Source organism: Sphingobium chungbukense (genome assembly GCF_001005725.1).
GTDB lineage: Bacteria > Pseudomonadota > Alphaproteobacteria > Sphingomonadales > Sphingomonadaceae > Sphingobium > Sphingobium chungbukense.
The window spans coordinates 170,491-285,833 of sequence record NZ_LBIC01000009.1 but is presented as its reverse complement, the minus strand read 5'-3'; the positions used below and the strand labels follow the sequence as shown (position 1 = coordinate 285,833).

General features: G+C 64.0%; 103 protein-coding genes, 2 pseudogenes and 1 other annotated feature (1 of these 106 running past the window's edge). Of the genes and pseudogenes, 65 read left to right on the top strand and 40 right to left on the bottom strand.

From position 1 onward, the window contains the following. The 3 genes in view from YP76_RS19245 to YP76_RS19235 are tightly spaced (each overlapping or abutting the next) and all read left to right on the top strand, a layout consistent with a single transcriptional unit that may run on beyond the window. Nucleotides 1-238 carry the 3' end of a class I SAM-dependent methyltransferase gene (locus YP76_RS19245; protein ID WP_046765194.1) on the top strand. It extends 962 nt beyond the left edge of the window, so only the last 238 of its 1,200 coding nucleotides appear in the window; the start codon falls outside the window, past its left edge; the stop codon is at nt 236-238. Further along, nucleotides 235-600 carry a hypothetical protein gene (locus tag YP76_RS19240; protein ID WP_046765193.1) on the top strand — a complete coding sequence of 122 codons (366 nt, stop codon included), beginning with the start codon at nt 235-237 and terminating at the stop codon, nt 598-600. Before YP76_RS19245 ends, YP76_RS19240 begins: the two co-directional genes overlap by 4 nt. Next, nucleotides 600-1,331 (top strand): DUF3108 domain-containing protein, encoded by a 732-nt coding sequence (locus YP76_RS19235; RefSeq protein ID WP_046765192.1) that lies wholly within the window; start codon nt 600-602, stop codon nt 1,329-1,331. The genes YP76_RS19240 and YP76_RS19235 overlap by 1 nt, the downstream gene beginning before the upstream one ends. 43 nt (nt 1,332-1,374) lie before the next feature. On the opposite strand, the gene YP76_RS19230 is transcribed toward YP76_RS19235, so the two are convergent. The 4 genes from YP76_RS19230 to YP76_RS19215 are packed head-to-tail and all read right to left on the bottom strand — an operon-like array spanning nt 1,375 to nt 5,294. After that, nucleotides 1,375-2,808, bottom strand: coding sequence for an aldehyde dehydrogenase family protein (locus YP76_RS19230; RefSeq protein ID WP_046765191.1), 1,434 nt, complete (start codon nt 2,806-2,808; stop codon nt 1,375-1,377). Then, nucleotides 2,805-3,719 (bottom strand): polysaccharide deacetylase family protein, encoded by a 915-nt coding sequence (locus tag YP76_RS19225; RefSeq protein WP_046765190.1) that lies wholly within the window; start codon nt 3,717-3,719, stop codon nt 2,805-2,807. Before YP76_RS19225 ends, YP76_RS19230 begins: the two co-directional genes overlap by 4 nt. Then, nucleotides 3,709-4,614 carry a polysaccharide deacetylase family protein gene (locus tag YP76_RS19220; RefSeq protein WP_046765189.1) on the bottom strand — a complete coding sequence of 302 codons (906 nt, stop codon included), beginning with the start codon at nt 4,612-4,614 and terminating at the stop codon, nt 3,709-3,711. The genes YP76_RS19225 and YP76_RS19220 overlap by 11 nt, the downstream gene beginning before the upstream one ends. Beyond that, nucleotides 4,614-5,294, bottom strand: coding sequence for an isochorismatase family protein (locus tag YP76_RS19215; protein WP_157035836.1), 681 nt, complete (start codon nt 5,292-5,294; stop codon nt 4,614-4,616). Before YP76_RS19215 ends, YP76_RS19220 begins: the two co-directional genes overlap by 1 nt. An 85-nt stretch (nt 5,295-5,379) precedes the next feature. Between YP76_RS19215 and YP76_RS19210 the strand changes: the two genes are divergently transcribed. From YP76_RS19210 to YP76_RS19185, 6 genes are read left to right on the top strand one after another with little or no spacing between them, the layout of a single operon-like run. Then, nucleotides 5,380-6,933, top strand: coding sequence for an alpha/beta hydrolase (locus YP76_RS19210; RefSeq protein ID WP_046765188.1), 1,554 nt, complete (start codon nt 5,380-5,382; stop codon nt 6,931-6,933). Nucleotides 6,934-6,964: 31 nt separating this feature from the next. Then, nucleotides 6,965-7,447: a DUF3598 domain-containing protein gene (locus YP76_RS19205; RefSeq protein ID WP_232307639.1), complete on the top strand. Its 483-nt coding sequence runs from the start codon at nt 6,965-6,967 to the stop codon at nt 7,445-7,447. Further along, nucleotides 7,440-8,822 carry a 3-isopropylmalate dehydratase large subunit gene (locus tag YP76_RS19200; protein WP_046765186.1) on the top strand — a complete coding sequence of 461 codons (1,383 nt, stop codon included), beginning with the start codon at nt 7,440-7,442 and terminating at the stop codon, nt 8,820-8,822. The genes YP76_RS19205 and YP76_RS19200 overlap by 8 nt, the downstream gene beginning before the upstream one ends. Then, nucleotides 8,819-9,436, top strand: coding sequence for a 3-isopropylmalate dehydratase small subunit (gene leuD, locus YP76_RS19195; RefSeq protein WP_046765185.1), 618 nt, complete (start codon nt 8,819-8,821; stop codon nt 9,434-9,436). The genes YP76_RS19200 and leuD overlap by 4 nt, the downstream gene beginning before the upstream one ends. Beyond that, nucleotides 9,433-10,362: a hydroxymethylglutaryl-CoA lyase gene (locus YP76_RS19190; RefSeq protein WP_046765184.1), complete on the top strand. Its 930-nt coding sequence runs from the start codon at nt 9,433-9,435 to the stop codon at nt 10,360-10,362. The genes leuD and YP76_RS19190 overlap by 4 nt, the downstream gene beginning before the upstream one ends. Then, entirely contained in the window at nt 10,359-11,471 is a 1,113-nt protein-coding gene (locus YP76_RS19185; RefSeq protein WP_046765183.1) for a CaiB/BaiF CoA transferase family protein, read from the top strand. Before YP76_RS19190 ends, YP76_RS19185 begins: the two co-directional genes overlap by 4 nt. A gap of 51 nt (nt 11,472-11,522) precedes the next feature. Here the strand turns inward: YP76_RS19185 and YP76_RS19180 are convergent, their stop codons facing one another. Genes YP76_RS19180 through YP76_RS19165 form a run of 4 tightly spaced genes read right to left on the bottom strand, consistent with a single transcriptional unit; the run spans nt 11,523 to nt 16,580 of the window. Further along, nucleotides 11,523-11,975, bottom strand: a complete 453-nt coding sequence (locus YP76_RS19180) for a MaoC family dehydratase (protein ID WP_046765182.1) — start codon at nt 11,973-11,975, stop codon at nt 11,523-11,525. Further along, complete coding sequence (locus tag YP76_RS19175; RefSeq protein WP_046765326.1) at nt 11,975-13,828, bottom strand: acetyl/propionyl/methylcrotonyl-CoA carboxylase subunit alpha; 1,854 nt, start codon at nt 13,826-13,828, stop codon at nt 11,975-11,977. Before YP76_RS19175 ends, YP76_RS19180 begins: the two co-directional genes overlap by 1 nt. Nucleotides 13,829-13,833: 5 nt before the next feature. Beyond that, complete coding sequence (locus YP76_RS19170) at nt 13,834-15,435, bottom strand: carboxyl transferase domain-containing protein (protein WP_046765181.1); 1,602 nt, start codon at nt 15,433-15,435, stop codon at nt 13,834-13,836. Further along, nucleotides 15,432-16,580, bottom strand: coding sequence for an isovaleryl-CoA dehydrogenase (locus YP76_RS19165; protein WP_046765180.1), 1,149 nt, complete (start codon nt 16,578-16,580; stop codon nt 15,432-15,434). Before YP76_RS19165 ends, YP76_RS19170 begins: the two co-directional genes overlap by 4 nt. 141 nt (nt 16,581-16,721) lie before the next feature. Here YP76_RS19165 and YP76_RS19160 point away from each other — a divergent pair, with 141 nt between their 5' ends. Next, a complete protein-coding gene (locus YP76_RS19160; protein WP_046765179.1) occupies nt 16,722-17,594 on the top strand; it encodes a LysR family transcriptional regulator in 873 nt (290 codons plus the stop codon). 102 nt (nt 17,595-17,696) lie between these two features. Here the strand turns inward: YP76_RS19160 and YP76_RS19155 are convergent, their stop codons facing one another. Together YP76_RS19155 and YP76_RS26750 are read right to left on the bottom strand one after the other, a co-directional pair. After that, nucleotides 17,697-18,209: a hemerythrin domain-containing protein gene (locus tag YP76_RS19155; protein WP_046765178.1), complete on the bottom strand. Its 513-nt coding sequence runs from the start codon at nt 18,207-18,209 to the stop codon at nt 17,697-17,699. Nucleotides 18,210-18,373: 164 nt separating this feature from the next. After that, nucleotides 18,374-19,156, bottom strand: coding sequence for a hypothetical protein (locus YP76_RS26750; protein ID WP_157035835.1), 783 nt, complete (start codon nt 19,154-19,156; stop codon nt 18,374-18,376). A 173-nt stretch (nt 19,157-19,329) separates the two neighbouring features. On the opposite strand from YP76_RS26750, the gene YP76_RS19145 reads away from it, so the two are divergent. Continuing rightward, nucleotides 19,330-20,325, top strand: a complete 996-nt coding sequence (locus YP76_RS19145; protein ID WP_046765176.1) for a lysylphosphatidylglycerol synthase transmembrane domain-containing protein — start codon at nt 19,330-19,332, stop codon at nt 20,323-20,325. Here YP76_RS19145 and YP76_RS19140 read toward each other — a convergent pair. From YP76_RS19140 to YP76_RS19100, 9 genes are all read right to left on the bottom strand, one after another. Further along, nucleotides 20,278-21,297, bottom strand: coding sequence for an NAD-dependent epimerase/dehydratase family protein (locus YP76_RS19140; protein ID WP_046765175.1), 1,020 nt, complete (start codon nt 21,295-21,297; stop codon nt 20,278-20,280). The two genes, YP76_RS19145 and YP76_RS19140, sit on opposite strands and share 48 nt — an antisense overlap. Continuing rightward, nucleotides 21,294-22,718, bottom strand: coding sequence for a GMC family oxidoreductase (locus YP76_RS19135; protein WP_046765174.1), 1,425 nt, complete (start codon nt 22,716-22,718; stop codon nt 21,294-21,296). Before YP76_RS19135 ends, YP76_RS19140 begins: the two co-directional genes overlap by 4 nt. Next, nucleotides 22,711-23,031 (bottom strand): hypothetical protein, encoded by a 321-nt coding sequence (locus YP76_RS26745; protein ID WP_052757496.1) that lies wholly within the window; start codon nt 23,029-23,031, stop codon nt 22,711-22,713. The genes YP76_RS19135 and YP76_RS26745 overlap by 8 nt, the downstream gene beginning before the upstream one ends. Further along, nucleotides 23,021-23,653, bottom strand: a complete 633-nt coding sequence (locus YP76_RS19125) for an HAD family hydrolase (protein WP_046765173.1) — start codon at nt 23,651-23,653, stop codon at nt 23,021-23,023. Before YP76_RS19125 ends, YP76_RS26745 begins: the two co-directional genes overlap by 11 nt. Then, nucleotides 23,650-24,663, bottom strand: a complete 1,014-nt coding sequence (locus YP76_RS19120; RefSeq protein WP_052757495.1) for a UbiA family prenyltransferase — start codon at nt 24,661-24,663, stop codon at nt 23,650-23,652. The genes YP76_RS19125 and YP76_RS19120 overlap by 4 nt, the downstream gene beginning before the upstream one ends. After that, on the bottom strand, nt 24,660-26,201 hold the full coding sequence (locus YP76_RS19115) for a glycosyltransferase family 39 protein (RefSeq protein ID WP_046765172.1): 1,542 nt from the start codon (nt 26,199-26,201) through the stop codon (nt 24,660-24,662). Before YP76_RS19115 ends, YP76_RS19120 begins: the two co-directional genes overlap by 4 nt. Next, entirely contained in the window at nt 26,202-27,698 is a 1,497-nt protein-coding gene (locus YP76_RS19110) for an aspartate aminotransferase family protein (RefSeq protein WP_046765171.1), read from the bottom strand. 129 nt (nt 27,699-27,827) lie between these two features. Further along, nucleotides 27,828-28,478: a response regulator gene (locus YP76_RS19105; protein WP_046765170.1), complete on the bottom strand. Its 651-nt coding sequence runs from the start codon at nt 28,476-28,478 to the stop codon at nt 27,828-27,830. Continuing rightward, nucleotides 28,475-30,100, bottom strand: coding sequence for a sensor histidine kinase (locus YP76_RS19100; RefSeq protein WP_052757494.1), 1,626 nt, complete (start codon nt 30,098-30,100; stop codon nt 28,475-28,477). Before YP76_RS19100 ends, YP76_RS19105 begins: the two co-directional genes overlap by 4 nt. Before the next feature lie 225 nt (nt 30,101-30,325). Here YP76_RS19100 and YP76_RS19095 point away from each other — a divergent pair, with 225 nt between their 5' ends. Beyond that, a complete protein-coding gene (locus tag YP76_RS19095; RefSeq protein WP_046765169.1) occupies nt 30,326-31,789 on the top strand; it encodes a GH1 family beta-glucosidase in 1,464 nt (487 codons plus the stop codon). Between the two features lie 53 nt (nt 31,790-31,842). Here YP76_RS19095 and YP76_RS19090 read toward each other — a convergent pair whose 3' ends face one another. Then, entirely contained in the window at nt 31,843-32,337 is a 495-nt protein-coding gene (locus tag YP76_RS19090; RefSeq protein WP_046765168.1) for a GNAT family N-acetyltransferase, read from the bottom strand. Nucleotides 32,338-32,348: 11 nt separating this feature from the next. Then, nucleotides 32,349-32,711, bottom strand: a complete 363-nt coding sequence (locus tag YP76_RS19085) for a hypothetical protein (RefSeq protein ID WP_046765322.1) — start codon at nt 32,709-32,711, stop codon at nt 32,349-32,351. A 119-nt stretch (nt 32,712-32,830) separates the two neighbouring features. On the opposite strand from YP76_RS19085, the gene YP76_RS19080 reads away from it, so the two are divergent. Genes YP76_RS19080 through fixJ form a run of 3 tightly spaced genes read left to right on the top strand, consistent with a single transcriptional unit; the run spans nt 32,831 to nt 35,489 of the window. Next, on the top strand, nt 32,831-33,646 hold the full coding sequence (locus tag YP76_RS19080; RefSeq protein ID WP_046765167.1) for a universal stress protein: 816 nt from the start codon (nt 32,831-32,833) through the stop codon (nt 33,644-33,646). 20 nt (nt 33,647-33,666) lie between these two features. Then, the gene (locus tag YP76_RS19075) at nt 33,667-34,824 is read left to right on the top strand and encodes a sensor histidine kinase (RefSeq protein ID WP_046765166.1); all 1,158 of its coding nucleotides are present in this window, start codon (nt 33,667-33,669) and stop codon (nt 34,822-34,824) included. Nucleotides 34,825-34,874: 50 nt separating this feature from the next. Further along, on the top strand, nt 34,875-35,489 hold the full coding sequence (gene fixJ / locus YP76_RS19070) for a response regulator FixJ (RefSeq protein ID WP_046765165.1): 615 nt from the start codon (nt 34,875-34,877) through the stop codon (nt 35,487-35,489). Between the two features lie 9 nt (nt 35,490-35,498). Here fixJ and YP76_RS19065 read toward each other — a convergent pair whose 3' ends face one another. Further along, nucleotides 35,499-38,147, bottom strand: coding sequence for a GAF domain-containing hybrid sensor histidine kinase/response regulator (locus tag YP76_RS19065; RefSeq protein ID WP_198147547.1), 2,649 nt, complete (start codon nt 38,145-38,147; stop codon nt 35,499-35,501). Nucleotides 38,148-38,447: 300 nt separating this feature from the next. Here YP76_RS19065 and YP76_RS19060 point away from each other — a divergent pair, with 300 nt between their 5' ends. The 3 genes from YP76_RS19060 (at nt 38,448) to YP76_RS19050 (ending at nt 42,290) form a co-directional block, all read left to right on the top strand. After that, entirely contained in the window at nt 38,448-39,641 is a 1,194-nt protein-coding gene (locus YP76_RS19060) for an AAA family ATPase (RefSeq protein WP_046765164.1), read from the top strand. A 77-nt stretch (nt 39,642-39,718) separates the two neighbouring features. After that, nucleotides 39,719-40,807, top strand: coding sequence for a ParB/RepB/Spo0J family partition protein (locus YP76_RS19055; protein ID WP_046765163.1), 1,089 nt, complete (start codon nt 39,719-39,721; stop codon nt 40,805-40,807). Nucleotides 40,808-41,078: 271 nt separating this feature from the next. Continuing rightward, entirely contained in the window at nt 41,079-42,290 is a 1,212-nt protein-coding gene (locus YP76_RS19050) for a replication initiator protein A (protein WP_046765162.1), read from the top strand. A 671-nt stretch (nt 42,291-42,961) separates the two neighbouring features. Here the strand turns inward: YP76_RS19050 and YP76_RS19045 are convergent. Beyond that, nucleotides 42,962-43,912 carry a hypothetical protein gene (locus YP76_RS19045; RefSeq protein ID WP_046765161.1) on the bottom strand — a complete coding sequence of 317 codons (951 nt, stop codon included), beginning with the start codon at nt 43,910-43,912 and terminating at the stop codon, nt 42,962-42,964. 758 nt (nt 43,913-44,670) lie between these two features. On the opposite strand from YP76_RS19045, the gene YP76_RS19040 reads away from it, so the two are divergent. The 3 genes from YP76_RS19040 to YP76_RS19030 are packed head-to-tail and all read left to right on the top strand — an operon-like array spanning nt 44,671 to nt 48,214. After that, nucleotides 44,671-46,074, top strand: a complete 1,404-nt coding sequence (locus YP76_RS19040; protein ID WP_232307638.1) for a Mu transposase C-terminal domain-containing protein — start codon at nt 44,671-44,673, stop codon at nt 46,072-46,074. Next, nucleotides 46,071-46,913, top strand: a complete 843-nt coding sequence (locus YP76_RS19035; protein ID WP_046765159.1) for a TniB family NTP-binding protein — start codon at nt 46,071-46,073, stop codon at nt 46,911-46,913. The genes YP76_RS19040 and YP76_RS19035 overlap by 4 nt, the downstream gene beginning before the upstream one ends. Continuing rightward, nucleotides 46,910-48,214: a TniQ family protein gene (locus YP76_RS19030; protein ID WP_046765158.1), complete on the top strand. Its 1,305-nt coding sequence runs from the start codon at nt 46,910-46,912 to the stop codon at nt 48,212-48,214. The genes YP76_RS19035 and YP76_RS19030 overlap by 4 nt, the downstream gene beginning before the upstream one ends. Before the next feature lie 291 nt (nt 48,215-48,505). Here YP76_RS19030 and YP76_RS19025 read toward each other — a convergent pair whose 3' ends face one another. Beyond that, on the bottom strand, nt 48,506-49,636 hold the full coding sequence (locus tag YP76_RS19025) for a hypothetical protein (RefSeq protein WP_157035834.1): 1,131 nt from the start codon (nt 49,634-49,636) through the stop codon (nt 48,506-48,508). Nucleotides 49,637-49,964: 328 nt separating this feature from the next. Between YP76_RS19025 and YP76_RS19020 the strand changes: the two genes are divergently transcribed. The 7 genes from YP76_RS19020 to YP76_RS18990 all read left to right on the top strand — a co-directional run bounded on the left by YP76_RS19020 (nt 49,965) and on the right by YP76_RS18990 (nt 60,035). Then, nucleotides 49,965-51,257: a site-specific integrase gene (locus YP76_RS19020; RefSeq protein ID WP_232307637.1), complete on the top strand. Its 1,293-nt coding sequence runs from the start codon at nt 49,965-49,967 to the stop codon at nt 51,255-51,257. Nucleotides 51,258-51,514: 257 nt separating this feature from the next. Continuing rightward, nucleotides 51,515-51,820 carry a hypothetical protein gene (locus tag YP76_RS28785; protein ID WP_232307636.1) on the top strand — a complete coding sequence of 102 codons (306 nt, stop codon included), beginning with the start codon at nt 51,515-51,517 and terminating at the stop codon, nt 51,818-51,820. 480 nt (nt 51,821-52,300) lie between these two features. Then, nucleotides 52,301-52,356 (top strand) — a sequence feature (sul1 is cis-regulatory element that is thought to sense ions involved in sulfur or methionine metabolism; They are found in Alphaproteobacteria). Between the two features lie 65 nt (nt 52,357-52,421). Then, the gene (locus tag YP76_RS19010; RefSeq protein ID WP_046765155.1) at nt 52,422-53,918 is read left to right on the top strand and encodes a SulP family inorganic anion transporter; all 1,497 of its coding nucleotides are present in this window, start codon (nt 52,422-52,424) and stop codon (nt 53,916-53,918) included. 209 nt (nt 53,919-54,127) lie between these two features. Continuing rightward, nucleotides 54,128-55,687 (top strand): DUF389 domain-containing protein, encoded by a 1,560-nt coding sequence (locus YP76_RS19005; RefSeq protein WP_046765154.1) that lies wholly within the window; start codon nt 54,128-54,130, stop codon nt 55,685-55,687. A 198-nt stretch (nt 55,688-55,885) separates the two neighbouring features. Beyond that, nucleotides 55,886-57,097 (top strand): hypothetical protein, encoded by a 1,212-nt coding sequence (locus tag YP76_RS19000; protein WP_052757492.1) that lies wholly within the window; start codon nt 55,886-55,888, stop codon nt 57,095-57,097. Nucleotides 57,098-57,282: 185 nt separating this feature from the next. After that, complete coding sequence (locus tag YP76_RS18995; protein ID WP_046765153.1) at nt 57,283-58,173, top strand: hypothetical protein; 891 nt, start codon at nt 57,283-57,285, stop codon at nt 58,171-58,173. Between the two features lie 107 nt (nt 58,174-58,280). Further along, nucleotides 58,281-60,035: a chloride channel protein gene (locus YP76_RS18990; RefSeq protein ID WP_046765152.1), complete on the top strand. Its 1,755-nt coding sequence runs from the start codon at nt 58,281-58,283 to the stop codon at nt 60,033-60,035. Between the two features lie 14 nt (nt 60,036-60,049). Here YP76_RS18990 and YP76_RS18985 read toward each other — a convergent pair whose 3' ends face one another. Then, nucleotides 60,050-62,692: a PAS domain-containing protein gene (locus tag YP76_RS18985; protein ID WP_232307635.1), complete on the bottom strand. Its 2,643-nt coding sequence runs from the start codon at nt 62,690-62,692 to the stop codon at nt 60,050-60,052. 399 nt (nt 62,693-63,091) lie between these two features. On the opposite strand from YP76_RS18985, the gene YP76_RS18980 reads away from it, so the two are divergent. Continuing rightward, nucleotides 63,092-63,889 (top strand): universal stress protein, encoded by a 798-nt coding sequence (locus tag YP76_RS18980; RefSeq protein ID WP_046765317.1) that lies wholly within the window; start codon nt 63,092-63,094, stop codon nt 63,887-63,889. 450 nt (nt 63,890-64,339) lie between these two features. Here YP76_RS18980 and YP76_RS28360 read toward each other — a convergent pair whose 3' ends face one another. After that, complete coding sequence (locus YP76_RS28360) at nt 64,340-64,477, bottom strand: hypothetical protein (RefSeq protein ID WP_198147546.1); 138 nt, start codon at nt 64,475-64,477, stop codon at nt 64,340-64,342. Nucleotides 64,478-64,852: 375 nt separating this feature from the next. Next, nucleotides 64,853-66,076, bottom strand: coding sequence for a cation:proton antiporter (locus YP76_RS18975; protein ID WP_046765151.1), 1,224 nt, complete (start codon nt 66,074-66,076; stop codon nt 64,853-64,855). A gap of 137 nt (nt 66,077-66,213) precedes the next feature. On the opposite strand from YP76_RS18975, the gene YP76_RS18970 reads away from it, so the two are divergent. Beyond that, nucleotides 66,214-68,208 carry a BCCT family transporter gene (locus tag YP76_RS18970; RefSeq protein ID WP_046765150.1) on the top strand — a complete coding sequence of 665 codons (1,995 nt, stop codon included), beginning with the start codon at nt 66,214-66,216 and terminating at the stop codon, nt 68,206-68,208. A gap of 15 nt (nt 68,209-68,223) precedes the next feature. On the opposite strand, the gene YP76_RS18965 is transcribed toward YP76_RS18970, so the two are convergent. After that, entirely contained in the window at nt 68,224-68,838 is a 615-nt protein-coding gene (locus YP76_RS18965) for a retropepsin-like aspartic protease family protein (RefSeq protein WP_052757491.1), read from the bottom strand. A gap of 245 nt (nt 68,839-69,083) precedes the next feature. Here YP76_RS18965 and YP76_RS18960 point away from each other — a divergent pair, with 245 nt between their 5' ends. The 14 genes from YP76_RS18960 to YP76_RS18900 all read left to right on the top strand — a co-directional run bounded on the left by YP76_RS18960 (nt 69,084) and on the right by YP76_RS18900 (nt 82,910). Then, a complete protein-coding gene (locus tag YP76_RS18960) occupies nt 69,084-69,677 on the top strand; it encodes a cytochrome c3 family protein (RefSeq protein WP_232307634.1) in 594 nt (197 codons plus the stop codon). Next, complete coding sequence (locus YP76_RS18955; protein ID WP_046765149.1) at nt 69,674-72,496, top strand: TAT-variant-translocated molybdopterin oxidoreductase; 2,823 nt, start codon at nt 69,674-69,676, stop codon at nt 72,494-72,496. The genes YP76_RS18960 and YP76_RS18955 overlap by 4 nt, the downstream gene beginning before the upstream one ends. Continuing rightward, nucleotides 72,493-73,794, top strand: a complete 1,302-nt coding sequence (gene nrfD, locus YP76_RS18950) for an NrfD/PsrC family molybdoenzyme membrane anchor subunit (protein ID WP_046765148.1) — start codon at nt 72,493-72,495, stop codon at nt 73,792-73,794. Before YP76_RS18955 ends, nrfD begins: the two co-directional genes overlap by 4 nt. Next, a complete protein-coding gene (locus YP76_RS18945; protein WP_046765147.1) occupies nt 73,787-74,332 on the top strand; it encodes a DUF3341 domain-containing protein in 546 nt (181 codons plus the stop codon). The genes nrfD and YP76_RS18945 overlap by 8 nt, the downstream gene beginning before the upstream one ends. Beyond that, entirely contained in the window at nt 74,332-74,832 is a 501-nt protein-coding gene (locus YP76_RS18940; RefSeq protein WP_232307633.1) for a c-type cytochrome, read from the top strand. Before YP76_RS18945 ends, YP76_RS18940 begins: the two co-directional genes overlap by 1 nt. Next, complete coding sequence (locus YP76_RS27915) at nt 74,822-74,989, top strand: hypothetical protein (protein ID WP_157035830.1); 168 nt, start codon at nt 74,822-74,824, stop codon at nt 74,987-74,989. The genes YP76_RS18940 and YP76_RS27915 overlap by 11 nt, the downstream gene beginning before the upstream one ends. Further along, nucleotides 74,947-75,867, top strand: a complete 921-nt coding sequence (locus YP76_RS18935; protein ID WP_198147545.1) for a hypothetical protein — start codon at nt 74,947-74,949, stop codon at nt 75,865-75,867. Before YP76_RS27915 ends, YP76_RS18935 begins: the two co-directional genes overlap by 43 nt. After that, the gene (locus YP76_RS18930; RefSeq protein WP_046765144.1) at nt 75,864-76,289 is read left to right on the top strand and encodes a hypothetical protein; all 426 of its coding nucleotides are present in this window, start codon (nt 75,864-75,866) and stop codon (nt 76,287-76,289) included. The genes YP76_RS18935 and YP76_RS18930 overlap by 4 nt, the downstream gene beginning before the upstream one ends. Next, nucleotides 76,286-77,044, top strand: coding sequence for an SCO family protein (locus YP76_RS18925; protein ID WP_046765143.1), 759 nt, complete (start codon nt 76,286-76,288; stop codon nt 77,042-77,044). The genes YP76_RS18930 and YP76_RS18925 overlap by 4 nt, the downstream gene beginning before the upstream one ends. Then, entirely contained in the window at nt 77,041-78,015 is a 975-nt protein-coding gene (gene coxB, locus YP76_RS18920) for a cytochrome c oxidase subunit II (RefSeq protein WP_046765142.1), read from the top strand. Before YP76_RS18925 ends, coxB (YP76_RS18920) begins: the two co-directional genes overlap by 4 nt. Next, entirely contained in the window at nt 78,008-79,657 is a 1,650-nt protein-coding gene (gene ctaD / locus YP76_RS18915) for a cytochrome c oxidase subunit I (protein ID WP_046765141.1), read from the top strand. Before coxB (YP76_RS18920) ends, ctaD begins: the two co-directional genes overlap by 8 nt. Further along, a complete protein-coding gene (locus YP76_RS18910) occupies nt 79,650-80,279 on the top strand; it encodes a cytochrome c oxidase subunit 3 (RefSeq protein WP_046765140.1) in 630 nt (209 codons plus the stop codon). The genes ctaD and YP76_RS18910 overlap by 8 nt, the downstream gene beginning before the upstream one ends. Continuing rightward, nucleotides 80,276-80,545: a cytochrome C oxidase subunit IV family protein gene (locus YP76_RS18905; protein ID WP_052757490.1), complete on the top strand. Its 270-nt coding sequence runs from the start codon at nt 80,276-80,278 to the stop codon at nt 80,543-80,545. The genes YP76_RS18910 and YP76_RS18905 overlap by 4 nt, the downstream gene beginning before the upstream one ends. A 67-nt stretch (nt 80,546-80,612) precedes the next feature. Next, nucleotides 80,613-82,910 (top strand): FdhF/YdeP family oxidoreductase, encoded by a 2,298-nt coding sequence (locus tag YP76_RS18900; protein ID WP_046765139.1) that lies wholly within the window; start codon nt 80,613-80,615, stop codon nt 82,908-82,910. A gap of 208 nt (nt 82,911-83,118) precedes the next feature. On the opposite strand, the gene YP76_RS18895 is transcribed toward YP76_RS18900, so the two are convergent. The 5 genes from YP76_RS18895 to YP76_RS28355 all read right to left on the bottom strand — a co-directional run bounded on the left by YP76_RS18895 (nt 83,119) and on the right by YP76_RS28355 (nt 88,869). Further along, nucleotides 83,119-85,518 carry a membrane-bound PQQ-dependent dehydrogenase, glucose/quinate/shikimate family gene (locus tag YP76_RS18895; protein WP_046765138.1) on the bottom strand — a complete coding sequence of 800 codons (2,400 nt, stop codon included), beginning with the start codon at nt 85,516-85,518 and terminating at the stop codon, nt 83,119-83,121. Nucleotides 85,519-85,644: 126 nt separating this feature from the next. After that, nucleotides 85,645-86,658, bottom strand: coding sequence for an AI-2E family transporter (locus YP76_RS18890; protein WP_046765137.1), 1,014 nt, complete (start codon nt 86,656-86,658; stop codon nt 85,645-85,647). After that, a complete protein-coding gene (locus YP76_RS18885) occupies nt 86,655-88,064 on the bottom strand; it encodes a DUF2254 domain-containing protein (RefSeq protein WP_046765313.1) in 1,410 nt (469 codons plus the stop codon). Before YP76_RS18885 ends, YP76_RS18890 begins: the two co-directional genes overlap by 4 nt. After that, nucleotides 88,061-88,570, bottom strand: coding sequence for a DUF421 domain-containing protein (locus YP76_RS18880; RefSeq protein WP_046765136.1), 510 nt, complete (start codon nt 88,568-88,570; stop codon nt 88,061-88,063). Before YP76_RS18880 ends, YP76_RS18885 begins: the two co-directional genes overlap by 4 nt. Nucleotides 88,571-88,662: 92 nt before the next feature. Next, nucleotides 88,663-88,869, bottom strand: a complete 207-nt coding sequence (locus YP76_RS28355; RefSeq protein WP_198147555.1) for a hypothetical protein — start codon at nt 88,867-88,869, stop codon at nt 88,663-88,665. 1 nt (nt 88,870) lies between these two features. On the opposite strand from YP76_RS28355, the gene YP76_RS18875 reads away from it, so the two are divergent. From YP76_RS18875 to YP76_RS18850, 7 genes are all read left to right on the top strand, one after another. Then, nucleotides 88,871-90,316 carry a L,D-transpeptidase family protein gene (locus YP76_RS18875; protein ID WP_232307632.1) on the top strand — a complete coding sequence of 482 codons (1,446 nt, stop codon included), beginning with the start codon at nt 88,871-88,873 and terminating at the stop codon, nt 90,314-90,316. A 306-nt stretch (nt 90,317-90,622) separates the two neighbouring features. Next, nucleotides 90,623-92,416 carry a thiamine pyrophosphate-requiring protein gene (locus YP76_RS18870; RefSeq protein ID WP_046765135.1) on the top strand — a complete coding sequence of 598 codons (1,794 nt, stop codon included), beginning with the start codon at nt 90,623-90,625 and terminating at the stop codon, nt 92,414-92,416. Between the two features lie 133 nt (nt 92,417-92,549). Beyond that, the gene (locus YP76_RS27225) at nt 92,550-92,675 is read left to right on the top strand and encodes a GMC oxidoreductase (RefSeq protein WP_198147544.1); all 126 of its coding nucleotides are present in this window, start codon (nt 92,550-92,552) and stop codon (nt 92,673-92,675) included. Next, nucleotides 92,675-93,691 carry an SDR family oxidoreductase gene (locus YP76_RS18865; RefSeq protein WP_157035828.1) on the top strand — a complete coding sequence of 339 codons (1,017 nt, stop codon included), beginning with the start codon at nt 92,675-92,677 and terminating at the stop codon, nt 93,689-93,691. The genes YP76_RS27225 and YP76_RS18865 overlap by 1 nt, the downstream gene beginning before the upstream one ends. Next, nucleotides 93,688-95,493 (top strand): glycoside hydrolase family 15 protein, encoded by a 1,806-nt coding sequence (locus tag YP76_RS18860; protein ID WP_046765133.1) that lies wholly within the window; start codon nt 93,688-93,690, stop codon nt 95,491-95,493. Before YP76_RS18865 ends, YP76_RS18860 begins: the two co-directional genes overlap by 4 nt. Nucleotides 95,494-95,563: 70 nt before the next feature. Further along, entirely contained in the window at nt 95,564-96,283 is a 720-nt protein-coding gene (locus tag YP76_RS18855) for a cytochrome c oxidase assembly protein (protein ID WP_046765132.1), read from the top strand. Beyond that, nucleotides 96,280-96,939 (top strand): cytochrome b, encoded by a 660-nt coding sequence (locus YP76_RS18850; protein WP_046765131.1) that lies wholly within the window; start codon nt 96,280-96,282, stop codon nt 96,937-96,939. The genes YP76_RS18855 and YP76_RS18850 overlap by 4 nt, the downstream gene beginning before the upstream one ends. Nucleotides 96,940-96,958: 19 nt before the next feature. Here YP76_RS18850 and YP76_RS29290 read toward each other — a convergent pair. Then, nucleotides 96,959-97,342 (bottom strand): annotated as a pseudogene (locus tag YP76_RS29290) (c-type cytochrome); the annotation flags it as partial. A gap of 24 nt (nt 97,343-97,366) precedes the next feature. Between YP76_RS29290 and YP76_RS28780 the strand changes: the two are divergent. The 4 genes from YP76_RS28780 to YP76_RS18830 are packed head-to-tail and all read left to right on the top strand — an operon-like array spanning nt 97,367 to nt 101,724. Continuing rightward, nucleotides 97,367-97,966, top strand: coding sequence for a c-type cytochrome (locus YP76_RS28780; protein WP_232307631.1), 600 nt, complete (start codon nt 97,367-97,369; stop codon nt 97,964-97,966). Beyond that, nucleotides 97,932-98,909 (top strand): cytochrome c oxidase subunit II, encoded by a 978-nt coding sequence (gene coxB, locus YP76_RS18840; RefSeq protein ID WP_232307630.1) that lies wholly within the window; start codon nt 97,932-97,934, stop codon nt 98,907-98,909. The genes YP76_RS28780 and coxB (YP76_RS18840) overlap by 35 nt, the downstream gene beginning before the upstream one ends. Next, nucleotides 98,906-101,446, top strand: a complete 2,541-nt coding sequence (locus tag YP76_RS18835) for a cbb3-type cytochrome c oxidase subunit I (RefSeq protein WP_046765130.1) — start codon at nt 98,906-98,908, stop codon at nt 101,444-101,446. The genes coxB (YP76_RS18840) and YP76_RS18835 overlap by 4 nt, the downstream gene beginning before the upstream one ends. After that, a complete protein-coding gene (locus tag YP76_RS18830; RefSeq protein ID WP_046765129.1) occupies nt 101,446-101,724 on the top strand; it encodes a hypothetical protein in 279 nt (92 codons plus the stop codon). The genes YP76_RS18835 and YP76_RS18830 overlap by 1 nt, the downstream gene beginning before the upstream one ends. A gap of 64 nt (nt 101,725-101,788) precedes the next feature. Here YP76_RS18830 and YP76_RS18825 read toward each other — a convergent pair whose 3' ends face one another. Further along, nucleotides 101,789-102,382: a DUF305 domain-containing protein gene (locus tag YP76_RS18825; RefSeq protein ID WP_198147543.1), complete on the bottom strand. Its 594-nt coding sequence runs from the start codon at nt 102,380-102,382 to the stop codon at nt 101,789-101,791. Between the two features lie 149 nt (nt 102,383-102,531). Here YP76_RS18825 and YP76_RS18820 point away from each other — a divergent pair, with 149 nt between their 5' ends. Beyond that, nucleotides 102,532-103,518, top strand: a complete 987-nt coding sequence (locus YP76_RS18820) for a YihY/virulence factor BrkB family protein (RefSeq protein ID WP_046765128.1) — start codon at nt 102,532-102,534, stop codon at nt 103,516-103,518. A 233-nt stretch (nt 103,519-103,751) separates the two neighbouring features. Here YP76_RS18820 and YP76_RS18815 read toward each other — a convergent pair whose 3' ends face one another. From YP76_RS18815 to YP76_RS18810, 3 genes and pseudogenes are all read right to left on the bottom strand, one after another. After that, nucleotides 103,752-104,231: an MgtC/SapB family protein gene (locus YP76_RS18815; protein WP_046765127.1), complete on the bottom strand. Its 480-nt coding sequence runs from the start codon at nt 104,229-104,231 to the stop codon at nt 103,752-103,754. A gap of 213 nt (nt 104,232-104,444) precedes the next feature. After that, nucleotides 104,445-104,573, bottom strand: a pseudogene (locus YP76_RS28775) (MBL fold metallo-hydrolase); the annotation flags it as partial. 70 nt (nt 104,574-104,643) lie between these two features. Then, nucleotides 104,644-105,099, bottom strand: coding sequence for an Rrf2 family transcriptional regulator (locus YP76_RS18810; RefSeq protein WP_046765126.1), 456 nt, complete (start codon nt 105,097-105,099; stop codon nt 104,644-104,646). 106 nt (nt 105,100-105,205) lie between these two features. Between YP76_RS18810 and YP76_RS18805 the strand changes: the two genes are divergently transcribed. The 4 genes from YP76_RS18805 to YP76_RS18790 all read left to right on the top strand — a co-directional run bounded on the left by YP76_RS18805 (nt 105,206) and on the right by YP76_RS18790 (nt 107,816). Beyond that, complete coding sequence (locus YP76_RS18805) at nt 105,206-105,652, top strand: group III truncated hemoglobin (protein WP_046765125.1); 447 nt, start codon at nt 105,206-105,208, stop codon at nt 105,650-105,652. Next, nucleotides 105,649-105,924 carry a DUF1971 domain-containing protein gene (locus YP76_RS18800; RefSeq protein ID WP_046765124.1) on the top strand — a complete coding sequence of 92 codons (276 nt, stop codon included), beginning with the start codon at nt 105,649-105,651 and terminating at the stop codon, nt 105,922-105,924. Before YP76_RS18805 ends, YP76_RS18800 begins: the two co-directional genes overlap by 4 nt. A gap of 43 nt (nt 105,925-105,967) precedes the next feature. Beyond that, the gene (gene hmpA / locus YP76_RS18795; protein WP_046765123.1) at nt 105,968-107,179 is read left to right on the top strand and encodes an NO-inducible flavohemoprotein; all 1,212 of its coding nucleotides are present in this window, start codon (nt 105,968-105,970) and stop codon (nt 107,177-107,179) included. A gap of 274 nt (nt 107,180-107,453) precedes the next feature. Then, complete coding sequence (locus YP76_RS18790; RefSeq protein ID WP_046765122.1) at nt 107,454-107,816, top strand: response regulator; 363 nt, start codon at nt 107,454-107,456, stop codon at nt 107,814-107,816. 197 nt (nt 107,817-108,013) lie between these two features. Here the strand turns inward: YP76_RS18790 and YP76_RS18785 are convergent, their stop codons facing one another. Beyond that, on the bottom strand, nt 108,014-108,475 hold the full coding sequence (locus YP76_RS18785) for a hypothetical protein (RefSeq protein ID WP_046765121.1): 462 nt from the start codon (nt 108,473-108,475) through the stop codon (nt 108,014-108,016). A gap of 409 nt (nt 108,476-108,884) precedes the next feature. Here YP76_RS18785 and YP76_RS18780 point away from each other — a divergent pair, with 409 nt between their 5' ends. From YP76_RS18780 to YP76_RS18760, 5 genes are all read left to right on the top strand, one after another. Beyond that, nucleotides 108,885-109,358, top strand: a complete 474-nt coding sequence (locus YP76_RS18780; RefSeq protein ID WP_046765120.1) for a Csu type fimbrial protein — start codon at nt 108,885-108,887, stop codon at nt 109,356-109,358. Between the two features lie 19 nt (nt 109,359-109,377). Further along, nucleotides 109,378-110,091, top strand: coding sequence for a fimbrial biogenesis chaperone (locus tag YP76_RS18775; protein ID WP_198147542.1), 714 nt, complete (start codon nt 109,378-109,380; stop codon nt 110,089-110,091). A 124-nt stretch (nt 110,092-110,215) separates the two neighbouring features. After that, nucleotides 110,216-112,444 carry a fimbria/pilus outer membrane usher protein gene (locus tag YP76_RS18770; RefSeq protein WP_046765118.1) on the top strand — a complete coding sequence of 743 codons (2,229 nt, stop codon included), beginning with the start codon at nt 110,216-110,218 and terminating at the stop codon, nt 112,442-112,444. 8 nt (nt 112,445-112,452) lie between these two features. Further along, nucleotides 112,453-112,908 (top strand): Csu type fimbrial protein, encoded by a 456-nt coding sequence (locus YP76_RS18765; protein WP_198147541.1) that lies wholly within the window; start codon nt 112,453-112,455, stop codon nt 112,906-112,908. A gap of 153 nt (nt 112,909-113,061) precedes the next feature. Beyond that, nucleotides 113,062-113,619, top strand: coding sequence for a thermonuclease family protein (locus YP76_RS18760; RefSeq protein ID WP_052757488.1), 558 nt, complete (start codon nt 113,062-113,064; stop codon nt 113,617-113,619). Between the two features lie 528 nt (nt 113,620-114,147). Here the strand turns inward: YP76_RS18760 and YP76_RS18755 are convergent. Next, nucleotides 114,148-114,756: a MucR family transcriptional regulator gene (locus YP76_RS18755; RefSeq protein ID WP_269748654.1), complete on the bottom strand. Its 609-nt coding sequence runs from the start codon at nt 114,754-114,756 to the stop codon at nt 114,148-114,150. Between the last annotated feature and the right edge of the window lie 587 nt (nt 114,757-115,343).

Sequence of the window (115,343 nt, the reverse complement as noted above, 5' to 3'; positions counted from 1 at the left end):
GTTCATCCGCGACTGGGACGCCTTCAACAACAACGAACCCTATTGGTCGGCGATGCATGCGCTGGACCTGAAACAGGTGATGGAGGACGCCGGCCTGCCGCGCGACTGCCAGTTCACCGCCCGCGTGCTGGCCGTGGTCGACCGCACCATCTTCCCCGCCGCTGCCGAGGGCGCGGAGGAAGATCATGGCCGTGCCGCCGCCTGGAATGCCTATGGAGCGTGGAAACCCGAAGCATGAGTGACAATGACGTGGATTATATCGCCCGCGCAGGAAGGCGCGCCAAGGGCAAACGCCCAGACACGCTGCACGATTTCAACGCCGAACGCACGCTGTCCATCCTGATGGCGGTCGCGGGCGAAGTGGCGGTGCTCAAGGAACGGCTCGACACGGTCGAACGCCTTCTGGACGACAAGGGCACGATCAGCCGCGCCGATATCGAAGCCTATCAGGCGACGGGTGACGCCGCCTATGAGCGCGCCGTCGCCACCAAGGAATATGTCGCCCGCATCATGCGCGGCATGCAGCAGGAGATGGAAGCGATGCAGGCAGCGCCCGAACGGCCCACGGCCGAAATCAGCATCGAACTGAAGAACAGCTGATGCAGCACAGGACCATCAGCGGTCGCATCCGCTACACATCGAAAAAGCCCGAAATGCTGGATCGGGAGCGGGGCCGCGAATGGTTCAGCTTCACCCATCATGGCGACGGCAGCACCATCTTCCGCGCGCGCTGCGAGATAGAGGAGCCCGCCCCCACGGTGATGCGCGACATCGTCTATGTGCTGGACGGCCAGGGACAACCGCAGGATCTGCACGTCCACCTGACGGTGGGTGACGAGTATATGGGATCAGGCTGGCTCCACCACACGCCGGGCGAGAATGGCGGGCTGATCGAATGCGAAAGCTACGGTCCCTCCATCGGCCGCATTTCGCAGAAAATGCCCTATGCCGGACGGATCGACGGCTTTGGCACGCATCCGATTGCCGGCGATGGCTATACGACCCGCTGCATGGATGTGTCGAAGGGTCCGCATCGCCGCAAGATCCGCGTCTTCCTGCCTTCTCCCGACCATCGCGGCGCCACCCCACCTCTCATCGCCGAGGTGCAGATCGGCCTGGAATATGTCGGCGACGAAACCGTCACGGTCGCAGCCGGAACCTTCGACTGCCGCCATTTCCGCTTCATCGACGACGAAGGCCCCGGCATGGGCGGCACTCCCCACCCCCATTATGACATGTGGGTCACGGCCGACAGCGACGCCGTCTTCGTGCGGGGCGGCGTCGGCGGCTATATGCAGACCTGGTACGAACTGGTGGAACTGGAACGCTGAACCGCCTTCCTGGCCGGGGGCGTTGTATCACCCCCGGCTTCGATCAACCGCCCAGCGCTTCTTCCGAATAGGCGGCCAGCGGCAGCGCTTCGCCGGATTGACGGATCAGCGCCTGCCTGCGGAAAAAGCGCAACAGGCCGCTTTCCCCCATGCGCGACGGGCCAAGGCCGCTTTTGCCGAAGCTCGACTTCTCGGCTTCCCAGACCAGCCCCGTCAGCGATCCGTCATTGATGGATACCCCGCCCGCATTCAGCCGCACCGCAACCGCTTCGGCCTCCTGCGTGCTTCCGGCGATCACGGCGGCAGACAGACCGAATATGCCGCTGTTCGCATGCGCTACGGCCTCATCCTCGGTATCGAAGATCGTCACCGGAATGACGGGCCCGAACGTCTCCTCCTCCATGATCGCCATGTCCGGCGTCACGTCGACCAGAACCGTCGGGCGCAGATATTGGCCACCGCCCAGCGTTTCGACCTGACCGCCCGCCAATAGGCGCGCGCCCTTTGCCACGGCATCGTCGATCTGCGCCTGGACGATGCCCGCCTGCCTGCCGAAGATGAAGGGGCCGATGTCCCCCGCATGCACATCGGGATAGTTGAGCCGCGTGGCCCGCGCCTTGCGCACCAGCGCCGCCAGAAACGGCTCGGCGATGGCGCGGGCGACATAGACCCGCTCGATCGACTGGCAGGCCTGCCCGGTGTTCAGGACCGACGCGCGCAGGGCAATGTCCGCCGCCTTTTCCGGATCGGCGCTGGCCAGGATCAGCATCGGGTCCTTGCCGCCCAGTTCCAGGCTGGCGGGAATGAAGGCGCGCGCGGCGGCCTCCCCCACCTTGCGCCCTGTGGCGACCGATCCGGTGAAGGCGATGAAATCGACCTGATCGACCAGCGCCGCACCTGTCGCGCCATCCCCTTCGATCAGGGTCAGCACACCCGCAATCTCCGGCACTTCCGCAATGGCCGCCATCAGCGGACGGATGAAGCGCGGCGTCACTTCGGATGGCTTGATGATCACCGCCGATCCCGCCGCCAGTGCCGGAATCGCATCGATCAGCGCCAGCGTCAGCGGGAAATTCCATGGGCTGATGACCCCCAGCAGCGCATAGGGCACCAGCCGGGTCGTGGTCGTGATAGTGGGAATGCCGGTCGGTCGATCCTGTACCTGCGCCGCCTTGATGATCGCGGGCGCGCTGTCGGCCCATCGGATCAGCGTCCGGGTCATGGCATCGACCTCGATCGCGGAGATCGCCGCCCGCCCGGTATCCGCGGTCAGCGCCTCGATCAACGGGCCGCGATGACGGCCCATCGCTTCGGCCAAGGCACGCAGCACGACGCCCCGCTGTTCCGGCGACTGCGCCGCCCAGCCGGCCTGCGCCTGCCGCAACCCCGTGGCGATCGCGGCGATATTCTGCCCGTCGAGCGGGGTGATGCTGTAATCCACCTGCCCCGTGCGTGGATTGACGACCGCCAGGCTCATTGCTGTCCTTCCCAACTGGTCACAATCTCCTCGCCGGTCGCGAACCATGCCTCGGGACGCGCGGCAAGGGTCTGGAGCAATGCCTCGAACGCGGCGATGCGATAGGGAAGCGCCATGATATAGGGCGTGATGTGCAGCGGCAGGACGCGTCCGCCATGATCGGCCGCCTCTTTCACCAGCCAGTCGAAGGCATCGACCATCTGCTGCGCATAGCTGTCCGCCGACTGCTGCTGCACGGTGATGATCTGCCGGTCCGACAATTCATGGTTGAGCGGCAGGTTGACCAGCCCGTTGGCGAAACGCCAGGGCAATTCGTCATTCACCCAGTCGCAAGTGTAGCGCAATCCCGCCTCCTTCAGCAGCCGGGGCGTGTTCCAGCTTTCCGAACGGGCGATGGACAGCCATCCGGCCGGCCGCTTGCCCGCCGCCGCCTCGATGGAGGCGAGCGACTGTGCGATCAACGCGCGCTCATCGGCTTCGGGCAAAGTGCTGGCGATCGTGCCGTTCATGTCGGTCGAATGGGCGATGATTTCATGCCCGTCCGCCATGATGTCCGCGATGATCTGCGGATAGCGCTCGGCAATCGCGCCGTTGGTCGCGATGGAGGCCTTCACCCCCGCCTTCCGAAACGCATCGAGCAGGCGGTAGAAACCGACCCGCGTGCCATATTCCCGCGCCGTATAATGACGATAGTCGGGATAGCTCGTCTGCATGTGGCCGGGCGCCCGGAACGGGGTGTCCGACGGCGTCATCGGAAACCATTCGAGGCTGACGCACAGCCAGACCGCGACCGGCTTGCCGTCCGGCCAGGCCACGGGCTTCCGATCGAAGATCGACGACCAGGGATAAAGATCATGGTCATAGCCTTCACGGCGCTTGGGATATTCGAGATAGGCGGGATCAAGCGCCATGAGCGGCCTCCGCATAATGATGGTCGTAATAATGGTCGGCAATCTCGCCCGCCCGCGCGATCCAGGCGCGTCCGTCCTCCGCGATATGGCGCAGCACCTCGGCAAAGGGGCCGATGCGGTGCGGCTGGCCGATCAGATAGGCGTGCAGGGGAATGCACATGACCGTGCCGGACGTCTCCCCCTCTTCCGCAAGGCGTTCATATTGGCGGATCAGCGTGTCGGCATATTCGCGCGGCGACATATTGTAGACGAAGAAGCCATAATGGTCGTTGACCTCCAGACTATAGGGGATGGAGATCAACTTGCCCGATTGCACCTTCACCGGTTGCGGCTGGTCGTCATGATAAAGGTCGCAAGTATAGTCGAGGCCATATTCCGCGATCAGGTCCAGCGTGCGCGGCGTATGCGTCAGCGCGGGCGCCAGCCAGCCCCGGATCGTCTGCCCGGTCGCATCGCGCACGGTGCGGATCGAATCCTCTATGATCGCGCGTTCCTGCGCCTCATCCATGCCGTAGGTGTAACGGGTGTTGTAGATGCCGTGGCTGAAAAATTCCCAGCCGCGTTCATTGGCATCCTTCACCACTTCCGGATGGTGCTGGCACAGCGCGACCGACAGCGAAACCGAGCCGGGAAAGCCATATTTGGACATGGCGTCCGCCATGCGCCAGTGCGACACGCGGTTGCTATGATCGCGATGCGCATAGCCCACGACATCGGGATGCGGTTTCGTCCAGCTTTTCCGATGCGGATTGGCCGGCGGGTCGATTTCATAATATTCCAGATTGGGCGCGACCCAGATCGCCACCTTCTTGCCGCCCGGCCAGACGATCTTGCTGCGGTTGCGATAGGGGACGAAGTCGTAAAGCCCCGGATCGGCCTTCTGCGCCTCGCTCATCAGCGCGCCTCCAGCCAGTCGATCACCGCCTGCACCGGCTCCACATCCGCATATTTGAGCTGAAGATCGGTGAGGTTGGCGAAATGATAGCTTTCATGCTTGTCCGCGCAGGTCTCGATCGGAACGATCGTGCGGAACCCATAGGACAGCGCGTCGACCGCCGTGGCGCGCACGCAGCCCGACGTGCTGCCGCCGGTGACGACCACCGTGTCGACCTTGTGCCAGCGCAGATAGCTGCTGAGCGGCGTTTCGAAGAAGGCCGACGGCATGCGCTTGGTATATTGCAGGTCGTCGGCATCGATCTCGCAACGCGGGTCGAAGGCATGGCGTTCGCTGCCATATTTGATGTTCTGGAGCGAATCCGGCGTGTCGGTGCGCGTGCCCCAGACACCCGCATCGCCGGCGTCGTCCTTGTAGCCCACGCGGCTCCAGATCACCGGCATGCCCCTTTCGCGGGCAAGGCGGGATATGGTGTTGGCATATTCGATCTGGCGCGGGTCCGTTTCATAGGCCGTCTTGAACATGTCGGTGCGGGTATAGGCCTGCTGGAAATCGACGTTCACAATGGCCAGCTTTTCCCCGAATCCGAATTTGTTGCGCGCCGGATTCGCCATCACTTCCTCGAAAATCTGTCGCGCGGTCCGCCCGTCACAGACCATGTTCGTACCCAGCAGCACCATGTGAAACTCCTGCAAAATCGTGATTCGTACAGTAGTTTGCAAAAAAGACTTGTCGAGTGGAATTTGTCCGGACAAATTAGGCGGCATGACGATCACCCGCCACTTCATCCGCGTCGGCAACCGCCGCGTCCACTATCGCAAGGCAGGCTCGGGACCGACCCTGCTGATGGTCCACCAGAGCCCGCGCAGCTCGGCCGAATATGAGCCGCTGATGCGCAAATGGGCGCAGCATTTCACCTGCATCGCGCCCGACACGCCGGGCTTCGGCCAGTCGGACGCCCTGCCCGGCAATCCCGACATCGAGGCCTTTTCGGCAGCGCTGGTCGGACTGCTGGACGCGCTGGGTATCCAGAAAACGGCGGCCTATGGCTTCCATTCGGGCGGCATCATCCTGGTCGGCGCGGTCAAGCGCCATCCGGAACGCTTCACCGCGCTGGCGACCGGCGGCTACGCCGTCTGGACGCCGGAGGAAATGGCGATCTTCGACAAGGATTATCTGCCCCCCTTCCAGCCCAGCGGCTATGGCGAACATCTGACCTGGCTGTGGAACCGCATCATCGAACAGACCTGGTTCTTCCCCTGGTTCGACGTGCGCGACGGGGCGCGGATCAGCGTCGCCCATGACGATCCGGTCAAGACCGACGCGGTGATCCGCGACATGCTCGACAGCGGCGACGCCTACCGCGCGGGCTATGGCGCGGTGCTTCGCGCCCCGCGCGACATCCCCGCGACCGATGCGGAAACCATTCCCGTGCTGATCGCCGCCTATAATGGCGACCCCCTGCAAGCCCATATCGCCCGCCTCGGCGCCATGCCGCCGAGCTGGCGGGCCGAAGCGGTGGCGACCCCCGCCGATCTGGAAGATGCCTGCCTGGCGCATCTGCGCGCCGCCGACGCCCTCCCCTGTCCCGCCATCGCGGAAAGCCAGGACGGCGGCTTTGTCCATGTGGACAGCGCCGGTTTCAGCGGGCTGATCCACTGGCAGGGCAATCCGGAAGCCGAAACGGTGCTGATCCACGCCCCAGGCCGCGCCGCCGAGCTGCTCGACAGCGGTGATGCGTTGGCGATCGATCTGCCGGGCCATGGCCTGTCGGACGACTGGCAGCCAAGCTTCGCGCCCGACATGGAAAGCTGGACGGCGATTGCAGCGGCCATCATCAGCGGGATCAGCAAGGCAAAAGCGCCAACGATCATCGGCGAAGGCTTTTCCGCACTGCTCGCCGCGAAGGTCGCAACGCAGGTCGGTGCCCGTGGCTGGGGCGCGGTCGACGCGCATCTCCCGCTGCCGGAAAATGCATCGCTCTGGGCGGAAAAGGCCATTCCGGACCAGACGCCCGACCGTCATGGCGCCTATCTCAACGCCGCATGGAACGCCGTGCGCGCGGGCCATTTCTTCTGGCCCTGGTTCGAAGCGAAGGCCGCCCATGCCGTTCCCTTCACCGCGACGGACATTGCGCCGGAAGCGCTTGCCATCGAACATCGCAGCCTGATCCGCGCCCGCGCGGGCCGCGCGCTGCTGACCGTGCTGGCATCGGCGGATCGCGACGCGCTGATCGCCGCCGCGCCCGCCCCGCTTAAATGGGAACGCGCCGACTGGGCGCAGGCCCGTGCCGACATCTGGTCACCACAAGGTTTCTGAAAGGGAGCATCAAATGGGAATTCGCGAAGACATGCCACTGCTCGCGCGCCATGAGGGCGTGTGGGACGGGGTCTACACCTATTATAATGCGGCCGGCGAGAAGATCGACGAGCACAAGTCGCGCCTGTTCTGCCGCTTCCCCGAAGGCGGCGAATTCCCCTATCACCAGACCAACCATTATCTGTGGGACGATGGGCGCACCGAGGTCCGCGATTTCCCCGCCGCCTATCGCGACAAGCGCGTATGGTGGGACAATGAACTGATCAAGGGCTGGGCCGCCGAAGTCGGGCTTGACGAATATAACCGCACCGTCATGCTCTACTGGCAGCGTCAGGGCGATCCCAGCCTCTATCTCTACGAGATGATCCAGCTTGCGGATGACGGCCTGACCCGCTGCCGCACCTGGCACTGGATCCGCAACGGCCTGCTGGAAACGCGCACCGCGATCCAGGAAAAGCTGGTCAGCCGCGACTGGGCGGCGGTGGAAAAGGAAATGGAGGCTCAGACTGTCTGATCCCCAGACCCTGTTCGGAAAAATCTGGGACCGGCACGTCGTTGCCGGTCTCGCCGGCGGCGCGGAGCTGCTGGCGATCGACCGGATCTTCCTGCACGAGCGGACCGGCGCTGCTGCCCTCAACAGCCTGAAGGCAGCGGGCCGCCCGGTCGCCGATCCGTCGCGCGTCTTTTGCGTGATGGACCATATCGTCGATACCCGGCCGGGCCGGGGCGACCAGACCTTGATGCCCGGCGGACAGGCCTTCATCACCGAAACGCGGGCCGCCGCCAGGGAAGCGGGCATCACCCTGTTCGACGTGACCGATCCGGACCAGGGCATCGTCCACGTCGTCTCGCCTGAAATGGGTATCGTCCTGCCCGGCTGCACGCTGATCGCGCCCGACAGCCACACCTGCACGCAGGGCGCGTTCGGCGCGCTGGCATGGGGCATCGGCTCGTCGGAAGCCGAACATTCCATGGCGACCGGCACGCTGCGCCTGACCCGCCCGAAGACCATGCGCGTCACCTTCACCGGCACGCTGGCACCCGGCGTCACGCCCAAGGACATGATCCTGACGCTGATCGCGCGCCACGGCGCGGGCGGCGGCAAGGGCTATGCCGTCGAATTCGCCGGGGAAGCGGTCCGCGCGCTGGACATGGAGGGGCGCATGACCCTCTGCAACATGGCGACCGAATTTTCCGCCATGACCGGCATGATCGCCCCCGACGCGAAGACCTATGACTGGCTTCGCGGTCGCCGCTATGCCCCCCGCGATGCGATGTTCGACCGGGCGGTCGCTGACTGGCAGACGCTCCCCTCCGATGAAGGCGCGCGGTTCGACATAGAGATCGACATCGACGCGTCAGCGATCGAACCGATGATCAGTTGGGGCACCTCGCCCGAGCACAGCAGCGGCATTTCCGGCAGCGTGCCCGCCGATGCGCCCGAACGGCCGGTCGCCTATATGGGCGTCGAACCCGGCCAGAAACTGATCGGCCTGCCGATCGACGCCGCCTTCATCGGCAGTTGCACCAACGGCCGCCTGTCCGACCTGCGCCGCGCCGCCGCGCTGCTGAAGGGGCGCCATGTCGCGTCGGGCATCAAGGCGCTGGTCGTGCCCGGTTCCATGGCGGTGCGCCGCGCCGCAGAGGCCGAAGGGTTGGACCGCATCTTCACTGCGGCCGGTTTCGAATGGCGCATGAGCGGCTGTTCCATGTGCTTCTATGCCGGGGGCGAGAGCTTCCCCGCAGGATCGCGGGTCATTTCCTCCACCAACCGCAATTTCGAAGGGCGCCAGGGACCGAATATCCGCACCCATATCGCCAGCCCGGAAACCGTCGCCGCCAGCGCCATCGTCGGTTGCATCGCCGACCCGCGGGAGATTGCGGCATGAAGCCCTTCACCACGCTCACCGCCGTCGCGGCGCCGCTGATCCGCGACAATATCGATACCGACGCGATCATCCCCTCGCGCGAGATGAAAAGCACGGGCAAGACGGGACTGGCCGAGGGACTTTTCGCGCCATGGCGCTATCTGTCGCCGGGCGGTCGCGATCCCGATCCGCAGTTCGTACTCAACCAGCCTGCCTATGCGCAGGCGGAAATCCTGCTGGGCGGCCGCAATTTCGGTTGCGGGTCGAGCCGCGAACATGCGGTCTGGGCGCTGGCCGAATATGGCATCCGCGCCGTGATCGCGCCGAGTTTCGCGCCGATCTTCGCGGGGAACTGCACGCGCAACGGCATCGTTCCGGTCGTGCTCGACGACGACGCCATTGCCGCGATCGGCGAGGACGGTGGCCTTGTGACGATCGATCTGGCCGCGCAGACCGTGGCCCTTCAGGACGGCCCGCACTGGTCGTTCGAGATCGGGGCGGAAGCCAAGGCGATGCTGTTCGAAGGCCTCGACCCGATCGACCTCACCCTTAAAAGCCGGGCGGACATCGCCGCCTTCCAGACCGCCGACAAGGTCGCGCGCCCCTGGATCTACCTTGGAGACTTGATGCCATGACGCGCATCCACATTAGCGAAGTCGGGCCCCGCGACGGGCTGCAAAGCATCAGCCGGGTCATGCCGCTCGAAGCGAAGAAGGCATGGATCGCCGCCGAAGCCGCCGCCGGCGTGCCGGAGATCGAAGTGGGCAGCTTCGTCCCACCCTCGCTCCTGCCCCAGATGGCCGACACCGCCGAACTGGTCGCCTTCGCGAAAGGGATAGAGGGCCTCGCGGTCGCCGTGCTCGTCCCCAATTTCAAGGGCGCCGAGCGGGCCGTGGCGGCGGGCAGCCAGAAAATGTCGCTGCCCTTTTCCATGTCCGAAACGCACAGCCTGAAAAATGTCCGCAAGGACCATGTCGCCGTCCTTGGCGAAATCCGCGCCATCGCCGAACTGGTCGCCGCGCAGCCGCCATCGACGCGCCCCCATTTCGAGGTCGGCCTTGCCACCGCCTTCGGCTGCACCATCGAGGGGCCGGTGGACGAGGATAATGTCGTCCGCCTCGCCGCCGCCGCCATCGAAGCGGGCGCCGCCGAAGTCGGCCTGTCCGATACCACCGGCTATGCCAATCCCGCCCAGGTCAAGCGCCTCGTCCGGCGCGTCAAGGCGGAGGTCGGCGCCGACCGGCTCAACACGCTGCACCTCCACAACACGCGTGGCCTTGGCCTCGCCAATGCCCTCGCCGGGCTGGAGGAAGGCATCACCACGCTCGACGCTTCGCTGGGCGGGCTGGGCGGCTGTCCTTTCGCGCCGGGCGCATCGGGCAATATCGTTACGGAGGATCTGATATTCATGCTGGAAGCCATGGGGTGCCAAACGGGGGTCGACCTCGAAAAGCTGCTGAAGGTGCGCGGCATCATTACCGACGCGCTGCCCGGCGAACCCCTTTACGGCTTCACCCCGGACGCGGGCCTGCCGCTCGGCTTCGCGCAGGTGACGGCATGACCGCGCCTGCACCTCTCGCCGGCCTGAAGGTCGTCGAATTCACTCATATGGTGATGGGCCCGGCCGCTGGCTCGATCTTCGCCGCGCTGGGGGCGGAGGTCGTTCGGGTCGAACCGCTCGAAGGGGACAAGACGCGGACGCTGCTGGGCTCGGGCGCGGGCTATTTCCCCATGTATAACCGCCACAAGCAGAGCGTTTCCCTCGACCTCAAATCGCCCGAGGGCATCGCCGAAGCGAAGGCGCTGGCGGCCGGTGCTGACATATTGATCGAGAATTTCCGTCCTGGCGCGCTCGACAAGCTTGGCCTGGGCTATGACGCGCTCGCTGAACTCAACCCGCGCCTCATCTATTGTTCCGCCAAGGGTTTCCTTCCCGGCCCCTATGAAAAGCGCACCGCGCTCGATGAAGTGGCGCAGATGATGGGCGGCCTTGCCTATATGACCGGCCCGCCGGGACGCCCGCTGCGCGCCGGGTCCAGCGTGATCGACGTCACCGGGGGCATGTTCGGCGTGATCGGCGTGCTCGCCGCGCTCGAAGAGCGGCACCGCACCGGCAAAGGCCGACTCGTCCAGGCATCGCTGTTCGAAACGACGGTCTATCTTGTCGGACAGCATATGGCGCAGCTCGCCGTCACGGGTAAGGCAGCCAGCCCCATGCCCGCGCGCATTTCCGCCTGGGCGATCTACGACGTGTTCGAAACCAGGGACGATCCCGTCTTCATCGGCGTCGTCACCGATGCACTATGGGAAAAATTCTGCCAGCTCTTCAGTCTCGACGATCTCTGGGCCGACGAAAGCCTGCGCCGGAACAATGAACGCGTGCTCCAGCGCGATCATATCCTGCCGCAGATCCGCGCCCTGATCGGCAATTTCACCCGCGCCGAGGTGATCGAGCGGCTGGAAGGCACCGGCATCCCCTTCGCGCCGATCGGCAAGCCCGAGGATATGTTCGACGATCCGCATTTGCTGGCCACCGGCCTGCTGGAGCCGGTGACACTGCCCGACGGGCGGGAAACCCAATTGCCGACCTTGCCGATCGCCTTCGACGGAGCGCTGGTATCGCGGCCCGCCACGCTCACCCCTGCCGGGGCTGCCGCGCGATCGAAATAAGCAACCGGCGGAGGAGCCCATCCGGACGACCGGGCTCCTCCGCCAGCCATTTCACCCCTCGCTTCCCTTGATCAATGCCATGCGCAGGCACTGGCAAACCACCTCGTCCCGCTGATTGACCAGGCGGTGGGTGAAGGTGACGATCCCCGCGCCAGGTCGGGACTTGCTGGGTTTGAGGTCCGTCACCTCCGTCTCGGCGCGCAGCGTGTCACCGATGAAGACAGGCTTGGGCATCACCAGCTTGTCATAGCCAAGATTGGCGACCAGCGTGCCCAGCGTCGTGTCGCCGACCGACAGGCCGACCATCAATGAGAAGGTGAAGGTGCCGTTGACCAGAATCTGACCGAATTCGCTCGCCTTCGCCGCTTCCAGATCGATGTGCAGCGGCTGCGGATTATGCGTCATCGTCGAGAAGAGGAGATTGTCCGTCTCCGTCACCGTACGGCGGATTTCATGGCGCAGCGTTTCACCGATCGTCCACTGATCAAAATACTTGCCAGCCATCAGGCGGTTTCCTCCCTCTCGATCTTCACCAGCAACGCGCCTTCGCTCACCTGCCCGCCTTCGCTGGCGTTGAGTTCGGCGATCGTGCCGTCGAAGGGCGCGACCAGGCTGTGCTCCATCTTCATGGCTTCCAGCGTCAGCAGCTTTTGGCCCTTGGTCACGGCGTCGCCCGCCGCCACGACAACGGCGATGATGCGGCCGGGCATGGGCGAGAGGATCGCACCGTCAGACGCGTCGCCACCCGCGGTGCCACTGGCACGCCACGGCGTCAAGCGCCAGACCTGCCCGCCCTCGGCCACCAGGACATCCTCCCCGGCCTCCTCCCCGGCCTCGCCGCCTGCGCGCGGGTCATAAGCGATCGTCACCGCCTCGCCATCCAGCAGGAAACTGCCCGTCGCATGCACCGGCGCGTTGAGGCGGAATCCTGCCAGCGCACCGCCCCGCGTCAGGCTGCCGGCGGCATCCGCCAGCGCTTCCCCGCTCGGCCGGGCAGGCGGCATCAGCGCATCGCCTTCGCGCCCGATCAGCCCGGTATCCAGCCGCGCCGCAACGAAATCCGGATGCTCCAGCGCCTTCACCAGGAAGCCCGCATTGGTCTTGAGCGGCCAGACGGCGCTGTCGTCCAATGCCCCGGCCAAAGCGGAGCGCGCTGCGTCGCGGGTCGGGCCATGAGCAATGACCTTTGCGATCATCGGATCATAGAAGGGGGATATTTCCGCGCCCTGTTCAACCCCGGTATCGATGCGGCAGCCTTCGCCCAGCTCAAACAGGTCGAGCCTGCCGATGGAGGGCAGAAAGCCCTTGGCCGGGTCCTCGGCATAGAGGCGCGCCTCCATGGCCCAGCCGTTGATCGACAACTCATCCTGCGTCTTGGGAAGCGGCTCGCCCGATGCGACGCGCAATTGCCATTCGACCAGATCCTGCCCGGTGATCTCCTCGGTCACGGGATGCTCGACCTGCAATCGCGTGTTCATCTCCATGAACCAGATGCGATCGGCCTTCAGCCCTTCCGACCCGTCGGCGATGAATTCGATCGTGCCCGCCCCGACATAATCGACCGCTTTCGCCGCATTGACCGCCGCGCGGCAGACCGCCGCCCGCGTCTGCGCATCCATGCCGGGCGCCGGGGCTTCCTCGATCACCTTCTGATGGCGCCGCTGGAGCGAACAGTCGCGCTCGAACAGGTGCACGACATTGCCATGGCGGTCGCCGAACACCTGCACCTCTATATGGCGCGGATTGGTGACCCATTTTTCCAGCAGCACCTGATCATTGCCGAAGCTCGACGCCGCTTCGCGCTGGCAGGAGAGCAGCGCGTCGGCGAAATCCGCGGCGCTGTCGACCTTGCGCATGCCCTTGCCGCCGCCGCCTGCGACCGCCTTGATGAGCACCGGATAGCCGATCGCGTCAGCCTCCGTCTTGAGGCGCTCGGGGCTCTGGTCGTCGCCCAGATAGCCGGGAGTGGTGGGCACGCCCGCATCCTGCATCAGCTTCTTGGCCGCATCCTTCAGACCCATGGCCGTGATCGAGGAGGGATTGGGACCGACCCAGATCAGGCCCGCATCGATCACCGCCTGCGCGAACTCGGCATTTTCCGAAAGGAAGCCATAGCCGGGATGGATCGCCTCCGCCCCGCTGGCCTTCGCGGCGGCGATGATCTTGTCACCGACCAGATAGGATTCGCGCACGGGCGAGGGACCGATATGCACCGCCTCGTCGGCCGAGCGGACATGCAGCGCATCGGCATCGGCATCTGAATAGACCGCCACTGTGCGGACACCCATCCGCCGTGCGGTACGGATGATCCGGCAGGCGATTTCGCCGCGATTGGCGATGAGAAGAGATTGGATCATGGCCATTACATCCTGAAAACGCCGAACTGCGGCCGGTTGGCGATCGGCGCATTCAGCGTCGCGGCAAAGGCGAGGCCCAGCACATCGCGGGTCTGCGCGGGATCGATGATGCCATCGTCCCACAACCGCGCCGTGGCATAATAGGGATTGCCCTCATGCTCATATTTCTCGCGGATCGGCGTCTTGAAGGCCTCGGCTTCCTCCGGGGTCCATTTCTTGGCGTCGCGATGGACGGTCGCCAGAACCGACGCGGCCTGCTCGCCGCCCATCACCGAAATGCGCGCATTGGGCCAGGTGAAGAGGAAGCGCGGCTGATAGGCGCGGCCGCACATGCCGTAATTGCCCGCGCCGAAACTGCCGCCGATCAGCACCGTGATCTTGGGCACCTGCGCCGTCGCCACCGCCGTCACCAGCTTCGCACCATGTTTGGCGATGCCCTCCGCCTCATATTTGCCGCCGACCATGAAGCCGGAGATATTCTGGAGGAACAGCAGCGGAATGCGCCGCTGGCAGGCCAGTTCGATGAAATGCGCGCCCTTGACCGCGCTTTCGCTGAACAGCACGCCGTTATTGGCGAGGATCGCGACCGGCATCCCCCAGATATGCGCGAAACCACAGACGAGCGTGGTGCCATAGAGCGCCTTGAACTCATGAAACTCGCTGCCGTCGACGATGCGCGCGATCACCTCGCGCACGTCATAGGGTGCGCGCACATCCCGCGGAATGATGCCGTAAAGGTCCTGCGGATCATATTTGGGCGGCTTCGCCTCGCGCAGATTGACGTCGGGCGTCAGGTCCGGCTGAAGCGTCGAGACGATATCCCGCACGATCGAAAGCGCATGATCGTCATCTTCCGCGACATGGTCGACCACGCCCGACTTGCGCCCATGCAGGTCGCCGCCGCCCAGATCCTCGGCGGAAATCACTTCCCCGGTCGCCGCCTGCACCAGCGGCGGCCCGGCAAGGAAGATCGTGCCCTGATTGCGCACGATCACCGTCTCGTCCGACATGGCGGGCACATAGGCGCCGCCCGCCGTGCAGCTTCCCATGACGCAGGCGATCTGCGGAACGCCTTGCGCGGACAGATTGGCCTGATTGTAGAAGATGCGCCCGAAATGCTCACGATCGGGAAACACCTCCGCCTGGTTGGGCAGGTTCGCACCGCCAGAGTCCACCAGATAAACGCAGGGCAGCCGGTTTTCGAGCGCGATCTCCTGCGCGCGCAGATGCTTTTTGACGCTGACCGGATAATAGGTCCCGCCCTTCACCGTCGCGTCGTTGCAAGCGATCATCACCTGCCGTCCCGACACCTGGCCGATGCCCGCGATGATCCCCGCGCCAGGCACTTCATTATGGTAGAGGCCGTTGGCGGCAAGCTGGCCGATCTCCAGAAACGGACTGCCCGGATCGAGCAACCGCTCCACCCGGTCGCGGGGCAGCAGCTTGCCGCGTGCGCTATGCTTGGCGCGCGCGCTTTCCGATCCGCCCTGCGCCGCTGTCGCGACCTTCTCCCGCAATTCCACCGCCAGCGCGCGGTTGTGCGCGGCATTGGCGCGGAAGCCCTCTCCTTCCGGAGAAAGCTTCGTATCCAGTACCGCCCCGCTCATGCGCCGATCAACTCGCGGCCGATCAGCATCCGCCGAATCTCGTTGGTGCCGGCCCCAATATCCAGCAGCTTGGCGTCGCGCATATAGCGCTCCACCGGCCAATCCTTGGTATAGCCAGCGCCGCCCAATGCCTGCACCGCCTCCAGCGCCGTCTTCATCGCATTTTCCGACGCCAGCAGGATCGCGCCCGCCGCATCGAAGCGCGTCGTCCGGCCCGCGTCGCACGCCCTGGCGACCGCATAGACATAGGCCCGTGCCGAATTCAGCGCGACATACATGTCGGCGATCTTGGCCTGCATGAGCTGGAACGCGCCGATCGGCTTGCCGAACTGCTTGCGTTCGCGAACATAAGGCAGCACGACGTCGAGGCAAGCCTGCATGATGCCGAGCTGGATGCCCGACAGCACGGTTCGCTCATAGTCGAGGCCCGACATCAGGACGCCGACGCCGCCGTTCAGCGGGCCCATGATATTCTCCTCGGGAACCTCGCAATCCTCGAACACCAGTTCCGAGGTCGGCGATCCGCGCATGCCGACTTTCGCGATCTTCTGCCCGATGGAAAAGCCCTTCATCCCCTTCTCGACCAGGAAGGTGGTGATGCCCTTCGCCCCTTCCCCCGTCTTGGCGTAGACCACCAGAGTGTCCGCGTAAGGCGCGTTGGTGATCCAGAATTTCGTGCCGTTGAGGATATAACGGTCGCCCTTCTTCTCGGCCTTCAGCTTCATCGACACGACATCGGACCCGGCGCCCGCTTCCGACATGGCGAGCGAGCCGACATGCTCGCCGGAAATCAGTTTGGGCAGATATCTGGCCTTCTGCGCCTCATTGCCCCAGCGGCGGATCTGGTTGACGCAGAGATTGGAGTGCGCGCCGTAGGACAAGCCGATGGAGGCCGAGGCGCGCGCCACCTCCTCCTGCGCCACGACATGTTCCAGATAGCCCAGGCCCAGGCCGCCAAATTCCTCCTCCACGGTGACGCCGTGCAGCCCCAGTTCGCCCATGGCCGGCCACAATTCCTCGCGCGGGAACCAGTCCTTCTCGTCGATCTCGGCCGCCAGCGGCGCGATCCTGTCGGTGGAAAAACGCCATGCGCTTTCCCGGATCATGTCGGCATTGTCGCCCAGCGCGAAGTCGAAATCAGTCATGGAAGCTCTCCTGTCGGGGCCTTTTCTAGCTTGCCCCTTCCCCAAGGAAAAATTGAACTTTCACTAACAACATCATTAACGCTATCTATGCACGGGGCCAACGCCTCTTACGGCGGTTCATATCCGGCCCCAGGGAATTTCATGCTCGACCGCTATCTTCTGCGCTATTTCCTCGCCGTCGTCGACCAAGGCAATTTCTCGCGCGCGGCAAGCCATTGCAACGTGTCGCAACCCACGCTGTCGGTCGGCATCGCGAAGCTGGAACGGACGCTGGGCATGCCCCTGTTCGTGCGGTCCAACCAACGGGTGGAACTGACCGATGGCGGCACCCGCTTCCTCTCCCATGCGCGGCGGATCGAGCGGGAATTCAACCTCGCCATGCAATCCATGGGCATGGCCGAGACGCTTACCTCCCTGCGGATCGGCATCCTCTCCAGCATTGCTGGTGAAATCGTCGCGGCCTCCGTCGCACGGACGCGTCCGGAGCGGCAGCACCGGTTCGAACTGCTGTTCGGCAGCGAGCGGGAATTGACCGGCCATCTCGCCAAGGGACGGATCGACGTCGCATTGACACTGGTGGGACGCGGCGGCGACCGCTTCCTGGAGTTGCCGGTCCACACGGAAGGCTATGCGCTGGCGATGGCTGCCGACCATCCGCTCGCGCAAGACGGTGAGATCGGCGCGGACCGCCTGGCCAATGAGGTGATGATCGTGCGGCGCCATTGCGAGGCGCTGTCGGACACCAGCCGCTTCTTCACGGAGCGCGGCGTACGACCGCACTTCGCGCTGCGTTCGACCAATGACGAACGCGTGCTGCAAATGGTGGGCGCCGGCCTGGGGATCACGGTCATGCCGCAAAGCTACCGGGCGCAGGACGTGGTGCGCCCCAGGCTGAGCGGTTTCGACCTGACCCGCACTTTGGGTTGGGCGGCGACACAGGACGCGGAACACATGCTGCGCGCATCGCCGCCGGTGATGGCGGAAATCGCCAGGCAGTTGGTCGGCAGGGGCTAGTGTGGTGGATTTGAAATACGCCTCATCATAGCGGCCAGGTGGAAGGAAAGCGGGGCACCAGCCTTCCACCGCCATGCCGTGAAAGAGGACGCGTTTCCTGCCTCAGGCCGCGATCAGATTGACCGCATTGGGTTTGGCGGGCGGAAGGCCGCCAGCCTTCGCCTGCGCCAGCAGCGCCTCCTTGCGGGCAAGCATCTGGTCGCGCAGCGCGACCAGATCGACGTCGGTCTTGCGACATTGGGCGAACATGCCCTGGGATGGCATTTCCTCCTCATGGACGTGATGCTTGATCTCTTCCGACAGCACTTTCACCTTCGCATCATAATAATCGTCATCGGGTGAACCTGCCTCGATGTCGTTGACCAGCACCTTTGCGCCGTCATGTTCGACCTGGGCTTCGTCGAGCGTGTCATCTTCTATCTTGCCGCGGAAAGCGGGATAGAAAATCTCCTCCTCGATCAGGGTATGGATCTTGAGTTCGGTACAGATTTGCAGGGCCAGGGCTTGCTTCCGGCTGGCGGCGCCCGCTTTTTCGAACTGCTCGAACAACGTCTCGACCTTGCGGTGATCGGCCTTGAGCAATGCGATCGCGTCGGTGAACTGGGTCGTTGCCATGCTACTCTCCTCGGAGTTTACCTGGCGAAACTAAGCGTCAAACAGGCTGGTCGGTTCCCCGCAAACGATTCGCAGTACGACGAGCGGAGGCCCTGTCTGATGCAGATCAATCCAGCGTTGCACCCACCGCGGCGAGCGATCCCCATCGCCGCCAAACACCGCGTTCAAAGATGCAGGTTGAAACTCAGCAGGGCGCGGGCATCGTGACGCATTTCCCCATCCGCGGCCAGTCCCAGATCGCGCATGGGCCGTTGCAGCGAGGCCAGGGAAAATCGCCAGTCGGCCTGCCCGCTGCGGGAACCCGAACCCCAGGTGAAGGAAAGTTGGGGGCCATGTCCGGTCGCGGGCGCGCCGCCCAGCGCCTCGGCCATGCGCGTCAGGTCGTCCTGTCGCCTGGAGCGCGCGACGGACATATAATCCAGCATAAGGCCCGCATCCTTGCCAAGGGACAGGCCGCCGCCCACGCGTGCAATACCCGTCGCCAGCCTGTGCGGCGTCACCTCCAGCACGGACAGTCGACGGGCCATGCGCGCATATTCCCCCTCCATGACCAAGGCGACGCCGGGCAGAATCGGCCATGAAGCACTGGCACCGAGGAATTTGAGCGTCCAATGATCGATCGCATAGGGTGTGTCGGAGTGCAGCGCGCCATTGAACGCCCGGCCCGCCGACAGCGTGACGTCCACAGGTCCGATGCCTTGCTCCCTCGTCCAGATCTTCCTGTTGGCAAGATCGAAACGGTCCGTGACGTTGAGGCCGTTATCCCATGGCAGTCCCGCCGGATCAGCGGAAGGCGCGTCCGATCTGGCGAGACGATCCCCCATTTGCGCGACCAGAATGCTGGCGGGCCAAGGGTCGCCGTCCAGTCTGGCGAGCGCCGACGCTGGCCATGACAATGGGATCGATGCGAGAATAATGGCCGATAAGAAGGGTAGATGCCGTGTCATCGCCGAACCTCCCCGTTCCATCAAAAGACGACACCGGAAAGCACAACCGCAGTCGACGAGCGCAAAAGAGTTGCCTCCCCCTATCGGCCATGACCGGAGTGGTTCATTGTGGTGCGGTTCAAATCATGAGAGTTTGACCCGGTTCGACAGCGGAGCGGGAAGAACGGGTCCGGATGCACAGCCTCCTCCATCACCGTCGGCTGCGCGTCGCCGTGCAATGCTGCATAGGGCTGGCTCTGCTGCTGCTCTTCCTGCGCCAGATCGACATGGGCGCAGCCGCCTCCATCCTGCTGCGCGCGGCGATGCCGCCACTCGTCTTCGCGCTCTTCGCCTTCGCGCTGGATTTCCTGTTACGGGCCGTCCGCTTCTGGATGTTGCTGGAGGCGGTGGCGGGCCGGAAACTTCCCCTGCGGGCCGTCCCCGCGCCCTTCATCGCCAGCTTCGGCATCAGCGACCTGCTGCCGCTGCGGGCCGGGGACGTGTTCCGCCTTGCCTGGTTCCAGCGTCAAATGGACCTGCGCACCGGCAGCGTTCTGGGTGCGATGCTGATCGAACGTTTCTATGATCTCGCCGCCCTGCTGTTGCTGGGGGTGGCGCTGGCCGCTCTGCATTTGCCCGCCGCTGGCGGCGCCGCGTTGATCGTCGCCGCGCTGGCCGGCATGATCGGCGCGCCCCTTGTCCTGAGCCGACTTCCAGCCCCTCCTCCGGCCGCCCCTCGTCCCGCCACCACGCCGGGCAGGACCCTCAGGGGCCGGATCGCCCGTGCCGTTCGCGACATGCTGGCGACCTTTGCCATCCTGCGCTCCCCGCAACGAGTCCTGATGCTGAGCGCCCTCTCGATCCTCTGCTGGTTGCTGGAGGCGATGCTGTTCCTCGGCGCCTGGAACAGCCTGGGCGGTCCGCTGGCACAGTGGCAGCCGCCCATGGCCGCCTTCACCGCCAGCACGCTCGGCACGCTGGTTCCCGGTCTCCCCGGCCATTTCGGCACGTTCGAACTGTTCGGGCTGGCGGCGTTCACGCGCAACGGCATCGCCGCCGATCATGCCGCCGCCGTGCTGCTGCTCGCCCATCTCCTGCTCTGGGCACCGACCGCCCTTTTCGCGATCCTCTGGCTGCCCTTTTCAGGAAAGACGGCGAAGCAGCCCGATGGCCTGCTGCCGCAGGGGTGACCGGTGCGCCGAGGCGCCCGATACCGGCCGGTGCGCCCGATAGCCGTCATAGCTTTCCGCCAGCATCGCCGCATTGGACCAGCGCGGCTTCCATCCCATCGCCAGCAGCGGCGCGACGTCGAAATGGCAGTCGCGATGATAGGTCCGATATTGCCATGGCACCAGCGGTGACAGACGGAGCGCGTGCAGCATCCCCAGCGCCATCATCGCCGGCATCACCGGCAGGCCGACGATCCGCGACCGGCTTCCCGCATGATCGATCAACCCCTCCAGATCCTGCCGCAACGTGCCGAATTCGTCGGTCCCGACATTATAGGTCCCGCTTCGCTCCAGCGACAAGGCGAGCAGGATGAAATCCACCAGATCGTCGACATGGACGAACTGCATCCGGTTGCCGCCATCGCCGATGACGGGCAGCCGTCGATGCTCCGCAATCCAGTCGAACAGGATCTGGTAGATGCCCAGCCGCCCCTCCCCCAGCGTCGCTCGTGGCCGGATGGTGATGAGCGGCACGCCCGCCGCCTCGCACAGCCGGGCCATCAGCCTTTCGGCCATGAGTTTCGAACGACCATAGCCTTCCAGCGGTTGAGGGATCATATTGGCGGTGATCGGCCCATCGGGCGGCAGGCCGTAGACCGACGTGCTGCTCAGATGGACGATGGCATCGACCCCGGCGCGGATCGCTTCCTCCCCCATGACGCGGCTGCCCTCGACATTGACGGCCTGATAACGGCGTCCGGCATCGGACTGCGCCACCAGTGCGGCATAATGGTGCAGCACGTTCACGCCCCGCAGCGCGTCGGCCATCGCGGCGCGGTCGCAAATGCTCGCCTGCCGGAACTCGACGCCCCGCGGCAGCGTGGAATCGCGCAGCAGGTCGACCACACGCACCCGTTCGCCCCGTTCCCACAGCCGCCGCGCCATCCGCGCGCCGATGAAGCCGCAGCCGCCCGTCACCAGATGCAGGGTCATGCAAATCTCCGCTCGATGGCATGCAGCGCGTTGCGATGCGCGATGGCCATCACGCTGCCTTGCGGGTTGGCGATGGTCGGCCCGCACATCAGCGAGGCATCGGCGATGCGCAGGCCATGGGCATCGTGAATCCGTCCCCATGAATCCGTCGCGCCCAACCGCCTGTCCTCGCCCATCGGACAGGAGGCGAAGACATGCACCGATGTCAGCATGGCGGCCTTGCGCGACAGGCGAGCGGGCAGCGACGCAAGTTCCGCCGCCGAATACAGCAGCCCGAACCCCGGCAGGCAGGGCTGCACCGCCTGCGCCCCCGCAGCGAAAAGGGCGCGGACAAGATGCTTCAGCCCATCGTAAAGCTGGTCCAATTCGATATCGTGATGACGGACCGACACCAGCGGATCGCGGCTCCCCGGCAGGGCCCGCACCCGGCCATGGCCCGTGCCGTTCTGCACATAATAAAGCCCCATCCGGTCGGCATCGGCGCCGATCCGCGCCCGCATGGCTGGGTTCGCTGCCAGCGCCAGCGCCAGCATCGCGGGGGAACTGATCGAGCAGCCGATGCCGAATCGCGGCTCGAACATCTTGATCTGGTGGACCGGATCGGGATCGCCGGGCCGGTTGACCGGCGCGTCGAACAAGGCGACGGCCTTCAGCATCGGGTGGAAACGCAGGCTGTTGCCGATATTGTGCCTGAAGCCCGAGCGGCGCAGCAAAGCGGGCGTCTGCACCGCTCCGCAGGCGACGAACAGCGTATCGGCGACGATCGTGACCATAGGCCCCGACCGATGGAGCACCGCCACTTCCCAGCGCCCATTGATGCGCCGGATGCGCTGCGCCCGCATGTCCGCGATCAATCGCCCGCCCGCCCGGCGAAAACGGGGCACGAAGGTCGCGCTCATCGACTGCTTGCGCCCAGCTTCATAATCGTAGAGCCGGTGCGCAGCGACGGCATCCCAGCCCAGCCTGACCGCGCCATCCCCCAACCGCTGCGACAGGGGCGGCGGCGTGCCCGGAAAGGCGGCGATCCGCGCCGTCGCCTCGCACGCCTCGAAATGGGGGGCAAGTTCGTCCGGGGTCAGGGCATCGACACGATGACTCGCCACCCATTGTTCCAGCACATGGGGCGGGGTGCGGTGATAGAGGCCGCGATTGACCTCGCTGCCCCCGCCGACGCAGCGCCCCTCGACATAGGTGACGGACGGATGGCCGAAGGCCATGGTGACGCCCGCATTGCGATATTTATGCAGGATCTCCTCGCCCGAAAAATGCGCCATGGCGTCCAGCGGCAGGTCGGGTCCTTCCTCGATCAGCAGGGTGGAATAGCCCGCTTCCGCACACAGCGTCGCGGTGACGGAGCCGCCCGGTCCCGATCCGATCACCGCCACATCGGCGCGTATCCTGTCCTTGACCGGCTCAGTCATGCCAGAGGCTCACCAAGACCAGGCTGACATAGAAGCGGATCAGCATCCGCGCAGGCCCGGTTTCCCACGCCTCCATCTGGGCGCGGCGCTGGCGTGGAGGCAGGCGATGGAAAAGCCGCCCGCGCCGGGGCACGGCCCACAGATCGAAGAACAACGTCGCGGCACGCAATGGCGGGCGCAGATAGACGGGCATCGCCGCGAAGCTCGCCAGCACGAAATCGCGCGCGCCCTGCACCGATCCGGTCGCGCACCGCTCCCGTTCGGCAACGGTGGCGGCCAGTGCGCCGACGGTGGCGGCGAAGTCAGGCAGCATGGCGGAAGATCGGTTCGTCATAGTGACGGAAATCCCGTCCCCGGATCAACGCCCTCACCCCCGCCCGCCTTGCGGCTTCGCCATCCCGATCGTCACGGTCGCCGATCATCAACGTGCGCGCGGGATCGGCGCGGGCCGCCGCCATCAGCCAGCGCAGCCCGGCCGGATCGGGCTTCAGGCGTCCGACATCCTCGGCCGCGACGGTGAACCGCGCCGACAGGCCCAGCGCCGCCAGCTTCGCCTCCACCCGATAATCGCTGTGGACGGCCACCGCACAGCTCACCGAAAGGCGCGCGAACAAGGCTTCCACCCCTTCGACGCGAAAGCGACGGAGCAAAGGCAAGGGCCGTTCCTCCATCCACTCCCGCACCACCGCCCGGACCGTCTCGGGATCACGGCCGGGAAGCCGGTATTGCTCCTGCGCGAAATCCTGCGCGGTCGTATCGGCCAGCGCCTCCCGGCGGCGGCGATAGGCGCCCAGCATGCGCGCCACCGCCATGGATCGGCTCTGGATGCTCTCCCTCGCCAGCATGACCGCCATCCGCCTTCGCAGGGGCGGCTGATCGTAGAGCGTGCCGTCCATGTCGAACACGACCAGGTCGAAGCGATCCCAGTCGATCATGGCCGCACATGAACGAAGCTGGGCGTCGAAAGATAATTGAGGAACGGCATGTCGACGAAGGTCAGGATGGCCAGCGACGCCGCCACCGCGAAGCTCGCCGCCATCAGCCGGCGCGAACGGAACAGCCGCTCCGGCCGTGCCGCCACCGACCCCGGCAGCATGGCCAACCAGAAATAGCTGGCGAACAGGATCGCGATGAAGGGGAGCGCGAAAATATATTCCTGCCGGTATTTGATCAGGAACACCGCCAGGAAGAAAGCGGACAGCATGGCGTAGAGCAGGCAGGACACCGCCAGATTTTCCGCCGTGTAACGGCCGAAGGACCGGCGGTAGCGCGGCAGCAGATCGGCGCCTCCATCGGCCGTGATGTCGCGATATTCCGCCAGCCGCTTCGCCGCCATCAGGAAGGCGCCGCCCATCCAGTAGGCGAACAGCAGGCTGCTGGGCGGCATGGTGACAGGGTCGATCATCGTCCAGCCCAGCATCAGCCGGATCGGGTTGTTGATGCTCTCGCTCACCACGTCCAGATAGACCCGGTCCTTGGTCCGCACCGGCTGGACATTGTAGATCAGTCCCGACAGCACGAAGGCGGCGGCGGTCCAGGCGAACAGCGGCCCCAATTGCACCGCCAGACCCAGGCCGATGCCCACCAGCAGCAGATATTCGCAATAGATGAGCGGCGCCGACAGGCTGCGATGCACCGCCGTACGCGCCGATTTCAGCGGGTGATAGGCATCGAATTCCCGGTCCAGCCATTCGTTGATGACATAGTTGGCCGAGGCGATGGCAATGGCGCTGAGCAGGCCGAGCAGGATGGTGACCAACATGACGGCATGATCGGGCGCGGTCGCGGGATGGCGCAGCACATGGGCCAGGACGATGCCCGGCAGGATGAACACATGCTTCGTCATATGATCGAGCCGGGCGATGGCGACATAGTCGCGCAACCGGCCGCGGGCGGGCATCGCCTGGACAGGGACGAGGCGGGCCGTGAAACCGTCGATGCTCATGATGCGCTCTCCCTGGGGCCGTAGATGGCGCCGTCCGTGCGGCGGGCGATGAGGCGAAGGTCGAGGCGGCGGACCAGTTCGGCCTCTCCCGCCATGTAGAAGCGCCAGTCGACGCCGTTCAGGAACACGATATAGGCCTTGCCCCCCGCCAGTGCCTTGCGGGCGTCCGCCAGTTGCGCGGCATAGGGGAAATCCGGGTCCTCCCGTCCCGTGCGCAACAGGATATGGGCCGGGATATTTCGCGCGGGACGGCGCAGGACATAGCCGATCGCGTCCGGCCCGTTACTGTAGAGGATGGCATCGCGAGGCAGTTGTCCCAACGCCGCCAGCGTGGGCGAGCGCGTCCATTGCAGGGATGCGAAGCCCAGCCCCTGCCTATAGGCCTGATGCACCCGGTCGGCGGTGCGCAGCATATGGCTCACCCCCATGAAGAGGGCGAGGCCCACCAGCGCGCCATGCAGCTTGCGGACGCCTCCGGTCTGCACCGACAGTCGCGCCAGCACGATGGTCATCGCCATGACGCTGGTGCAGTAGACCGGATAGGCATAGCGGCTGTTGAGGTGCAGATTGGCCTCGATCGAGGTCGCAAGCACGATGAAGCCCAGATAAGTGAAGAAGAACAGGCCCAGCGGCACCGCCAGCACGGACGGGTCGGGCTTTCCTTCGCGCGATAAAGCACGCCTGCCGTGTTTCCAGAGCAATGTCAGGCTGGCCGCCAGCGCCATCAGGAACAGGGCGGCGCGCGGGCCGAAAGGCACTTCGTCGGGCACGATCCAGGCCGTGAGCGCGCTGAAACTGGTCAACCAGTCCCCTGCGGTCATATTGCCCAGCCATTCCAGCGGGCGACCCGTCGACCGGCCGATCAGCCATTCGCTGATCCCGGCCCAACCGAGGAAAAGAAGGGCGGAGGGCAGCGCCACATAGGCCACATCCGCCACCCGCCGCCCCAGGGGACGACGCGGGTCGATCAGGAGGAACAAGGCGATCGCGGCCCCCAGAGGCGGCCCGGTGAAGCGCACCAGAGAGGCAAACCCGACGCCGCATCCCACCCCCAGCAACCAAGGCCGGTCGCCCGACCGTATATAATTCAGCAACGCCCACATGCTCGCCAGGATCATGGTCAGGAACAACGGCTCCGACATGGCCAGCGCATGCAGGGCCACCGTCTGCGGCGCGATCACCACCAGCGCCGTGCCCAGCGCGGCATAGCTCGCCCGCCCGCTCGCTTCCCGAAGCACGGTCCAGGTGAGAAACGCGTTGATCGCGCAGAGGGCGAGGCCGATACCCCATGCCCCCGCCGCAATGTCTATCCCGGTCGCGGCCACCAGATGCAGCAGCGCGGGATAAAGCGGCGCATCCCAGGGCCGCGCCGCCAGCCCCATATAGCGGGTGCTGTCGGGGTAAATGCCGATGCCATGATGGGTCGACAGGGTGAACAACAATATGGCGATCAACGGAAAACCGATGGCGCCGAACCGGTCCAGGACCGGCGTCGGCATGGCGGCGGACAGCGCTTCCTGGGGCCTGAACTGGAACATTCACCGATCCTTCGCAAAGGGTCGGCTCAGCACCCGCCGGGCATTCTCGATCACGAAGCGAAGCGCGCTGTCGGCGATACCCCGGTCGAAAATCTCGTCCAGCCCGTCGACCAACTGATCGATCTCCGCCCGCGTCACGATGAAGGGGGGCATGAAGTGCAGGATGTCCCGCGCGCCCGGCTGGAAATGGACGATGACATTGTGCCGATCGTACAACTGCCGCGCGACCGCCCCGATCAGCACGGTCTGATAGGTGAGGAAGATGGGATTGTTCGACACGTCGATCAGCTTGGCGACCAGATCCTCCCGGAAGTTGAGCCGGATCGCGCGGAACAGTCCCCTGCCCCGCACGTCGATCAGCGTGCGCGGATAGCGCGCCTTCAGCGCCTCCAGCCGCCCTTCCAGATAGCGGCCCATTTCCGCCGCATTGTCGATCAGCCCGTCGTCATACAGGGTGTTGAGCGTCTCGATCGCCACCGCGCAGCTCTCGCCCAGACCGCTGAAGGTCGAACTGTGCAGGTTGCAATCGTTGCGATTGCCATAGGCCCGCTCGAACAGCGCCCGCGACGTCACCATCGCCCCCATGGCGCATTTGCCCCCACCCAGCGTCTTGGCGAGCGTCACCATGTCGGGCACGACATTTTCGTGCATGAAGGCGCAGAAACGGCCTGTGCGGCCCGTGCCTACCTTCACCTCGTCGAAGATCGAGAGGATGTCATTTTCGCGGCAAAGCTGCGCGAAGGCGGCCAGATAGCCGGGCGGCGGCACCTCGCACGCCGTACCCCGGATCGGCTCGATGATCGCGGCGATGATGCTGTTCCCGCCGTTCCCCATCGCTTCGGCCGCCACCGCCGCGCGCATCGCGTCGATATCGCCATAGGGCACGTAGACGACATGCTCCCTGGGCACACCGAGCAGGAAACCCTGCTGCACGTCGGTCGCCGTCGTCAACGCCAGCGCGCCATGGGTCTTGCCGTGAAAGGCGCCGCGCATGCAGAGGAATTTATGCTTGCCCTTGGGCGTCTGGATACGCTCGGCCAGCTTCATCGCCGCCTCGTTCGCCTCCGCGCCCGATGTGGTGAAGAAACTGGTGTCGAGCGGATCGGGCAGGATCTGCGCCAGATTATGGGCCAGTGCCGCCTGCAACTTGCTGGGTGACAATTTCGCGCAGTCGATCACCCGCCGCTCGTGGCAGGTGCGCTCGGCGGCAATGATGCGCGGATGATTATGGCCCAGTCCCACCACGCCCATGCCGGTCGAAAAGTCCAGCACACGGCGCCCGTCGGTCAGGTGCAGCGTCGTCCCCTCCGCCGCCTGCACGTCCATCCGGTCGAGACCCAATATGCCGAATATCTGGAGCATGTGGCGATTGACATGATCGGCATAGAGCCGGTTCGCCCGCCCCATGTCGAGCGCCAGCGCCTCGTCCAGCGACAGCAGTTGCGGTTTCACCATGAAGGACGGCGACGGAAGCTCTTCCCGGATCTGCGTCGCCATCTCGATTCTGCCTCAGCCGTTTTGAATGCGGACAGAATAGGGGACGGCGCGCAGCCACCGGAATCCATGGAATTATATACGTCGAAGGAACCGGGGCCTAACCCTTCCTGCTATCCCCCTTTGCCCCAGCTACGTACCAGCCGGGGATTCGCCGTCGCCCCTTTGATAATAGAGCGCGGCCAAGGCCGTCCGGTTGTTCACCCGCAGCTTCTGGAAGATATTGTGCAGGTGGATTTTCACCGTTCCCTCGCCTGCCCCCAATTCCCTGGCGATCAGCTTGTTCGACAGCCCGCTGCACGCCAGCCCGGCAATCTCCCTCTCCCGCCGGGTCAGTCCCGCCAGCCCGGCCGGCACCGCAGGGATGGGCAGGTTGCCCAGCTTCGCCGCCACATCGTCCGCGAACCAACGCCGCCCAGCCGCGACGCCGCGCAGGCAGTCGATCAGCGTGTCGGGCGCGGCTTCCTTCAGCAATATGCCCCATATGCCGTGCGCCAACGCCTCGGCCGCTTGGCTCGGCGTGATCATCGCCGTCAGGAACACGACGCGTACCGGCAGGTCCGCCGCCCGGATGCGCCGCAGGATCGCCAGCCCGCTGATGTCGGGCATGTTGATGTCCAGCACGGCCATGTCGGGCTTCAGCCTGTCGATCATGGCAAAGGCATCGACGCTGCGCGTCGTGCTGCCGGCGACGCTGAAATCCGTCTCCATCGCCACCAGATCGGCCAGGCCGCGCAACAGCACGGGATGATCGTCCACCAGAAAGACAGTGTGCCGGCTCATGACGCGGGCATTCCGGGTTCGGACATTTCAGGCAGGGGCATCTCGATCCGCAATGCCAGGCCCGGGGCATAGCGGGTGATGGCCAGGCTGCCGTCCATATCCTCCACCCGCGTCCGCAGCGATCGCGGCCGGGGCGGATCATCGCTTTCCCCCACGATCATGCCGCAGCCATTGTCCGCGATGCAGAGGCTGAGGCCATGGTCGATCCGGCTCAGTTCCACGTTCAGCCGCGTTGCCCCGCCATGGCGCACTGCATTGGCGGTCGCCTCCGACAGAAGCTGCGCCAGCTCGCGATGGACGCGCGCGGTCGCCTCCATGTCGGGCGGCGTGACCGTCAAACCGATGTCGCAGCCCCACTGGTCGCACAGTTCGTTCACATTCTGCGACAGGCTGGCGGACAGCGGGCGAAGAGCCGCCAGTTTCCGGCCGTCCTCGACGAACAGCCTTATCCGCCGCTGCTGCGCCGCCATAAGCGCGCTCACCGCCTGAAGCGTCCCGCGCGCGGCAGGAGGCAGACCGGCGGCGACCGCCTTCAGCTTCAGCGTGGCGGCGGTCAGGTCCTGGAGCACGCTGTCATGCAGGTCGCGGGCCAGGCGCACCCGTTCCTGGTCGCGCGCGCTTTCGGCGATGGCATGGGTAAGCGCGAACCGTTCCAACTCATCGCCAATGCGCTGGGCGGTGATCCGCGCGAGCGATGCGTCGTCCTCATGGCCGTGGCGGATATCGAGCACATGGAGCCGCCCCTTGTTGCGGGTGCCGACGAAGGGCGCCGAACGCATCTCGCGAGGCGCGGGCATGGCCCATCCGGCCGATTGCAAGATCGCTGCGATCCCGGCCCGTCCGGTCCCGTCGGGCAGCGGCAGAAGGGCCAAGCCTTCCGGCCCGAACAGGGCGGCACGACCGACCGGATCGCCCCTGTCCTGCCAGGTCAGGATCAACCGCGGCGCGCCCAGCAGGCGGGAGGCATGGTCCAGCAGGTCATGCAGCCACGCCCGCTCGTCCATGCTGACCGGCGCGGCCGACCAGGAGGCGAGTTGGGCGAAGCGCTGCCCGCTGCGGGCGCGATAGGCGCCGAAATAACCCAGCATGGCCGCCGCCACCAGGAAATAGGCCGACCGCATGATGACCAGATTCAGCTCTGAATCGCCGTCGGTCAGATCCCGCCATCCCACGGCAATCATCATGCCCTCCATGACGATCGCGCCCAGCACCGCGCCGCGCATGCCCCAGCGCATGGTGGTCGCCAGCAGGATGAAGGGCACGAACGGAAAGAAAGGGCTGTCCAGCTCATCGGTCAGATAGACCAGCGTGCCCAGGGCCAGCACGTCCACCGCATGGGACAGCAGGTGCACCGGATGGGCGAGCGGGCGGCGCGGCGGGCACAGCATCAACAGCAGCGAAAAGACGACATAGGCGGACAGCACCAGATGCGCTTCGTTCAACGACCGTGCCGGACGAGTGGGGTCAAGATAGATGGCAAGCGCCGCGAACAGGGCCGATACCAGCCGGCCGGCCGAAATCAGCCGTTCCGGATCGGCGCCGATATGGAAATTCACCAGCAGGTGCAGCCGATGGAACGGGGAAACACCCGGCAGATTATCGGAATGGCTCGATTGTCCCATTCATCACCCTCGCAAATGTCTCTCACGGAGGACGGGACCGCTCAATTGCGATTATGGGTAACGGGATGGACGCCAGGTTTGAACCTTGCGCTCTTCGAACCGGCGGCGCGGCCTCTACGACTATCCGCTCACTGGCGCTCGTCCGAAAGCCGGGCATGATCGCGCGCATGTCGTGGCGGGCGGTACCAGCACGAAACGGGTCGGGTCGATAAGGAGAATGATCATATGAGCGGCATCAACCGTCGCGAACTGGGTCTGGGCCTGGGTGCCGCCGCCCTGGGCACCGCACTGGGCGCCGCCATGCCCGCCGCTTCGGCAAACGCGCAAGCCTCTGCCCGCGCCATGCCGAAGGACGCCCTCTCCTTTCCATCCGGCTTCCTCTGGGGCTGCGCCACCGCCTCCTATCAGATCGAGGGCGCGGTGAAGGAGGACGGGCGTGGCCTCACCAACTGGGACGTGTTTTCGCACACCCCCGGCAAGGTCGCCAATGGCGATACCGGCGATGTCGCCTGCGACAGCTATCACCGCTATCCCGAGGACATCGCCCTGCTGAAGGCGCTGGGGGTCAAGGCTTATCGCTTCTCCGTCGCCTGGTCGCGCATCTTCCCCGAAGGGAGGGGCAGGCCCAATGCGAAGGGGATCGATTATTACGACCGGCTGGTCGACGGGCTGATCGCCGCCGGAATCGCGCCGCATGTCACGCTGTTCCACTGGGACCTGCCCCATGCGCTGCCGGGCGGCTGGCAGAATCGCGACACCGCCTATGCCTTTGCCGACTATGCCGGCACCATGGCGGGGCATTTGAGCGATCGGGTGAGGCATTTCATGACCGTCAACGAACTGCGCTGCTTCACCGATCTGGGCTACATGACCGGCGGCAAGGCGCCGGGCCTGAAACTGCCGATGCGACAGGTCAATCAGATCCGCCACCACGGCGTTCTGGCCCATGGGCTGGGCGTCCAGGCGGTGCGCGCCCATGCCCGGGCGGGGACGCTGGTGGGTCTGGCCGACAATCCGGCGCTGTTCGTGCCCGCCATCGAGAGCGCCGGGCACATAGAGGCCGCGAAGAAGGCCGTGCGCGCGGAAAATGCGATGTTCCTCACCGCGATCATGGAAGGGACATATCTCGATTCCTACCTGACCGCGCAGGGCAGGGACGCGCCGCTCGTCAAGGACCGCGACATGGCGCTGATCGGCAGCCCACTCGATTTCCTGTCGATCAACGTCTATACCGGCAACAGCGTGCGCGCCGACGGATCGCCCAAAGGCTATGAAATTCTGGCCCACCGGCCGCAATCGCCGCGCATGTCCTCCCCGTGGCTCTACGTCACGCCGGAGATACTCTATTGGGGCATCCGCGCCGTCAGCGAACTCTGGAGGCCCAAGTCCCTCTTCATTTCCGAAAACGGCTGTTCGGCGGACGATGTCGTCGCCGCCGACGGCAAGGTCTATGATGCCGACCGTGTCATGTACTTGCGCAACTATATCACCCATATGCAGCGGGCCGCGCGCGAGGGCTATCCGGTCGACGGCTATTTCATCTGGAGCCTGATGGACAATTTCGAATGGGAGGACGGCTATACCAAGCTGTTCGGCATCCACCATGTCGATTTCAGGACCGGCAAGCGCACGCCCAAGCTGAGCGCCGACTGGTATCGGGAACTGGTCCGGACGAACAGGCTGGTCTGATCGGCCCCGTCATCGCCGTCTCCGCAAAGGCGGGAACGGCGACGGGAAAGGCGTCAGAAGGTCCGCTCCAGCAGCATCAGCGTCGGTTCGCCCTCGACCGGCGAGGCGGTAAAGCCCTTTTCCTGCTCCAGCGCGATCGCGGCGTGGTTTTCGCGGCTCTCGATCGACTGGAGCCGCTTGACGCCCCAACCCTTCGCCTCCTGCGCCACATGGTCCAGCAAGGTCCAGCCTATCCCTCGCCCCTTGTGGTCGGTCCGGATGGCGATGGCGACCTCACCGGTTTCGCGCCGCTTGTCCGCCGCCAGCGTGGCGACGGCCAGGATCGCCCCGTCCTCGCCCAGGGCGAGATAATTTTCATGGGCCTGATCCTCATGCCGCGTCAGGTCGGACAGTTGCGCCTGGGTCAGCGCCTGCACCGCACTCAGGAAGCGGAAGCGGCGATCCTCGTCGGACACCTGCCCGAAAAAGGCCGTCAGTGCCTCGCCATCGGCGGCGGTCGCGGGACGCACGCGGAAGGAAAAGCCGGTGCGGGTATGAAGTTCAGTCATAATGGTCCTCCTCAGGCCGGCGTCAGTGCCTTGACCACGAAGGGCAGGCGCTCGCCATCAGGCTCGGTCAGGGTCAGATAGCCCCCCGCCCGGATCGCATGGGCGTCCAGACGGAAGATCCTTTCATCATCCTCTTCCCCCGGCTCATAGGACAGCGCCCAGCCTTCGCGGGTGCGCAGCAGCGTGCCGTGGCGGTCCGGCTCATTGGGCCAGAAACGGCGCACCGTCGCCAGTTCCGGATGGCTGCGCCAGGCCGGTTCGTCGATCAGCCCGTCCTCCCCCAGGGGCAGGCGCAGCACATAGCTGCGTGCCGCCGACCCGTTGGGGAAGGCGGGCGTACGGGCAAGTTCCAGGCGTATCGTCATCCAGCTCATGGCCATTGCAATCGGATTCCGCGGCGAAAAGCGATATAAGGATTATCCCTGATGGCGATGGAGGCGGGGGACGCCCTAGTCAGTCAGGGAACACACGATGCATGGCAAGGAGACAGTCGATGAAATCGGTCCTGCTGCACATTCATGAAGACCATGGCGCGGAAAGCCGCTTGCAGGCGGCCTGCGATATCGCCCGCGCCTCGGGCGCGCACATCCATTGCGTGCAGGTGACGGCCGTGCCCGATTTCGTCGCGGCGGACATGTATGGCGGCGCCTCCATGGCCCCGGCGATGATGGCGGAGCTGTACGACATCGACGAAAAGGCCCGCAAGCGGACCGAAGACCGGCTGCGGCGGGAGGATGTGAGCTGGGACTGGCGCCATGCGGAGGGCGATCTGGTCCACGGCCTGTTGTCCGCTTCGGCGCTGACCGACGGGATCATCGTGACCCTGCCCTCGGGTCCGCGCAAGGAACTGGCCGATCCGCTGCATCTGGCCGCCGACCTGGCGCTGGCCGGGCGGGTGCCGGTGATCGCGGTGCCGCAGGCTGCGAAATCCTTCCCCGTCACCGGCCGCGCTCTGGTGGCTTGGGAAGGATCGCAGGAAGCCTCCACGGCGCTGCGCCTCGCCGTGCCGCTGCTCAAGCTCGCCGAGGAAGTGCATGTCGTGACGGTGGAGGAAGCGGGCAAATATCCCTTCCCCGCGACCGACGCGCCGGAATATCTCGCCCGCCACGGCATCAAGTGCCAATATCATAGCTGGCCGCAGGACGGCCGCACGATCGAGGCGACGCTGAAGGCGGCGATCGGCGTGCTGAAGCCCGACTGGATGGTGATGGGCGCCTTCGGCCATAGCCGGCTGCGCGAGATGGTGTTCGGCGGCGTCACCCGCTCCATGTTGCGCGAAGTGCACGTACCGCTCTTGCTCGCCCACTGATCAGGCGGCATGGTGGAGGCATGGCGGTAGCGGACGATGAAACCGATGGCTTGAGCGCGCGCGCGCATAGTCTGGAACAGGCTCTGCTCGGCTCGATCCTGGCGACGGTGCCCGATGCGCTGATCGTCATCGACATGCATGGGTCCATCGTGTCCTTCAGCGCGGCGGCGCAGAACATGTTCCAATATGCCGAAAGCGACGTGCTGGGCGAGAATATCTCGATGCTGATGCCGTCCCCCGACCGGGAACGGCATGATGGTTATATCGGCCATTATCTGGATACGGGCGAGAGGCGGATCATCGGCATCGGTCGCCTCACCAGCGCGCGGCGGCGGGACGGATCGGTCTTTCCGATCGAACTGTCGGTGGGCGAGGTCAGCGACCAGGGACGGCGGCTGTTCACCGGCTTCATCCGCGACCTGACCGAACGGCAGCAGGCCGAACGGCGGGTGGCCGACTTGCAGGCGGAACTGGCTCATACCAGCCGGGTGACGGCGATGGGCACGCTCGCCTCCGCGTTGGCGCATGAGCTCAACCAGCCGCTGACCGCCATCGCCAATTATATGGAGGCCGGGCGCGACCTGCTCGATGCCGAGGGGCCGGTGGACCGCGACCTGCTGCGCGAGGCGATGGACGAAAGCGCGGCCCAAGCCCTGCGCGCCGGGGAGATCATCCGGTCGCTGCGCGAATTCATCAAGCGCGGCGAAACCATGCGCCAGCCCGAATCCCTGCGCGGCCTGCTGGCCGAGGGCGCGGCGCTGGCCTTCATCGGCGTCGACAGCCGGGGCCTCGACATGGACATCAGCGTCGACCCCCGCGTCGACAAGGTGCTGGCCAACCGCGTGCAGTTGCAGCAGGTGATCATCAACCTCACCAAGAATGCGGTGGAGGCGATGGCCAACAGCCCGGCGCGCATCCTGCGCCTGTCCGCCATCCCGGCCCCCTCCCCGACCGACGCCGGCCGCGTGGAGGTGATCGTCGCGGACAGCGGGCCGGGGCTGGACCCCGACATGTCGCGCACGCTCTTCACCCCCTTCACCACCACCAAGGCGTCCGGCATGGGCGTCGGCCTGTCGATCAGCCAGACCATCGTGGAGGGGCATGGCGGGCGCATCTGGGCTTCCCCGTCGCAATGGGGCGGCACCGCCTTTCATTTCACATTGGACGCCGTGGATTAGACCATTTGGAAGTCGGCTCGCAAAATACGGCCAACAAGGAAGAATAGAGCATGAGCGAACCCTATCCCATCTATGTCGTGGACGATGACGAGGCGATCCGGCGGTCGCTGTCCTTCATGCTCAAGACCAGCGGCTTTGCGGTCAGGCTGTTCGAAGGCGGCACCAGCTTCCTCAAGGAAGCCGCCGGCCTGCCGCCGGGCTGCGTGCTGCTCGACGTGCGGATGCCCGACATAGACGGGCTGGCGGTGCAGCAGGAACTGCGGGCGCGGGGCGTCATGCTGCCGGTGGTGATCATGACCGGCCATGGCGACATCGACATGGCGGTGACGGCGATGAAGGCGGGCGCCAGCGACTTCATCGAAAAGCCGTTCGAAAAGGCCGCCCTGCTCGCCTGCATCGAAACGGCGCAACGCCTGTCGGTGGCCGATCGCGGCGCCAGCGCGCGGACGGAGGATGCCCGGGCGCGGCTCAACATCCTGACCGACCGGGAGCGCGAAGTGCTGGACGGGCTGGTCGAGGGACTGCCCAACAAGACCATCGCCTATGATCTGGGGATCAGCCCGCGCACGGTGGAGATCCACCGCGCCAACCTGATGCAGAAGCTGGAGGTGAAGAGCCTGGCCGAAGCGCTGCGGATCGCCTTCCATGCCGGGTCGGCGGAGTGAGCGAGCGGCTCACCCGTCCAGCAACCTCCTGATCTGGCCAGCCAGATCGCCCAGCGCGAAGGGTTTCGGCAGCAGCGCGATGCCCGCCTCCAGACGGCCGTCGCGCATGAAGCCGTCCCGCGTATATCCGCTGGTGAACAGCACCTTGAGCCCCGGCCGCAGCGCCAGCGCCCGCTGCGCGAGTTCGCTGCCCGACATCCCCGGCATCACCACGTCGGTGAACAGCAGGTCGATCCCCTGCCCCCGCCGCTCCACCAGCCTGAGCGCCGCGGCGCCGTCCGCCGCCTCGATCACCCGATAGCCCAGGTCCCGCAATATCTCCGCCGAATAGGCGCGCACACCCGCATCATCCTCCACCACCAGGATCGTCTCGCCCTTCGCCTGCCGGTCAGCGCCAGGAACGCGCGCGCCCTCCCACGGCCCCGCCTTTCCGGTGAAACGCGGCAGGAAGAGCTGCACCGTCGTCCCCTGCCCTTCGCGCGACTGGACCTCGATATGGCCGCCCGACTGCTTGACGAAGCCATAGACCTGGCTGAGCCCCAGCCCCGTACCGCGTCCGATCTCTTTGGTGGTGAAGAAGGGTTCGAAGATCTTCGCCAGCGTTTCCTGCGACATGCCGGTGCCGGTGTCGGCCACCGCGATCATCACATAGTCCCCGGCGACCACATAGGGATGCCGCGCGACATAGGCTTCGTCGAGAGGCATATTGACCGTCTCGATGGTCAATATGCCACCGTTGGCCATGGCGTCGCGGGCATTGACCGCCAGATTGAGCAACGTGCTCTCCATCTGATTGGGGTCGGCCTCCACCGCCCACAGACCCTCGCCACGCCGGATGTCGAGCCGGATCAACTCGCCCAGCGACCGCTTCAGCAGTTCGGCGAGTCCGTCGGTCATCTGCCCCAGGTCGACCGGCTTGGGCGATAACGGCTGACGGCGCGAAAAGGCCAGCAATCGCTGCGTCAGCGCCGCTGCCCGCTCCGCACCCTTCATTGCATTGCCGACCGCCCGCAGCGCCTTGTCCTGCTCATCGCCCTTATGCAGCGCCCGCTCGGCCAATTCGATATTGCCCGCGATGACGGTCAGCAGATTATTGAAGTCATGCGCGATCCCCCCGGTCAACTGGCCCACCGCTTCCATTTTCTGGGCCTGGCGGAGTTGCTCCTCGATCGCGCGTTTCTCGGTCAGGTCGCGCGTCACCTTGGCAAAGCCGATCAGCCTGCCCTGCTCGTCATGGATCGCGTCGACGACGATATTGGCCCAATATTCGCGGCCGTCGCGCCGCATGCGCCAGCCTTCCGCCTCGAACCGCCCCGCGACCGACGCGATCCGGATCGTCCGCTCCGGCATCCCCGCCTCCCGGTCGGCCGGGGTATAGAAGATCGAGAAATGCCGCCCCAATATCTCCTCGGCGGCATAGCCCTTGATGCGTTCGGCACCTGCATTCCAGTTGGTGATGATGCCCGACGCGTCCAGCATGCACAGCGCATAGTCCGTCACCCCCTGCACCAGCTTGCCGAAGCGCTGCTCGCTTTCCTCCAGCCTGGTGAAAGCGCGCTGGATTTCCGACGTGCGCTGCTCGATCCGCTGCTCCAGCGTGGCGTTGAGCTGGCGTAACTCCGCCTCGACATCGGCACGGGCGGCGATTTCCCGCCGCGCCTGCGCATGCAGCCGGGCGTTGTCGATGGCGGTGGCGGCGTGCCCGGCTATGCCCGCCAATATCTTTTCATGTTCCGCGCTGAAACGGCCGGGCAGGCGATGGCCGAAGAACAGGCCGCCATGCACCTCCCCGCTGTGCGAAACCACCGGCACCGCCAGATAGCTGGCCACGGGCAGATGCCCTGGCGGCATGCCTTCATGCGGCGGATTATGGCCGTAGCGCGCATCCAGCCTTATGTCGTTCGACCGCACCACCCCCTGGCCCGCGAAGGTCGGCGCGAACACTGCCGTATTGCGCGGCATGGGAAAGCCGGCAAAGGCTTCCCGCTCCACTCCCGAAAGGGTGTAGAGCATGTAACTCTCCCCATCCTCCCCGACTTGATTGTAGAAGAAGGCGCCGAATTCCGCCCCGGTCAGTTCCACCCCGGCATCGGTGACGGTCTGGACGATGCGTTCCAGATCCTGATCGGCGGCCACCGCGGCCCCGGTCTGGTTGACGATCTCGAAGCTGGTCTGAAGCGAGACGTTGCGGATCGCCGCCGCCACCAGCCGCGCCAGTTGTTCCAGCAACGCCACGGCGAAGTCGTCGATCGCGCCCACCCTGTCCCAATAGGCGCCGATCGCCGCCTCAGTGACGCCGGTATCGACCGGCATCATCACCATGCTCTTCACAAAGGTCGGCGCATAGGCCGTCTGCGGCACGCGAGGGTCGCGCCAGATGTCCGGGATGATGGCGGGTTCCCCATGCAGCATCGCCCAGCCCGACACGCATTCGCTCATGAGGAAGCGCTGTCCCGCCCACAGCGGTTCGATCGCGTCTTCCGCGACATAATGACAATGGTCGCCATCGGCGGTGACGAAGCAGATTCCCTGCGCGCCGATGATCCCCCGCGCCGCCGATCGCACGACATCGACCACATCGGACAACGAACGGGCCTTCGCCAGCCGCTCCGCGGCCGCGAACAGCCGTGGCCACGGCCCCCCATTCTCCCCCTTCATCCCATGCATAGGCCCCCTGACCTTCGCAGTCGTTCGGACCGGAGCATAAGCCATTGTTTTCCAGCGACCAACCGTAACCATGGCCGAACGGGATCAATTGGTCGAATTTGGTATCCCTTGTGGGCAGAAATCTCATCCACCTGCTGATCGCTCGGCCGAAGAGGGCGCAAGGCCAGTGGCTGGAACGATTTGAACGCCCATCCGCTACTCCCGAAGCTCAATTCCCCTTCATTTGCCAATTTGAAGGATTTATGCCACATCTGTCCCAAACAAGCTTCAACATCGCGCGCGAGGGCAGGAATGAACGCAGTGGTAACCCAGATTGGCGATCTGGCGGAGGCCGGCGAAAAGATGGTCGAACGCCTGCGGCGCAAGGCTTTTCTGCCGGATAGCCGCAAGGAACTCAACATCCGCTTCGGCATTGCCGAGGCGGCGCAACTGCTGGGCTGCTCGACGAATCGGATCCGCATGGCGGAGGAGGATGGCCGCCTGCCCCCTGCCCCGCCGACCGAAAACGGACGCCGCCCCGGCTACAAGGTGGAGGAGCTGCTGAACATGCGGCAGGTGCTGGGCGCCTCGCCCGAACGCGCCCCGCTCGACGTGCCCGCGATCATCGCGGTCCAGAATTTCAAGGGCGGCGTCGGCAAGTCGACCGTCACCACCCATCTCGCCCATTATTTCGCGGTCCAAGGCTATCGCGTGCTGGTGGTCGACTGCGACAGCCAGGCGACGACCACCACCCTGTTCGGCTTCAACCCGCATTTCAACATCCAGCGGGAAGAGACGCTCTATCCCTATCTGTCGATCGACCCGACGCAGGTCGACCTGCTCTATGCGGTCAAGCACACCGCCTGGCCCAATGTCGACCTGATCCCGTCCAACCTGGAACTGTTCGACGTCGAATATGAGCTGGCGGCGGCGGGCAGCGACGGCGGATCGGTCCTCGCCGCGCGCTTCCGCAAGCTCAAACAGGGACTGATGGACCTTGCCCGCCATTATGACGTGGTGCTGCTCGACCCCCCGCCAGCCTTGGGCACGATCAGCCTTGCCGTGATGCAGGCCGCCAACGCCCTGCTGGTGCCGTTGGCCGCGACCACGCCCGACTTCTGTTCGACCGTCCAGTTCCTCTCGATGATGGACCAGGTGATCGGCCAGCTCCAGCAGGCGGGGATCGCGGTCGATTACCAGTTCGTCCGCCTGCTCTGCTCCAAATTCGACAGCAACGATCCCAGCCATTCGATGGTTCGCGCGATCATGGAACAGAGCTTCGGCCCGGCGCTTCTTCCGGTGCCCATCCTCGACAGCGCGGAGATCAGCCATGCGGCGCTGCGCATGATGACGGTCTATGAACTGGAAAAGCCGATCGGCACGCCCCGAACCCACAAGCGCTGCCGCGCCAATCTGGACGAGGCACTTGGCCAGATAGAGGCTCTGGTGCGCCAGGGCTGGGGCCGCGTCACCCCGGCGCGGGAAGAGGATATTATCAATGCATGATGGATCGATGCGCATCACAGCGTCGCCCGCCGCCATATGTTCACTTTATGTTCCAGTTTCGCCTGGGGGGAAATGTGATGGCGCGTAAGCAATCCGACTATCTCGCCGCTTTGCTTTCGGAGGAGGCGGAGGCTGCCACGCCTGCGCCCGCCCAGGAAGAAATCAAGGCACCGGAGCCCCCCCTGTCCGCTCCCCCGGTCCAGGGTCGTCCAGACCGTGCGCGCGGCACGACCCTGCTCGGCCGCGAATCCGCGCTCGCCCGTCTCGCCTCGGGCGAGGTGCGGCAGGTCACGCAATTGCTGCTCGACCCGGCCAAGGTCCGCATCTGGACCGGCAATGCCCGGCATCAGGCGCTTCTCAATGAGGAAAATTGCCGCGAACTGATCGATTCGATCATCGCCGAAGGCGGGCAGAAGGTGCCCGCCGTGGTCCGCCGGGTCGAGGGCGACCCCGATCACGATTATGAGGTGATTGCGGGCACCCGCCGCCACTGGTCGATCAGTTGGCTGCGCGCGAACAGCTATCCCGAGATGATGTTCGTGGCGCAGGTCGCCCAGCTTGACGACGAAGCCGCCTTTCGCCTGGCCGATCTGGAAAATCGCGCCCGCAAGGACGTCTCGGATCTGGAGCGCGCCCGCAACTATGCCGAAGCTCTCAAGGCCCATTATGGCAGCCACCTGACCCGCATGGCCGAACGGCTGAAACTCTCCAAGGGCTGGCTGTCGAAGATGATCAAGGTCGCAGGCATTCCCGACCCCATCATCGACGCCTTCGCGTCGCCTGCCGACGTGCTGCTGAAACCCGCTTATGCCCTCGCGCAGGCGCTCGACGACGCAAAAGCCGCCCCGGCGATCATGGCGGAAGCCGGCCGGCTCGCTTCCGAACAGTGCGCCTTGCGCGCGGCTGGTGCAATCTTGATCCCAGCGAGCGATGTGCTCAAACGCCTGCTCGACGCCCCTCGCGCCGCACAATCCGCGCCCAGGGAAGAACCCTATGTCTGGAACACCCGTCTTGGCCGCCCCGCGCTCACCGTTCAGTCCGTCAATCGCCAGGGCGTCACCATCCGTCTCCATGCCGGGTCCGGCGCGGACATGGACATGCTGACCCAGGCCTTGCGCGACACGCTCGACCATCTCGAACGACAGGGCAAGGGGCTGCAACGCTGATGGTCGCGGGGGGGCGGGACATCGCAGCGGAATGGGCGCGGCGGATGCGCAACGCCCTCGCCGCGCAACCTGTTTCCCCGGGGAAACAGGCTCGTCCTCTTGCCGTCACCCTCCGGGGAGCATCCTCTCCGTTTCCCCGGGGAAACACCCCTCCCCGCCTCTGCTCCACATTTCTCTATTCGCTCGTTCCTTCACGGTTTAGCCATGCTGTCATCGCCCGACGCTGCGCCGTCGGAAGCCACGGGCTGCCTTTCATCGACAGGACCTGCCCATGATCCGCACCGGCAAGACCGAGATCAACGACCAGTTCGAACTCTTCCTTCCCTATATCGCGGACATGCCGCTGCGCGACCAGCGCGAGATGATGGAGCGCCCCTTCTTCAGCCTCGCCAAGACCAAGCGGGTCAAGCCAATCGACTACACCTCCCCCGACGGCAAGGCATGGGTCCATGTCTCGGCCAATCCCGACTATGGCATGGCGACCATCTGGGATGCGGACATCCTCATCTACTGCGCCTCGATACTGGCCGACATGGCCCGCCGCGGCCTCAACGACATTCCGCGCAAGCTGCATCTCATGCCCTATGACCTGCTGCGCGCCATCCACCGGCCGACCACCGGCCGCGCCTATGAACTGCTCGGCCAGTCGCTCGACCGGCTCGTCTCCACCACCATCAAGACCAACATCCGCGCCGAAAACCGCCGCGAGGCGACCTTCAGTTGGCTCGACGGCTGGACCCAGCTTGTCGACGAACGCACCGAACGCTCGCGCGGTATGACCATCGAGCTTTCCAACTGGTTCTATGAAGGCGTGCTGATGCAGGGCGGCGTGCTGAGCATCGACCGCGCCTATTTCGACCTCACGGGCGGCCGCGAACGCTGGCTCTACAAGGTGGCGCGCAAACATGCCGGCGGTGCGGGCGAGGCCGGCTTCGCCATCTCCATGCCGACCCTGTTCGACAAGTCCGGGGCCGAGGGCGCGTACCGCCGCTTCAAGTTCGAGATCGCCAAGATCGCCGAACGGGACCCCCTGCCCGGCTACACGCTGCATCTCGAACAGGCGGAGGGCAAGCGCGAACCCTCGCTGCGCATGCGCCGCCGCTCCGCTGTTCCATCTCCCTCCGTCAGCGCCCCGGCCAGCCTGCCGGCCGCCCGGCCCGTTACCAAGCCGACTTCCGATAGTCCCTTCCCCTCCCCGTCCCCCTCCCCATCCGTGGCAGCGGAAAAGCCGGAACTGTTCGACGCGAGCGCCATGATCCGCCGCACCGTGGCGGGACTGTCCGCCAAGGCCAGCGCGGGTGAGATCACCGACGCCACGCTCGCCACCTTGCGCGCAGAATGCCCTGGCTGGGACTATCAGGCACTGCATCAGGAATTTCGCGACTGGCTTGACGGCGATGCCGCTCGTACGCCGGTCAGCTACCAAAAGGCCTTCATCGGCTTCGTCCGTCGCTTCCACGAGAAGAACCGGCACCGCCTCTGAACCGTCGGCCGAGATCCGCGCGCCCCTGGCGCCCGGACCGGTGGCCCCTCTCCCACTCCCGCCTGCCGATCTCGCCATTACGGCCCGTCATCATGCGGGCCGACGATCATCCTATTACGGCTATTCCGCTTACAGCCAGTCGAGCGCGCATGGCCCGACAAACCATGGTCATCCGCACACCCTCTGACCGCCGCGCCGGTCTGCCATCGGCCTTTGTGCGGGCCCGGCTATCCCCCGTCTCGATGCCACGGAAGGATGGATGGCCGTTCCCGAAGTGTCGGGTGCGCTTCCCAGAGGATGAAGCAACCGCTCCCAGCCATTCCGCTCCGCTCAAGCCGTCGAAGATTTTGAACGTCCTCCCGGACCCCATTTCGAAAACTGATTCAATCCGGTCCGCCATATCGAGGCAAATCCGCTATCGTCGACACTCCAGGAACGGTCTTCGCCCCTTCAGGAACGGTTCCCCGACATTTCAGGAACGGACGGTCCGACACAATGGGAACGAACCATCGATCCTATGGGAACGGGCCCTTCCGGCCGACTCATGCGATTCCGGCGATTCGGACGACTGCGCCGGGGCCGGTAACTCTCTAACTAACTTAGAAACCTTGTAACTGGCCGGAGATATTGCCTTGGGAATTTATGGATGAATCTACAACGGCCCGTTCCGTCTACCGACCACCCAACCCCGAAAGCCGACCCTCCGTCAGCCGCTCCACCTGCGCCACCAATTTGGTCGCACCCTGATGGGAAATGCCGAGCAATCGGGCGATCGCCGTCCTGCCAAGCCCAGGATAAGCCAGTTCCAGCCGGATCAGGAGCGGCGCCTTGCTTCGCCGTGTGACCGGCAACTGGGGCAATTGCGCGAGCTTCGCTTCCAACCGGTCCAGTTCAACCAGCCCCTGACCCGCCTGCCTTGCGATCATGGTTGCCATATGCCCGGCCAGTGCCTCTGGATCATCCGGCAGGAAGCGGGGCAGATCGACCAGCGAGGGCAGGGGACGAAGAGCCAGACCGGCCGCGACAAGCGCCGCGGGCAGATGGCAGGCCAACAGCCACCCCGTATCGAACCGCCGCGCTTCTATCCGCAACTGCCGCCCATCGATCGTCGTGAGCAATTGTCCTTCCGTCGCTGGCATGTCCAGGCTGGTGCGTGCTTCGATCAGACGCCGGGCGACCGTCTGGAAGGATGCGACAGGGTAGGGAGCTTCCAGCAGCATTTGCGCCATGCGCCAGAGCGGACCAAAACGCACCAGGTCCTCCGGCGCCCAAAGGTCGGCCTCCTTCCGATCGTCCAGCAAGCTACGCGAGACATTGAGCGTCGCCCGCGCGATAGGGTCGCCATGGCCCTCCGTCGCAGACAGGGCAAAGTGAAACAGGGCGGCGATGGAAAAGGGATCGTTCAGACCTTCGCTGTGCCGTGGCGGAGCCGTGCGGCCGCAAATCCAGTCCTGCAGGTTCCTCACCGACACGGGAATGCCCGCAAAGCTTGCCAGGGCAGCCGCGCCCTTCAATCTCGCCTGCGCCAGCCAGATATTGGCTGCCGGGCTGTTGAGCAGCCTTCCGTCGAGTCGGCCAAGGAGAAGCAGGGCTTGATCCGAAGAGGATGAGAAATCGCGCATTTTCTAGGGATAGCGCAAGGGCACGTACAACCAAAGAGGGGCGTTGGTTGTATCCGCTGATAGGCCCGGATTGGAAGGGTGGGATGTCTTACATGAAGGACTCGACCACAAAGCTGCTTATGGCACATCGGCATGAGCGCGGCCAGCATGATTTGATGTCGGATGGGCGAGGGCAGGGCGGTTGGCAGGGCCCCGCAACAAGGCAGATCTCCTGTTCGCACAAGGCAAACAGAGCGCCTATCGCGAAGGAGGCCAGGTCTCTGTCGAGAGCTGACCTCCTGACCCCGCTTTGCGCTCAACCGTTCACGGCGAAAAAAGCGGCTGGTGTCAGCGGACAAAGTAGACTGCATTTTGCTGTTTCATCGTCAAATCAAAAGGTTATAGCGACGATACTGCAAGCAATTCTGTCTCGCTCGATTTGTCCGTCGCGGTGGTCGACAAAGTAAGCTACATTTTCATCGACGCAGAAATCGTTGTGGAGTCCATCCATGATTGAGCGCAAGCCGTCTCCCGCGCCCCGACGAAGTCTCAAATCGCTCGAGGCGGGTTTGGCGCTATACCCGCACTTCCGGCAACATATCTCCCTTTCCGGCCCGGTGACGGCAGCTCAGGTCGCGGCGATTGCCGAGGCAACAGGCTTGAAGGAGCGGCAGATACGGACATTGGCTGCGCGATTTAGGGCGCATCCGGTCGCGGAGACGCTTGCTCCAAAACCGCGGGGACCCACTCTCGGATCGCACCGGATTGATCCGGAGGTGATGGCTGCGATCGAGACGTTGATCGAGGAAATTGCGCTCAAGATGGTGTCGCCGTCGCGGGCGGAAGCGGCGCGGCAGATATGGGGCCTGTTGCACGCGGATAATGGAAATCACGGGTTTTCCGCCGATCTGATCCCAAGCGAGAAAACGATCGATCGGCTGCTGTGTGAAATTCCGAGCCGCGTCTGGGCCAAAGCCACGATGGGATCAAAGACCAGAAGTGCCCATGAGCCACACCCCGGCGAATATTGCAGCGACGGATTTCTCGACCTGGTTCAGATGGATCATACCAGGGGTGATGTCATCCTGGTCGATAGCCTGAGGCGGGAACAGCTCGGAAGACCTTGGATCACCTTCCTCATCGAAATCTGGACCCGATCGATCCTCGGCTACTATGTCAGCTTCGGCGACCCTTCGATATTCCGGTGCGGGCGGGCGGTTGCGAGTGCCATGTTGCCCAAGGAGCCGATCCTCAATCATCTGGGAGTGGACGTCAGCTACCCAATGTATGGCCTGTTCAGCCGCTTGCATGCGGACCAGGCTAAACCGCATCGGTCGGAGGGCTTCAGACGGGCCTGTGTGCGCAACGGGATAGACCCCGATGTCCGCAAGCCTGGGCCTGCCCATCTAGGCGGGCATATCGAGCGGCTGATCGGCACAATGGTCGGAAAACTGAGACTTTTGCCCGGTGCGACGGGATCGAACGTCTCGGCGCGCGACGGGTACGATGCCGAAGCGGAAGCAGCGATGACGCTGGCTGAATTCGAGCGATGGCTCCTGTGCCAGATCGCGATCTATCACCACACGCCGCACAGCGCGCTGGGCGGCCTCTGCCCCGCTCAGATGTGGGAGCGGGAAGCGGCCAGACGCGGCCGGCTGCTGCCCCTGTCGGTCGATGCGGAGCAGCTCTTCCGCCAGTTCCTGCCGTCGACGTCCTTGACGGTCCATGCCAAGGGCGTTCGGATCAAATATCGCCATTACTGGCATCAGGCGCTCGCCGCCCGAATCGGCCAAAAGGTCGAGATCAGTTGGGATGAGCGGACGATCCAGCATGTCTATGCCGACCTGGACGGCAGCTATGTGGAACTGCCGGTCATCGGCCAGTATCCAGACGTTTGGGAGGCGGACTGGGAAGCCGGCAGAGCGAGGGTCAGGGCCTTGGGCAGGGCCTATCAGGCCGATGGCGGTCGCGCCGCGACCGCACGGGCGGTTGCTGCCGCCAACCAGGAAATCCACGACGCGCGCGCCCGCACGAAGGAGGCGAGGCGCCAGGCCAAGCGCCGGGAAGGGGAGGGGACGACACTGGCGGACCTGCGCGTTGCCCGAAAGCCCGAACGGCCGCCGGTTGACTGGAAACCGGTCGCGGACCTGGGCGAGGATGACTGGTTGCAGGAGCGGACATGAGCGTGGCTGCACCACCGCCTTCCTTGGCGCCCGCATCCCCATTCTGGATCGATTTCGAAGAAGCCCACAACGCTGTGGAGACGATTGTCGAAGTCGCCCATGACGACCCCGAGGAACGCCCGACCTGCATCGTGCTCACCGGCCAGTCCGGCATGGGGAAGACCTCGATCTTGCGCGAAGCCCAGCGGCGCCTGACCGAGGCCTTTCCCGAGCCTGCCCATTGGGGCGAGGCGCGCTATCAACCAGTGTTGCGGACGGTCATTCCCTCGAGTCCGACCTCGCTCAAGATCAACCTCGCCTTGCTCTGGAAACAGGGCTGGCCGATCCGCACGAACACGCACAAAACCGCCGATTTGAAGGTGGTCGATCTCCTGGCCGCACAGGGTACGAGGCTGGTCGCAATCGATAATGTCCACGTGATGCTGACGGCCAGCGGCGTCGCGCGGCGCGACACCCTCGATGCGTTCCGTTTCCTGATGAGCGCGGGCAATGTGCCCCTGGTCGTGGCGGGCCTCGATGTCGCCCGGCAGATCTTTGCTGACGATGTCGAGCTGGCCTACCGTTCGATCATGCTCAAATTGCCGCTATGGGAGCCAGGCGAGCCCTCGCAGCGCCTGATCAGGGCGCTGGCGCGCGGCATGGGGATGGAAGAGCCCGACCATCTGGCCGACCCCGCCTTTGCCGAGCGCATTTGGCGCGAAAGCGGCGGGGTGACCGGAAATTTCAAGCGGATCCTGCGCTGGTCAGGAAAGGTCGCCAAGCGGCATGACCGTGCGCTGGTGACGCAGGACGACATCAGCCAGGCGTTGCAGCTCTTCATGCCCTACAGCCCGGAATGAGCGGCCGGGACATCGAACCCTTGGCGTTTCGGGTGAAGCCGCTGCCCGAAGAATGTTTCGAATCCTGGCTGCGGCGCTTGGCCGAGTGTCATGACACCACTCCCAAGGCACTGTTTCGCCATCTCGGGATCGACGCGGCGCTGGCCGATCGCGATCTGGCATCCTCAGCCGCTGGCGCGGCGGAACCGCGTCACGCCATGGTTGAGCGGTTGGCTTGGGCGACGATGGTACCGGAGAAGGCGATTTCCGGGACGTTCGTGGGCTGCCCGAAGGCCGATCTGTTGCCTTTGCCGCTGCGTTCGATCGGCTGCGCCCAGTGCTGGCGCGATTGGTTGGCGTCCGCCGAGCCATGGCGGATCGAGCGGAGCTGGATTTTGCGCGTGACCGCCTGTTGCGAAACCCATGCCTTGTTGCTGACCGATCTGCGGGGGATCATGGTCCGGGGGCATGGCAACGCGGCGCGGCAGCTGCTTGAGGAGAATGTGGATCGGACCCGGGCGCAAATGGCCCGCTTTACCTTGGTCAAAACCCGCCTCGCCTGGAATGGGACCATTGCGCGCGCCCATGTTCGCGGGAGTGACCCCAGTTTCGGGGCTATGCCGGCACGCTATCGGGCGGCGCTGGTCGGCAACTGCTTCCATATCGCACCTGCCCGTCATCTGCTCTTGGCGGCCCTCCACAGTAAAGACGGACTCCAAGCCGGCCAATGGGAGCAGATTTTCGGCTTCACGACGCGGCCCGGACGCGGCGCGCCAACGGGCAGGGCGCGGGGCGCGTCTGGCCCCAAACTCCCGGACCTCGCGAAGACGATCGCGAGGATCGGCCTGCGGCAGCTTGAGCGCAAGTGCCGGGAACTGGGCAAGGTCTGCAAGCGACTGGAGCGGGCCAAGGAGAACTACAGCTTTGTGCATTGGCAGGGTGTGTGGCGAAAGGGCCGTGCGGCGCTGGCGCACGAGGTGAGTCTCCGCCGCGCCGCCGAGATGGCTGGTGGTGAGATTTCCGCGCAGACCTGTTTGCGGGGCTTCCAGGAGGCGCTGGTGTATCTGCAGGAAGCCGGGTTGGCGGACGGTACTGATCCTGTCGCGCGTTGCGATGGCGATCGCTGGGACGATTGCCACGAGGATGTCCATCGCTTGCGGGCGCGGCTCGCCGCGTGCTTCGCCGATCCAGACTTTCGCGTCCTGCTCCATCTGCCAAGTCTTCCCGTCGGCTTCGACGCTTTGGAGGGGACACAGTGCCTCGCGCCGATCCAGATGAAAGCGGCGGCGTTTCTGACAGGATTGACGTTTAAGGGCGCATGACACGGAGCTTGCGCTGCCGCACGATGCAAAAATCGGCCGACACATGCCGGCCACAGGACATTTGGCTCAATTTTGCCCTCAGAGCCTCGTAGGGCGTGTTGAAGGTCTCCGAGCACCCTTGGCCTATCCGAGCCTCGTTTTCGCGCTCTAGGGGGCCTTTGCGGGCACTTTTATTTTATGGTTCAAAATCAATTATTTGCCTGAAATCTGCCGACTGAGCGGCCTGCAACGCTGCTTGAACAGCGGATCCAAGGCGAAAATTTCCATTCGCCCTGGAGTTTTGCAGCCGGCTCACTCGTCCAGATCATTTCCTCGACAGGAGGCATTCGCGCGGGCGAGCAGGCGGTCGATATCGGCCATGATCGCGTCATGTTCGGCATAAGGGCTGTCGGCACTGACGTCGTCCTCTGCTGCCGGGACATTATAAGTGCGTGGGGGCGGCAGGGCGCGAATGACCGCCTGATGTCGGGGAGCGGTTGTTTCGGCCAAGCCCGCTTTGACGAGCGCTGCCACAAGATCGCGCGCGCCGTTTTTCGATACGCCCAGGGCCTGCTCGATCTGCAGCGGGCGCAGCGGGCCAAAGCCGGCGAGCAGCCGGTACAGATGCGGCGCGCGCGACGTCGAGCGCAGGCGGGAAATAGCCGCCTGCATAACCTGCACCCGCGCATAGGCCGCATCCAGTTGTTCGCTCACACGGCGCGCGGCATTTCCGGCGGCCTCAGCCACTAGAATGGCACGCTCGCGCGGCCACAATTCGGGCCGGAGCGCTTCGGCCCGCACGGTGCCGGGTAAGGGGAGGGGAGGGGAGCCCGGGTTGCTTTGCGCGATCAGACGACCGGCGACAAGATCGAGCGCCCATAGCGGCATGGCGGACCTTGCCTGCTCGAAGACCATCGGCCCGGATGGCAGGGCAAGCAACTGGCGGTTCCGCTCGACAGGCGCGAAATGCGGCGAGCCTGCGGCTGCGTCGTGCAGGCGATCCAGCGCGGCGAGCGGCCAATTTTCCTCGGGACCCAATGCGAGGGACTCGGACAGCCTGGTGGCTTCCTCGACGGCGAACGCCGGCGGGATTTCAGGCTCAGCATGGTGCCTGTCCTGATCGAAGCGCGCCGCGGCGCGGATCTGCGCGGTCGCTTGCCCCAGCGGTTCCCAGGTGGACAGGGATAGCTCAGACAGCAGCGTGTCGGCGACCAACGCTGCCGGGGCGGTGATCTGGGTCGTGACGTCAGGCACGGGGGCGAGGCCGGAAAACCACGCGGAAAACCAGCCCTCGGCGCCGGAAAAGCCAGACTGGGCGAGGGCCTCGATGAGCATGAGGCGGACGAGCGCGGCGCAAAAATGATGGGCCACTTGGCGAGGCACATGTGATAATTTGCCTTGTAGTTGGCCCCAGGCAAGCGTGGCCTGCACCCGCGCCGCCATGAGCGCGTCGAGGGGCGCATCCTCGTCTGACTGGAGCGGATGGAAGGGGGGCGAGGGGTCTGCCATCCACCAAGTCTAGTTAAATCGACTTAACTGCACCAGCCTTGATCAGCCTTTTTTCGAACTAACGATAATGAGGTGTTATCGATAGTGACAGCCACATTTTCGCAGCTATAATCCCGTCCATGTGTCGTTTTCCCAATAAGACCGGACTCCACGCTGCCCGCGGTTTTGGGCGATATTTTTTTCCCAATAACACCGGATTCTTGCCAATAACGCCGGACTGGCCTGCCGGAGGCTGTCCCGCAGCGTCAGGCCGGGTTGGCCCATGAGCAAGAAATCAGATTTGCCGATGTCTGCGCCGGCGCCGCGCCTGGCACAACCGAAGGCGGCGGTTGCCGGGGAGATCGTGACGATCCTGCCGCCGGGCGAGACCAAACTGCCCCGTCGGCGTTCCGGGTCCGCGCGGAATCGCGAAGCCCAGCTCGTCGCCTTGCTCCAGGAACTGACGGGTGAAGGCGCTGGTCTGGTCGAACTCAATTTCAAGAAGAGTCTCGAGGCGCGGGCGCCCGCCAGCATCAAGGCGCTCGCGGTCGACCTGGATTGCTACGCGCACTTTTCGGCAGGGCAGGGCGGGATCGGTTTGCCCGCCAGCGAAGCTCGGCTCGTGGCCTATGTCGACTATTGCGAGACGCGTAAGTTCAAGCCGGCCACCGTGTCCCGGCGCCTGTCTTCGCTGGCGGTGGCCCATCACCTTCTGGGTGTTCCCAATCTCGTCGGTGCCGGGGTGGTCCGCGATGCCCTTCGTGGCCTGCGGCGCCGGGCCGGGGTCAGGCAGCGCCAGGCCGGCCCCTTGCGGTTCGGCGACGGAGTCGGGCCGGAGCCGGTCAAGGGGTTCACGCTTGCGGTCATGCTTGATGCCTGTGGGCGCGATGTCGTGGGACTGCGCGATGCGGCAATCCTGTCGCTGGGCTATGATGCCGGTCTGCGGGTGTCGGAACTGGCGGCGGTCGCGCTCGAACAGATTGAAGGGCAAGAGGACGGCTCAGCTCTGCTCGAGCTGGCACGCTCGAAAACCGACCAGGACGGGAAAGGGGCCTTGGTGTGGCTCTCGCCCGATACGATGCGGCGTGTGGCTTTGTGGCGGGAGGCAGCCTCCATACGCGCGGGCGTCCTGTTCCGCAGGGTGGCGGTGACCAGGACAAAGCCAAGCGAAGCCCGGCGCGAACGTACCATCAGCGATCTGGCCTATCATGCCCAGGTCGATCGCGACCGCATGGTCGCGCGGCCCGCGCGCGCTGCCACCGCGACATACAAAATTGGGGAAGACGCACTGACACCCGCCGCTGTGCGTCTGATCATCAAGCGGACGGCGCTCGCAGCCGCCGATCAGGGCCTGGTCGATCTCATGGGAGCCGATCTGGCCGAGGCGATCAATGCCCTGAGCACGCATTCGCTGCGGGTCGGGCTGACCCAGGACCTGTTCGCCAATGGCGAGGACGCGGGGCCGATTGCGCAGGCGTTGCGCTGGACCTCTACCGCGACTGCTCTACGCTATGGCCGCAAGCTGGCGCCGTCCTCCAACGCCGCGGCGCGCATGCTGAAGGGCGTCAGAAAGTGAGGCCGCTGCAGCGAATTCTGTCCGTCCGGCAAAACGGGGAAATGGGGCCGGATGCAGTCTTCTTTGTCCGGTCACAAGGGGCCAATGCGTTCAAGAGGGACGGGGGGCGTGGACCATGCTGCGATCAGAACAGCCCACAGACGCACTCCGGAGCACGGGCAAACCTCGAGCTCGCGTCCGGATGTTCTGAGACGAAATCCTTCCGCAAGAAATCACGCCGGCTTCATAGCCGCCGCACATCGAGAGAGAAGGAATATGTGTTCCGTTTTACGGTGATGCAGGTTGGCGCAGGTCATGGCCTTGCTGCTGTCATCAGTATGGGGATTGTTCCAATCGAGGTCGCCGGAGATCCCGAAGCTGGATTCGTTGCCCGTCACGCTCTTGACCTTTGCAGGAGGCCTCACCTGCCTGAGAAGGTGACGATCACGACATTTCGTGCGCCGCTTCGGGATATGGCGATCGAGGCTTTCCTGTTACCTGCAGCTGCCGACAGCATCCCCGTGCCCCCTGACATGAAGTCGGCCGTTTTCCGCAAACCAGCAGCGAGAAATCTGTCCCGATAAAATGTCATGATGGCTGCGGCATCGTCGCTGGTCTCCAAGGATATTTCGTGCAGATCCGATCCACTCCGGGCGCTGCTTGCCGACTTGACGATCGAACCGGGATATTGCGGTGCGAAGTCCGGCATCGAAATGTCTGGGGGCGGTGCTTCGCGCTCGAAAGACGCAGGCTCGGGAACAGGCGCGGGTGCAACCTTGGGCGGTTGTCTTTCTCCCCCGCTCTGCGCTGCTTCATTGCTATCGGACCCGCATGCCGCAAGTCCCGCCACGAACGGCAAAATCAACATACGCATGCCAACTCTCCTGCCAATCCCCGGAGGTTATCTCCAGGAGAGTGCGATTTAAATAGGCAGTCCGGCCTACGCTTGCCTCCCGGGTGCAAAGTGTCGCGACAGGCACGGTCAAGGCGGATGCACAATCCTGCCTCAACCCTGCAAATGCCCTTGCCAGGACAACGCTGCGTGAGCTAGGTCGCCGCATTCGCAAGGACCCGGTGCAACCCCGGGTGGCTATTCCGGCCGCCGATCCGCCGGACAACATCCCACATGACCCGAATTGATCCGCGCCACCTGAGCGCCATGTGCATTGTTGTGGAAATTTCCGAATGACTGGTACCTCTTCCTCTTACCGTCTCGCCTGGATGAGCGATATGACATCCATTCGCCGCGATATGCTCGCGGGCATCGTCGTTGCGCTTGCACTCATTCCCGAAGCCATCGGCTTTTCAATTATCGCGGGCGTCGATCCGAGGGTGGGGCTCTATGCCTCGGTGGTCATTGCGATGGTGATCGCTCTCCTGGGCGGGCGGCCCGGCATGATTTCCGCCGCGACAGCAGCCGTTGCGGTGCTCGTGACGCCACTGGTGCGCGAGCACGGCGTTCAGTATCTTTTCGCCGCCACCATCCTTATGGGCCTCATCCAGGCGGTAGCAGGGTTGTTGCGGCTGGACCTCCTGATGCAGTTCGTGTCGCGCTCGGTGATCACCGGCTTCGTCAACGCCCTCGCCATCCTGATCTTCCTGGCTCAACTTCCGCAGCTGACGAATGTCGGGTGGCAGACCTACGCCATGGTGGCCAGCGGGCTCGGGATCATCTATCTGTTTCCCCGCCTTACCAAGGCCGTGCCATCGCCGTTGATTTCGATCCTTGTCCTTACCATGGCCAGCGTGGGGCTAGGCCTTCCGGTGCACACGGTCGGGGATATGGGAAGGCTGCCAGAAGGGTTGCCGAGCTTCGCGCTCCCGCAGGTGCCCCTGACGCTCGAGACGCTCGGCATAATCCTGCCCTATTCCGTGACGATGGCGGCGGTTGGCCTGCTCGAATCGCTGCTGACGGCGCAGATCGTCGATGACATGACGGACACCGACAGCGACAAGCGGCGCGAGTGCCTGGGGCAGGGAGGGGCCAATATCGTGTCGGCTCTGTTCGGCGGCATGGGCGGCTGCGCGATGATCGGTCAGTCAGTCATCAATGTGACATCAGGCGGGCGCGGGCGATTGTCGACCTTCATGGCCGGTGCATTCCTCCTGTTCCTTCTCTCCGTCCTGGAACCCTGGGTAGGACAGGTACCGATGCCCGCGCTTGTCGCGGTGATGATCATGGTGTCGATCGGCACGTTTAGCTGGAACTCGATCCCGAACCTCCGGCATCATCCGCCGAGCTCGTCAGTGGTCATGCTGGTAACGGTCGCGGTGGTGGTGGCGACGCGCGATCTGTCGCTGGGCGTGCTATCCGGCGTGCTTCTTTCGGGCATATTCTTCGCTGGCAAGGTGCAGCGCATGTTCGCGGTCGAGCGCATCCTGTCCCAGGATGGGGATCACGCCACTTATCGGGTAAGCGGGCAGATATTCTTCGCGTCGGTCATTCGTTTCACACGCGCATTTCAGGAGGAGCAGGGCAGATCAAGCGTCACGATCGACGTGTCTGCGGCGCACTTCTGGGACATCTCGGCTGTGGGCGCTCTCGACAAGATCGTGGCGCGGCTGCGACGCGATGTGCGGGCCGTGCAGATCATCGGCTACAACAAGGCAAGCGAGGATCTTGTCGACCGCTTCGCACTGCACGACAAGACCGGAGTCCAGACAGGTTCGGTGCCGCACTGAGCTTGCCCATGTGACAGCGCGAAGCTGCACGCTGAACCGCTGGCGTGAAAGAGGCATGAGAGACTGCGGGCCGGTTGACAGCGAACCGTGCTGCTTTCCCAGCCTTGGGCATGGTAGCGTCTCCTTCCGGTTCCATGTAGTGCGAGCGACGAAGATAGGCTGCCTTGATCAGCCTCGCTTCTGGAGGAAAGAAAAAGGGGGTCGCGCAGATGCGTCGGGACAGAGTGATCGAAACGTCCATGCGGGCACGGCTGGACCGCATGGCGCTTTATCGCTGGTGGCGGCTGAAGCTGGTAGGCAGCGTCGAACATGAACAGGTCATTGCGGTCATAGCGGAGGAGAGCGGCTGGTCGCCGCGCTACCTCTTCATGACGATCATGTCGGCCGGGATCGCGGTGCTTGGCCTTCTGCTTTCTTCTCCGGCGGTGGTGATCGGCGCGATGCTGATTTCGCCCTTGATGAACCCGATCCTGGGCCTGGGCTTCAGCCTGGCGTTGTTCGATTTTCGCGAGATGCGCCGCGCCCTCGTCGCTCTTGGCGCGGGGTCTGCAAGCGCGATAGCCTTCACCGCCATGATCGTGGCGCTTTCACCCCTTCAGGCGCCAACCTCTGAGATCATCGCGCGAACCCGCCCCAATCTGTTCGATCTGGGGGTTGCCCTGTTCGCCGCGCTGGCTGGCACCTTCGCCATCATCAGGGGGCGTGGCGGCACCATCGTCGGCGTGGCGATCGCGACCGCGTTGATGCCCCCCCTGGCGGTGGTGGGTTATGGCCTTGCCACCTGGAACCTCCCGGTCCTGGGAGGAGCGCTCGCGCTGTTCGTCACCAATTTCGTTACCATAGCTTTGTCGGCGACCGTCATGGCCCGGCTCTACGGCTTTGGACATTTTCTGTCGAGCCAGCAAAGCTGGGCGCAGACAATCGTGCTCATGATGGTCTTCGTGGTGATGGCGGTCCCACTTGCCTTCTCACTCAAGCGTATCGCTACCGAGGCGGTCACAATCACCCAGGTTCGCTCCTTCCTGTCGGACCGGTTCGGCAGCGGCGCCCGCGTCACGCAGCTGGACGTCGATTTCGACGCGAGGCCGATGGCGATCCGCTCCGTCATCATTACCCCGCGGGAACGGATGCAACGCACGCCCATGCTCCAGGCCGAGCTCGCGCGGCGACTTGGTGAGCCACTGCGGCTCCAGCTGGACCAAGTGCTGCTGGAGCCGGGCGCCGGCGCGATCGAGGCGCAGCGGGAAGAATTGCGGCAGGCCAGCTCACCAGCGACCGCGGAAACGGCGCGGATAGCAGCCCTGGCCCGGCTGATCTCGCTTGCAGCGGGTGTTCCGGCCGATGCCATAACCATCGATCGCGATCATCGCCGCGCGATTGCCGCGGCCGCGCCGCTGCCCGGCGCAAGCCTGTCGAGCTATCGTGCGCTCGAACAGCGGGCGCGCAGCCAGGCCGTCGACTGGGACATTGCGCTCGTTCCGCCCCGCGGAGACATGCCACAGATCGTCTTTGCAGATGGTTCCGATACCCCCGACGCCGCGGCACGCGATGCGGCGCTTACGTCCGCCTGGGCTGCCCGGCGCTGGAATATCCGGGCGATAGCTGTTCCTGGTCTGGCCCAGGACAGCCCCGAGGCGCCCACGCTTGCCGAGCGCAGGGCGATGGCTATTGCCGCCCTGATACGCAGCGAGGGCATCGAGGCGGTCCCTGCTACCGCTGGGGGCGCAAGCTTCAGCCTGGCTCCAGCTCTTAACGCTGATATTCCATGAGCCGCGGAATGGCGTCGAATCCCCACTGGCCTGAATTGCCTTACCCTGGCCATCCCACCGGAAGGTCCGCCCGTTCAAGATGCGAGGCAAAGGGTCGGATTGAAGCCATGAAGATGAGCGGCATTTCTCGCAGCGCGGGCTAGCGCCGCATGATGCCTGACAACGCCCTTTCCAGGTCGCTAGACAGGAACGAGACCCTTGATCATCACTTTCATCGCACTGATCTGTGCCGCCGCAGTGACGGCTTTTCTCACCTTCAGCCGTTTCGCACGCACCGATAGCTGGCGCGCAACCGTCACGCCGCTCGCATCGATCATCGGCAGCGGTTTTCTCATCTGCGGCCCTATTCTGGCGCGCGAGTTCGGACGGGCAGCCATCATCGCCGAAGCGATTCTCCTGTTGATCGCCTATGCCGCAGGGGCCGTCATCCGCTTCAATATCGTTCATGTCGAAAATTATCTTGCGTCTGCTCGGGTCAATGATCCCCTCGCATGGCTCGCGCGGGCGACCCAGGGTGTCCTGGCCATCGCCTATGCGATTTCAGTGGCCTATTATCTCAAACTGCTTGCGGAGTTTCTGCTCAAGCCATTCGACACCGATCCGGCATGGCACATGCTGGCTTCCAATGCGATCGTCACCACGTTCATCGTTGCGATCGTGGCGCTTGCCCTGGGGAACGGGCTGCGCCGTGTCGAACATCTTGCTCACGGCACGGTCGCTCTCAAGATCGGCATCATCGCCGGGTTGCTGGCAGCACTTGCGTGCTGGTGGCTCACAAATGCCGCCGCCGATCCCCTGCCGCCCGCACGGGTGAACTGGAGCAGCATATCCCTCCTCCTCGGACTCGTCATCACGGTCCAGGGATTTGAGACCTCCCGTTATCTCGGCCATGCCTATGACCAGGCGCTGCGCATTCGCACGATGCGGCATGCTCAGTGGATCGCGTCCGCCATCTATCTTGCCTTTCTGGCGCTCCTTACGCCCTTCCTGGCGCGCGCTGCTCAGGCTGAGGGCGTTGCAGGCATCCTTGATATCATGACGATCGTGGGACCCGCGCTGGGGCTGTTCGTACTGGTGGGAGCCGTTTCCAGTCAGCTTAGCGCGGCTGTCGCGGACTCCATCGGTTCAGGAGGCCTCATGAGCGAGGTGACGCAGCGGCGGGTGAGCGTCCAGGTGGCATTTGCGCTCGCCGGCTCACTGGCGGTGGCGGTTGTGTGGCTGACCGATCCATTCGAGGTGGTCGCGATATCCTCGCGCGCCTTTGCCCTGTTCTATGCGTTGCAATGCAGCCTGGCCTTCATCGTCGCGAGGCGCACCGCAACAGCGGGCGGCGCGCGGCAGATGGGTTTCCTTCTGGTGGGCATGGTCTGTATCGTCGCAACGCTCGTCGGCGCTCCAGCCGAAGGATAATTGTGTCATAAAGACATAAGAGGCCCGAACGAGGTTGCCATGGCACCCGGTACATCGCCTGGCGTGCCTTTTCCTGGAGGGGAGGGGTTGCAGCCTGACCGCCGGAGCAGTTAGGATTTACCCTCACGCTCTCTTGCGATTGCTCGGGCTCGAGCTACTTGCAAAAACATTCAGGAGAACGCCGGATGCCAATAATTTGGCGAAATCTTATCGCAGCAATTTTCGCGGCGGCTGGGACTGCCCAGACCATGGTGGTGGATGCACAGACCATCGGCGGGGAGCGGATGGTCACTTACGCTGATGTTGCAGACCTCTCCTACTCTGCCGGATTGATAGCATTGGTGCGGGTCGACACGATGATTGCGGTCGATCCCTCTCGCTCGGCGGCAGGTCGCCGGGGATATGGTCGCTTTTACATCGAGGGCGAGGCCAGAGCCCTGCTCGTGAGCAGGAAGCCCCTCGGACGCAACGTCCGATATCTGGTTGACCTGCCGCTCGATGGTCGTGGTCGAGCCGATGACCTGGAGGGGGAGGAAGTCTTTATCTTCGCTCGCAGAGTTGCGGGTAAGCCCGGCGAACTGCAGCTTGTCACCCCCACCGCGCAGCTGCCCTGGAGTCCTGCGGGGGAAGCGCGCCTGCGGGCTATACTGCGAGCCGCTGTTTCGCCCGATGCCCCTCCGCCTGTAACGGGCGTTCGGGCCTTGCTGCATGTACCCGGCGCATTATTGGAGCAGGGTAGAACGCAAATATTCCTCGATACGCAGGATGGCTCCTTTGCATCGGTAACCGTGCGGCATCGGCCTGGCGAGCGGCCAAGCTGGCACGCCTCCTTCTCCGAGCTTATCAAGGATGCAGGAGGGCCTCCCTCGCCAGATAGCCTCGAGTGGTACCGGCTGGCTTGCTCATTGCCCGACATGCCGCCGCCTGGTGCAAATATATCACGGACTCAGGAGGCGCGTGCGCGAGCCGTGGCCGATTACCGTCTCGTGCTCGAAACTCTGGGTCAGTGCAAACGGAGCCTGCATGTCAGGCCGCAGATGACGGCTCAGTCGTTCCTTGCGCCAGACAAGGCCTGAGCCATTTCGGCTACCAGCGTGGATCGGGTTACCTTCCTTCTGACAGCGCAAATGGTCCAGGGCCGCGCCTCGGCAGGTTCAGGACTGCCGTGAGCCACCCGAGAACAATGCAACGAAACTGGAAATCGTTCGCGCGGTCGTCCACCATTCGGGTGCGCCGGCGTCTTCGGCAAAGCGAGGCGACCTTTATTCTGCTGGCAGCCGCGGCCGGACTGGCCGCCGGACTGATGACGAATGTGCAGCAATGGTTGGCGCACGGGCTGCAGCACCTATTCTATGGTGTCGAGGGCAACCGACTGAGCGCGCTCGGAGCTATTCATCACCCCTGGCGTTTGCTGGCGCTGCCCCTGGGCGGCCTCATGCTGACGCTTTTTGCCCTTCTCCTGAAAGGACGCAAGGGGGCGCCCATCGACGTTGTCGAAGCAAATGCCCTCCATGGCGGGCGCATACCAGGGGCTGACAATCTCATCATTGCGACCCAGACGGTCATTTCCAACGGCATGGGCGCCTCGGTCGGGCTGGAAGCGGCCTATGCGCAAATGGGCGGAGGGGCTGCCTCGATGCTTGGGCAGTGGCTGAAACTGCGCCGCAACGACCTGCGCACGTTGGTGGGAGCGGGCGCAGGCGCCGCAATCGGTGCGGCATTCGGCGCTCCGCTGACCGGGGCTTTCTACGCCTTTGAAATTGTTATCGGTCACTATACGCCCTCGGCGATCGCGCCGGTGATCGCGGCTGCTCTGGCGGGTGTCTTCGTGACGCGAGCGCTGGGCGGAGAGCCCTGGCTGATTGCGACCACGGCCCACCGCGCGATCACGACCGGCGATTATCTTCTCTATGCCCTGCTCGGTCTGCTGTGTGCATGGCTGGGTATACTCATCATGCGCCTGGTCACCTTCACCGAGGTGCGGGTGCAAGGCTGGACCAAGCTTGGAAGATGGAAGCCGCTGGTCGGCGGGTTGCTGCTGATACCTCTGGCTCTGGCGTCACCCCAGACACTGTCGGCAGGACATGGGGCGTTGCACCTCAACCTGGTCCTGCAGCCTGCCCTTACCCTCCTGCTACTCATTTTGGGCCTGAAGATCGCCGCATCGGTGATTTCCCTGAGTTTTGGCTTCCGGGGCGGCCTGTTCTTCGCATCGCTGTTCCTGGGATCGCTGGCGGGCCAGATTTTCGCCGGGCTCGTCAACGCAGGAGGATTGGGGATCTTCCTCGATCCCAACGATGCAGCGCTTGTGGGTATGGCCGGGCTCAGCGTATCGATTGTCGGCGGACCGATGACGCTGGCCCTGCTGATGCTCGAGACGACCCACGATTTTGCGCTGATGGCTGTTGTGCTGACTGCTTCCTTGCTGTCGAGTACAGTGACCAGGGAGATGTTTGGTTTTTCCTTCTCGACATGGCGGCTGCACCTGCGTGGTTCGAGCATCCGTAGCCCTCGCGACATCGGCTGGGTGCTGAGCCTGACCGCCGCGCGCATGATGCGGCGTGACTGGGCATCGGTGGGCGAGGATTGCACGGTGGCCGAGTTTCGGCGCACCGTCCCGCTAGGGTCGGCGAGCAAAGCGATCATGACCGATGCGGTCGGACATTATCGCGGCATTGTTCCGACGGCTGCCGCCTATGCGCCGGGACTTGATGGGGATGCGCAAGTGGCAGCGCTTGCGGTTCTGCGCGATGCCAAGCTGAAGCCGGATGCCGATATCCAGACCGTCCTGCCCCTGTTCGACCGGTGGGCTGCTGACGAACTCGCGGTAGTCGATGGTTCCGGCCTGGTGATCGGCGTATTGACAGAGAAACATGCCCGACGGCGATATTTCGAGGAGATCGAGTCCTCCCAACGGGCTTTGTTCGGGGAGAGCTGATGTCACCCTTATCTTCATGGGCGCGTGTAACGGGCGGGGCCGAGCGGCGGTTCGAAAAAGATGGCCTTGACGCGCGATGCGAGGGCTTCCATCGGAAATGGCTTGGTGATGACGTGCATGCCTGCCTCCAGATGGCCATGGTTCAACACTGCATTCTCCGCATAGCCGGTAATGAAAAGAACCTTGAGGCCAGGCCTGGTCGCCCGCAACGCCTCTGCGAGTTGGCGTCCGTTCATGCCGGGAAGGCCGACGTCGGTTACCAGCAGATCGATGTCGCGCCCCTGCGCTAGCAACTCCATCGCTGCCGGTCCGTCAGGCGCCTCGATGGCGTCATATCCCAGGTCAGTCAGCGCTTCGATGATGAGCATGCGGACGGCAACTTCGTCATCCACGACGAGGACCGTTTCACCCCCGTCCGTCCGGGGGGCCGCGGACAGGGGGAGCGGTGAAGCGTCGGCCACGACGGCCTGGCCGTCTCGTGGCAGGTAGATCGCGACAGTCGTGCCCATGCCTGGCGTCGAGTGGATGCGTACGTCGCCGCCCGACTGGCGCGCAAATCCATAAATCATCGACAAGCCGAGGCCGGTCCCACTGCCTATCGGCTTGGTGGTGAAGAAAGGCTCGAATGCTCTGGAAATGGTCTCGGCATCCATGCCTGTACCGGTGTCGCTGACCGACAGACAGATATAATTGCCGGGCATCATGTCGCGCCGACGGCCTGCATGCTCGTCGATCAGATGATCCTGCGTCTCGATCATGATCCGTCCACCGTCGGGCATCGCATCGCGCGCATTGATGCACAGGTTGAGAAGCGCGTTCTCGAGTTGGTTCGGGTCCACCAGGATGGATTTCAGATCGGTGGCCAATCTTGTTTCGACCAGGATGGCCGGACCGACGGTCCGGCGAACGAGATCTTCAAGGCCGCAGATCAGCCCATTTGCATCGGTGGGTCGGGGGTCGAGCGTCTGCCGACGGCTGAAGGCGAGCAGGCGGTGGGTCAAGGCTGCCGCTCGCTTCACCGCATCCTGTGCTGCGTCCATGTAGCGACCGATCTCGCCCGCGCGGTCCTGAGCAAGGCGAAGCTGGATCAGTTCGAGGCCACCGCCGATAGCTGTGAGCAGATTGTTGAAATCGTGAGCGAGACCGCCTGTCAGTTGGCCGACTGCCTCCATCTTCTGGGACTGCCGCAACGCATCTTCCGCCCGCAGCAATTCGGCGGTCCGCTCTGCTACCTGGCGTTCAAGCGAGGCAGCCAGCTCGGCGAGCTCTTGCTCCGCGCGGCGCCGCTCCACAGCATCGCGGGTTCTCTCGGCCACTTCACGGACAAATGCGACATCATCTTTAGACCAATGGCGCGGCGTGTCATTGTTGACAAAGATGAGGGCGACAAATCCGCCCTGCTCATGCAAGGGCATGTTGATGAATGCGCGAGCGTTGATTGCCTCGAGCACCGCTGATCTGTCGGCGGTGCGCGGATCGAGGCGGGAGTCATCGACGCACACCGTTTCGCCGTGCTTCAGATCCTCGATGTAGGTGCCGTGCTCGCGAAACTGCAACGTGCCTGCTATGGTCGCGACACCGACTGCGTTCCAGTCCCGCTCGATCATGATCGTCTCCTGGATGCGGTCGACCATGCCGTAGCCGGCCCGGCTCACGCCAAGCGTCTGACCGAGGATCTCCGCTGCGGCGTGCGATATGTCGGCGCTGTGATCGAGGTCGCGAAAAAGGTCGTTCAGGCGAACCAGGGCCTGGCGCTTCAGCTCCGCCCGCTTTGCACTGGTGATGTCCATCGAAACACCGGCAACCCGGATAGGTCTGCCATCGACGTCGAAGAAGGGCTGGCCACGGGACGATATCCAGCGTGTGCTGCCGTCGGGCCAGATGATGCGATATTCCTCCTGATGTTCGCGGCCGCCCGTGCCGGCCTCGATCATATTGTCGATTGCTCGCCGGCGATCTTCGCGATGAACCGCCGCAATTCTATCTTCAAAGGTGAACGGTTGTTCCGGTTCCCGGCCGAACAACCTCTTGCACTCTGCCGACGCGGTCAAGGTCCGGGACTGGAGTTCGAAGCTCCAGGTGCCAAAGCCCCCCGCCCGCAGCGCGAGCGCCAACTCCCGCTCGCGCTCGTCCTGGCTGCGCAAACGGGCGCTCACCTCGGCCATGAGGGTGGCGTTGTCACGTTCAAGCCCGGACAACCGTTCCCGCTCAAGCGTCACATCCACCTGGCTGGCAAAGAAATAGGAAAGCTTCTTGTCGGCGTCGAACACCGGCGCCATGAGGAGCCGGTTCCAGAATGGCTCGCCATTCTTCCGGTAATTCCTGATGTCGACTTCGACCGGATGAGCATGCTCGACGGCCTCGTGGAGCAATCGCCTGGTTTCCGGGTCGGTGGCTTCACCCTGCAGAAAACGGCAGTTACGGCCAAGGATTTCAGCGCGCCCGTATCCGGTCAGTCGACAAAAGGCATCATTGGCAAACACGATCGGATTATCGGCAAGCCGGGGATTGGTGATGATCATCGGCATCCGCGTGGCATGCACCGCGGCGACGAAGGGGTCTGTAAAAGGGTCGAGGCCGCTTAGCCCGTTCTCGATCCTTTCGTCATCCGCGATGCTCTTGCAGGAACGATTGCTGCTATCATTTCGATCGGACAACGTGGCTTCCTAGCGGGGCAAGGGTCAAAGGTTCCGCTACTAGACCTCAAAGGCTCCTCGTCATCAAGCCACCGAGCGCCGTGATCGGAGGTGCGCATAATCATGTCCTCATGCATAATCCGGTTCCCTCAGCGAAGCGGACGAACTGCTGATCGGGTTCCCGCACAAATTAGACGTGGGAGCGGAATGCTTGAATGCGTCTGCGGATGACCACTCGATCACCGTCACCCTGCCGAGAGGCCTGACGCCGACCCTGATATTTCTGCATCCTACATCGTGAGGTTCGGATCCCTGCCATGGGGAGGACCGGTCGCCGCGGCGCGTTGCCCTTAAGTATGTTTCCCCATAGCTGCTGGAGACGACCCATCGTAACTTGGCGCCCTTCTCGTGGAGGCGCTCATGAAGAATATTCTTCTTCTGGTACATGATGACGAAGGTCAGGAAGCGCGACTTCAGGCGGCTCTCGACCTGGCCCGTGCGCTTGGCGGTCATCTGCAATGTATCGACGTGACGCCCTTTCCCGTCATCGCTGGCGATCTCTATGCCGGATTTGGCGAAACTGCGCTCCTGCTTGATGAGCGGGACAGCGAAGCCCGCAACAAGAAGCGGATCAGTGCTCACCTTGCCAAGGAGGACGTCAGCTGGGACTGGGTCGATACCACTGGTGAAATCGCCAGCTGTCTTCTTAAGGAGGCCTCGCTTGCCGACATCGTGGTGCTTAATCGGCAGCTCGACAGCTACCCGCTTCCCGACATGCGGACAATCGCCGGCCAGGTGCTGATGCACGCCCGGGTCCCGGTTCTGGCCGTTCCGCAGCATGTGAAGAGCTTTGCCTTAAAGAGGGCTCTGCTGGCATGGGACGGCCATCCCTCGTGCATCGCCACCATGCGAGCCTGCACCCCCTTGCTTGCGCTGGCAGAAGAAGTTGAAGTGCTGACCATCAAGGATGGGTCGATACAGGCTGAGCCGAGCGACGCTGCCCGATATCTCTCGCGTCACAATGTGAATGCGAGCATACGGGTTCTTGACGACCGCCTTCATCCGGTGGACGCCATCATCGAAGAAGAAGCCAGCCAGTGGAAGGCCGATTATCTCATGATGGGCGCCTACGGGCGGGGCAGGATCATGGAAACGTTCGGCGGCGTGACCCGGCGTCTGCTTACGCATGGCAAGAGGCCCACCCTATTGGGGCATTGACCCCTTTTTGCGGACTGGCCAGGACGTCGATTCGCCCGGATGGCGTGCCGCAGGCGAGGCCCTTTCGCACAAGCTCTCCCCTGATATGGCGGCCACGCCTCCAGACAGGCCAGAGCCTTGTCAGGAGTGGCGCGAGGTGCGGGGACTGAAATAGGAGTTGCGACACTTAACCGGCCTACTTCAACCTTGCCGCGTGCATGGCGCCGATGAAAGAGCTCCGGGGTCCGCGCCATTTTCGGATGACCTTCCACAACCGGGGAGATCTCAGCGGCCGCCGCCTGGAACGCTATCCTTGCCACCGGCGGCGCAGGACCGCATCAGGGCGAAACACACCTTGATGCGCATCGGCGCTTCGGCTGTAGCCGACCGTCAGCACGGCAGAGACTCCCAGGCCCAGGGCAGCGGCGACCATGTCAGGTCCAAGACCTCCGAGCCCGCCAAGTAATCCGATCAGCCCGAAGGTGCGAAGCCCGCGACCCTGCGGCCCTTGCCGAAATCCCGCTTGGCCCAGCCGCGCTCAAGCCCTACGAGTAGCCCTACGGCGATGGATGCAACCAGGGAGAGATAGGGATGAGCGATATCGAACATGGATTGCAATTGCCTAAGCGCGACACAGCGAATCCCTATAGCTTGAAGCCTCTGTCAGACCAATCTGGTCTTCATCCGGACGTTGGCGCGGGCGATCGTTGGCCGTAGAGCCATATCCCGCCTTCACATTAGAGAAGGAGCGCTTTTAGAGAAGGAGCGCTTTTCCGGACGTGCCGCCGCGAGGCGGCCGGCTTTTGCCGCGCGGGTCGCGGTTATCGACCGGCATTCTCAGCTGGAACTCCAAGCCCGATATTCGTCAGGGCCATCCCATCTGTGGTGATCTCGATCGCGAGCGGCAGTCCGCCCTGACCTGTCTGCTTTGGTTCGAAGGGAACAACCGCAGTGCTTGCCGTGATCATGCCACGAAGTGAGTACCTATGATTTTGGCCGCTTATTCCGTCGCGATCCGCCTGGCGCACCGTTGCTTAGGTTCCAGCGGCGCAGCAGCGGCGGCATGGTAAGGCCCTGCACGAAGATGGAAAAGGCGACGACGCCGAAGGTCAGGACCACGATTTCCCTCTGCTCGGGAACGCTTGGCGGTACGGCCAGCGCGAGCGCCAGACCGACCGCTCCGCGCAAGCCGCCCCAGACGAGGACATGCTGGTAAGTGGCCGGCAGCCGGAGCGATGATCGGCAGAACAGGAATGCGATCGGGTAGACCGCGGCGGCGCGGCCGATCAGAGTGAGCAGCACCAGCACCGCTAGCGCGCCGGAAACGAGGGTGAGGGGCTGATGCGCTTCATGGCTGCCGATCAGCAGGAACAGCACCGAGTTGGCAAGGAAAGCCGCATATTCCCAGAAGCCGGTCACATGCGGCTTGCCTGCCTCCGAGATGGACGTGCGCCACCCGAAATTGCCGACGATCACGCCCGCGGCGAGGGCCGCGAACACGCCGGACGCGCCGATCCGTTCGGCGAGGAGGAATCCGCCCCATGCGATGATAGTGGTCAGTGTGATCTCCACCAGATGATCGCGGGTGCGGCCGGCGATCCTTAGCACGATGAAGGCCACGGCGGCGCCCGCCACTATCCCGCCCACCACGGTCCACAAGAGAGAAGCAAGGACACCGATCGGTGTAAGAGCCTGTCCCTGCGTCAGCCCCATCAGGATGCCGAAGCCGACGGCGGCGACGCCGTCGTTCAGCAGGCTTTCGGATTCGACGACCATGCCCAGCCTAGGTTCCGCCTTCATCTCCTTGAAAGCGGCGATCACCGAAACGGGATCAGTGGCAGCGATCAGCACGCCCACGAACCCCGCGCCGATCCAGCTCCAGCCGAGCAGCCAGTGCAGCCCGCCCGCAACAACGGCAGCGGAAATAGCCACCCCCAGGAAAGCGAGCGTGATAGTGAGCGGCATCTCCTGGCGGAACCTGGGCCAGTTCATCTGCAAGGCGGCCTCGAAGATGAGAGGTGGAAGGAAGATGTTGAAGATGAGCTCGCGCGAGAGCGGCAGGTCAACGCCGAACGGCAGCAAGGCAAGGCTGATGCCTGCCAGCACCAGCCCGGCCGTATAGGGCAATCCTATCCGCCGCGAGACCATCGCCACCAGCGACGCAACGACCAGCAACATGCCGAAATCCAGCAGGTCGATGTTGGCCACCGGGATTCCTCTTCGTTGTCGAGCGGCCTGGCTCCGCCGTTGCCCTTGCCCTTGCAATTCTGGAAACAAGAGGCAACCACCCAGACGGTCTCTCGTTCCCTTGGAGATCCCCCATCGTCAGGAGGAGATTAGCTGCCATGAATGACACGGGGCTGACCCACGCGCCGGAGAGCCGCACTGGCCCATGGATCCAGGTCAATCCGCCCGTTTTCTTCATTTCCGCTGGGCTGATCCTCGCTTTCGTCCTGTTCGGCGCGCTTTTCACCGAGCAGGCATCACGGTTATTCGCTTCCGTGCAGACAATGATCACCGTTGATTTCGGCTGGTTCTACGTCGTTGCCGTTGCTGGCTTTTTGCTCTTCATCCTGTTCCTGATGCTCAGCCGCTATGGCGACGTGAAGCTTGGGCCGGACGAAAGCGAGCCGGACTATAGCTATATTTCCTGGTTCGCGATGCTGTTCAGCGCGGGCATGGGCATCGGACTGCTCTTCTTCGGGGTCGCCGAGCCGATCCAGCATTATGCGCGTCCCCCTGTTGGAGCGGGAAGCACGATCGAGTCCGCGCGTCACGCGATGGTGCTCACCTTTTTCCACTGGGGTCTGCACGCCTGGGCAATCTACATCGTCGTCGGTCTGGCGCTCGCCTATTTCGCGTTCCGGCGCGGACTGCCGCTCACCATCCGTTCCGCGCTGTTTCCACTGATCGGACAGCGCATCCACGGGCCGATCGGGCATGCGATCGACATATTCGCGGTGCTGGGCACGATGTTCGGCGTGGCGACTTCGCTTGGCTTCGGCGTGCTTCAGGTCAATGCGGGATTCAATCACCTGTTCGGCTTGCCGACCGAGCCACTGGTCCAGATCCTCCTGATCGCCGTGATCACAGGCATGGCAACCCTTTCTGCTGCCATGGGTCTCGACAAGGGCGTCAAGCGGCTATCCGAAATCAACATCATTCTCGCCGTGACATTGCTCGCCTTTGTGCTCATCGCCGGTTCAACCGTTTTCCTGCTCCAGGCTTATGTCCAGAATGTCGGGGCTTATCTCGGCAGCCTCGTGCAACGCACCTTCCGCATGTATGCCTATGAACCCAATGAATGGTTCGGCAACTGGACGCTCTTCTATTGGGGCTGGTGGATCAGCTGGTCGCCCTTTGTCGGCATGTTCATCGCCCGTATCTCGCGCGGGCGCACGATCCGCCAATTCGTGACGGGCGTGCTGCTAGTGCCGCCGCTGTTCACTTTCCTGTGGATGACGGTCTTTGGCAACACAGCGATCGACATGGATTTGCGGGGGACCGCCGACATTGCCGCAACCGCCGTCAACAATATGCCGGTCGCCTTGTTCGAAACATTGGAGCATTTGCCTTTCTCCACCATTGCATCCGGCCTGGCGACGTTGCTCGTCATTACCTTCTTCGTCACCTCAGCCGATTCCGGGGCGCTGGTGATCGACATGATCACTTCGGGCGCGGAGGAAAATCCGCCGGTCTGGCAACGCATTTTCTGGGCGGTGAGCGCTGGGGTAGTCGCGGCGGTTCTGCTGGTCGCAGGGGGGCTGGAAGCCTTGCAGACGGCCGCTATCGCAAGTGCGCTGCCCTTTGCGGCGGTGATGATCGTCATCTGCTATGGGCTATTGCGCGCGTTGCAGATGGAAGAAGAGGGGTCCGCGATCGACTTGTCCACCGCCGCGCAAGCCGCGCCCTACCTGGTGGAAGGACCAAACTGGCAACAACGCCTCGCCAGCATCACGCGCTACCATGAGGAAAAGGAGATTGAGACCTTCCTGATCGACATCGCTTGCCCTGCGCTGAATGCGGTCGCGGCGCAGATGCGCGATTCGGACCTGACGCCCAGATTGGTGCAGGACGCAACCCATGTCGAACTTCGCGTGCCCCATGAGGAGCGGGGCGAATTTCGCTATGGTGTTCGCGCTCGCGCCTTTCGGGCTGCGAGCTTCGCGTTCGCCGAGCCGCGCAGGCGACCTGAGGCAGAGCGCCGCCACTATCGGGCTATGGCGCAAAGCTCCGAGGAGGATCACCCGCACGACGTCACCGGCTACAGCGGGGATCAGCTGATCAATGATCTGCTGAACCGCTATGCGCGGTTCAGGCACATGCGGCGGCTTGCCTGAACCATGTTGGCGGTTTCAGGCGGCGGCGTCGTTCGGCACCATGATCAGGGTGCGTCCCTCGACCCGCCAGGACGCGAGTTGCGACAGGAAATTCATTCCCAGCACATCGATGTTGCCGAGGGCGGGCGAGATGGCGACCTTGAGGCCGCGAGCTTCTATTCCCCCAAGCACGATACGGGCGACCGTCCCGGTTTCGGCGGGTACCACGCCATTTGCTGTGCGCATGACGATGGGCAGCAGGCCGCTGCCACGATCGACAGAGGCCCGCCGGGCTGTCCCTTCCGAAAGGGTTGTGACGGTCGCGCCGCTGTCTATCAGCAACCTTCGTTCGACGCCGTTGATGGTCGCCCGCGCCCAGAAGTGGCCGTCGGGCGACATGCGGACATGCACCTCCTGACCGCTCACTTGCTGGCCATCGATGCCCAGTTGCGAAGCGAGGCGGGCTAATATGGGGTCGAACGGCGCCTGCTGGAGCAGCAGGAACAGGCAGAAAGCCAGGACGCTGAAGGAAAACAGCGCTCGCAGCAGCCGCCCGACATAGGGGATGTTGAAGAGCAGGATCAGGAGGGCGGCAGCGGCCAAGGCATAGAATGCCATCTGCTGCCATTCAGGATTGATAGACACGGGCATGACGCTGGGTGAACCGCTGGGCTGGAGGTTCGATCCAATCCGCGTGCCTCAGTGAACGACGAAGCATCGACCGAACGGGTTGTCGCCCATTTTACTGATCGAGTTTGGCGTCCATGGAACTCGAGGCCCCTGTTCGCATTCACCGTGTAGCAACATACCGGAAACAAAGGGGGCGAGCAGCGCAGATTTTTCCGCCCGCGGCTGATACATGGTTACGCCTTGGCGTCGCGGCCCTGGCGCTGGGCTTGCTCATCCTCGCACTGGGAGGCTGGGATTATGCCCGATCCTCCTACCAATCGCAGACCGGGTGGGTGCAAGACCAGCCTGTTCCCTTCAGCCACAAGCATCATGTCGCGGACGATGGCATCGACTGCCGCTATTGTCATGCGAGCGTCGAGACGAGCGAGAATGCCGGGCTACCGCCGACCCACACGTGCATGACCTGCCATTCCCAGCTGTGGACGGGCGCCGGGGTGCTGGAGCCGGTGCGGGAAAGCCTAGCCTCTGACAAGCCAATCCGGTGGCGGCGCGTCGCCCAGCTGCCCGACTATGTTCAGTTCAATCACAGCATCCACATCGATCGCGGGGTTGCCTGCGTGGAATGCCATGGCCGCGTTGATCAGATGCCGCTCACCTGGCGGGCCAAGCCGTTCCAGATGCAATTCTGCCTGGAATGCCATCGCGATCCGGCGCCGCATCTGCGCCCGCCCGATCTGGTGACACGGATGGAGCCGCTCGGCTGGAGCGAGAAGCAGAAGCGCGCCTATGGCGAGCAGGTGATGCGCGTGCATCGGATCGATCCCAAGACGCTCGACAATTGCGGGATATGCCACCGATGAGCGGTCCTCCGGACTTGACGGCGCTGCGATCGCTGACCGGCAAGCGGTTCTGGCGCGCGCTCGATGAGTTGGTCGATCAGCCCGATTTTCGGGTGCGGATGAGCGCGGCCTTTCCCGCGTTGGCCAGCGGCCCGGGCGACTGGCGGCGGCGGGACATATTGAAATGCCTGGGCGGCGCCCTTGCCCTCGCCGGGCTCGACGGCTGCGAACGCGCGCCCGATCAGGACGCGATGCCCTTCGTCGAGCAGCCGGAGGGGGCAGAGCCGGGCGTCGCCCGCTTCTATGCGACGGCGGTTGAGATGGACGGCGTGGCGCAGCCGGTGATCGGCAAGACGCGTGAGGGGCGTCCGGTGAAGCTGGAGGGCAATGGCGACCATCCCGCCAGCCGAGGTGCCACCGATGCCTTCACCCAGGCGGCGTTGCTTGACCTCTACGACCCCGCCCGGTCGACGGCGCCGCTCCACAGGGGGCAGCCGACAAGCTGGGCGCGGTTCGAGACGGCGCTGGCCGCGCTGCGCGGAGAACTGGACGGCCGGCAAGGTGAGGGGTTCCGGCTGTTGACGGCTCGGGTCGGATCGCCGACGCTGCGCCGCCAGATTGAGACGATGCTGGACCGCTGGCCCCAGGCGTGCTGGCATGTGCATGCGCCGGTGAGCGATGCGGGCGCGGGTGAAAGGCTGCGTCTCGACCGCGCGCATGCCATCATCAGTTTCGACGCCGACCTGCTCGGTCCGGGGCCGCGCCAGCTGTGGCACGCGACCGGCTGGGGCGCGCGGCGGCGGGCGTTCCAGGCCGGCGAGGGCGATGCTACCCTGTTCGTCGCGGAACCCAGCCCAACGATTACCGGCGTCACCGCGACCGGACGGCTGGTCGCTGCCGCTGCACGGATGGGAACGCTCATGAAGGCGCTGGCGGTGGAACTGGGCGTACGGGCAGGAACGCCGCTTCGGCTCGGGTCGACCGAGCGGAACTGGGTCAAGCGAGCCGCAGCGGCGCTCAAGCGAAACGCGGGGCGGGGTCTGGTCGTGGCGGGAAGCGAGCAGCCGCCCGCGCTGCATGCGCTGGCGCGCGCCATCGACCAGCGTCTGGGGAATCTGGAAGTAACCCGGACCGTCGCTGCGCCCGCCGCCAGGCAGCAGGCGCTGGACATGGCGGCGCTGGCCGGGGACATCCGCGCGGGCGACGTGCAGAGCGTTTTCCTGCTCGAAGTGAACCCCTGTTACAGCGCGCCCAGCCTCGCGCCGTTGCTCGCGCGCGTGCCGATGCGCATTCACGCCGGTCTGCATGCCGATGAGAGCGCGGCGGCGGCGCACTGGCACCTGCCCATGCCGCATCTGCTCGAAAGCTGGAGCGACGGACGCGCGGCGGACGGATCGGCGGTGCTGATGCAGCCGCTGGTGCGGCCATGGCTGCAAGTGCGCTCCCGCCATGCGCTGCTCGAAGCGCTGATGGGCGGCGACCGGGCCGACCGCGACATCGTGCGGGAAACATGGGCCGACGCGCTGGATGAGGAGGGCTGGACCAGGGCGCTGGTCAGCGGGATCATAGCCGGCGGCGAGCCTGCCGCCGCTTCGCCGCCCGGTGCCGAGCCGCCGCCTGTACAGGAGTTGCCGAGCGAGGGGCTTTCCCTGCTCATCCGCCCCGACCCGACGATCTGGGACGGGCGCTTCGCCAGCAATCCCTGGCTTCAGGAATTGCCCAAGCCGCTGACCAAGATCACATGGGGCAATGCCATCCATCTCAGCCCGGCGCTGGCGCGGGAGAGAGAGCTCGCGTCGGGCGACCTTGTGCGCCTGTCGGTCGGCAGCCGCAGCGTCACCGGGCCGGTCTGGATCGTGCCGGGGCAGGAGCGGCGCACGCTGTTGGTGCATCTGGGCCATGGCCGGTCGCGGGGAGGGCCGGTGGCGCAGAAAGTGGGCTTCGACTCCTATCCGCTGGTGAATGCGCGGGGAGAAGTAAGGCTCGAAAAGATCGAAGGGCGCGAAGAAGTCGCCACCACCCAGCATCATTTCGCGATGGAGGGGGACGAATTCATCCGCTTCGTCGATACGCTGGCCGACGCCCTGCCGCCCGAGCCGCCACGCGCGAACTTCTTTTCCGCGCAGAAGTCAAGCCCCGCCTGGGGGATGGCGATCGACCTTGACCTCTGCATCGGTTGCAATGCCTGCGTCGTCGCCTGCGTGGCGGAAAACAACATCCCGATGGTCGGCAGGGAGCAGGTGGCCAAGGGCAGGGAAATGCACTGGCTGCGCGTCGACCGCTATTATGAAGGATCGCCGGACGAGCCAAGCCAAGCCTTTCAGCCCGTCCCCTGCATGCATTGCGAGGACGCGCCCTGCGAGATGGGCTGCCCGGTCAACGCCGCTGTGCACAGCCCCGAAGGCCTTAACCTGCAAGTCTATAACCGCTGCATCGGTACGCGCACCTGTTCGGCCTATTGCCCCTACAAGGTGCGGCGCTTCAACTGGTTCGACCTGACGGCCAAGGACCCGCCGGAACTGCGGGCGGTTCGCAATCCCGAAGTCAGCGTGCGCGGGCGCGGCGTGATGGAAAAATGCACCTATTGCATCCAGCGGATCAGCGCCGCCCGGATCACCGCCAAGAAGGAAGATCGCGCGATCCGCGAGGGCGAGGTGATGACGGCCTGCCAGGCGGCCTGCCCGACTCAGGCGATCATGTTCGGCGACATATCGGACGCGACGAGCGGAGTTAGCCGCCGCAAGGCCAGCGGGCGCGACTATGACCTGCTGCCTGAAACCAACACGCGGCCCCGCACCACCTATCAGGCGCGGATCAGGGGCGGGGAGGGGAAGTCGTGAACGCGCGGCTGAACGCCGCCGACCGCGTCCTGCGCCTGCCGCCGCGCTTCCCCGCGCCGCGCGCCTGGTGGATATGCTTCGGCTTCGCGCTATCGCTGCTGGGGCTGTTCCTTGCGTCGGTGGCTTGGCTGTTCGGCCATGGGCCGGGAATCTGGGGCAATAATATCCCGGTCGGCTGGGGCTTTCCCATCGCCAACTATATCTGGTGGCTGGGCATCGGCCATGCCGGAACGCTGATTTCCGCCATGCTGCTGCTGATGGGGCAGGGCTGGCGCAATTCGCTCAACCGCTTTGCCGAAGCGATGACGTTGTTCGCGGTTACCTGCGCCGGCCTTTACCCGATCCTTCACCTCGGGCGCCCCTGGCTCTTTTACTGGATGGCGCCCTATTTCAATACGATGAATGTCTGGCCGCAGTTCAAGAGCCCTCTCACCTGGGACTTCTTCGCGGTCCTCACCTACCTCATCGTATCGACGCTGTTCTGGTATATCGGCATCATTCCCGACCTTGCGGCGGCGCGGGACCGGGCGCGAAAGATGCGGTGGAAGATTTTTTTCGGCCTTGGTGCGCTCGGCTGGCGGGGGCAGGCGACGCACTGGGCGCGCTGGCAACAGGCCTACCGCCTGACCGCCGCCATCGCGGTGCCGCTGGTCGTATCGGTCCATTCGGAGATTTCGCTGCTGTTTGCCGCAGGGCCGGTGCCGGGCTGGGTATCGACCGTGTTCCCTCCCTATTTCGTGCTGGGCGCGGCCTTTTCCGGTTTTGCGGTGGTGTCGATGCTGACGGTGTGGTTGCGCTGGATGCTGGGCCTTCACACTCTCGTGACGCTGCGCCACCTCAACATGCTGGGATGCCTGCTGCTGGCGACGGGAATGATGACGGCCTATGGCTATGCCGCCGAAATGTTCACCGCCGCTTATGCCGGGGGCAAGGAAGCCGAGACGCTGTTCGACCGGTTCGTCGGCCCCTATGCGTGGAGTTACTGGGGCGCGATCCTGTTCAACTTCGTGCCGTTGCAACTGCTGTGGTGGCGGCGCTGGCGGGTGCGGCCCATCCTCCTGTTCCTCATCGGGCTCAGCGCCACCATCGGCATGTGGATGGAACGTTACATGCTGCTGGTCAGTTCGCTCTATCGCGACTGGCTGGAAAGCTCGACCGGCACCTTCCACCCGACCTTCTGGGACTGGAGTCTGTTCGCAGGCACGATCGGCCTGTTCCTGACGCTGTTCCTGCTGTTCGTGCGCTTCCTGCCCGTCATATCCGCCTTTGAAGTGCGAGAGGAAGCGGTGGATGGCTGACACCGGCCGCCTGTTCGCGGTGCTCGCTGCCTTCGACACGCCGGAACGGCTGGTCGAGGCCGTTCGCGCGGTCCGGGCGCAGGGCTTTGCCCAGGTCGACGCATTCACGCCCTTTCCGGTCAAGGGGCTGGAGGAGGCGCTTGCCTTCCGTGACAATCGCGTGCCCGCCGCCATGCTGATCGGCGGCATCGTCGGGGCGGCAGGCGGGTTCCTGATGCAGGTCGGCACCAACCTCGACTATCCGCTGAGGATCGGGGGCAGGCCGCTGATCGCGGTGCCCGCATTCATGATGATCACCTTCGAACTGATGGTGCTGGGCGCGGTGCTTGCGGCGCTGGCCATGATGTTCATGGCCAATCGGTTGCCTCGCCTGCATCATCCGGTCTTCGATGCCGACGGGTTCGACCTGTCCGCCGACGACCGCTTCTATCTCGCGATCCTGGCGGACGATCATTTCGATCGGAACGAGGCGGGCAGGGCGCTCGCGGCGCTCGGGCCGGACGCGATCATCGACGTGCGCGAAAGGCCGCGGTCATGATGCGCGGCCTGCCTTGCCTGCTGCTGCTCGCCGCCTGCAACAACATGGTGCAGCAGCCGCGCTACGACGTCTATGAGGACAGTAGCCTCTTTCCCGACGGCAAGGTGATGCAGGCCCCGCCGGACGGAACGGTGGTGCGTGATGCGCCGATGCTTGCGGCAGCCGCCCGGCGTCCCGCCGCCATCACGCCAGCCCTGCTCGCGCGCGGCGAGGATCGCTATGGCATCTATTGCGCCATCTGCCATGGAAAGGATGGGCGGGGCGACGGCTATGTGACGACGCGCGGCTTTCCCCACCCGCCAACCTACCTGTGCCCCCGGCTGCGCGCCGCGCCCGCATCGCATTTCTATGATGTCATCACCAACGGCTATGGCGTGATGTACAGCTATGCCGACCGGGTGCCGCCCGCCGACCGCTGGGCCATCGCCGCGCATATCCGCGTTCTCCAGGCGGCGCAGCCGGTCCACGATGGGGAGCGGGAGGGCGGCCATGATCGCTGATGCGCTGCCCCGCGAGCGGGCCATGGCTCTGATCGGCGTGCTGATCTGCAGCGCGGTGCTGTTGGGCGCGTTCTGGTCGCCGCGCGCGATGCTGACGGGTTGGCTGGGGGCGCGGTGGCGTTCGGGGCGGTTCCGTCGGGCGCGTTGCTGCTCATGATGATGATGCGCCTCATTCCGGGCGCCTGGGGGGATGAGATGCGCCTGAGCGTCGAGGCCGCCACGCTGCTGACACCGCTCGCCGCCGCCGCGATGGTGCCAGTGCTCATCGGCATGGCAGCCGTCTATCCCTGGGTCGGCGACCGTTCTCCCAGTGCCTTCAAGCTGCTGTGGCTCAGTCCTGTGCCGTTCATCACCCGCACGCTGCTGCGGTTCGGGGCGCAATGGTGGCTCGGCCATCGCATGCGGGCGCGGCGGGGGCAGACGGTGACGGCCGGCGCGGGCGTCGTGCTGATGCCGGTTCTCACTTCGCTGGTCGCGGTCGATTGGCTGATGTCGCTGGAACCGGATTTCGCCTCGTCCGCCTTCGGGCTCGAATTCATGCAGCGGGAAGTCATCATCGCCTTTTGCGTACTCCTGCTGCTGCGGCTCGGCATGGGGCGAGAACCCCGGCGACTGGGCGTTTTGGGCGGTTTGCTGCTGACGCTCCTGCTGCTGTCGGCCTATTTCCTGTTCCTGCCGTTCTTCGTCATCTGGTCGAGCAATCTGGCGCCCAATGTCGAATGGTATGCCCGGCGATGGGGAACGGGTTGGGAAGCTGTCGCCTGGACCTTCGGCTTGCTGGCTGGCGTGCCGCTGCTGGCGCTGCTCTTGGCGAGGGCGCGAAAGAGCGCGTCATGGCTGAAGCCGTTGTCAGCGGCGGTGATCCTGTCGTCGCTGCTGCAACTGGGCTGGACGGTTCTGCCGGGCCGGGGAGGGCTGGCGGTGCTGGCCTTCTGCGCCAGTGTTGTCGGCCTTGGCCTGCTCGGTGTGGCGCTGCTGCCCATGGCGTTGCGCCATCGCGTGCGCGCCCGTCTGCCGGCGGAGGCACGGCGATGACCCGCCCGCTCCATACCGAAACCGACGTCCAGCGCGGCGCGCATCCGTCGCAGGAACAGCGCAGGCGCGGCTATGAACCGCGCGATGCATCGCCGGGCAGGGTGGTGCTGGGCATCGCCTGCTTCCTGGCGCTGATGGCGGCGGGGCTGGGGTTCGCGTGGGCGACGCTGGGCTGGCTCAAGGCGCGCGATGACCAGCCTCGCGATCTGACGCATGCCATGGCCATTGCGCCGCCTCCGCCCCACCTGCTGGCTGAACCGGAAGCTGTGCGCCATGGCTATGACGCAGCCATGGACAGGCGGATGGAGGCCCCCGCCCTGGCCCATGCGCGGAGCGAGGTGGCGCGGCAGGGTTGGCAGGACGCCGCGTCCGCACCCTCCACCGAAGCGACCGCGCGCGCTCATCGTGAGGCCGGGCAATGATCCCGCGTCTCCTGATACTGTTCGCCGCCCTGCTCGCGGCGTCGCCGGCAGCGGCGCAAGCCGGGTTCGACCCGTTCGGAGAGGCACGCATAGAGGAGAAGCTGGGCGCACGCGTTCCGATCGATGCGCCCTTCCTTGACGCGCAAGGCCGCCGCACCAGCCTGCGCGCGCTGGCGGCGGGCAAGCCGCTGCTGCTGGTGCCGGTGTTGCACCATTGCCCCAATATCTGCGGCGCGACGCTGGCCGGCATGGCGCAGGCGATTGCGGGGCAGAAGCTGCGGCCGGGGCGCGATTTCACCCTCGTCGCCTTCGGCATCGATCCGCGCGAGGGGCCTCAGGCGGCGCGGGACGATCTGGCGCAGATCAAGGCGCGCGAGGGCGTCCATGCCCTGACCGGCCAGCGCAGGGCGATCCGCAGCGTGACCGACGCCATCGGCTATCATTATGCGTGGGATGACCGGATCGGCCAATATGCCCATGCGGCGGCGAGCGCGGTGATCGCGCCCGATGGCCGGATGACCGGCTGGCTCTACGGCCTGGCGCCGCAGCCGGACGATCTGGAGCGCGCGCTGGCGGCGGCCCGGTCAGGGCAGTCCGGCTCTTTCGGCGAAGCGCTGCTGCTGCTCTGCTATCATTATAATCCGGCGACCGGCCGCTACACGCCCGCGATTGAGAAGATGTTGCGGCTGGCTGGCGGCATCACCGTGGCCGGCCTCGGCCTGTTGATCTTTCGCCTGAGGAGGCGGGCGGCATGAGTCACCGCTTCTTCCTCTGGCCGGAACAGGCCTCGCACCATGCGGGGCAGGTCGACTTGCTGATCGGCGCCTTCGGCGTCATGGTCTGGCTGCTGACGCTGCCCGTCTTCGTGCTGATGGCGTTCTTCGCCATTCGCTATCGCACCAGCCGGGACGTCAATCGCGAACATGCGTCCAGCGGCAATGTCTGGCTGGAAGTGAGTTGGTCGGTCATTCCCTTCCTGCTGACGCTCGGCTTCTTCGTCTGGGCGACGGCGCTCTATTTCAACCTCCGCCGCCCGCCGGCCGACGCGACGACGATCAATGTCGTCGCCAAGCAATGGATGTGGAAATATCAGCATGGCGAAGGCGCGCGAGAAATTAACGACCTGCATGTGCCTATGGGCCGGCCGGTCAAACTGGTCATGATCTCGCAGGATGTGATTCACAGCCTCTATGTGCCCGCGCTACGCATCAAGCAGGACGTTCTGCCGGGCCGCTACACGACGATGTGGTTCACCGCTGATAAACCCGGCATCTATCCGCTGCGCTGCGCGGAATTTTGCGGCACCGATCACAGCGTCATGGGCGGGCGGCTGATCGTCATGCGGCAACAGGATTATGCCGACTGGATGGCGCGCAATCGTGATGCCGGCGAGGACGAAACACTGGCGGCGTCGGGCGCGCGGCTGTTCCGCTCGGCGGGGTGCAGCGGCTGCCACGGCGCGGCCTCCGCCGTTCACGCACCGCCGCTCGAAGGGCTCTTTGGCGGTCCGGTGGGCCTGTCGGGCGGGCGAACCCTGATCGCGGACGAGCAATATCTGCACGACTCGATCATGCTGCCCAACAAGGATGTGGCGGCGGGATACCGGCCGATCATGCCGACCTATGGCAATGTGCTGAAGCCCGAAGAGGTGAACGCGCTGGTCGCTTACCTCAAGGACATCGGCGGGGGGGAGCCCGGCACCCGGCAGGAGGATCGCGATGAGTGACGCCGCGCTCGACATCGACAGGCCCGACGAGGAGGTGGAGGACATCAGCTATCTGCGCGCCGGCCACAGCCTGGGTTCCTGGTTCCTGACCACCGATCACAAGCGCATCGCCATCCTCTACCTCGTGTCGATCACCTTCTTCTTCCTGATCGGCGGCGTCGCTGCGGCGCTGATCCGGCTGGACCTGCTGACCCCGGCGGGCGACCTCATGACCAATGAGGGCTATAATCGCGCCTTTTCGCTGCACGGGATCATCATGGTCTGGTTCTTCCTGATCCCGTCCATCCCCAACACCATCGGCAACTTCATCATCCCGCTGATGATCGGCGCGCGGGACCTGGCCTTTCCGCGCCTGAACCTGCTCAGCTGGTATATCTACATCGTCGCCGGGTTCATCACGCTCGCCGTCGTGCTGGGCGGCGGCGTGGACACGGGCTGGACCTTCTACACGCCACTCTCGACCATGTACGCCAACGGCATGGTGGTGGCTACGGTCGTAGCTGTCTTCATCAGCGGCTTTTCAACGATCCTCACCGGCATCAACTTCATCGTGACGATACACAAGTTGCGCGCGCCGGGCATGACGTGGAGCCGCTTGCCGCTGTTCATCTGGTCGCATTATGCGGTGTCGATCATCTTCGTGCTGGCGACGCCGGTGCTGGCGATCACGCTGATATTGGTCGCGGCGGAGCGGTTGTTCGGCATCGGGGTGTTCGATCCGGCGCTGGGCGGCGATCCGCTGCTGTTCCAGCACCTCTTCTGGTTCTACAGCCACCCCGCCGTCTACATCATGGTGCTGCCCGCCATGGGCGTCATCAGCGAACTCATCACATCGGCGGCGCACAAGCGCATCTTCGGCTACTGGTTCGTCGCCATCGCCTCCATCGCCATCGCCGTGATCGGCTTTCTGGTCTGGGGCCATCATATGTTCGTGTCGGGCCAGTCCATCTATGCGAGCGCGTTCTTTTCCTTCCTGTCGATCGCCGTCGCCGTGCCCTCCGCGATCAAGGTCTATAACTGGACTGCGACCCTCTACAAGGGCGACATCATGATCGACGCGCCGCTGCTCTTTGCGATGGGGTTCATCGGCCTGTTCGTCGCGGGCGGGCTGACGGGGTTGATGCTGGCGATGCTGGCGATAGACGTGCATGTCCACGACACCTATTTCGTCGTCGCCCATTTCCACTACATCATGGTCGGCGGCACGGTTACGGCCTTTTTCGGCGCGCTCCATTATTGGTGGCCCAAGATCACGGGGCGCCTGTATAACGAGACGCTGGCCCGCATCGCCGCGGTCGTCATCCTGGTCGGCTTCAACCTCACCTTCTTCCCGCAGTTCATGCTGGGCTATGAAGGAATGCCGCGGCGCTACCATGTCTATCCGCCGGAGTTCCAGCTGCTCCAGGTCTTCTCCTCGGCCGGTGCGGCGCTGCTGGCCGTCGGCTACGCCATGCCCACCTTCTACCTGCTCTGGTCGCTGAGGCGTGGCCCGCGCGCGCCCGCCAATCCCTGGGGCGCGACCGGGCTGGAATGGACGACATCCTCGCCCCCTCCCAAGCATAATTTCACGCAGCAGCCGGTGGTCGTGCGCGGGCCGTACTACTATCCGCTCGAACACCCTGCGAGCAGGGCCAATGCCTGAACAGCGCGCTCTGCACGAACCCTTCCACCAGCCCGCTCGCCAGCGGGAGGCGGACCGGCTGGGCATGATCGTATTTTTGGCGAGCGAAGCGATGCTGTTCGGCGGGCTTTTCGCCGCGGCGATGGCGTTGCGCTTGCTGCACCCGGTCGAGTATGTCGCGGCCTCCGGCCACCTGAAGCTCTGGCTCGGCACCGCCAACACGGCGATCCTGCTGACGTCGAGCCTGATGGCTGCGGTTGCCGTGGAAGCGGCGCGCAGCGGCAGTCCGCGACTGGCGGGGTGGTCGCTCGGCTCGGCGATCATCCTCGCCCTGCTGTTCCTTGGCATCAAGGGCTATGAATATCTGGGCGAATATCGCGAAGGGCTGGTCCCGGGCCTGGCGAACGCGCATTTCGGCACCCGCACACAGCAGCTGTTCATGAACTTCTACTTCGTCAGCACCGGGCTGCATGGCGTCCACGTCATGGTCGGCATCGGCCTGCTGGGCGTGTCCGCGCTCAGCCGTGCGGCGCGGGAGGATCGGGCCGCCGTGCTGATCGGCAACGCGGCGCTTTATTGGCATCTGGTCGATATCATCTGGCTGTTCCTCTATCCCACGCTCTATCTGCCGGGGGTGTCGTGATCCGGCTGGTGCTTGTCTCGGCGGCGTTGATGCTGCTGCTGGCGGTGACCGTCGTGGCGGCGCACCTCCCGCTCGGTCCGGCCAAGCCCTGGATCGCTTATGGCATCGCCTTTGCCAAGGCGACGCTGATCCTCTGGTTTTTCATGGAAATGCGCAGCGAAGGGGCGACCGCGCGGCTGGCGATGGTCGCGGCCGGCGTCTGGCTGCTGATGATGCTGACATTGACCGCAGCGGACTATCTGACCCGCAGCTGGATCGGTGGGTAAATGTTTCCCGGATATTTCTAAGGCCACGCGCATTGTCGCGGCGAGGCACGCGTGAAGGAGCAGGATCATGGACAAGCCAGAGGACGAGACCGTTCATTATGACGGGCCGGCCGGCGGCTGGGGCTCGCTGAAGGGCATCAGCCGAATCTATGCGAAGGAACTGGCTTCCCCTGCGGTGATCGAAACGCTGCGGCGTCAGAACAAGCCGGGCGGCTTCATGTGCGTGTCCTGCGCCTGGACCAAGCCGGCTCATCCGCACCCTGCCGAATTCTGCGAAAATGGCGCCAAGGCAACATTGTGGGAACTGACCAGCCGCCGCTGCACGCCCGAATTTTTCGACCGGCACAGCGTGTCGGAACTCAAGGAATGGCCCGACCATGACCTGGAGCAGGAGGGGAGGCTGACTCACCCCATGCGCTATGATCGCGCCAGCGACCGCTATCTGCCGGTCAGCTGGGCTGAGGCGTTTCGCGAGATCGGCGCGGAGCTGCGCGCGCTCGATCCCAAATCGACGGCATTCTACACTTCAGGCCGCGCCAGCCTGGAGACGTCTTACCTCTATGCACTGTTCGCGCGGCTCTATGGCCATAACAACCTGCCCGACAGTTCGAACATGTGTCATGAAACGACGTCGGTCGGCCTCAAGAAAGTGACGGGATCGCCGGTCGGGACCTGCGTGCTGAGCGATTTCGACCAGTGCGACGCCATCTTTTTCTTCGGTCAGAATACAGGCTCGAACAGCCCGCGCTTCCTCCACCCGTTGCAGGAAGCGGTGAAGCGCGGCTGCCGCATCGTGACCTTCAACCCGGTGCAGGAGCCCGGTCTCATCAAGTTCGTCAATCCGCAAAGCCCTACGGAAATGCTGACGAAGAAATCGACGCCGATTTCCGAACTCTATTTCCAGGTGCGGCCCGGCGGCGACATCGCCGCGATCATGGGCCTGTGCAAGCATGTGCTGGCGCGCGACGCGGAACTGTTCGCACGGGACAAGCGGCACCTGATCGACACCGCCTTCATCGAGCAGCATTGCCATGGCTATGACGATTTCGTCGCCTGCGCGAACGCCGCCAGCTGGGAAGAGATCGAGCGCGAGTCCGGCCTGTCGCGCGCCGATCTGGAGGCGGCGGCCGACATTTATTGCGATGCGGAGAAGGTCATCGGCATCTACGGCATGGGCGTGACCCAACATGTTCACGGGTCGCAAACCATCGGCATGCTCGTTAACCTCCTTTTGCTACGAGGCAATATCGGCCGGGAAGGGGCGGGCATCTCCCCCGTGCGCGGCCATTCCAACGTGCAGGGCCAGCGCACCGTCGGCATTTCCGAAAAGCCCGAGCTGGTCCCCAATGACCGGCTGAAAAGGCTCTTCGACTTCGAACCGCCGATGGATAAGGGCATGAACACGGTCGAAGCGTGCGAAGGCATCATCGCTGGCAAAGTGAAGGCGTTCGTCAGCCTGGGCGGCAATTTCGTCCGCGCGATCCCGGAACGCGGAAAGATGGAAGGCGCTTGGACGAAGATGCACCTCACCGTCCAGATCGCGACCAAGCTCAACCGCAGCCATCTGATCAATGGGGAGATCGCCTATCTCCTCCCCTGCCTCGGCCGCTCCGAAGAGGATATGCAGGCCAGCGGCCCGCAAACGGTGACGATGGAGGACAGCCTGTCCTGCATCCACGGATCGGTCGGCAAGCGCAAGCCCGCGAGCGAGCATCTCCTGTCCGAACTGGCGATCGTCACGGGCATCGCAAAGGAGACGCTGCCGCCCAACCCCAAGGTTCGATGGGACGAATGGGTCGGCGACTATGGCAAGGTGCGCGATCTGATCGAGGCGAGCTATCCCGACAAGTTCACCGACTTCAACGATCGCCTGTTTACCCCCGGTGGCTTTTACAAGGGAAGCAAGGCGCGCGAGCGGATTTGGAAAGCGGAAAGCGGCAAGGCGGAGTTCACAGTGCCCACCACGCTTTCGAGCTGTGGCTTCGACGATGCGCCCGGCCGCTACCGACTTATCACCCTGCGATCCAACGACCAGTTCAACACCACCATCTACGGCTATTCGGATCGGATGCGGGGCATAGAGGGTACGCGCGACGTGCTGCTCATCAACCCGGACGAGATGGCGCGCGCGGGGCTGGCCGCCGGACAGGTGGTCGCGCTGGTCAGCGATGCGGAAGATGGCGTGCACCGGGAAGTGGGCGGCCTGACGGTCACGCCATTCTCGCTGCCCGATCGATGCGTGGCGGCCTATTACCCGGAAATGAACCCGCTTGTGCCCTTGTCGCACCATGACAAGCTATCGAAGACGCCGGCGGCCAAGTCCGTGCCCGTGCGTATTCGCGCGAATGATTGCTCCAGTCGATAGCGATCGCAGCTCGGCGTTGCCGAAAAGCCGGTTCCGCGGCGCGCCCTATTGCGCTGCGACAAGCGACTGCCTGTACCGATCTGCTTCAGGCAGCAGGGATGTTGAAGACGGGGATCGGTCGGTCATTCCACCGATGCAAATGGAATATGATATGATGCAGCAGCGGCGACCTTGAATTTGATCGTGTGATTTAGGCCGTTTGGCTCCTCTAAGGCGCTGTCGGCAGCGCATAAGCGATGACCTCGTCCCCGACTGGCGTTTCCATAAAATGGTGGCCGCCTGCATAGATAACGAGAAATTCGCGCCCGCCTGCCTCGTACACCATCGGTGTCGCCTGGCCTCCGGCAGGCAGTTTCCGTTGCCAAAGGGTCTTGCCCGTGGCGAGGTCGATGGCGCGAATCAGGTTGTCGGTCGCCGCAGCGATGAAAATGAGCCCGCTTGCGGTCACGACTGCGCCGCCATTATTGGGCGTGCCGATGGTGATGGGCAGCATTGACGGGATGCCGAAGGGGCCGTTCGTTCGCGCGGTGCCGAAGGGGCGATCCCAGATGGTGCGGCCGCTCGCCATGTCGATCGCGCGAATGCCGCCATAGGGCGGCTGTTTGCACAGCATGCCAGTGAATTTCAGCCGCCATCCGGCATTCACATCGATCGCATAGGGTGTATGGGCCTGCGGATCGCCTGCGCCCTCGGCCCCACCGATATTGCCGCGCGCCTGCTGGCGCGGCGCCCAACCTTTTTCATTGGCCTCCTTGCGGGGGACCAAGCGGACATAATTGGGCATGTCGTTATAATTGGCGACGATGACGCCGCGCCGGGGATCGACAGCAATCCCGCCCCAGTCGGTACCGCCATTATAGCCAGGATATTCGATCGAGCGCCGATTGCTCTCGGGCGGCGTGTAGAAGCCCTTGTAGCTCGCCTGCCGGAACTGGATGCGGCAGATCATCTGGTCGATCGGCGACATGCCCCACATGTCGCGCTCGCTAAGATCCGGTTTGCGCAGCGTGTGCCAGCGGGAGTAGATCTGGACGGGCGAACGCTGTCCCGGCTCGACACCGCCGACCGGCGCGCGCATCACCCCCACTGGCGTCAGCGGCTTTCCGGTGCGGCGGTCGAGGATGTAGATGTCGCCCTGCTTGCTTGGCAGGACCAGTGCGGGCGTGCCGCGATAATCGACAAGCGTCGCCTGCGCGCCAAAGTCATAATCCCACACATCCCTGCGCACGGCTTGGAACCGCCAGCGCGGCTTGCCGCTGCTCACATCCAGCGCCACCAGCGAGGTCGCATAGAAATTTTCGGCCGGACGGCGCAGGCCACTATAATAATCGGCGGCGGCATTGCCCATCGGCAGATAGACAAGGCCCAGTTGCTCGTCGCCGCTTGCGATCGTCCACATGTTGGGCGTGCCGCGCGCCCAGGTTTGGCCCGGGGGAGGATAGCCATTCCAGTCGGGATGCATCATGTCCCAGGCCCAACGCAGCTTGCCCGTCACGGCATCGAAGCCCCGGATCACCCCGGAAGGCGCCCAGCGATCCTGCCCGTCCAGCACCTGATGCCCCGTCACGACGACGCCCCGGACGATGGTAGGCGGGGAATTGATCGAGACATAGCCAGCGGGTGTTTCGCCCATGCCGATCTTTGTATCGACCTGCCCGTTCGATCCGAAATCCTGGCACGGCGTGCCGGTATGCGCGTCGATCGCAAACAGGCGCGCGTCCAGTGTCCCCCAGATGATCCTCCTGCCGCAGGCTTGGCCTGCCGCCGCGCCGGGCACCTCATAATAGCTGACGCCCCGGCAGGCGGCGGTGTAGGGAATGGCCGTATCGGGCACGCGCGGATCAAAACGCCAGCGTTGATGTCCGGTCGCTGGATCGAGGGCTACGACAATGCTCTTGGGGGTGCAGACATAGAGCATGTTGCCGACCTTCAGCGGCGTGTTCTCTGCGCCATAGGTCCCCTTGGCAGCCTTTGAGGGCAGATCGCCCGTGTGCCTCAGCCAGACTTGCTCCAGCGAGGATACATTAGTGGGCGTGATCTGCGTTAGGGGCGTGAAGCGCCGGGCGCTTTCCGATCCCCCGTAGGCGGGCCAGTCGGCACCCGCCTGTCGCAGTGCCGGCTCGCTCATCATGGTGGATGCGGCGGGGAGGGCGGCCAGCACCTCATGTTCATTGACCTTGCTCAGCGTGAAGCCGGTGACGGCCGTCACGACGACAACCGCCGCAATCGCAGCGCCCGCCAGCTTCCAGCGATCAGCGCGAACCGACATCAGCGGCATGACGAGCAGCACGGCGACCAACAAGATCAGCGGCGCGATCAGGCGGGGGACGAGCGCCCAGCCGATTGCGCCGACTTCCCAAAAAGCCCAGATAACCGTTGCCGCGACCACCGCGACATAGAGCCATGCGCCCAGCATTCGGCCGCTGTACAGCAGCCAGCCCGAGGCGATCATCGCCACGCCCGTAATCAGATAATAGGGTGATCCCCCGACGATCAGCAGCCATGCCCCGCCAGTCGCAAGCGCAAGGCCGATCATGCCGATCAGGCATCCGACGATTGTGGTGGCCCATTGTGATCGGGCGCGGGCGGGCGACGCAGCGTTCAGCATGGCACATCCGTTTATCGTGGGAGGTAACACTCTAACGGAGAATGGCTGTCCGATGTTCCCCCGCTGCCTTTCGAACTCTACTGTGTTGCGTCGGGTCTGCGGCAGCCTGTTCACAACTCCGCACGATCAGGCGGAAAGCAGCTTGGCGACCCACCGGCTTCTGTCGAAGTGATCGCATATGATGACGACTGAGGCTGTTAAGGGAACGGCGATCAGCGTCCCGGCGATGCCCCACATCCAGCCCCAAAAGGTCATGGCGACGACAATGGCGAGCGGCGAAAGCGACAAGCGGCGTCCCTGCAGGATCGGATAGACGAAATTGCTGATGATGATCTGCAATGTGGCAAAGCCTGCGAACACCAAGGCTGGCATGCCGATGTCGTGGAACTGCAACGCTGCATAGAGCGTCGGCGGAATGATGCCGATGATGTTGCCGATCACGGGAATGAAGTTCAGCAGGAAATTAAGCAGACCCCAGACGATCGGAAGGTCCAGCCCGGTTGCCAGAGCCCAAAGGGTCGATGCCATCCCGGTCATCAGGCTTGTCGCCAGCGTCGTGCTGAAATAGCGCCTCACCTGCTCGGATATGGAGATCATAGTCGAACGCAATTGACCATGCGTCTCCAGTTCCAGCTCGGCTCGCATCTTGTCCTGCATGCGCGCCACTTCAGGCAGTCCCAGGATCACGAACAGCCCGATGAACCCTACATAGGTGACGAAACTGTAGATGCTCGAAGCCAGCATCTGCGCGAAGGCCACAATGCGCTGCTGATCGAGCAGCCGCGCGTCAAGTGTCACACCCCAATTCCGAGCCTTGTCGGCTGCCGCATCATAGAGAGACAAGAGCTTGGGCCACTGTGCGCCGAGGACGCTCATCAATTGTCCAAGTGAGAGATAGACCGACGCGACGAATACGGTCAGGATGATGACGAGTGTTGCGACTGTCAGCGTATAGCTCAGCCAGCTCGGCAGTCGCTTGTCCAGCCACAGTTTGAGCGGCCATAACGCCGCAACGATGATCGCCGCGAATAGGATCGGCATAGTCACGGCATAGCTTGCCCGCAAAGCCGCCAGGATCAGGATCAGAGCGATCACCCACAGCAACCGGCTTGCGCCGGGGCTCGTCCCCGGCGCGGTCACGCCGCGCCGCCCAACCAGCTGACGTCATCGCGCAGTCTCCGCCGGTGATCGGGCCTGGCCAGGGCGTCGCGCAAAAGGTTGGCGCGATCGGTTACGACCTGGCTGTTCAGGCGGTCGAGCTTGCTTCCGGCAAGTCCAGCGATCCTGTCGATGTGAGTCCCGACGGCCCCCAGTCTTCCGCGGTCCTCGCATGCGACCGCCACCTCACCCAGCGAACTCAGGAAATGGAGAGCCGCCACCCTGTCGCCTGCGCAATATTGCGCCAGAGAGCCGAAGCTCCGTTCGAGAAAATCCGCGAAATCCTGCGGGTGGGCGATGACGCGCAGCGCCCCTTCGGCGTCCTGCCGTAGATGAAAGGGGATCTCGCGTCCCGACAGGTCAGACATGGCCGCGCCGAGCCAGTCCAGGCACGTGATCGCGGTGAAGGGGTCGTTGATGCCCGGCGACAGGGCCCGCGCCGCTATTTCGACCAGCTCGTCGATCAGAAAGCGCAGGTCCTGCAAGGCTGTGCGCTGCGATCCGATGGCAAAGGCGTCGGCCAACGCCTGGCTGGCCTCTTCATCGCAACGCTCCGCTGGGAAGACGAGGATCAGCGCGCGCCCGGCATGCACGAAATCCCCCGGCTGGTAGCGCAGGCGGAGCACCAGATCATGGCGCGACGCCAGCTGGAGCAGATCCTCGTCGCGGACCAGTTGGATATAGCCCGTATGGCTCGCCTTCACCAGCCGCACCGGCGCAGCCGCTTCCGCTTCGCCATCCTGCCGAAAGGGCTCGGGCACGATCGTGTCGCCTCTGTGACGACCCCGATCGGCGGGTTCGCCAAGGAAGCGCGGGAAACGATGGCCTACCTCCCGAAGCAGGCGCTTCCCGACATCCTCGATCACATTGTTGATGTGGATCTTGCTCGGGACATGATGGATGAAGAAGATCAGCACGGCGATGGAGCAGAGCGCCAGCAGCACCGCGACCAGCAGGGCGATGTTCGGCACGAAGCCCACGCCGCCGGACTCCTCGGGCGAACGCACCGTTCGCAGGACGATGAGGCAGTAGAGGAAGGTGGCAATGAAGGTGCCGAGCGTGACCTGATTGCCCCGGTCCCGCATGAAGTTGCTGAGCAAGCGAGGTCCATATTGGCCGGACGCATAGACCACGGCCGCAATCGTGACAGAAAACACAGTGCCCGCGACGGTAATCATCGAACCGCCTATCGCCGACAGAAGCTGCCGCGCCCCTCTCGGCCGCGAGGCGCGCAACCAGGCGAAGCGGTCCATCCAAACCGACCCTTCATAACTGTCCAGCCAGATCATGCCTCCTGCCAGCACTATCGCCGCGCAGGCCATGATGGAGGGCAGGAACCAGTAGCTTTGCCGCAGCATATCGGCCAAGCGGAGCAGACGAGCCTTCACGACCCGCGCTCCTGCGGCCATGCGGTTCGTGCCCCGGCGCGATCGCGCGCGATGACGCTCAGGCTGCCGTCTGTTTCCAGCACGACCGCGGCTATATCCGAAAGGTCGCCCACCCCCGCGCCGCGCACGGCCGCCTTCACCTCGTCCGGCGATACGCGCTCCTCGCGCAGAGCATCTTCCAGAATATGGCCATCGGCAAGAAGGATCCTGGGATCCGATTTGGCGAACCGCGCGACAATGCGGAAGCGGCACGCACTCCAGGCAACGAGAAATTGCAGTAGCGCCAGCAAGGCAAAGGCGACCATTCCCTCCAGCAGCGCGACGTCCTTGGTCAGCAGCACCGTCGCAAGCGTCGATCCGAGCGCCACGGTCACGACAAGATCGAATGCGTTCAGCTTTGCCAGCGTCCGCTTGCCGCTCATTCGGAGCACGATGACCAGCGTGGCATAGGCGGCGGTGCCCACCAGCACCACTCGCCAGAGGCCTTGCCAATTATCGAAGAACATGGCGGTCCTTTCCCACAGCGCCAGCGTAATTTCTCCACTGCCATAAGGGGCGAACTCGGGGCGTCTTGCGAAGTCCCCTGACGGGCGATCCGTCAATCCATCCCGCCTTTGCACTTGCTATAACCGGGGAGGCGGCTGCTCGTTCCGCCCATGAAAGGAGCCAAATCGCCGATAAACCGTTCGTCGATCATGAGGACTTTGAAATTTCGCCTTTGCCTTCTGCCCTTTGTCGCGATGCCCGCCAGCGTCATGGCGGATAATCCCGCATCGTCGGCCATGGAGCCGCCGGCTTCAGCCATAATGGTCCCCGTCTCGGGCGAAGAATTGCGCGGCGCCGCTAGGGATGAGGCGGTCCGCAGCTTCTACGAGGCGGCGGGTTGGCGTGCATGCTGGTCGGCGGCTGCAGAGCGGGAATTGCTCGAAACACTGGATCGGCGGGCGCGACATGGCCTCGACAGGATCGACTTTGGCGCGCGACCGTCCTCATCCGACAGCGCGCTCGAGCGTGAGCTGAAGCTCACACGCCTTGCGCTGGCCTATGCGTCTGCGCTCGCGTACGGAGCCGTCGATCCTTCTTCCTTGCACGAAATCTACACCTTGCCGAGGCCGGCCGAAGATGTGCCGGGCGAGCTGGCGCAGGCGATGGCGGAGGGCAGGGCAGGCCTTTGGTTCGCCAGCCTTGCGCCCGATACCGAGGAGTATCGCCATTTCTCGACGGCCTATCTCGACTATTCCGCCAAGGCGCGGGAGGAGGCGCGCGATCAGTTGCCCGACGGTGGGGTCATTCATGTCGGTGACCACGATTCACGGATCGTCGCCATTGCCGCCCAGCTTGCGGATAATGGTTATCTGACTTCCGAGGACCGCCTCGTCACCGAACGAGCAACTACCGGCGGGCGCGCAATCTACACCGCCTCCATGAAAAGCGCCGTCGAGCGTCTCCAAGGGGATTATGGCATTGCGGCAGACGGCGTGATCGGGCCTGATACTTTCAGCGTTCTCAATCTGCGGGCACCGGATCGGGCGCGGGCGCTTGCCGTGGCGATGGAGCGACGGCGCTGGATGCCTCGTTCAAAGCCGGCCACGCGGATCGATGTCAACATCGCTGCCGCGCGCCTGCAATATATCCGCGACGACGTAGTGGTGGATGAGCGCAGGGTGGTCGCGGGCCGTCCAGACCGGCCAACACCCTTGCTCAGCTCACCCATTTTCCGGCTGGTCGCCAATCCGACCTGGACCGTGCCGAAATCCATACAGAACACCGAACTGGCGCAAGTGGACGCCGCCTATCTCCAGCGCAACAATATGGTCCTGCGCGCCGGCTGGATCGTCCAAGGGGCGGGACCGGGCAATGCGCTGGGGCAGGTGAAGTTCGACATGCGCAACGGTCAGGCGATTTACCTGCACGACACGTCCGCGCCTGCCCTGTTCGACAGAAGCGAGCGGCATCTTAGCCATGGCTGCGTCCGTGTCGAGGATGCGCTCGGCTTTGCGCAGATGCTCGCATCGGATGAGGGAATCCTCGAGCAATGGCTCACGGCGCGTGAGGTCGGGCAGGAGCAGTTCGTCGCCCTCCCGCGCGAAATCCCGGTGCGCCTGCTCTACCGCAGCGTCCTTGTCAGACCTTCCGGCGATATCGCCTTCCGCGCCGATCCCTATGGCTGGAGCGAGGCGGTGGCGCGGCATTTGGGTTTCACTGGCAATGGGCGTAAGTCGCAGCCGGCGGCAATTGATCTTGGTCCTTAAGCAGCTCCGGATACCGAGGGGTCGAGGGAATAGCTGTAGATAGAAATCCGCAAGTTCGTGATCAGGCGGTAGAATAAGTCTGCCTGCGGGCCATTGTTCCGCCCGGACGGTGCTGCTGGCGTCGGTCTGATCGCGGTCAGCGCCCCGGCGGTGCGGACGTTGTTGCCCGAGGATATTGCCTTTCAAAATGGCTTGGAAAGACCCCGTCGCGGCACCATCCTGTTTTCTCCTGATCCTCGGGGGGAACGCACGGCGGGACAACCCGTTACCTTTTAGCCGCCCATACAACTTACCTGGAGACCTGCCATGACGCAGACCGTGAGCGATTTCTTTTGGGAACGGCTGCGGCAATGGGGCGTGCGCCGAATATTCGGCTATCCAGGAGACGGTATAAATGGCCTGCTGGGTGCGCTCGACAGGGCGGGCGACGCCTTCGAGTTCGTGCAGGTGCGTCATGAGGAAATGGCGGCCTTCATGGCCTCGGCTCATGCGAAGTTCACGGGAGAACTGGGCGTCTGCCTCGCAACCTCGGGACCTGGCGCCTCGCACCTGCTCACCGGCCTTTATGATGCGCGGCTGGACCACATGCCGGTGCTGGCCATCGTCGGCCAGCAGGCGAGAACGGCGATCGGGGCTCATTACCAGCAGGAACTCGATCTGGTTTCGATGTTCAAGGATGTGGCGGGTGCCTTTACCGGCATGGCGAGCGTCCCGGCGCAAGTGCGCCATCTGGTCGATCGCGCGGTGCGGATCGCCATGGGTGGGCGCCGTGTCACGGCTCTCATCCTGCCGAACGACTTGCAGGAACTGCCGATGGAGCAACCGCCCCGCAAACATGGCGCGGTCTTTTCCGGCGTCGGCTGGAGCGCGCCGAGGGTGGTGCCCGTCAAAGCCGATCTGGAGCGCGCCGCACAAGTGCTGAACAGCGGGCAGAAGGTCGCCATGCTGGTCGGCGCGGGCGCGCGCGAGGCCACGGACGAAGTGATGGCGGTCGCCGACCGGCTGGGCGCGGGATGCGCCAAGGCGCTGCTTGGCAAGCAGGTGCTGCCCGATGATCTGAGCTGGGTGACGGGTTCGATCGGGCTGCTGGGGACCAAGCCCAGCTATGAGCTGATGATGGAATGCGACACTTTCCTGATGCTCGGGTCGGGCTTTCCCTATTCCGAGTTCCTGCCCAAGGAAGGGCAGGCGCGCGGCGTCCAGGTGGACATCGATCCGGGCATGCAGTCGATCCGCTTCCCGAGCGAGGTGAACCTGACCGGCGACGTCAAGGCGACGCTGGAGGCGCTGCTGCCGCTGCTGCATCAAAAGACCGACGGGTCGTGGCGCGAGCGGATCGCTCGCTGGAAGGCCGATTGGGAGGAGACACTTCACGACCGCGCGATGGTGCCTGCGAACCCGGTCAATCCGCAGCGCGTCTTTACCGAATTGTCGCCGCGCATCCCCGACCATGCGATCCTGACCAGCGACAGCGGCAGCTGCGCCAACTGGTTCGCGCGCGACATTCAGATCAGGCGGGGCATGATGGCGTCGCTTTCCGGCGGGCTGGCGTCGATGGGCGCGGGCGTTCCCTACGCCATCGCCGCGAAGTTCGCGCATCCCGACCGGCCCGTCATCGCGAGCGTCGGCGACGGCGCGATGCAGATGAATAACATGGCCGAACTCATCACCATCGCCAAATATTGGCAGCGGTGGAGCGATCCCCGCCTGATCGTCTGCGTGCTCAACAATGAGGACCTCAATCAGGTGACCTGGGAACAGCGAGTGATGGAGGGCAATCCCAAGTTCGAGGCGACACAGAAGCTACCCGACGTGCCCTATCACCGTTTCGCCGAGATGATCGGCCTTGCCGGCATCTTAGTGGACGATCCAGACAAGCTGGGCGCGGCCTGGGATCAGGCGCTCATCAGCCCGCGCCCGGTGGTACTGGAGGTGAAGACTGATCCGGAGGTGCCGCCGCTGCCGCCCCACATCACGCTCGACCAAGCGAAGAAATTCACTTCGATGCTGGCGAAGGGCGATCCTGATGAGGGCGGGGCCATCAAGGGTGCGGTGAAGCAGGTGCTCGCCAATGTTTTCGGCGGTGACGATCGGAAATGATGCGCGGTGAACGTGGAGCAGGATTGCAGTGAGTGGCGGACGGAGCGAGCCTTTTCGCCGGGTGAGAATGAGCGGGCGATGATCCTGCCACAAGTCCGGCGAAGTCGATTGCCGCAGCTGGGACATTCCCAGTTTGTGGATCTGCGATGGATCGGTTTTTCCCACGGTGGGCGGCGTGAACCCCTCCCTTACCATTCAGGCGATCGCCTGCCGCACCGCCGACCGCATCAAGAAACTTGCCGACCGAGGAGAATGTTGATGGCGCGCAGGCTTCCCATTCCAGACCGACCCGTGGTCGTCGTGACCGGGGCATCGGCCGGCGTGGGCCGCGCCGTGGTTCGACGCTTCGCTCAGGATGGCGCGCGCATCGCGCTGATCGCGCGCGGCCGCGACGGGCTGGAGGCAGCCGCGCGGGAAGTGGAGCAGGCCGGCGGGCAAGCGCTCGTCCTTGCGCTCGACGTCAGCGACGCCGATGCGGTGGAGGACGCCGCTTCCCGAGTGGAAGAGAGGTTCGGCCCGATCGACATCTGGATCAACGCGGCCTTCGCTGGCGTGCTGGCGCCGTTCATGGACACCAAGGCCGAAGATTATCGCCGCGTCACCGATGTAACCTATCATGGGCAGGTCAACGGAACCCGGGCCGCGCTGCGCCGGATGTTGCCGAGGGGCAGGGGATCGATCGTGCTCGTGGGTTCTGCGCTCGCCTATCGCGGCATTCCCCTGCAGGCCGCCTATTGCGGCGCGAAGCACGCGATCCAGGGATTTCAGGATTCCATCCGCGCGGAGCTGGACCATGTCGGCAGCGCCATTCATGTGGCGATGGTTCAGCTACCCGGCGTCAACACGCCGCAGTTCGATTGGATCAGGACGACGATGCCGAACAGGCCCAAGCCCGCCAGCCCCCCTTATCAGCCTGAAATCGCCGCGCGCGCCATTCACTATGCGGCCCATCATCGGCGCAAATCGCTGTGGGTCGCCTTGCCCTCGGCCAAGGCGATATTGGGCGACCGGCTAGCGTCGCCGCTGCTCGACCGCTATCTGGGCGCGACCGGCTTTAGGGGACAGCAGGGCGCAGAGCCCGTGTCGCCCGATCGCCAGGACAATCTCTGGCAGCCGGTGCCCGGGGACCATGGCGCGCATGGCCGTTTCGACGCGCAGGCGCGGCGTCACAGCATCTGGCTGGAGCTATCGACGCGCCCGCGCCTGTCGGCGTCGATGATAGGCGCTGCGGCGGCGTTGGCCGCCGGACTGCTGTTCCGCAGGAAAAAGGGATGAGGGATCGACCCAAGCAGATCGCCGACTATGCGCTGATCGGCGATGGCGAGACGGCTGCCCTGGTTTGGCGCGACGCGACCATCGAATGGTTGTGCATGCCGCGCTTCGATTCCGAAGCCTGTTTCGCCGCCCTGCTGGGCGATGAGGAAAATGGCTGCTGGCGCATGGCTCCGCTCGAACCCGTCACGGAGACGTCGCGGCGCTATCTGGGCGACAGCCTCATCCTTGAAACCGTGGTGCGCACGGACAGCGGCGAAGTGGCGATCATCGATTTCATGCCGCCGCGCGGGGAAGCGCCCGACATTGTCCGCCTCGTCGAGTGCAGGGAAGGCGCTTTGTCCATGCGATCCGATCTGGCGCTGCGCTTCGACTATGGGCAGCTGCATCCGCTGGTGCGCAGGCAGGGGGATGCGCGCGTCGTCGCCATGGCGGGACCTGACGGGATCGTCATCGACAGCGACATGGCCATCGAGTTTGAGGACCGCCGCTTCACCAGCCAGTTCACGCTGCGGAAGGGGGAAAGCCACTGGTTCGTGCTGACATGGTTCGCCTCGCACAAGAAGCTGCCGGAGCCGGTGGACCCGGAACTCGCCCTGCGGCAGACGCAGCATTTCTGGGACGATTGGGTATCCAGGATCGATTATAGGGGCGGCTATCGCCAGGAGGTGATCCGGTCCCTTATCACCCTCAAGGCGCTGATCCATGAACCGACGGGCGGGATCGTGGCGGCGCCCACGGCATCATTGCCCGAGCGGCTCGGTGGGAAGCGGAACTGGGATTATCGCTTCTGCTGGCTGCGCGATTCGACCATGTCGCTGCTCGCGCTTCTACAGGCGGGCCTCACCGCCGAAGCGCGGTCCTGGCTCTTCTGGCTGCGGCGGGCGGTGGGGGGAGAGCCGATCGACCTGCGGCCCTTCTACACCGTCGGCGGCGACCGGCGCGTGCAGGAATGGGAAGCGCATTGGCTGCCCGGCTTTGCCCAATCCCGTCCCGTCAGGTTCGGCAACGCCGCCATCGAACAATTGCAGCTCGACAGTTATGGCGATGTGATCGGCACCCTGGCTGCCGCCGCGCGACACGGCATAGAGCAGAATGGAGACGGCGACGCCCTGGTCTGCCTGCTGGCGGATGCGCTGGAAGACAAATGGGAGCAGCCCGACGCCGGCATCTGGGAGAGCCGCGGGCCGCCGCTGCACCATGTCTATTCCAAGGCGATGGCGTGGCTGGCCTTTCATGAGGCGGCGAAGTGGTTCGACGGCCGCGATGATGATCGGTCCTCACGCTATCGCGGTCTTGCAGGCAAGGTGCATGCGCAGGTGCTGGATCGCGGCTTCGACGTCGATCTGAACAGCTTTGTCGGGGCCTATGGCTGCACCCATCTGGACGCTGCCTGCCTGCGCCTGCCGGCCATCGGCTTCCTTCCAGCCGATGATCCCAGGATCGCCGGAACGATCGCAGCGATAGAGCGCGAGCTGATGCGCGACGGCGTGGTTCGCCGCTATCGCACGGAGGAGATGCAGGATGGCGTCGGCGGCGATGAGGGCGGCTTTTTCGCGGCGAGCTTCTGGCTGGTCGATGCGCTGGTGCTCCAGGGAAGGAGGCGGGAAGGGCAGGCCATGTTCGAACAGCTGTGCGGTCTTGCCAATGATCTTGGCCTATTCTCCGAAGAGGTCGACGGCGCGATGCTGCTGGGCAATTTCCCGCAGGCGCTTTCGCATCTGTCGCTCGTCAGCGCGGCGATGAGCCTTGGACGCGCGGGAGGGCCGGCCCAGGAAAGCGGAAAAAGAGGTGCGGGAGCGTGAGCCCGCTCATGGGCGTGACGAGGAACCTCCATGCCGTGCGGAAAGTTGGGGAGCAGGAGGGACCATCGGCATGACGGGCACTGGCTGGATACCCTATTGCGGCGCGGCTCCAACGCCAGCGGAGCTGCCATGGCGCTGGAACGGCGATCCGCTCCTTATCCTGCTGCTGCTTGGCCTCGCGCTGTTGGGGTGGCGGTCCCGAACGTCGAGCGCCCGCACGCTCGTTGGCCCGCTCTGCGCCGCAGCGCTGTTCCTCTCGCCCTTCTGCGCGCTGAGTTCCGCTCTGTTTTCGGTGCGCACCGTCCATCACATGCTGCTGATGCTGGGCCTCGCGCCGATCCTGTCGCAATGGCTTGCCGGACGGGCGGGTAGCCTGGCGGCTTATACGCTCGCGCAGACTGTGCTCCTCTGGATCTGGCATGCGCCCGCCGCCTACGCCGCCGCCCTGTCTCACGACGGCCTATATTGGCTGATGCAGGCCACGTTGCTCGGCAGCGCCGCGTTATTCTGGGCGCGGCTGCGCCATGCGAGCCCCGTGGCGGCGGTCGGCGCGCTGCTCTTTTCGATGATGCAGATGGGCCTGCTCGGCGCGCTGCTGACCTTCAGCCCCTCGGCCTTCTATGCGCCGCATTGGCTCACGACACAGGCATGGGGGCTGTCGCCGCTTGAAGACCAGCAGCTTGCCGGCCTTATCATGTGGGTGCCCGCCGCGGGGGTTTATCTGGGCGCAGCGCTGCTCCGGCTGAACCGGCTGCTCGCGCCCGATCTGTCCCGGGGCGCCCCGGCGTGATCGGGGCGCTGCGCCGCTGGGCCGAACGGCACACCGAACAGTCGCGCTATTCGCCGGTGGGGATCGCTTTCCACTGGATCATGGCGTTCCTCGTCCTCGCCCAGCTCCTGATCGGCTGGTATGCCAGTCTGCTTCCCTCCGGCGGCGACAAGCTGCTGACCTATCAGGCGCACAGCGCGGTAGGCTTGCCGATCCTGCTGCTGGCGATCGGCAGGCTGTTCTGGCGCATGATCATCCCGGGTCCGGTCAACGACGCCGATCGCGGCGGATGGCAGACGCAGGCGGCCTATCTCACCCACTATCTCTTCTACATCTGCTTCTTCGGACTGCCGCTGAGCGGTTGGGTCATGTGGTCGGCGCTCGGCGAACCGGCGCCGCTGCGGCTTGCCGGCGTCATCCCATGGCCGACGCTGCCGTTGCACAGCCTGTCGACCGAAGCCCAATATCGTCTCCTCGCCGCCGCGGAAGAGACCCATCACATCCTGATCTTGCTGCTCGTCGCGCTCATTCCCCTTCATGTGGGGGCGGCGTTGAAGCATCATTTCTGGGACCGGCACGATGTTCTGCGGGGGATGCTGCCCGAGGTTCCCGACTGGGAAGATCCCCGGGGAGGCTCGAAGCATAGGCCGCGAGAAGCCGGGCTTCCTCAGCAGTAAGCCGCAGGCTGATCTGCTGCATGACATTGCCCGCGTCGCTGCGCCTCATCGACAGGCGCCAGCGATGCAGCTGGTCCGCCAGATAGGCCGCCGGCTGCCCTGCAAGGGGCGGGTTGCCGCTGCCCACTCCCTCGCCCTGCCGACCATGGCAACTGGCGCATGAAGGCAGGCCGCGCCCTGCGTCGCCTTGCGCATAGAGGGCCGGAGCGGCCATGGCGGGCGGGGGAGCCTTTCGCGTGTAGGGCATGGCCGCATAATAGTGCGCAACCAGCAGGCGCTGCCGTCCCGTCATCTGCTTGGCGATCGCCTGCATCTGCGGATGCTGCCGCCGCCCGTCCGCATAGGCGTGAAGCTGCGCCGCTAGATAGCCACCGTCCAACCCGGCCAGGCGGGGAACCGCCATATCGTCGCCGGCGCCATCGACGCCATGGCATGTGACGCACGCGCCCTGCGCGCCCGCGTCGCCGCCACTCAGCGCCACCAGCTCGCCAGTCCGGGCAAACTGCGCCGGACCGCCGCTGTCATAGGAGCCGCACCCCGCGCTCATCGCGAGCAGAAGGAGGGGAAGCAGACCCCGGCTTCGGCTGAAACATTGCATCATGATGGAACCGTGACGATCACGGGCGGTTCCACACAAGATTGTGCGACAGGGAAGGGGGCAGCGTCGTCTTTGCGTATCGGCATCATGCTCCTTCTGCTGCTCGGCGGGTGCAAGCCTCCGCCGGAGGGGCGCGTTGCGCTGCCCGGCGCGGATCTGGAGCGCGGGAAACTGGTCATGCAGCAGGCCGGTTGCGCCGCGTGCCACGTCATACCCGGTATCGCCTGGCCAAAGGGTCGGCTTGGACCCGACCTGACCGGCTTCGCGCGCCAGGGGATGATCGCCGGGCGCGTCCCCAATCGGCCGGACGTGCTGACCGCCTTCATCCGCAACGCGCCAGCCGTCGCGCCGGGCACGACCATGCCCGCCATGCCGCTGAACCCCGGAGAGGCGCGTGACGCGGCTGCCTATCTTCTCTCGCTCGACTGAACAGGCGCTCGCCGGCTGGCCGCCGCCGGTGCTGGACCCGGCCGGTCCGTTCGCCTCATCGATCACCGTCCTCTCCTGGGTCCTGTTCGCTATTGGGGGAGTAATTCTGGGACTCGTGCTCGCCGCCCTGTGGGTGGCGCTGGCCGGGCCGGAACGGCTGCGCTCCCGGCTTGGCGGAACGCGCGTCATCTGGCTGGCCGGCATCGCGCTGCCCGTGGTGGTGCTGACCGCGTTGCTGATCTATGGCCTGACCCTGACCAGCATGTTGCGGACACCGACGCAGCCTTCCGACATTCGGGTGCGCGTCACCGGCGAAATGTGGTGGTGGCGCGTCGCCTATCTCGACCAGACGGGGCGCGTCGCCATGACGGACGCCAATGAAATCCACATACCCGTGGGTCGAACGGTGACCGTCGAACTTCAGTCCTCCGACGTCATCCACAGCTTCTGGGTGCCACGTCTTTCCGGCAAGATCGACATGGTGCCGGGGCGGCGCAATGTTCTGCGCATGCAGGCCGATGCGCCGGGCGTCTATGCCGGGCAATGCGCCGAATATTGCGGCGGCGCTCATGCCCTGATGGGCTTCATGGTCGTGGCGCACAGGCCCGACGACTATGCGCGGCTGATGGCGGGCAGGCGCAGGCCCGCCCCCGTTGCGGGCGGCGAGGCGGCGCGTGGGGCGCAGCTCTTCCAGAGCAACGGGTGCGGCGCGTGCCATCGCGTCGCCGGAACGGCGGCGAACGGGCTGGCCGGACCCGACCTCAGCCATGTCGGATCGCGGCGGACGCTGGGCGCGGGCATATTGCCGAACAACCGCGGGACGATGATCGGCTGGATCGGCGATCCCCAATCCTTGAAGCCGGGCAACCGCATGCCGGCCTATTCGATGCTGCCCGGCCGCGACCTGACGGCGATCGCCGCCTATCTGGAGACATTGCGGTGAGGTCGGAGACCGGCTTCGACCCGGCGCTCTACGACAGGTTCCCGACCCGGGAAGAGCGGCCCGCAGGCGAGATGAAGGAACTGGAGCGCATCTGGTGCGCGCCAAAGGGATGGCAGCTGCTGACCGTCGTCAATAATAATTATATCGGCGCCTTCTATGTCGGCGCGGCCTTTCTCTTCTTCCTGCTGGCGGGCGTGCTGGCGCTGGTCATGCGGGTGCAGCTCGCCTGGCCGCTGAACGGCATATTGCCGCAGGAAACATATAATCAGTTCTTCACGATGCACGGCACGGTGATGATGTTCCTCTTCGCCGTGCCAGCGGTGGAGGCGTTGGGCGTGCTGTTATTGCCCCAAATGCTGGCGGCGCGCGACCTGCCCTTTCCGCGCCTGTCTGCTTATGCCTTCTGGGCGTATCTCATCGGCGGACTTGCATTCTTCGCCTCGATCTTCGTCGGCCTTGCGCCCGATGGCGGCTGGTTCATGTATCCGCCCTATACCAGCACCAGCTTTTCGCCGGGCATCAATGCGGACTTCTGGCTGCTCGGCATCGGCTTCATCGAAATCTCCGCCATCGCCGGAGCGATCGAGATCATCGTCGGCGTATTGCGGACCCGCGCGCCGGGTATGAGCCTGGAAAAAATGCCGATCTTCGCCTGGGCGATGCTGGTCTTCGCGGCGATGATCATCATCGGCTTTCCCGCCGTCATACTGGGAACGCTGCTGCTGGAACTGGAACGCGCACTGAACTGGCCCTTTTTCGATCCCACGCGCGGGGGCGATCCGCTGCTGTGGCAGCATCTTTTCTGGTTCTTCGGCCATCCGGAAGTCTATATCATCTTCCTGCCCGCAGCGGGGCTCGTCACCATGATGGCGAGCGCGCTCGCCAAAACGGCGGTGGTCGGATACCGGCTGATCGTGCTGGCGCTCGTCTCCACCGGGTTCATCAGCTTCGGCGTCTGGGCGCATCATATGTTCACGACCGGCATGCCGACGCTGACCGTGGGCTTTTTTTCCGCCGCCAGCATGGCCGTCAGCGTGCCCGCCGGCATCCAGGTCTTTTCCTGGATCGCGACGCTGGCGAGCGGTCGGCCCAGGATGAACACGCCGACGCTTTTTCTGGTCGGCGGCATCGTCATCTTCGTGATGGGCGGGCTGACCGGCGTGATGGTGGCGCTCGTGCCGTTCGATTACCAGGCGCATGACAGCTACTTCATCGTCGCCCATCTTCATTATGTGCTGATCGGCGGCATGGTGTTTCCGCTGTTTGCGGCATTTTACAACTGGACGCCGATGATGAGCCGCCGGCCACTGTCGGAAGCCATGGGCAAATGGGTGTTCTGGCTGATGTTCGCGGGCATGCACCTGACCTTCCTGCCCATGCACGTCACCGGGCTGATGGGCATGCCGCGACGGGTCTATACCTATCTGCCCGATCGCGACTGGGAAACGACGAACCTGCTGTCCACGATCGGAGCAGGCATATTGGCGCTGGGCATCTGCCTCTTCCTCATCGACCTCGCCCGCAATTTCCGCTTCTCCGCTGATGAGAATGCGGGGAATGTCTATGGCGGCGGCACCCTGGAATGGCTGCCGACGGGTTTATATTCGACGCGCAGCATTCCCGTGGTCCGCAGCCGCGATCCCCTGTGGCACGATCCGGCGCTACCGGAAGACGTGGAGCAGGGCCGCTACTTCCTGCCGAACAGCGCCACCGGCCTACGCGAGACGATCATCACCAGCCCGATCCGGGCAGAGCCGGAATATCTCCAGATCATGCCCGGACCTTCGCCATGGCCGGTCGCCGCGGCGCTGTTCACCGCCGGCTTTTTCCTGTTGCTGACGGTGCAGGCTTACTGGACCGGCGTGGTGAGCGGCATCATCGCGATCCTCTGCCTGTTGCGCTGGCTGTGGGACACGGACCGCCCGGTGCGCGAGCCTCAGGTGGACATCGGCGCCGGGATCATGGCGCCCACTTATGTCACCGGGCCGCGCAGCCACGGCTGGTGGGCGATGATGGTGCTGTTGACCGTCATCGGCATGATCTTCCTGATGGCCTGCTTCAGCTATCTCTATCTCTATGGCGTTCATCCGCGCCTGTGGATCGCGCCGCCCGATGCGGCCTGGCTGATCCCCATACTGCTCGCCTATGGCGCGGGTTTCGGATTGGCGTGGCTCGGACGCCGGCTGCTGCGCCGTGACAAGACGCGCCTGTGGACGCCCGGCGTCCTGCTGATGGCGGGCGGCGGCGGCTCCATCCTGGCCTTCGCCATCGATTTTCTGAGCTGGCGTGGCCACGGCTTGTCGCCCGATGCGAGTGGACAGGGCGCGACGGTTTACGCCTTCCTGAGCTTGCAGGGCCTGCTGGTCGCCATCCTCTTCATCATGACCTGCTATATGGCCGCACGAAACAGCCGGGGCCTCATCAACCGCCCGGCGGACAACAGCTATGATCTGGTCTATCTCTTCGCCGCCTACACCGCGGCGCAGGGCTTGGTGTCGGCGCTGCTGACGCGGCTCTTTCCCGGATCGCTGCTCTGATGGGCTGGCGGCTGCTCCTTGGCGGCATGCTGATATGGGCGCTCCATTTCTTCGGGCTTTATGGCATTGGCAGCATCTGGCACTCCAGCATGACGGCCCGGCTTCTGTCGGCCGTCCTGACCGTGCTCTGCCTGGCCGGAGAGGGAAGGCTGATCATGCGTCTATCCCGTCGAGGCGGCGATGATCTGGACGGATGGATGCGCAAGCTCGCCCTCGCCTTCGTTGTCCTCGCCAGCGTCGCCATCATCTGGCAGGGCTTGCCCGCGCTGCTTGCCTGACGCGCCCTTGGACATATTCGCCCAGCCCATCGCCCGTGCCGTGCCCTTAGGGGAGCGGTCAGAGTTAGCTGATCGGCTTCAACGTGTTGATGCCCGTGCTTGCGTCCGTCTGCGGAGCGGGCGGAGGAACCTGCCGATCGCGGTAGGAAGGCAGATCCTTCGCGTCATCGGCTACCGGATGCGCCTCAAGTCGCGCGATCATCTCCTTCATCTGCGCGATCTCCCGGACTTGGGCGTCGATAATGCCGTCGGCCAGCCGACGGACCTCGGGATCCCTGATGTGCGCGCGCTCACTGGTCATGATGGCGATCGAATGGTGCGGTATCATTGCCTTCATATAGGATATGTCATCGACTGTTTCCTGGCTGCGGACCAGCCATAGTGCTCCTGCAAAGGAGAGTGCGCTTGCTATGATGATGGCGACCTTCACCCGTGGATTGCGATACATGCTCCACATGAAGCCAAGCATGATGATCGCCATGGCGGCGCCCATCACGACCGCCATCCACGTACGCGTCTGGCTGAACTCCACATGGCTGAGCGCGTAGGTGTTGAGATACATGAGCCCCAACATGACGATCGTCGAGGTGATGATCATGGCGGCGAAGCGGCCATAGCCCATGCCGGAATGGTCTCGATCCAGTCGGCCCTTTGGCATCGTCTGCTCCTCAGTTTGTCGCATGTCGTATCTCGTGGGCATGTCACCAACGTCCTCGGGCGTTCGATGATCCCGCCATGGCGGACATTCGAGGGAACCCAAGCGCCTTCTGACAAGTCCTTCAATTTCAGGCAGGTTCGGGAGGGTTCATGGCATCGACTAAGAAGCAGGGCAGCGCAGCCGAAAGGGGCGCCCACGCGGACACTCCGCGTCAGTTGCCTTGGGCAGGCTGGAAGCAGGTCCTCAAGCGGACTTGGGTGAACAGCGGGCGGCATAACATCAGCCTTCTTTCGGCGGGCGTGGCCTTTTACGCTTTCCTGTCCTTCGTTCCTCTTCTGGGCGCGCTAGTCATGACCTACGGCCTCGTTGCCGATCCGGGGACGGTCGCGAAGCACATGCGTACCGTCATCGATCTTGTCCCTGCGGACGCAGCCCGTCTTATCTATGAACAGCTGTCCCAGCTTACGCAAAGCGCAGCCGAGAAGAAGGGGGTCGGATTGCTGGTGGCGCTGCTGGTGTCGGTTTATGGAGCCTCCAGGGCCTCTGGCGCCATCATTGGCTCCCTCAACATCATCTATGAGCAGGAGGATCGCCGGTCATTCTTCCGCACTTCCCTCGTGGCGGCTGCATTGGTGGCCGCCGCTGTTCTGGTCGGCATCATTGGGTTGATCGCGGCATCGATGCTCAGTGTTGCCGAAGGGCTCGTCGAAGGCCTTGGTGCGGTGGGGGCGGCCGCGGTGCAGATACTTACGTGGCTCGTCGCGGCTGTCCTTTGCAGCGTAGCCATCGGCGGCATGTACCGCTTCGCGCCGGACAGGGCGGACGCACGCTGGCAATGGCTGAGTGTAGGATCTTGCTCGGCAACATTGCTCTGGCTTTTCGCCACGCTCGGGTTCGGGCTCTATGCCAGCTGGTTCGGCGACTATGATGCCACCTATGGTTCATTAGGGGCCGTGGTGGTGCTGCTCATGTGGCTTTATGTGTCCGCCTACGCGGTTCTGCTCGGCGCCCTTATCAACGCCGAGACGGAGCGACAGACCGCGCGCGACACCACGACGGGACCGGAAGAGCCCATGGGCAGGCGCGGAGCGACGATGGCTGACACGAGTGCTGCGCTTGGAGCTTCAGGAGAGTAGTTGGTCGACAATATCAATGAGGATCGATGACCGATAACCGATAGGAAAGCGATCTGATCCATCGGCAGTTGTTGCGCTCGAAGCTGAAGGACAATTGTTCCGGTTCTGTGTTGGAACATCCGGTAATTCGCGGCTCGGTTTGACCGGATTGAGCTATTCAGGTGGCTCCAGAACGTTTGTCATTTAAATCTTGACTGGCTGCTCCCGTTCAAGAGGATTGGCGCTGATATCTTTCATCTATCACCGTTGTCATTGGCCCTTTCCGCATGATACCGGTCCGTGAATGGCCGGCCGACCAGGAACAGGATGAGAATTGCTCCTGCGACCAGGCCGCCGAGCCACAGCAGGCCAAGACCACAGACGATTCCTATTGCGCCGGCCGCCCATATCGAGGCGGCTGATCCTGCCCCCTGAACAATATGGCCATCTCGAAACAAGGCTCCGGCTCCCAGAAAACCGATGCCTGTCATGACGCCGCTCATCACCCGGCCTATGTCAATGGACAGTCTGGGATCGGCAATTGCAAAGCTCCCTTCGATCAAGCCAATGACCAGTGAACAGGACGCGACAGCCACGATGAAGAACGGCCGGAAATCCACGGGTCTGCGGTTGAGGAAGCGCTCTAGTCCTATCATGAGCGAAAAGACGATCGCTGCGCCCAACCGCGCCAGTATGTCGAACCATGTGAAGTGGAGGGGAGAAAGGCTGGTCATGACTGGAGAGCTTGACTGCCGTGCATTTAAGTAGCTGATTTCTTAACGGAACATTGGATAGAAGAGTATCGGGACCCCAATAGCACGATCCGGATTTGCGAAAAAGGCTGGATGTGCGTGGACGCGAGGGGAATGTTGCGGTGCTTTTCGCAAGAATCTGATGCGAATATGGGCAGAAAGCTTCAAGCGCTTCGACCGGAGATATAAGCCGGCTCATCCCGCCTTCGCTTTCACCGGAATTTTGAGATAGCGAACGCCATTGCTTTCGGCTTCGGGAAAATGACCCGCGCGAATATTCACCTGGATCGAGGGCAAGAACAGCCGGGGGACGGGTAGCATGGCGGGACATGCTGACAAGGACATGGGTTCGGCGATCTGGCCGGCACGCGTAAAGGCGGGTGAAGTTCGTTATTCAGACCCGCACATCATCAGCCGATTTCGGGCTGGAGGCCGTTCCTGCGAGCAATAGCCCCATTTCCTGGCGCCTGTCCATGAGGTCCGCGAGCGAATAGCGATCGAGAACGGTCAGGAAGGCGCAAAGTGCTTCCTTCAGCACGCCAGTCATGCTGCAGGCAGGCGCGATCACACAGCTTGCGCAATCAACGAGGTCAAAACCGCCCTCGGTATGGCGGACCAGCGTGCCGATGTTGATCTCTTGAGGCGACTTGCCGAGGCGGATGCCACCGCCACGTCCGCGAACGCTTTCCACATATCCTGCCCGCGCGAGGTCATTGACCACTTTCATCAGGTGATTTTGCGCGATGCGATAAGCATGGGCGATCTGCGCAATCGAGCACAGTTGATCGGGCCGCGCTGCGAGATAGAGCAGCACGCGCATTGAATAATCCGTAAACAACGTCAGCTTCATGCCGGTTTTCCGAGAGCCGCGATCGCTCGGAATAATAGGCAAGCGCGTTGCATCTTTCAAACGCCGCATATAGATGTATTTCTGATACATGATTGGAGCATGAGTCGTGGACAGTGCCTCAGCAATCGACGAAGCTGGCCTCGAGAGGCTGGTGCATGCCTTTTATGCCCGCGTACGCGAAGATCCTGAACTGGGTCCCATGTTCAATGATGCGGTCCATGACTGGGCTGAACATATGGAGAAACTGACAGCCTTCTGGTCGTCAGTGATGCTGGGGAGCGGCCGCTATAAGGGGCAACCGGTGCCGGCGCACCTCAAACATCGGGATCGCATTACGCCCGCCCTGTTTGATCGCTGGCTCCTGCTGTGGAAGGAGACGACGCAGGCACTGATGGAAGCGGGAGCCTCCGTCGCACTCCAGGCCAAGGCCGCGCGCATTGCCGAAAGCCTGCAACTGGCGATATATTTTCGTCTTGATGATTCCGCGCGTCGGTCAGTGGCTGAGGGAAGCCGCTGTAGTGTGAAGGATCCTGAGCAGAGGATGCGGCTGTGACGAATGTCCTGCCTTATCGATCGACCCCTGTGTTCGACCAGGACACGTTGCCGGCAGCCCTTCGTGCCCGCCATGATACGAAGGCCGGCGTGTGGGGCGTGATCCGCGTGCTTGAGGGGAAGCTTGAGCTCACCATTTTCGATCCGCCTTCCACGACGCTGTTGACGCCGGGCGCGCCTGGCCTGGTCCGTCCGCAACAGCCGCACTTCGTGACTCCCATGGGGATGGTGAAGATGCAGGTTGACTTTTACGACCGGCCACCTGCCGCTTGAGCCTTTCACCCGCCTTCTTGATACGACTGTACAGGAGATGTAGATGACGCAGCCTCTCAGTGACCAGACCATCGCGCTCGTCAAGGCCACGGTTCCCGCGCTGGAAGCCCATGGGCTGGACATTGTCCATGAAATGTATTCGCGGATGTTCCAGAACCCGGAAATCCGCGACCTCTTCAATCAATCCCATCATGGCGACGCTGGCTCGCAGCCCCGCGCGCTGACCGGCGCGATCCTGGCTTATGCGAGCAATATCGACAATCTTGGCGCGCTCGCGCCAGCGGTTGAACGGATTGCGCAAAAGCATGTCGGGCTTCAGATCCTGCCTGAACATTACCCGCATGTCGCCGAGGCGCTGCTGGGCGCGATCAAGGCGGTCCTGGGCGATGCCGCCACCGACGAGATCCTCGCCGCATGGGGCGAAGCCTACTGGTTCCTTGCCCATATCCTGATCGCGCGCGAGGATCGGATCTATACAGAGCAGAAAGACACGGCCGGCGGCTGGAATGGATGGCGCGATTTCCGCGTGGAAAAGGTCATCCGCGAAAGCAGCGTCATCAATTCCTTCATCCTGCGGCCGGTCGATGGTGGGCCCGTGATGATGCACCGGCCAGGCCAGTACCTCACCTTCTGGCTCGAAATTCCGGGAAACCCGCCGGTCAAGCGCAACTATTCGATTTCGTCAGCGAGCAATGGAGCTACCTATCGCATTTCGGTGAAGCGCGAGCCCCAGGGCCTTGCGTCGGGCTGGCTTCATGATGAGGTCCAGGCGGGCACGGTGCTGAAGGTGGCCGCTCCCACGGGTGAATTCTATCTTGACGATCATGTGGAGCGGCCGGTGGTGCTGCTATCGGGCGGCGTGGGCCTCACGCCGATGATCGCGATGCTGGAGGCTCTCGTAGCCGACGGCGCCGACGTGCCTGTCCACTACATCCATGGCACGCATGACCGGGAAACGCATGCCATGCGCGATCATGTGCGTGCGCTTGGAGCGAAGGGCAAGGCCGTTCGCGTGACCGATTTCCATCAGACGCCGCTTGCCGGTGAAATCGAAGGACAGGATTATGACGCTGCGGGCATCATCACCGATGATTGGCTCGTTGCGAACACGCCGGTGGCAGAGGCCGACTATTATATCTGTGGTCCACGCCCATTCCTTCGCCACGCCGTATCGACACTGTCGCTTGCCGGCGTTCCTGCCAGCCGCATCCATTATGAGTTCTTCGGCCCGGCCGATGAGTTGCTGGCAGCTTGAGGAATAAGGCAGGGATGCTTGGCCGACCCGGCACGGCGGGTACCGTTTCTTGCGCATAAGCAGCCGCTAATCCGGCGGGGCATAGCCGCCCTGCCGGATGGTCGAATGCTTATGGGTTCGCCGACTTCTTCCTGGCACGCGGGCTGGAACGCATGGCCCGGTCAGCAGTTCGATGATGAGGGAGTGATATCGCTCAGGTTGGATGCCCTTCTCCCTGCGGCGGCGGCTCACGCGCCTCTGACTTGGCCCATCGCCGTTGGATTATGAAATAAAGATGCCGCGCATTCTTCTCGTTGATGATGAAAGCCTGCTTCTGATGCTGCTCACGGACCTTCTTGAGGACGAAGGTTACCACATCGATACGGCAACGAATGGCGATGCTGCATTGGCGCAGGCGCGTGCATGCCGGCCAGCCCTCATCATAACAGACTTCATGATGCCGGTCATGACAGGACTGGACCTTGCCCGGTCCATCCGCGCCGACGGAGCTCTTCGAGAGGTTCCCATTATATTGGTGAGCGGGGCGCAGGCGGATATCGGGCGCGGCCATCCCGATCTTTTCCAGTCGGTGATCGACAAGCCCTATCAGAACGAAACCCTTCTTGAGGAGGTTCGCCGGCTCCTGGTGCAATTCTGAAGCGGGTAGCTGCTGGATTGTGGCCGGGCGGACACGACGGTTTGCCATGCCGACATCGGGACGCCCATAAATGCTGACGGGCTGGTGCCCAGAACACGGGTCCAATGAACATGGCCCGCCTGATCCGGTCATGCTCGATATGTCTTGTGGCCTTCCGCATTCTTCCGGGCACAGGGGACGCCGCCTGTTTAAGAGCTCTAACTGCGCGGGTTCATGACCAGCCGCAAAACCAGATGAGGGTCCCCATCTTCAGGTAGAACCAGTTCCATGTGTCGCTTTTCATGGTACAGGGGCCGGTCGCCTTCTTCCAGCAGGGTTTCGGTTGTACCGGCTGCCAAAGCGACCGGTCTGCTATCGACAAGCAGTCGGGTTCCCGCCGGAACGTTACCATGCTCCAACGTCAGCCTGTATCCGCGATAGGCATTGCAATAAGCGTCGGCATGACCAAGATCGTTACTTCCGGCGCGCAGTGGCTCGGAAAACGGCGCCTCGGTCTTCACCCGGCAAATGATCGGGACGGTCGTATGTACGCCGATGAGGCCGCTGGCCTGCTCCCCTGCAGCCGGTTCCATGACCGAAACGGCCGAAAGCATGACGAGGCCGAGCAGAGCGCGATGCCTGCTTTGGTGGGCGGAAGAAGCAAATCTTGCCGATTGCATGAATTCTTGCCCCCTTAGTTGCGCTTTGTCGGGGGCAAGGATGTCACGGACCCTCCGGCAATTCAATGCCATTCGCCCTTTCGGCTATTCTAATAACATGAAGTTAAGGGCGAAAATCCCCTTGATTGCAAATTTTGCAATCGTCGAGTTGCGCTTGGCAGCCGAGCCAAGAAATTACCTAAATGGACAACAAATTGGAATAATGTTACTCGTTTAAAACATTCGATGTCGCTACAATCCGGATGTTGGGAATAACCGATATTCCGACCTTCTGAATGCTTGTTAACGGTGCCGCGACGCTGTTGAATTCAGCGGCTTCACGATCTAAATGCCCGCCACCCCCTAGCGTAGTGCTTCTGACCCTCTTGGGAAGAAGCCTTTTCGCGTTCAAAACAAGGAGCCATTCATTATGCGCATGCTTGCCGCGGCCCTCATCGCTGCCACTGTCATTGCTACGCCTGCTTATGCCGGCACAGCCACGAGCACCTTCAAGGTTCAGACCAATGTGGTCGCCTCCTGCAAGCTGACGCCGCAGGACATCAATCTTGGTAGTTATGATCCGACCAGCGAGGAAGCCCTGTCGGGCAGCGGTGTCGTGAGCGTCACTTGTACCAAGGGAACGACGCCCATTCTCTCTTATAACGGCGCGAATGCGGAAGGTCAGACCCAATATATGGTCGGCGCGGCGACCAGCAGCAAGCTGAGCTACAATCTTTATTCTGACAGCAATTACAGCACCAATCTGGTCGGCCAGAACACGACCCTGCAAACCAGCGATGGCAGCACAGCCCAGACCATGGCCGTCTATGCCAAGGTTGCAGGAGGTCAGAATGTGCCGGCCGACAGCTATGTCGATACGGTCACGGTTACGGCGACCTTCTAAGGTGATGCGGGAGCAGGGCGTGAAGCGGCTTTTGTTCCTGGGCATGGTGGCCACCGCGATGGTGGCTGCCATGCCGGCACGGGCGCAGGAACTGGGCATAAGCCCGGTTCGCGTGGAGATGACGGGCGACGAGCGCGCGGCCACCATAACGGTCCGCAATACCAGCGGCGCGCCCGTCAACCTGCAGGTCCGGGCGCTGGACTGGCGGCAGGCCGGGGGAACCGAGCATTTCACGCCGACCGACATGCTGATGGCAAGCCCGCCCATCGCGGCCCTCGCCCCGGGCGACACCCAGATCGTCCGCCTGGTAGCCGATGGGCTGCAGCCGATTGCCGCTGAAAAGGCCTTTCGCCTCGTGCTCGACCAGATTCCCTCGGCAGCGCCGCTTGAGGGCGCGGGCATGCGCATTCAGTTGCGGGTCCTTGTCCCGGTATTCGTGCTGCCCAAGGGCGGTCTTCGGCCGGATCTTCACTGGCGCGCGAAACGAGCCAGCGAGGGCTTGATATTGACTGTTGTGAATGACGGGGCCCGGCACGACCGCCTGCTCAATCTGAAGATCATGACGGGTGCTGGCGCCCCGATCGCGCTGCCCTCGACCAATACGGGCTATGTGCTGAGCGGCGGGAGCCAGAGTTGGACAGTGCCCGCAGTGCCTGAAAATGTCCGGGCCCTGCGGATTTCCGGCGAGGGCGAGTTCGGCGGGATCAGCGCCGATGTGTCGATCGCGCCCTGATCATCGGCGATATTCCCGCTGGGGTTTGTTGCTGTTGTCCTTCACGAGCGTGGCGTCTCGCCCGGATAAAGCGCTTGCGACGCCGCAAGCTCCGGGTTCATGGGCGCCAACGCCGCCGCGCGACATGATCGCCCTTCTTCTTGAGGTCCGGGTGAATGGGTGGGTCGCGCCGATGATCGGGCATTTCCGCCAGCAGGGTGCCCGGCTGGCGATCCGTGCGGACCAGTTCGAGGATGCAGGCTTCCGCCGTAAGGAGGAGATTGTCTCGGAGATAGGCGATGGACGGTGGATCTGGCTTGATCGCCTGCCCGGTGTTACCTGGATGGTCGACACCCATGCCCAGAGCATCGCGATTACAGCGCCTCCATCGCTGCTGCGGGAATCGGCATACAGCCTTGATTCCCGGCGCCCGGTTCAGAGCCGGTCGGACTGGGGCGCGGTGCTGTCCTACGATCTTTATGGTCAATGGTCACCAGGATCGCGCGGTCTTTATGCGCCTGGGCTCTCGGCCAATTTCGACGCCAGGATCTTCTCCCCGCATTTTACCGCGACGAGTACGGGGCTGTTGAGCCTGCGAGGCAGCAGGAACCATTATGTCCGTCTGGAAAGCAGCATCGTGTTCGACAAAGTGGACAGCAGCGAGAGCTTGCGGCTGGGCGATGGCTACACCTCCGGTCCGGGATGGGTACGCACCATCCGCTTTGGTGGGATACAATGGGCGCGCAACTTCGGCCTGCGTCCCGATATCGTGACCTCACCGGTTGCCCGGTTGAGCCGGGAAGTGGCGGTGCCCTCGACACTCGATCTCTTCGTCAACGGTATACGAAGCTATTCCCGTGCGGTGAGCCCGGGCACCGTGCGACTGGATGATCTGCCCGTCGCAACAGGATCGAACAGGATCCAGATGGTCCTGACCGACGAGGCGGGGAGGCGAAAGGAGGTCTCGCTGCCTTTTTACGCCTCGAGCCGGCTTCTGGCGGAGGGCATGACCGATTTCAATATCGAGGCGGGCTTACCGAGGCTGTCCTACGGGGACAGCAGCAATGATTATGGTCGTCTCTTCGTATCCGGCTCGATCAGCAGCGGGGTGAGCGATCGCCTGACCCTGCGGGGCTATGCGGCTGGCACGGGAGGATATGGCGGCGTCGGCGTGGGCGCGACGGTGAAGGTCGGCGTCCTGGGCCTGGTGGACGGGGCGTTGCTGGCGAGCGAGGGAACCGCGGGCGCCGGCCTGGGATATTATGTCGGTATTGAGCATGTAGGACGCAGCTTCAGCCTGTCGGGCGCTTATACGCATGGCGATAGCCGCTACCGCGACTTGGCCGGGATGTTCGACGCTGCCGCCTTTGTGGATCAGGCTAGGGCATCTTTGGGATTTGGCCTGGGAGAAGCGGGCAATGTCAATCTCGCTTACGTCTGGACCCGCAGTAACCGCGAAGCCGCGAGCGGCATCGTGTCAGCGACCTATCGTGTCGAGATGGGGCGCCGGCACAGGATCGGCCTGTCCCTTTCGGGCTACGCCGACACCCATGAAGGGGGATGGGGCGCGCTCTTGTCCCTCTCCGTGCGGTTCGGACGACATGGACAGGCCTACAGTCAGCAGAGCTGGCGCGATGGGCGGCTGGAGAGCAGTGTCCAGGTCAATGGCCAGAGCGGCGACCAGCGTCTCAACTGGCAGGTAGAGGGCAGTCGGGGGCGCAGCGACGCACTGGCCGTGCAGGGGAACTGGCGTGGGTCGGCGCTCGGTCTCTACGGACGGATCGACCATATCGGTAGCATGACCGGTGTTCAGGGGGACTTGCGGCAATCGCTGATCTTCATGGGCGATCAACTCTTTGTGAGCCGGATAGTGGATAACGGGTTTACGGTGGTCGATGTATCCGGCCAGCCGGGCGTGCGCGTGTCGCTGGAAAACCGTCTGGTGGGGCGTACCGATGCAACCGGCCGCCTCCTTGTGCCGGGATTGCAGCCCTATGTCGGCAACCGGATTTCCGTTAATCCACTGGACCTGCCGGCCAATGCCGAGATCAGGCAAACCGAGCAGCTTGTCGCGCCGCGGGCGGGCGGCGGGCTGGTGACGCGCTTTTCCGTCAGTGAAGAGCGATCCGCGCTGGTGACGCTGGTGACCCGGGAGGGCGGACATCCGCCCGCAGGGTCGAGGGTAACCCTCGGTGACCGTGAGAGCGCCACGGTACTTGGTTATGATGGGAAGGCCTATGTCCCGGGGATCGTTTCGGGGCGAAACCGGGTGATGGTCGCATGGCCGGAGGGCGCCTGCGCGGCGATTTTCGATGCGCCTCCCCCTTCGCGCGAAAAGCTGCCCCAGGTTGGACCCTTGATATGCGCGCCCTGACACCGGTCGTGCTCGCCCTTGCCTGTCTTTGGCTCGAGGCGCCTGCCCGGGCCGGCGCCTCAGAAGGGAGGACCTCGTCCTGCCATGTCGCCGTCTCCCCGCTTGTGTTTCCGCCCTATGACGGTCTAGCGCATGACCGCAGCAGTGCCATTGGCACCATTCAGGTCGACTGTCCGCCAGATGTCGAACCACATCCGCGCATCTCTATTTCGCCAGGACGATCGGGCTATTTTGCCGAGCGACATATGACGTCGGGCAATGAGAGGTTGCGCTACAATCTCTTTCTCGAGCCAAGCCATCTTCGCGTCATCGGCGATGGAACCGGGGGAAGTGAAGCGATCACTGCTGCCAGCGTCCATTCGCCGGGCCGTGCCGTGTTCACCATCTATGGCAAGATCCTTCCTGGACAGTCCGTCAGCCCTGGGCAATATTCCGATGATCTGACGTTCCAGATGGAATTCTAGAAGATTTCAATCTCGCCCCGATCGGAAGATCTTGATGAAATTCCATCGTCGACCTCATCGGTCCATGCTCGGCATTGCCGCAATCGATCCGACAAGGAGCGGCCGCCGCAGGCTAATGCTGGTGAGGGTTCCGCGACATGCTAGGGGTCATTCATGAGACGGAGGCAATTCGACCGCCAGACGCGGCGGCAGCAGCAAGAATGGCGAGCGATGAAGCGCCGCCGCCAGAAAGGCCCTTCCGGCAAGGATCGGCGGACGGTCCTCGCCAGCACCGGCATCCTGTTCGCGGCTATTCTTCTCGGCTTGTGCTGGCCCTCCAGCAAGCCAACGGCGCGGCCCGCTCGGGCAATGTCGGGCAGTGCTGACGAGTTTGCCTGCCAGGTGAGCGCGGTAACTGATGGCGATACCCTGAGGTGCGCGGATGGCGCCCGCATCAGGCTGCATGCCGTCGCGGCGCGGGAAAAGGATGAAAGCTGTTCGCCCGGGCACCCCTGCCCGGCTGCGTCCGGCGCTGCCGCAACTGCGCAGCTAAGGGAACTTGCAGCAGGACAGCGGCTCCAATGCCTTGCTACGGGCACGAGCTATAATCGGGTAACAGCGATCTGCCACAATGAGAGCGGGCTCGAAATCAATTGCGCGATGGTGCAAAGCGGCACGACCGTCCTGTGGCCGCGCTACAATGAGCAGCGGCCTATTTGCGATCGCAGCTAGATGGGAGCCCCGCCCCGGCCTGCTGTCCCTCATTAGGGCTCGACACGATGAGGCCGTGCGCAGCGAATGCGAGGCCAGGCAGTGGATTTGGCGCTGTGCGATGGCAATCGTGCAATAGCGGATGGCTCGGAGACTATCCTAATCTGCAAATTCGGAACATTTGGCTCCTGATTCCTTGATATCATCTTGCGAATTCTGGATAAAGCGTTGGACTTTGGGGCGAATGCCCGCTAGTGTGCGCACAACCCAGCCGCAGATCGTCCCCAACGAAGGCGTGACTGGGTTCTAGAAGTCCGGCCACGACCCTTTTGGCTGGAATTTCTGTCCCGGCGCCTGCCGCCTGAGGCGGCGCGACATGACACGGCGCCGGGACTTTTTATGATCACGCGATAGCCTGCCTTTTGGGGCTTCCCGCTCACTGCTCCACACGCGCTCCGGAGGAGCAGGCAGTGGCGAGCCGATCCCCATATCTGGACCGTCACATCCACGGATGCTGCCCGATCAGGCGCGTTCCGAGCAGATTTGACGTCACATTTTGGCGGCGCTGTCCACTCGCCGGCGCGAGCCCGCCTTTTTCGGCTTCTCCGCCGCCAGTTCGGCTGGTACCGCAGGTACGGCTTTGGGCCTGGAAGGGCGTTTGGCAGCCGTTGCCTTCGGGCGCAGCCCCAGGCCTATCTTATGGGCGAGTTCCCGGCGCTGGTTCGTGTAGCTCGGCGCGGCCATCGGGTAATCGGCAGGCAGGCCCCATTTGGCGCGATATTCTTCCGGACTCATCTGGTAGCGGGCTCTTAGGTAACGCTTCAGCGTCTTCAGCTTCTTCCCGTCCTCCAGGCAGACGATATAGTCCTCCTTTACAGAAGAACGAACTGGAACCGCGGGTTCGCGACGAGAAATCGGTACTGCTTCGTGGCCCGAAAGGCCGGACAAGGCGGAATGGACACTTTTGATCATGCTACACAAATCTTCAACAGCCATAGGACTGTTGGAAACGTTGGCCGAGACAATGCTGGCGGTTAGTGAAACGAGAGACTCCTTATCTTCTTCAATTCCAGTCATTTGTTCCCCCAAACCTCTGCGGCACAAGTTAAGAATGTTGAATGCATCATAGCGATTGACTCGATTATCTTCAATTGACAAATTTAATGGCCTGTTAATGCCTTGGGAGTACCCCAAACGATATAGACCTCGAAAAGCTCCAATGATTTCAGTGCTTTTATCGCTAACGCGCTTTCGTCAAGCAGACTCGCGCCAACGAACCCGATACCGGAACGCTATATCCTCCAACCGAGCGGGAAATCGGTTGATTCCCATTGCCGCAAAGCTCTGAACAAATAATTAAGCGTCGTATCGCGCCGCGATATGAGGAATGATACGCAGCTGGTTGAAGAGTGAAACGGAAGACAGCTTGCAATTGTTCACGGACCGATCAACCGCGACGCAATGGGGGCTTCCCGACAAGCATTCGAATCATGGCTGATCTTGATGCCTGACTGTAGCCAGGCAAATTCAATGGCGCTCGCACAGGGATTGTGTCCGAAGGAATCCTGCTCGCGAGGTGTTAAGAACAGCTACCCTGTCCAGGCCATCGGTCAGCCTTGTTGGCAGGTGCGGTCCGTACCCGAGGTAGGCCAGGGGGGGCTTCGGGGAGGGCGGAGCGTCTTGGGAGTAGGGCAGGGGGAAAGCCAATCGTGAAGCACTTTGGCTAGAGCATGATCCGATCAGAC

Bases quoted from the DNA above. Each gene is read 5' to 3' on its own strand.
- YP76_RS19240 (WP_046765193.1), top strand. From the start codon at position 235: ATGAGTGACAATGACGTGGATTATATCGCCCGCGCAGGAAGGCGCGCC.
- YP76_RS19235 (WP_046765192.1), top strand. From the start codon at position 600: ATGCAGCACAGGACCATCAGCGGTCGCATCCGCTACACATCGAAAAAG.
- YP76_RS19230 (WP_046765191.1), bottom strand. From the start codon at position 2,808: ATGAGCCTGGCGGTCGTCAATCCACGCACGGGGCAGGTGGATTACAGC.
- YP76_RS19225 (WP_046765190.1), bottom strand. From the start codon at position 3,719: ATGGCGCTTGATCCCGCCTATCTCGAATATCCCAAGCGCCGTGAAGGC.
- YP76_RS19220 (WP_046765189.1), bottom strand. From the start codon at position 4,614: ATGAGCGAGGCGCAGAAGGCCGATCCGGGGCTTTACGACTTCGTCCCC.
- YP76_RS19215 (WP_157035836.1), bottom strand. From the start codon at position 5,294: ATGGTGCTGCTGGGTACGAACATGGTCTGTGACGGGCGGACCGCGCGA.
- YP76_RS19210 (WP_046765188.1), top strand. From the start codon at position 5,380: ATGACGATCACCCGCCACTTCATCCGCGTCGGCAACCGCCGCGTCCAC.
- YP76_RS19205 (WP_232307639.1), top strand. From the start codon at position 6,965: ATGCCACTGCTCGCGCGCCATGAGGGCGTGTGGGACGGGGTCTACACC.
- leuD (WP_046765185.1), top strand. From the start codon at position 8,819: ATGAAGCCCTTCACCACGCTCACCGCCGTCGCGGCGCCGCTGATCCGC.
- YP76_RS19190 (WP_046765184.1), top strand. From the start codon at position 9,433: ATGACGCGCATCCACATTAGCGAAGTCGGGCCCCGCGACGGGCTGCAA.
- YP76_RS19185 (WP_046765183.1), top strand. From the start codon at position 10,359: ATGACCGCGCCTGCACCTCTCGCCGGCCTGAAGGTCGTCGAATTCACT.
- YP76_RS19180 (WP_046765182.1), bottom strand. From the start codon at position 11,975: ATGGCTGGCAAGTATTTTGATCAGTGGACGATCGGTGAAACGCTGCGC.
- YP76_RS19175 (WP_046765326.1), bottom strand. From the start codon at position 13,828: ATGATCCAATCTCTTCTCATCGCCAATCGCGGCGAAATCGCCTGCCGG.
- YP76_RS19170 (WP_046765181.1), bottom strand. From the start codon at position 15,435: ATGAGCGGGGCGGTACTGGATACGAAGCTTTCTCCGGAAGGAGAGGGC.
- YP76_RS19165 (WP_046765180.1), bottom strand. From the start codon at position 16,580: ATGACTGATTTCGACTTCGCGCTGGGCGACAATGCCGACATGATCCGG.
- YP76_RS19160 (WP_046765179.1), top strand. From the start codon at position 16,722: ATGCTCGACCGCTATCTTCTGCGCTATTTCCTCGCCGTCGTCGACCAA.
- YP76_RS19155 (WP_046765178.1), bottom strand. From the start codon at position 18,209: ATGGCAACGACCCAGTTCACCGACGCGATCGCATTGCTCAAGGCCGAT.
- YP76_RS26750 (WP_157035835.1), bottom strand. From the start codon at position 19,156: ATGACACGGCATCTACCCTTCTTATCGGCCATTATTCTCGCATCGATC.
- YP76_RS19145 (WP_046765176.1), top strand. From the start codon at position 19,330: ATGCACAGCCTCCTCCATCACCGTCGGCTGCGCGTCGCCGTGCAATGC.
- YP76_RS19140 (WP_046765175.1), bottom strand. From the start codon at position 21,297: ATGACCCTGCATCTGGTGACGGGCGGCTGCGGCTTCATCGGCGCGCGG.
- YP76_RS19135 (WP_046765174.1), bottom strand. From the start codon at position 22,718: ATGACTGAGCCGGTCAAGGACAGGATACGCGCCGATGTGGCGGTGATC.
- YP76_RS26745 (WP_052757496.1), bottom strand. From the start codon at position 23,031: ATGCTGCCTGACTTCGCCGCCACCGTCGGCGCACTGGCCGCCACCGTT.
- YP76_RS19125 (WP_046765173.1), bottom strand. From the start codon at position 23,653: ATGATCGACTGGGATCGCTTCGACCTGGTCGTGTTCGACATGGACGGC.
- YP76_RS19120 (WP_052757495.1), bottom strand. From the start codon at position 24,663: ATGAGCATCGACGGTTTCACGGCCCGCCTCGTCCCTGTCCAGGCGATG.
- YP76_RS19115 (WP_046765172.1), bottom strand. From the start codon at position 26,201: ATGTTCCAGTTCAGGCCCCAGGAAGCGCTGTCCGCCGCCATGCCGACG.
- YP76_RS19110 (WP_046765171.1), bottom strand. From the start codon at position 27,698: ATGGCGACGCAGATCCGGGAAGAGCTTCCGTCGCCGTCCTTCATGGTG.
- YP76_RS19105 (WP_046765170.1), bottom strand. From the start codon at position 28,478: ATGAGCCGGCACACTGTCTTTCTGGTGGACGATCATCCCGTGCTGTTG.
- YP76_RS19100 (WP_052757494.1), bottom strand. From the start codon at position 30,100: ATGGGACAATCGAGCCATTCCGATAATCTGCCGGGTGTTTCCCCGTTC.
- YP76_RS19095 (WP_046765169.1), top strand. From the start codon at position 30,326: ATGAGCGGCATCAACCGTCGCGAACTGGGTCTGGGCCTGGGTGCCGCC.
- YP76_RS19090 (WP_046765168.1), bottom strand. From the start codon at position 32,337: ATGACTGAACTTCATACCCGCACCGGCTTTTCCTTCCGCGTGCGTCCC.
- YP76_RS19085 (WP_046765322.1), bottom strand. From the start codon at position 32,711: ATGAGCTGGATGACGATACGCCTGGAACTTGCCCGTACGCCCGCCTTC.
- YP76_RS19080 (WP_046765167.1), top strand. From the start codon at position 32,831: ATGAAATCGGTCCTGCTGCACATTCATGAAGACCATGGCGCGGAAAGC.
- YP76_RS19075 (WP_046765166.1), top strand. From the start codon at position 33,667: ATGGCGGTAGCGGACGATGAAACCGATGGCTTGAGCGCGCGCGCGCAT.
- fixJ (WP_046765165.1), top strand. From the start codon at position 34,875: ATGAGCGAACCCTATCCCATCTATGTCGTGGACGATGACGAGGCGATC.
- YP76_RS19065 (WP_198147547.1), bottom strand. From the start codon at position 38,147: ATGAAGGGGGAGAATGGGGGGCCGTGGCCACGGCTGTTCGCGGCCGCG.
- YP76_RS19060 (WP_046765164.1), top strand. From the start codon at position 38,448: ATGAACGCAGTGGTAACCCAGATTGGCGATCTGGCGGAGGCCGGCGAA.
- YP76_RS19055 (WP_046765163.1), top strand. From the start codon at position 39,719: ATGGCGCGTAAGCAATCCGACTATCTCGCCGCTTTGCTTTCGGAGGAG.
- YP76_RS19050 (WP_046765162.1), top strand. From the start codon at position 41,079: ATGATCCGCACCGGCAAGACCGAGATCAACGACCAGTTCGAACTCTTC.
- YP76_RS19045 (WP_046765161.1), bottom strand. From the start codon at position 43,912: ATGCGCGATTTCTCATCCTCTTCGGATCAAGCCCTGCTTCTCCTTGGC.
- YP76_RS19040 (WP_232307638.1), top strand. From the start codon at position 44,671: ATGGCTGCGATCGAGACGTTGATCGAGGAAATTGCGCTCAAGATGGTG.
- YP76_RS19035 (WP_046765159.1), top strand. From the start codon at position 46,071: ATGAGCGTGGCTGCACCACCGCCTTCCTTGGCGCCCGCATCCCCATTC.
- YP76_RS19030 (WP_046765158.1), top strand. From the start codon at position 46,910: ATGAGCGGCCGGGACATCGAACCCTTGGCGTTTCGGGTGAAGCCGCTG.
- YP76_RS19025 (WP_157035834.1), bottom strand. From the start codon at position 49,636: ATGGCGGCGCGGGTGCAGGCCACGCTTGCCTGGGGCCAACTACAAGGC.
- YP76_RS19020 (WP_232307637.1), top strand. From the start codon at position 49,965: ATGAGCAAGAAATCAGATTTGCCGATGTCTGCGCCGGCGCCGCGCCTG.
- YP76_RS19010 (WP_046765155.1), top strand. From the start codon at position 52,422: ATGACTGGTACCTCTTCCTCTTACCGTCTCGCCTGGATGAGCGATATG.
- YP76_RS19005 (WP_046765154.1), top strand. From the start codon at position 54,128: ATGCGTCGGGACAGAGTGATCGAAACGTCCATGCGGGCACGGCTGGAC.
- YP76_RS18995 (WP_046765153.1), top strand. From the start codon at position 57,283: ATGCCAATAATTTGGCGAAATCTTATCGCAGCAATTTTCGCGGCGGCT.
- YP76_RS18990 (WP_046765152.1), top strand. From the start codon at position 58,281: ATGCAACGAAACTGGAAATCGTTCGCGCGGTCGTCCACCATTCGGGTG.
- YP76_RS18980 (WP_046765317.1), top strand. From the start codon at position 63,092: ATGAAGAATATTCTTCTTCTGGTACATGATGACGAAGGTCAGGAAGCG.
- YP76_RS28360 (WP_198147546.1), bottom strand. From the start codon at position 64,477: ATGTTCGATATCGCTCATCCCTATCTCTCCCTGGTTGCATCCATCGCC.
- YP76_RS18970 (WP_046765150.1), top strand. From the start codon at position 66,214: ATGAATGACACGGGGCTGACCCACGCGCCGGAGAGCCGCACTGGCCCA.
- YP76_RS18965 (WP_052757491.1), bottom strand. From the start codon at position 68,838: ATGCCCGTGTCTATCAATCCTGAATGGCAGCAGATGGCATTCTATGCC.
- YP76_RS18955 (WP_046765149.1), top strand. From the start codon at position 69,674: ATGAGCGGTCCTCCGGACTTGACGGCGCTGCGATCGCTGACCGGCAAG.
- YP76_RS18945 (WP_046765147.1), top strand. From the start codon at position 73,787: ATGGCTGACACCGGCCGCCTGTTCGCGGTGCTCGCTGCCTTCGACACG.
- YP76_RS18940 (WP_232307633.1), top strand. From the start codon at position 74,332: ATGCGCGGCCTGCCTTGCCTGCTGCTGCTCGCCGCCTGCAACAACATG.
- YP76_RS27915 (WP_157035830.1), top strand. From the start codon at position 74,822: ATGATCGCTGATGCGCTGCCCCGCGAGCGGGCCATGGCTCTGATCGGC.
- YP76_RS18930 (WP_046765144.1), top strand. From the start codon at position 75,864: ATGACCCGCCCGCTCCATACCGAAACCGACGTCCAGCGCGGCGCGCAT.
- YP76_RS18925 (WP_046765143.1), top strand. From the start codon at position 76,286: ATGATCCCGCGTCTCCTGATACTGTTCGCCGCCCTGCTCGCGGCGTCG.
- coxB (WP_046765142.1), top strand. From the start codon at position 77,041: ATGAGTCACCGCTTCTTCCTCTGGCCGGAACAGGCCTCGCACCATGCG.
- ctaD (WP_046765141.1), top strand. From the start codon at position 78,008: ATGAGTGACGCCGCGCTCGACATCGACAGGCCCGACGAGGAGGTGGAG.
- YP76_RS18910 (WP_046765140.1), top strand. From the start codon at position 79,650: ATGCCTGAACAGCGCGCTCTGCACGAACCCTTCCACCAGCCCGCTCGC.
- YP76_RS18900 (WP_046765139.1), top strand. From the start codon at position 80,613: ATGGACAAGCCAGAGGACGAGACCGTTCATTATGACGGGCCGGCCGGC.
- YP76_RS18895 (WP_046765138.1), bottom strand. From the start codon at position 85,518: ATGCTGAACGCTGCGTCGCCCGCCCGCGCCCGATCACAATGGGCCACC.
- YP76_RS18880 (WP_046765136.1), bottom strand. From the start codon at position 88,570: ATGTTCTTCGATAATTGGCAAGGCCTCTGGCGAGTGGTGCTGGTGGGC.
- YP76_RS28355 (WP_198147555.1), bottom strand. From the start codon at position 88,869: ATGGCTGAAGCCGGCGGCTCCATGGCCGACGATGCGGGATTATCCGCC.
- YP76_RS18875 (WP_232307632.1), top strand. From the start codon at position 88,871: ATGGTCCCCGTCTCGGGCGAAGAATTGCGCGGCGCCGCTAGGGATGAG.
- YP76_RS18870 (WP_046765135.1), top strand. From the start codon at position 90,623: ATGACGCAGACCGTGAGCGATTTCTTTTGGGAACGGCTGCGGCAATGG.
- YP76_RS18865 (WP_157035828.1), top strand. From the start codon at position 92,675: ATGGCGCGCAGGCTTCCCATTCCAGACCGACCCGTGGTCGTCGTGACC.
- YP76_RS18860 (WP_046765133.1), top strand. From the start codon at position 93,688: ATGAGGGATCGACCCAAGCAGATCGCCGACTATGCGCTGATCGGCGAT.
- YP76_RS18855 (WP_046765132.1), top strand. From the start codon at position 95,564: ATGACGGGCACTGGCTGGATACCCTATTGCGGCGCGGCTCCAACGCCA.
- YP76_RS28780 (WP_232307631.1), top strand. From the start codon at position 97,367: ATGGCATGTGACGCACGCGCCCTGCGCGCCCGCGTCGCCGCCACTCAG.
- YP76_RS18830 (WP_046765129.1), top strand. From the start codon at position 101,446: ATGGGCTGGCGGCTGCTCCTTGGCGGCATGCTGATATGGGCGCTCCAT.
- YP76_RS18825 (WP_198147543.1), bottom strand. From the start codon at position 102,382: ATGCCAAAGGGCCGACTGGATCGAGACCATTCCGGCATGGGCTATGGC.
- YP76_RS18820 (WP_046765128.1), top strand. From the start codon at position 102,532: ATGGCATCGACTAAGAAGCAGGGCAGCGCAGCCGAAAGGGGCGCCCAC.
- YP76_RS18815 (WP_046765127.1), bottom strand. From the start codon at position 104,231: ATGACCAGCCTTTCTCCCCTCCACTTCACATGGTTCGACATACTGGCG.
- YP76_RS18810 (WP_046765126.1), bottom strand. From the start codon at position 105,099: ATGAAGCTGACGTTGTTTACGGATTATTCAATGCGCGTGCTGCTCTAT.
- hmpA (WP_046765123.1), top strand. From the start codon at position 105,968: ATGACGCAGCCTCTCAGTGACCAGACCATCGCGCTCGTCAAGGCCACG.
- YP76_RS18790 (WP_046765122.1), top strand. From the start codon at position 107,454: ATGCCGCGCATTCTTCTCGTTGATGATGAAAGCCTGCTTCTGATGCTG.
- YP76_RS18785 (WP_046765121.1), bottom strand. From the start codon at position 108,475: ATGCAATCGGCAAGATTTGCTTCTTCCGCCCACCAAAGCAGGCATCGC.
- YP76_RS18780 (WP_046765120.1), top strand. From the start codon at position 108,885: ATGCGCATGCTTGCCGCGGCCCTCATCGCTGCCACTGTCATTGCTACG.
- YP76_RS18770 (WP_046765118.1), top strand. From the start codon at position 110,216: ATGATCGCCCTTCTTCTTGAGGTCCGGGTGAATGGGTGGGTCGCGCCG.
- YP76_RS18760 (WP_052757488.1), top strand. From the start codon at position 113,062: ATGAGACGGAGGCAATTCGACCGCCAGACGCGGCGGCAGCAGCAAGAA.